We start from the raw sequence: 115,343 nt of genomic DNA on the forward strand, positions 1-115,343 counted from the left end.
AAAACGGAGACCTGGTAGCTCAGTTGGTAGAGCACAACACTTTTAATGTTGGGGTCCTGGGTTCGAGCCCCAGCCAGGTCACAAACTTCATGTTATTAAGAAGTATAAAAATTATAACACTCCAAAACGGAGACCTGGTAGCTCAGTTGGTAGAGCACAACACTTTTAATGTTGGGGTCCTGGGTTCGAGCCCCAGCCAGGTCACAAAAAAAGCTATTTCTATTTTGAAATAGCTTTTTTTATTTTAAAAATATTCTCTTCTATTTTCAAATTTTAATGACTATTTATAATTATTGATACTTCTTTTATAAAATCAATACTTTTCGAAATGAATTATAATTAACGAAGTTTTATTATAACTCATTTTAGACAAGGATAATATTAATAATATAGTATGATACTTAAAATTTTATAAAAATAAAAGAGCAATATTAAAAATAATATTGCTCTTAGAATATAGTAAATATTTTCTATAAATCTCTTTTTAAATTGTCCATCTTAATAAACTAGCTCCCCAAGAGAAACCTGCACCAAATGCAGTAAGCATTAACAAATCTCCTTTTTTTAATTTAGAAGAATTTTCCCATATACACAAAGGTATAGTTGCAGCAATTGTATTACCGTAATGTTCAATATTAATTAGAGTTTTATTCTCCTCTATATTAATTTCTTTACCGACAGCATCTATAATTCTTTTATTAGCTTGATGTGGAACTAGCCAATTAATATCAGATACTGATAAATTATTTTTATCTAATACATCTAGACAAGTATGACTCATTGCATTAATTGCATTTTTAAATACAACTTTACCATCTTGTTTTATATATGTTTTTTCTTTTTCTAAAGAATCTTGACTTGGAGGATAAAGAGATCCTCCTCCTTCTATATTTAAAAATTCTTTTCCTGTTCCATTACTTAATAATAAAGCATCAATAACTCCTATTTCTTTTGTTGGTTCTAACCATACAACTCCTGCACCATCACCAAAAAGAATATTTGTGGAACGATCATTTATATTAACATAAGCACTAATTTTGTCAGCACCTACAACTAATACATTTTTATAACGGTTAGTTTCTACTAAAGAAGCTCCCATATCAAGAGCATATAAAAAACCTGAACATGCTGCGTTGATATCAAATGCCCAAACATTTTCTATACCTAACTTTCCACAAATTATATTAGCAGTAGAAGGCATTAACATATCAGGTGTAGAAGTTGCTACTATAATAGCATCAACATCATTAATATCTTTATTGTATGTTTCAATTAAATTTTTGATTGCATTTACCGCCATATCAGAAGTTGCTAACCCTTCCTCAAGAATCCTCCTCTCTTTTATTCCAGTTCTTTTTACAATCCATTCATCAGAAGTATCAGTAATCAATTCTAAATCATGATTAGTTCTCTTATTTTCTGGCACATATCCACCAATTGCAGAAATATGTGCATATATCTTCTTAGTTAAATTTATCTCCATAAAATTTGTTAAGGTCAATATTATAATACATGTTTATAAAAAAGACGCATGATTTATAAATTGAATCGCAAAGTTCAGTCCATTTTTTTTATTTGGCTAGTAAAAACAACGTAATAATTTGTCAAAAAGACGCATAAAATTTGTTAAAATATTTTACTACTTTGTAATGAATGCAGTAGGAGATATTCCTGCATAATTTTTAAAAAATTTACTAAAAACTGAAGAGTCTACAAAATTTAAATCTGTAACTACATCAGAAACACTATAATCTGGGTTTTTAAGTAAAACCTTAGCTTCCAGTATTATAGCTTCAGATATAATTTGTTTTGGTGATTTATTAAAAACCTCAACAATTATTTTTGTTAAATGTTTTCTACTAATATACATTTCATCAGCATAAAAACTTACACTCCTTTCTCTCTTAAAATGAGTCGAAACTAAATATAAAAATCTTTTAGCTAATTCCTCCTTTCTTACCTCTTTTGTTGAACTTTGCTCTGCAACAGATTTATTATAAAAATTCCCCATCTCATACATTAAAATAGAAAAATGATGTAAAACTAAATCTCTAGAAAAAATATTATCATTTTTTACCAGATACATACTAATTTTATTTAGGTTATACTTCATATCTCTTACTATTTTCCTATCAAGAGAAATTATTTTAGGATATTTTGAAGATAAGAAATCGATAAGACTATTTGATTTTACATGAAATCCTGCTTCTATAATTAAATTAGAATCAATAAATATAGCTTTAACAGCAAAATCTTTTGAATGTTCAATAATTTCAAATAGCTGTCCCGGTAGTACAATAATAATATCATTTAACCTAATTAGATTGGGCCTCAAATTAACTGTTATTTCACAAGTTCCTGCAGTTACTAAAATCAATCCTAAAGAGGTAAATTTATATGGTTTTCCTTCTACAAAATAATAACTATTACTTGGGCCTACATCAAATATAGCTAAACGTCTATCTACAACTTGCTCTCTATATGTTCGTAAGATATTGTCTATTGAATAGACTTGTATATAATCCCTCATTTCTATACGTCTAATTTACAAATACAATATTATAAGATTTTATTGACAACTGAAAAATAAAAAACGTCTTTTAGACAAAAAAACACTTATTTAAATCATAAAAAGTTCCTTTTTTACATTAACTATTTTTGATTATTCAACCTAATTATTTGTATTACTTTAAGTTTAAAAAATAATTAATAACATTTAAAAAAATATGGACTTTTTGGCAGTTTGCGAAAATTTGGATTAAATTTTGACCTATAAAAAACAAATAATTTTAATTAAAAAATACAATATAAATGAATAACCCTTTATTAGAAAAATTTGATACACCATTTGAGAGTGCACCATTTTCTAAATTTAAAAACGAAGATTATAAGCCTGCTTTTGAAAAAGCTATAAGAATTGCAAAAAATGAAATAGATGCAATTGTAGATAACCCTGAAAAGCCTACTTTTGAAAATACAGTAGAAGCAATGGAATTGTCTGGTGAGTTATTAGGTAGAATTTCTTCTATATTTTTTAATCTTAATTCAGCAGAAACAAATGACGAAATTCAGAAAATTGCACAAGAAATTTCTCCATTATTATCTGAATTTGGAAATGATGTTAGATTAAATCAGCAACTTTTTGAACGTATAAATGCTGTTTATAAACAAAAAGATTCATTAAACTTAACAGAAGAACAAGCATATTTATTAGAAAAAAAATACAAAGGATTTTCTAGAAACGGAGCTAATCTAAATGATGACGAAAAAAATAAATTAAGAGAAATTGACAAACAGCTATCATTACTTTCTTTACAATTCGGACAAAATGTATTAGCAGAAACTAACAATTTTGAATTAATTATTGAATCTGAAAATGATCTTGATGGCTTACCTAATTATGTAAAAGAACAAGCAAAAGCTGACGCTGATCAAAAAAATATTGATGGTTGGTTAATTACTTTACAAGCTCCTAGCTTTATCCCTTTTATGCAATATGCAAAAAATAGAACATTAAGAGAAAAACTTTTTAAAGCAAATGGATCAAAAGCATTCCAGGATAATGAATTTAATAATGAAGAAAATGTCAAAAAAATTGTAAAACTTCGTCATGAACGTGCTAAAATTTTAGGGTATAAAACACATGCAGATTATGTTTTAGAAGAAAGAATGGCTAAATCTCCCAAAACTGTAATTGATTTCTTAAATGATTTACTTATAAAAGCGAAACCATTTGCTAAAAAGGAAATAGAAGAACTTTCAGCTTTTGCTAAAGAAATAGATGGCATTGATGAATTACAACGTTGGGATCATGGTTATTATGCTGAATTATTAAAGCAAAAAAAATTCAGTCTTTCTGATGAGGAACTAAAACCTTACTTTCAATTAGAAAATGTAATTCAAGGTGCATTTGATGTCGCAACAAAATTATACGGAATTACATTTAAAGAAATTAATAACATTGATAAATATAATGAAGATGTAACAACTTATGAAGTTCTTGATAAACATGGAAATTTCTTAAGCTTATTATATGCCGATTTTTTTCCAAGAGCAGGTAAACGTCCTGGTGCATGGATGACAAGTTTCCGTGAGGCTTCTAATATAAATGGAAATAGTAAACGTCCACATATTTCTATTGTTTGTAATTTTACCAAACCAACAAAAGATACTCCTTCATTACTTACATTTCAGGAAGTAACTACACTTTTCCATGAATTTGGACACGCTTTACATGGAATATTACCAAATACAGTTTATGAAAGTTTAGCTGGAACAAATGTATATTGGGATTTTGTAGAATTACCTTCACAGTTTTACGAAAACTTTTGCTATGAGCCAGAAGCTTTAAAACTTTTTGCTAAACACTACAAAACAAGCGAAATTATTCCACAAGAATTAATAGAAAAAGTAAAAGCTTCTTCTACTTTTATGGAAGGATATCAAACTGTACGACAGTTAAGTTTTGGATTATTGGATATGGCTTATCATGCACATGATTTAAAAGAAATTGACAGTTTACAATCATTTGAAAAAGAAACTTTCAAACAAACAGAGTTATATCCAGAGATTGAAAATAATATAATGAGTACATCATTCTCTCATATTTTTCAAGGTGGATATTCATCTGGCTACTATTCATATAAATGGGCTGAAGTATTAGATGCTGATGCTTTTGCACTTTTTAAAGAAACTGGAATTTTTAATCCAGATACTGCTCAGAAATTTTATAAATTATTATCTTCTGGAGGAACAGTTGAACCAATGAAACTTTATGAAGAGTTTAGAGGACAAAAGCCAAATGTTGATTCATTGTTAAAAAGAGCTGGTCTTAGTGTTTCGCAAAATTAATTTATGAATTAAGCTCAATAAGGAAAACATAAAATTATGAAAAGATCGTGTTTATCACAGAATTAATTAACTAGTAATTGCAAGCTTGTAAAGTTGATATTATTAGGTACTTTGGAATAAAATATCATGAAAAAGTAACAATTTATGATTGCAATTCATTCAAAAAATAAAAATCCTGATATAATTATATCAGGATTTTTATTTTTATATATTAATAATATCTAGCTCCCCAAGGATTTTCTAAATCAAAACCAAGACTAAATAACATTCCATTTTTTCGTCCATCTACTTGATAGTCTGAAAGACCAATATCATAAGAAATTCCAGCTTTTACCGTTCCTACTTTAAATTTTAGAATTGGGGAAATAAATAATGGATTACTATTTTTCGAATCCATTCCTTGTTTATAACCTAACCCAAAGTCTACACCTTGATTTCTATCTCCAAAAGCAATATGCGACATCAAATTAATGTCTAAATTACGTTGAGATATAGAGTTAAGATTATAAACCAAAGAAGGTTCTAAAGATATTCCTTCAGTTACTTGCCAAGTATAACCAAAATTAAAGTAATACCAGGTAGGTAAAGGTTCCACGCTATTCACATAATAAATATTTTCTGTTAAAGGAATATTAAGCACAGATGCTCCTCCGGAAAAACCTGCATATTTGAATGATAAACCTACATTCGCAAAAAATACAGAATATCTATCTTGTTGTAATGCGGGGTCATTTGGATCTTCAGCAATAATCTTTGAATAATCAAATCTTTGTGAAACATTAGAAGCTCCTACTCCAAAAGAAAATACACTTGGATTATCTTCATCATTATAAGAATTGTCTTCTATTGGTATATGATAAGCAGCATTTACTCCAAAACCTGTCATTTTCACAGCTCCATTTCTATCATTAAAAAATTGCATTCCTAATGCCAAACGATCTATAATTACTCCATGAGCACTTAAAGTTTGAGTACTTGGGCTTTCAGGCATATCATCCCATTGATTACGATGTGTACCTGTTATAGAAATAACATTAGGATTTTGACCTGCATATGATGGGTTAATAAGCATTTTATCACTTACTAAATAATGATTATAAAATGGTAAACCTTGTTGTGCTGTTACTTTAGTAATAGAAAATAACGCGAAAAGAATAAATGTTAATTTTTTCATATTTTTTATTCAATCGTTGAATTAAATTTTACGTTTTAATAATATACTTCCAGAATATTGTACTTGAATAATCCCAGTTTTCTTTGATGATTCTAGTAAGTACCAATACGAATCGTCCGGTAATATCATTCCATTCTGAGTTCCATCCCACTCTATAACATTTACTCCTTCTTTAGATAATATTTGCTTTCCGTATCTATCAAAAATAATCAATTTATATGAATGTGTTAAATCATTGGCTTGACCGCTTTTAGTCATCGGTTTCCAAATATCATTTTTCCCATCTCCGTTTGGAGTAATTACGTTTGGTAAATCAAGATAAATGATATCTGACTCTTCTGAAATTCCACAATTGTCTAAACTAACTTTTACAACAAAATTAGAATTTGTTAAATTAGCTGGAATGATTAGCGTATTACTTCTTTGCCAATTTATAATTACATTTCCATTGTTATCATACAATGCATATTGTAATACTCCGCTTCCTTTTGCTGTAACAATTATATTTTTTTGATTAATTACAATTTTTTCTATCGTTGGCAGTGGAGAATTTTCGACAACCAATGTTTTTACAACACTACAACCTGTCGATTTGTTTTCTATAGTTACTTTATAAGTTCCGATTTCTAAATCATACTTATCAATTCCTGTAACTCTAGTTCCGTCTATTTTTTCTACAATATAATTATAATCGTTATAATTTGATTGCGATGAAAAATTTAATACATATAACTCTCCTGTACAAACATATCCTTTCTCTGGAACTGTAATTGAAGGTAATTCGTTTTGTTGATAATAAAATTTAATATCAACTTGTCCACAATAGTTTGGATCTTCAAAAGTTATTGATATATTTCCTTGACCTAGACCAATTTTTGCAAAAATTTCATCTACAGTAGATAAAGATTCTAATGTTGCATATCGTGTTTTGATATAATCTAATAATGTCTGAATTTGATTTTTTGCTCCTGTTTCATCATCAGCACAAAAAACAATTTGATGAGATTGATTATATGCATTTAAAGAAGTAGCGTCTACATCTAAATTTTGCTTTTTGGTTACTGTAATTATTTTTTCTACAAAACATGAATTATCAATTTTATTTTTGAATAATACACTAATTTTTGCTTCATTTGATGAATCAAAAGTTAAAGCTGTTGAATTGTTATGTTGTATTTCATAATCATAATTCGTTGTAGAAACTACTCCAAATAATTCATTTAAAACACTTTGATTGATTGTAATTAAATTATTACAATCTGCTTGTAATGTTTTTGTTACATCAAGTAAATTTACATTTGGTTTTGTAATAACTTGCAATTTTAATTGCATTTCATCTGACCAACATGATTCTCCATTTAGCTGAACTTTAAAAGAAATAGTGGTTGATTGATTATCAGAAAGTGAAATATCGTTAATTCCACTAAAAGCGGTTATATTATTTCCTAATTTAGATTTTAAATAAGTTTCTATTGCTGCTTTTGTGAATGTAAATCCAACACCATCGTCTGAGCAAGTAGAATTATAATTTGTTATATTATCTACTTTTACAAATGATGATTGACTAAGAGCAAATGTTAAATTAACTGTAGTATCACAAATTGTATTTGAATTATCTACTGCTAATGCTCTTACTATAACTTTTCCATTTTTATTAGCTCTAATATATTCAAATAAATTCACTTGAGCTATTTCTGTTGTTCCGTCTGCCTGATAATATTTTAATTGATAAGGAGTTGTATTTCCATTCTGAATTGTATTAATTGCTGTATCTACATTTGTTTGAGAAAAATCATCTAAACAAATACCAGAAATTGATGCATTTACAATATTTACTGAAGAAGTTCTAGTTACCTTGAAATTTACTGCATTACTTTCGCAACCAGAAGATTTAGAAACAATTTTTACTTGATATACTAACGGAGTTCCAACATTTATAGTTGTAGAATTACCATCAGATATTGAATTTCCACCCAATGTTACAATTAAATTATATTGATTTTTATCAACTCCTAATTTAGAATAAATAGTATCATAATTAATCACATAAGATGATGAACAAGTAAAATATGGGGGAATCTCAGAAATAATAGGACTACCTTGTTTTAATGGAATAGAAACTTCTTGAGAATCAATCGGACAAGCTCCTGTATAAGAAATAATGATTTTTAAATTTTCACTTCCGTCTGGTGTTAAATTAATTTGATTATCTTCTCTAAATGTAATACCGTTTACTGTTTTTATTATATAATTTGATACATCTATTCCAGAAGGAAATAACATTTTTAAAAGTCTATCCTTTTTTAATGTATAAACCAAAGAACATTCATACTCTGTTTCAAATGAAGATTTAAAATTAAATACATGTTCTGGTATAAACTGAATTGGAATGGTGTAGATGTATTGTAAATTACCAGTAGCATCTTTTACTTGAGCATAAACTGTTGTATTTGTACCAAATGTAGCTCCATTATTAATTTCATTATTAAAAGACGTATCTGAGTATAATTTTATATTAGATAAACTTGAATCATTTTTTACAGCATCATAAACTTCTTGATAACTATAAGATGATCCATTACATTTATAATTTAATGAATTTATTGTTCGTTCTTCTGCTACATTTATTTTTATATTGAATATATTGTCCTTTGGACCATAAACAGCAATAACTATTGTTTCACCTTCTTTTAGTAAATCATTTCCTTCAAATGCTTTTGCATAACCAGTTGCGCTAGAATTAAAAATAGATTCACAAAAATTTGTAACTCCAGATTTTAAACCTTTAATATTTGCACTTCCTTCTACTGATCTATCGGGTTCAATAGTTGTTCTTCCTCCTACAAATACATCTTCAGAGGATTTTTCTGCTGACAACTTCCAAATCAAAAAACGAAAATTAGTATTCGAGGAAATTAAATCAAAAGCGAAAGTCATATCGAAATTAGCCTTAAATGAAAAGTATTTATAATCGTAACTGTTACTAAAAGCACAACTTAAGGTTCTTGGTGAAAAATTTGTATTACTTGGATATGTATCTAAAGTTAAATTATTGAATGTAAATCCTCCTTCTAGTTTATTTATAGTTGGTTTTTGCCCAAAAACAAAGCTATTTAATAGTAGTAATAAAAAGTAAAAAATCTTTTTCATTGTTGGTTTTCATCTTTATTTAATAACGCAATTTAAGATAGATTATTCTATTGAAGAATAATGTTTCTATTTTTCTACAGATAAACTATCTTTGCAACCTGAAATTTGATTACAATGTCTTTAGAGAAAGAAATAAATAAAAGAAAAACCTTTGGTATTATTGCCCATCCAGATGCTGGTAAAACAACTCTTACAGAAAAATTATTATTATTTGGAGGAGCTATACAAGAAGCAGGAGCGGTAAAAAGTAATAAAATAAAAAAAGGAGCTACTTCCGATTTTATGGAGATTGAACGTCAACGTGGAATTTCTGTTGCTACATCTGTTTTAGCCTTTGAATATAAAGGGAAAAAAATTAATATTCTAGATACTCCTGGTCACAAAGATTTTGCTGAAGATACTTTCCGTACTCTTACTGCTGTTGATTCTGCTATTGTAGTAATAGATGTTGCAAAAGGGGTTGAGGAACAAACAATCAAATTAGTAGAAGTTTGTCGTATGCGTAAAATTCCTATGTTGGTTTTCATCAATAAAATGGACCGCGAAGGTAAAGATGCATTTGACTTGATGGATGAAGTAGAACAAAAACTTGATTTAAAAGTTACTCCACTTTCTTTGCCAATTGGTATTGGTGCTACTTTCAAAGGAATTTACAATATTTGGGAAAAAAATATAAATATCTTTTCTGGAGACAACAAACAAAAAATTTCTGAAACAACTAAAATTGAAGATTTAGCTAATCCTGAGTTAGACGAATTAATAGGAGAAAACTATGCTGAAAATCTTCGTAACGAAATTGATTTAATTGATGGTGTTTATCCGGAATTTGATATGCAAGAATATATGAACGGAAATTTACAACCTGTATTTTTTGGTTCTGCATTAAACAATTTTGGTGTACGCGAGTTATTAGATGCCTTTGTAGATATAGCTCCTACTCCACAAGCAAAAGAAACGGATTTAAGAGAGATAGAGCCTTACGAAAATAAATTTTCTGGTTTTGTATTCAAAATACATGCGAATATGGATCCTAAACACCGTGATCGTTTAGCATTCGTAAAAATAGTTTCTGGAAAATTTGAACGTAATAAAAACTATTTTCATGTTCGTCAAGGTAAAAATATGAAATTCCCTGCTCCAAATGCATTTTTTGCTGATAAAAAAGAGGTTGTAGATGAATCTTATGCTGGTGATATAGTCGGTCTACATGATACAGGAAATTTCAGAATTGGAGATACATTAACAGAAGGAGAAAAATTTACTTTCAAAGGAATTCCAGCTTTCTCTCCAGAACATTTTCGTTATATCAACAATGCTGATCCAATGAAAGCAAAACAATTGGAAAAAGGTATCGACCAATTAATGGACGAAGGTGTTGCTCAGTTATTTACATTGGAAATGAATAATCGTAAAGTTATTGGTACTGTTGGTGCATTACAATATGAGGTTATTCAATACCGTTTAGAACACGAATATGGAGCAAAAGCAACTTACGAACCATTTGCTGTACACAAAGCATGTTGGGTAGAAGTTGATGATGAAAATACAGAAGAATTTAAAGAATTTAAACGTGTAAAACAACGTTACCTTGCTAGAGACAAATTCAACCAATTGGTTTTCTTAGCAGATTCTGCGTTTACTATTCAAATGACACAAGACAAATTCCCTTCAATTAAATTACACTTTGTAAGTGAATTTTAATTGAAATAATTAAAACATATTTCTTATGAAAAAAATTAGTTTAGCTATTATATTATTTAGTGTATTTTCTTTTCAAGCCAAAGCTCAAGATTTAAAATCTATCTTTGGAACAATAAAAAGTGAAGTTGAAAAAAATCAACAAGAAACAAAACAAACAAAAAAGAAGACGAAAACTACAAAGAAGACGAATAAAGAAACTACTAGTTCTACAACAAATACAACATTAGCTAATACTATTTCTTTATCTAATTCTACAATTGCGTCTGGATTAAAAGAAGCATTATCTATTGGATTAAATGATGGAATAAAATCATTGAGTCAAAAAAATGGATTTTATAATAATCCTATTGCTAAAATTGTAATGCCAGAAGAATTACAACAAGTAGAAAAAACACTAAGAAATTTAGGTTTAGGGAGTTTAGCAGATAAAGGTGTACAATTAATTAACTCAGCAGCAGAAGATGCTGTTTCTGAGGCAGCTCCAATATTTGTAAATGCACTTTCTTCAATGACAATTACTGACGCTAAAAATATCTTATTAGGAGATAACAATGCAGCTACAGCTTATCTTAAAACTAAAACAAATTCGGATTTAACAAAAGCTTTTGAACCAAAAATTGAAGCTTCATTAAATAAGGTAGGTGCTGATAAAGTCTGGAATCAAATGATTACTAAATACAATACATTAACAGGCAACAATGTTGAACCTAATCTTGATACTTACGTTACTCAACAAGCTATTAATGGAGTTTTTAATATGGTTGCTGAAAAAGAGGAAGGAATACGTAGTAACACTGCATTACGAACAACTTCTCTATTACAACAAGTTTTTGGTGCCCAAGATTCTAAATAGAATTTTTCATATAACTAATAACATATTAAAAAAGTCTCGAAATTTCGAGACTTTTTTAATATTATTTTGTGCGTTCGAGCGGGTTTTACATTACAATCCCTAACGCAAAATTTAAGCAAAATTTATTAAATCTTCATAAGCTTTCTTAGCACCTATAAAAACTTCTTTTTTCTCTGTCTCAGTAGTGAATTCCTCATTTATATAAGATAAAAAAGTCTTCCAACTTTTCCCTAATTTCTCTCCATAATGTCCAAAATAGTTAAAGCTTTTATGCTCTAAATCAGGATATTTTTTTAAAGTCTTAGCAATTACATTACCTCCTAACATAGAACCTTCAATAACATATAATGCTCCAAAAGCCTCTGCTCTATTTTGTAATTCAAATGATTTTGGTAAATCCAATTCATTAATTTCTAATTCTTTTAAATCTTTTTCAATCAATTTCAATTTATCAAAATTTACTTGCGATAAAATATCTTTATCTTTTTCTGTTAAAAAATCTTTAATTGCATCTTCATAAAACTTTAAAAAAATATGATTCACTTGAAGCATTTTATAATAATTATTTTCAGAAAAAGAACCATTAAATAATTTATTTGATTCTAATTTAGCTTCAATTTTATCATGATATATTGCTGTATTTTCTTTTAAATAATCTGTAAGCATAATTTTATTTTTTTCTAAACTTTAATATAAATGTAGTTCCATTGCCTTCTTCACTTTCAAAACAAATATCTCCTCCCATTCTTTTCATCATAGTTTGAGCAATTGTTAATCCAATTCCATTTCCTTTTATGCCATCAGTATTAGACATTCTATTAAATAATTTAAACATCTTAGAGTAATCTTCTTTCTTTATCCCTATTCCATTATCAGTTACATGGTAAATTACATTATTATTTTCTATATAAGAATTAATAATAATCTTAGGTGCTGCTTCTAAAGAAGAATACTTAATTGCATTTCCTATTGTATTTAAAAAAACCTCATATACCATTGTTTTTTCTCCAAATATTTCATAAATATTTTCTACATCAACAGATGTATTAGGAGTATGATAATATATTTTTAATTCTTTTACTATTTTTTCAATAATAAATTCTGGATCTATTTCTTCTAATTGTATATCTGATTTTTTAGTTTTACTTAAAACTAAAATTTCTTCCATCATTTCTACAATTTTATCAATCTCTCCAATAATATTTTTTATCTGACTTGAGCTTGATTTATCTTCAATCAATCTTTTTTGTAATAATTGGCAATTAAGCTTCATTACTGTTAGAGGAGTTCTTAAATCATGAGAAACAGTATAAGAAAACGCGTCCAATTCTTCATTAATTTCTTTTAATTGTTCATATAAATTATGAATCTTAAAAGATTGAGTATTTATTGTATCAATTATTATTTTTAAAACTTCTTTCGCTACATAAATCTCATTTTTCTGCCACATGAATGATTTTTGAAGCACTTCTTCTTCCCAATATTTAAATGAAGTTCTTGGTGAATAATAAATTATTTTATTACCATTTTCATCAATTTTTTCTTTCTCTATTTTATGAGGTTGGCCTGCCCATTTAAGCTTTAAATTTTCTTCTTTTTTAAACCAGATCATAAAATTATTATATGTTTGATCTAAGAATCTAAACATAACTCCTGCAGCCAGAGGACTTAAATTAAGCTCCTTTCCATAATCTTTATAAAAAGAATTAGAGTAGAATAATTTATCTATTCCTTGTTTTTTTGCCCACTCTTTTATTCGTAAAACCTCCTCTATTCCAGGTGTTTCTCCTTCTAAACTACAATAATCATCATTTACAAAGGCTATACCTTCAGCTTTTGTTAATAACAAAATTTCTTTAAGATTTTTAGTAATAGAACTTCTTAAAGATTCCTCAACTAATAAATTTTCTTTTAATTTTATTGCAGTTTCATTAAAATTATTTTGAAATTTAATTCTTTCATTCGATTTAAAATTAATATAAGATATTCTTGATAAACGAGTTAACAATTCACATTGCATTCTAATATTATATGATATAGATTTTGCAGTAGAATTTTGACAGGCAACTAATCCCCATAACTTATTATTAACTACAATTGAAATAGAGAAGCTAGCATATGCTCCAGCATTTTTTAAATATTCTAAATGTATTGGTGATAAAGTACGAATCGATGTATATGATAAATCTATTTGATTATTTTCTTTAGAAATAATAGGTATATTAATAGCTTCAATATTCTCTACTATTCTACTTTTCTTTTTTAAATATAATTCTCTTGCTTGACTTGGAATATCAAATTCAGGAAAACGTAATCCTATATAACTTTCAAGTCCATTTTTTACATTTTCTTCAATAACAATTCCACTTCCATCTTCAAGAAATTTATATATCATAACTCTTTCATATGATGTGATAAAAGAAATTGCATCAACAAGATTTTTCCAATTTTCTTCTATTGTTTTTGTATGCAATATTTTTTCAGAGAAATTATAATAATTAATTGAATCAAATTTATCATCAAAATGATGCTCTATCTCAATGTAAATATTGTTCTTATATAGATAATTTTTAAAATGGTATTTTTCAGAATTTATTACAATTACATTTCTAATAAAATCACCTTTATCTAATTTTAAAATATCTTCATAATTAATTTTAAAATCAAATACATCGTCTATATGTTTACCCAATAATAATGATGCTGACAGATTTAATAAATTATTTATATTTTCTGATACAAAGTTTACTTCATAGGTAATGCTATCAACTCCTATTAAATATCCAAAAGGTTGTATTTCATTAAGAAATTGTATTTTTTCCTCTTCACATTTTTGAATAATTTTACTATTCATATAGTTATAAATGTATTTTTTTCTTGATGATTTCAAATTAAAATCACAATACTTTTTTTAGCTTTAATATATAATTCTCCAATGTTGAATCATCAGCATCTAATAATTCAAAATGATTAAAATTATTAGATTGAATAAAATTAATCACCTGATCTTTTTTTAAACTAGGATGAATATTTATACCTTCGAATCTTATGTTTTTCATATAGACATAAAATTCATAATCAAACTCTTTTTCACCAAGATAAGTATTTGCTACTTTGCCTTTCCATTTAATGTCAAAAACACCAAATTCTGAAGTATCAAGAAAAGTTATTTCATTCTGTGCTAACGTATCATTTCCTAACATAGAAATACCAAAAGCTAATTTTTCAGTATCATCAAAATCAATTGGTAAAGGATCAACAATAAAAACCTTATTATTGATTGATTTAAAATCAAAATTATCTATCTCATTAATTTTAATTCCTTTATTATTCCAATATGTACTTGATATAATACAATGATCATAATTAATCCATAATTGTTTTTCAGCATTTTCCTCAGAAATATCGTCTATTTCTTCAAGATCATCTTTATATTCTTCTTCCTCGTCATATCGATCAGATTCCAAATGAAGATCCATCCATAAATCTAAATTTTCATCCAAATGTGCATTCCAAACAAAATCAACTATTTTATGACCATTTACAAAAGGACTATTAGATATATATATTTTATTGTTATCTCTACTCATAAAAAATTTGACTTATTTGATGAATTTACGGCGATTATTCTATTCTACAAAACTTTAATTAATATTGATTAATTACTATTATTGTTTTATTTTTAAGCAAAAGAACAAATATAAATCCACTTTTGAAAAAAACATTTATATTTTATCAAAAAAAACCACTCTATCGTTATCTGAATATAGATTTACACTAAAAAAATTCAATACAATTAAGATTATCTTTATCTTGCGATTAATTGAGTTTTAAATAAAGAAATATATTATAATGAAAGAAGTTGTTATCGTATCTGCTGTTCGCACAGCAATAGGATCATTTTTAGGTAGTTTATCTACTATTCCTGCAACTGATTTAGGAGCAACAGCAATAAAAGGAGCTATAAATAAAATAAACTTAGATCCTTCATTAATTGATGAAGTCTATATGGGGAATGTATTACAAGCTGGAGAAGGACAGGCTCCTGCAAAACAAGCTATGTTGAAAGCTGGACTTCCAAATACAATACCTGCAACAACTATAAATAAAGTATGTGCATCTGGTATGAAAGCAGTTATGTTTGCTACACAAGCCATACTTCTTGGAGATGCAGAGATTGTTATTGCAGGAGGTATGGAAAATATGTCTATGGTTCCATTTTATTCTCCAAATGCAAGAACTGGAAATAAATTCGGCAATACTACATTATTAGATGGAATTGTAAATGATGGTTTACAAGATTACTATAGCAAAGAAATGATGGGTGCATTTGGAGATTCATGTGCAAAAGAATTTTCAATATCTAGAGAAGAACAAGATGATTTTGCTATAAATTCGTATAAAAAATCAGCTAAAGCTTGGACTTCAGGAAAATTTGAAAATGAAATTGTACCTGTAGAAATTCCTCAAAGAAAAGGTAATCCAATCATTTTTAAAGAAGACGAAGAATATAAAAATGTAAATTTTGATAAAGTTCCTAGTTTAAGAGCAGTTTTCTCTAAAGAAGGTACTGTAACTGCTGCAAACGCTTCAACAATAAATGATGGTGCTTCAGCAATTATTTTAATGTCATTAGACAAAGCAAATGAGCTTGGCTTAAAACCATTAGCTAAAATTATTTCTTATGCTGATGCATCACAAGAACCTTCTAAGTTTACTACAAGCCCTGCTAAAGCAGTAGAAAAATTATTAAATAAAACAAATTTCACTACTAATAACGTTGATTTTTGGGAATTTAACGAAGCCTTTTCTGTTGTTGGAATTGCAAATACAAAATTATTAAATATCGATTCAAACAAAGTAAATGTAAATGGAGGTGCTGTATCTCTTGGTCATCCACTAGGTAACTCTGGATCTAGAATATTAGTTACATTATTAAATGTTTTAGAGCAAAACAATGGTAAAATTGGTTGTGCTGCTATTTGTAATGGTGGTGGTGGAGCATCAGCAATACTTATTGAAAAAATCTAATTCACAACAATTTAGAGTCAATAAAGCTTAGATTAATTATTAAAATTATTAAAAACATCTCACAATATTACAATAGGCTTAAAAACCTTTTTTATATTTGTAAGATTGAACAAACACTTTTGTATGGAATATTTAGAATTTGAACAACCTATCAAAGATTTGGAAGAACAGTTAAAAAGCTGTCAAATCGTCGGAGAAGGAAGCGGAGTTAATATCAAACAAGCTTGTGTTGAAATTGAAATTGCAATTGAAAATAAAAAGAAGGAAATCTATGGAAAATTAACTCCATGGCAACGTGTACAATTATCTCGTCATCCTTCTCGTCCTTATACTCTAGATTATGCGTATGCAATTACGGATAACACATTTATAGAAATCCACGGAGATAGAACTTATGCTGATGATAAAGCAATGGTTGGTGGAATGGGAAAAATCAATGGTCAAACTTTTATGATTATTGGTCAGCAAAAAGGTAAAAACACTAAGGAAAGACAATATCGTCGCTTTGGAATGTCTAATCCTGATGGATATAGAAAAGCTTATAGATTAATGAAATTAGCCGAAAAGTTTAATATTCCAATTTTAACGCTAGTAGATACTCCTGGTGCATATCCTGGTTTAGAAGCTGAAGAACGCGGACAAGGTGAAGCTATCGCTAAAAACATTTATGAAATGTTGAAATTAACTGTTCCAATTATTACAGTTGTAATTGGTGAAGGTGCATCTGGTGGAGCTTTAGGAATTGGTGTTGGTAACAAAGTATTTATGTTAGAAAATACATGGTATTCTGTAATATCTCCTGAAAACTGTTCTACAATTTTATGGAGAAGTTGGGATTACAAAGAACAAGCTGCTTCACAAATGAAACTAACTGGTCCTGATATGTTAGAATTAGGTTTAATAGAGGATATTATTCTTGAACCACTTGGTGGAGCACATTACAAACCTGAAGTAGCTTATATAAACTTAAAAAATAAAGTTTGGGATACATATAATGAATTGAAAAAATTATCTCCAAAAGAATTACAAAAACAAAGACAAGATCGTTTTATTAACTTTGGAGAGTATTCTGGATAAAATAATACAATAGGGTATATAATTTAATATACGAAAAATTAACGAGATATACAATTAGTTATATCTCGTTTTTTTATTTAATTTTGTTCCTCTTATGGAACAAGCAAATTATAATCCCGAAATACCAGCTAACAAGCGAAATGTCATCGGTTTAGAGAAAGGTAAACTTCCTCCACAAGCTGTTGATTTAGAGCAAGCTGTACTTGGTGCTATGATGATTGATAAAAAAGGATTGGATGAAGTTATAGATATATTAACTCCACAAGTTTTTTATCGACCAGAGCATCAAGCGATTTATGCTGTCATTCAAAAACTTTTTAACGATTCAGAACCAATTGATTTATTAACTGTTGCAAATGAATTAAAAAGTGAAGGCAAATTAGATCGTGTAGGAGGTGATTATTACTTGATTCAATTAACACAAAAAGTTTCTTCTTCTGCCCATGTAGAATACTATGCTCGTGTTATACAAGAGAAATATATTTTAAGAAGACTCATTGAAATTTCAAATCAAGTAATTGAAAAATCATATGATGATACTGCTGATGTATTCGATTTATTAGATTACTCAGAAAGTAAATTATTTGAGATTACAGAAGGTGGAATAAAAAGAAGTTACTCTGAAGCTAGAGACTTAGTTACAGAAGCTATCGATAAAATTAAAGCTCAGTCTACAAAAGAAGGAATGTCAGGTCTTTCATCTGGATTTACTGAAATTGATAAAATTACATCTGGTTGGCAAGAATCAGATTTAATTATATTAGCTGCTCGTCCAGGTATGGGAAAAACAGCTTTCATTTTATCTATGGCAAAAAATATGACTGTTGATAAAAATATTCCTGTTGCTGTTTTCTCATTAGAGATGTCATCTGTCCAACTTATTACTCGTATGATTTCAGGTGAAACAGGAATTTCGGGTGAAAAATTACGTAAAGCAAAATTAGCAGATCACGAATGGAAACAATTGTATACAAAAGTAAAGGGATTAGAAAATGCTCCTTTATATATTGATGATACTCCTGCCCTTTCTATTTTTGACTTAAGAGCTAAAGCTCGTCGATTAGTTTCTCAACATGGAGTAAAAATGATCTTAATTGATTACTTACAATTGATGACAGCTGGAGGAAAAGCAAATGGAAATCGTGAGCAAGAAATTTCCATGATTTCACGTTCATTAAAAGCTATTGCAAAAGAATTAAGTATTCCTGTTATTGCTTTATCTCAGCTTTCTCGTTCTGTTGAAACACGTGGGGGGAGTAAACGTCCATTGCTATCTGATTTACGTGAGTCTGGAGCCATAGAACAAGATGCTGATATTGTTTCATTTATTTATAGACCTGAATATTATAAACTCGAATATTGGGATGACGAAAGTGAACCTTGTGCTGGACAAGCTGAATTTATTATAGCTAAACACCGTAATGGAGCTTTAGAAAACGTTCGTTTACGTTTTATTAATGAACAAGCTAAATTTACAGATTTAGAAACATCTTTTGGTGGAGATTTCGAGATTCAAAGCTCTATGAACGATGGTAGTCAATCTCAAGAAATGGGAAGCTCTATGAATTTAGAAGCTATAAATCCTACTGATGCTTTTGGTGATTTCGGAAGTGAATTTACAAGTTCTATGAACAATGATGATGATAACCTTCCATTTTAATTTTTAATAAACACTCTAATTATAGCTATATTTTTATATTGGTTGAAAATTTGATTGTTTAAATAATTAATTTAAAAATAAGAATCATGCATTTCAAACCTTTAAAATATTTTTTTTCTATTATTAGTAGTTTTATTTTATTTTCATGCAGTAGTTACTCTACTAAAAGTGTCGAATTTTCGAAAGCATCTGAAAAAAATGAACTTCATATTAAAAAAGTAAATAATTTTAGATCAATTGGTTCTATTAAAAATAAAGATGGTCGAATATTAAAAGATAGTATTTTTTATCGTAGTGGTGATCTACATCAATTAAAAGAATCTAAAAAAATTACTGAATTAAAAATTAATAATATCATTGATTTAAGAACAAATAATGAAGTTTCTAAAAAACATGACGTATTAATTCCTAATATAACTATACATTATTACCCAGCATTTGATGATAAAGAAGATCAAATGAATCAAGCCAAAAAATTAGTTCTAAAGGGTAAAGTAAATGTAAATGATGCAAACGATAGAATGATAAAATTCTATAAAGAATATCCTACAGAAAACACTCAGGTAATTAAAGCTATCATTACAGAATTATTAGATTCTGATTCTCCTATTTTATTTCACTGTACAGCGGGTAAAGATAGAACTGGCATAATAGGTGCTATTATCATGAAAATTTTAAAATTTGATGATCAAACTATTTTCCAAGAATATTTATTATCAAATAATCTAAGAAAAAAAATAATCTTAAAGAGATTAAATAAAGCTAAAAATTTACATTTTTTATTTCCTAAAATGGATCTTGGTGTATTAGAAAAGTTAAGTTGGGTTGAAAGCTCTTATTTAAAAGCTTCATTTGATGAAATTAATTCAAAATATGGCTCTATAGATAATTATATAAACACTATTTTAGAAATCTCTGAAGATAAAAGAAAAGATTATATCGAAAAATACACTTATTAATCTATTTTTATATAGTAATCCTTAATAAAAATTAGTAATTTGTGAATGACTGAATAATTACTATTTTTTTCATGGGAGAACACTTACCAACACTTATTACCGATTTAGGGCTCATTCTTTGCGTAGGAGCTGTAACAACACTTATTTTTAAACGTATAAATCAACCTCTTGTTTTAGGTTATATTATAGCTGGATTCTTAGTTAGTCCACATTTTTCCTTTATACCATCTATTGCAGATGAGCATAATGTTGAAATATGGGCTAAAATTGGAGTTATATTTCTTTTATTTAGTTTAGGATTAGAATTTAGTTTCAAAAAATTACTCAACGTTGGTGGATCTGCATCCATCACTGCTATAGTAGAAATATTTTGTATTGTAACTGTTGGTTATTTTGCTGGTAGATTTATGAATTGGTCTACTATGGATAGTGTTTTTCTTGGAGGAATTTTAGCCAGTTCATCAACAACTATTATAATTAGGGCTTTTGACGAATTAGGTCTAAAAAGAAAAAAATTCGCTAAAGTTGTTTTCGGAATTTTAATTGTAGAAGATATTGTGGTCATTTTACTGATGGTAATGCTTTCTACGATGGCTGTTAGTCAACATTTTAACGGTGGAGAAATGGTAGTTTCTTTCATAAAACTTGGGTTCTTTTTAGCAGTATGGTTTATTGGAGGTATTTTTATTATTCCAACTTTTTTACGCTCTATAAAAAATTATCTAGATGATGAAACTTTACTTGTAATATCTGTTGGTTTATGTTTAGGAATGGTATATATTGCTGATAGTGCAGGTTTTTCTATAGAATTAGGAGCTTTTGTTATGGGATCTATTTTAGCAGAAACTGTTTACGCTGAAAAAATTGAACATAATTTTGAATCTGTAAAAAATCTATTTGCAACAATTTTCTTCATTTCTATTGGAATGATGATTGATCCTGTTTCTATGTATGAACATAAATGGACAATTTTAATTGTTACATTAATAACAATCTTAGGTAAATTATTATTTACAGCAATTGGAGCAATAATTTCTGGTCAACCACTCAAACAATCTGTACAGGTTGGTATGAGCATGGCTCAAATTGGTGAATTTGCTTTCATTGTAGCTGGTTTAGGATTATCACTTGGTGTAACAAGTGATTTCTTATTTCCTGTAGCAATTGGAGTTTCTGCAATAACTACTTTTACTACTCCTTATTTAATAAAATCTTCTGAAGTAGTTTACAACATATTAATCAAAATTTTACCCCAAAAAGTAATTAAGGGTATAGAATCATATTCATCTGATACACAAAGAATACATGATGATAATAAATGGAAAAAAATAATAATTCAAACTATATCAACTATCTCTATAAATAGCGTTATCATTATTGCTATTACATTAATTGTAGAAAATTATTTTTTACCATTCTTAATGACATGGTTTACTGGCTTCGGAGGAAGTATTATTTCTCTTGTAATAACTTTTATTCTTTGTATTCCATTTATATGGGCTATTATTGGAAGTAAACCTAAAAAAGAAATTATTAATGAATTTTGGGATGAATCAATATACAACAGAGCTCCTTTAATTGCTATTATAAGTATTCGACTTACTTTGGTTGTATTTTGTGTTATTTTTATCTACAATCAATTCTTTTCAAGTAAAATTGCATCATTAATTCTTGCTCTTGTATTATTGATTACAATGTACTATTTATCAAAATATTTTAATCAATTCTATAATTATATTCAAACTAAATTCATCTTTAATTTAAACGAAAGAGAAATTATTCAGAAAAAAAATGAAGAGAAAAAAAAGAAAGAAAAGTTTCAATATACTTGGGATAACACACATATATCTGATATGATTGTTCCTCAAAATGCAAATTTTATCGGTGTTCCTTTAGGTGATTTAGATTGGCGAACAAAATTTCACATTAATATTGCCTACATTAAAAGAGGTGATAGAATATTACAAACTCCTAATTCTGAATCTGCTTTATATCCATTCGATAAAATTGGTATTATTGGAAATGATGAACAATTACAAAAATTTGAAAGATATTTACAAATTATTGGTGAAACACCTCCTGAAGATAATGAAATTAAAAACACAGACAATTTTACATTACAAAAAGTGGTTGTCCCTAAAGATTCCTCTATTTTAGAAAATAAAACGGTTGGAGATATAAAAGATGATTCTAAAGCAATTGTTGTTTCTATAGAACGTGATGGTAAATTTATTCAAAATCCTGATCGAAATGCAGAAATTAAATTAGGTGATTATCTAACAATTGTTGCTGATAAAAAAAGTTTAAAATCATTAATACAAAAGTATGAATTAAAATAAACGAAGTATTTTTGTAGTAATGCTTCGCAAAATTATTCATATAGATATGGATGCATTTTATGCATCTGTAGAACAACGAGATTTTCCTGAATTAAAAGGTAAATGTATTGCTGTAGGGGGAAGTGAAGAAAGAGGTGTTATTGCTACTGCAAGTTATGAAGCCAGAAAATATGGTGTTGGCTCTGCAATGTCATCCATTGTTGCTAAAAGAAAATGTCCTCAATTGATTTTTGTTAAACCTAGATTCGAAGTTTATAAAGAGGTATCAAATCAAATACGTCAAATATTTTTAGAATATACTGATTTAGTAGAACCATTATCATTAGATGAAGCATATTTAGATGTTACTAATAATCATAAAAACATACATATTGCTACAGAAATTGCAATAGAAATAAAAAACAAAATCAAACAAACAACAGATTTAACAGCTTCTGCTGGTGTTTCTTATAATAAGTTTTTAGCTAAGATAGCTTCTGATTATAATAAACCCAATGGAATATTTGTAATTACACCTAAAATAGCTTCAGAATTTATAGAGCAATTACCTATAAAAAAATTTCATGGGATTGGTAAAGTAACTGCCGAGCGTATGCAAATGATGGGAATACACAATGGCTCTGATTTAAAAAAATTAGAAATTGATAAATTACAACGTGAATTTGGTAAATCGGGTCTTTACTATTATAATATTGTTCGTGGAATTGATAACAGAGAGGTAAATCCTACTAGAATAAGAAAATCTTCCGGTTCCGAAACAACTTTTAATAAAGATTTATCAACTTTAGAAGAACTACAGATTGGATTATTTCCACTTATAGAAGATGTATGGAAATGGTCCTCTAAAACAAATATATTTGGTAGAACTATTACAATCAAAATAAAATATAATGACTTTTCTTTAACGACTAAAAGTAAATCCGCTTCATTTATAATAAAAAACAAAAACTTATTTGAACAGTTATGTTATGAATTATTAGCAGAAAGTTATAGTGAATATAAACCTGTTCGTTTACTTGGTGTTGCTATATCTAATCTAGAAAATAATAATAAATTTGGAACTCAATTAGAAATTCCTTTTAAGGAAGATTTTTTCTAATCCCAACGATTCCAACGAATATAAGAAGGTTTAGAAAAATTGAAATCCATCATGTCGAAATCTCTATTATCAATAGAATTTGTTTTAAATATATTATTTCCTTGTCCTGGAATATTAGGATAAAACGAGAATGAAAAACGTATATTATTAAATACAAAATAATCATTTGTAAACATAACTCCAAGTGTAAATCGAGAATATACTGGATTATTATTTAATATAAATTTACTGTTATTACCTATCGCTGAAAACATAGCATTAAAAAACGGAGAAACACGAAATCCTAAAAACTGATAAGGAGTATAAGTCTGTACTTGATATTCTAACATTAATTTTTGCTGTCCTATTAAACCTCTATCTGATCTAAAACCTGCCATTCCTAGATAATCATCTTGGTGTAGAGATAATTCATCAGCAGGTGAATCCAATCTATTATGCCCCAACAAATAATTAAGCTTACCAAAATTACGAATTTTCCATTTTCCTATCGTCATCAGCTTTGCCATGTACTGTAATTCTATAGAAAGTGTTTGCTGTTCAAAAGCACTTTTATTAAAGAAACCTCCATATTCAATATTTATTCCATAGAATCCAGATCTTAAAAAACCTCCCATAGAAGCTTTTGTTCCTAAATAATATCTATTCTCATTACGAATTCTTTGATAACTAGATATTACTCCAAAAGATTTACCTACAGCAATATCTTCATCAATATTATAATTATAAATAAATCTAGTTTTTACATATCTACGTGATGATATCCCTATCCCTAACATATAATTTGTTTGATTAGAAAAGAAATCTATAGGATCATTCTGCTCAATAGGTTTTTCGTCATAATTTCTTCTATAAAATCGTGTCGAAACTATAAAATTAGTGATATTACTTGTCGATTTATTTTTGTCTATTCTAAATGCTCTTGCTAGCCAATAATCTTGAAAATCATATTTAAAATTATTCATCTCAAGTTTTTCTTTTTTAAAGTCTAATGAATCTTGAAAATATATCTGTCCAACAGATATACCTCCTGCATAATGTGCTAAGGGTGAATAAAAAGGTCGAACAAAATTAATAGACTTATTATAATAATCGTCTTCGTTTTTAAAATAATGTATATTTCCTTGAATTCGACTTTTCCCTATATTAGGTACAGTATAGTTAAATTGATAAAGAGATTTACCTGAACTATAATTATGTCTATATCTATTATCAAGAACATGTCCCAATCCTAAAATATTTCTTTCTCTAATTCTTATTCCTGCCCTAGAGCTAGATACTGTTCCTGTTACAAACATACTCCAAGAATCTATAGAATTAACATATAAATCTACAGAATCTTTTCCTACTAATTGTGCATCAATCTCTACTTTACGAATAGATCTATTTGTACGTATTAAACGTTCAGATTCATATACTTTTACCGAATCATATTTTTGTCCTTCTTTAAATAAGACATTTTGTTTTAGTACAAATTTTTTAGACTTTAGATGTAATGTATTACCTGCTCTTTCTACCCATTTGGTTGGCCGTTTTGTAGTATCTGTGAGTGAATATCCAAAAGGATCTTGAGTTTTATAATATATATTTCTAATAATTTTTCCTTCATATAACTTTTCATTTCTATTGTCAACTTGTAAAGGGAAATTATTTTTTCGTTTATTCTTAAATAAAAGTTTATTATAAAAATTTTTAAACTTTGTTGGTTTTTTATTTTCAACTTTTACTGTATCGATAGTTATACGATCATTCTCTACTTGTGCAAATAGAGAATTCGATATAAATAAAAATATACCTAAAAATAATGATATTAATAAACGTTTCTTAATCACGTTCGAATTTATAAAAGTCTTGTTGCTTTTACAAATCTTATTTTCCAATAGTTTTCATCAAGAGATGAAATCATGACTCCTTTTGAAGTTGAGGAATGTATAAAATTTATAGTTCCATTATTATTTATACTCTCTACTATACCTACATGTGAAATAGAATTACCTGAAGTATTAAAAAAAATTAAATCTCCAATTCTTACATTTTCTATATCAATACTTCTTCCAGAATTCGCTTGATCTCTAGATACACGAGGCATTTCGATATTTACATCCATGAAACTAAGATATACCAATCCAGAACAATCTAATCCAGTATTTGTTGTTCCTCCAAATTTATAAGGTGTACCCATATACGATTTAGCTGTTCTTAAAAGTCTATTGGCATCTTTAGATACAGATACATTAGAATTTTTTGAATGATAATTTACTGATGAGCTATTCTTAGAATTATTTGAATAAGTTTTATGATAATTAGTCTTTTTATAAGAAGTTACTTTTTTACTACTTCCACAAGAAAATAAAAATGTACTGCTTATGACTATTAATAATAATATGTAAACAATTTTTTTCATTTTTCAAGATTAATTTTAGATATATAAACCTAACGAATTTTAAAATTAAATATTACCTTTCATTACGTCAATTAACAATTGTTTGGCTCTTAATAAACGTACTTTAACATTCGCTAAAGATAAATTAAGTTCATCTGCTATCTCTTTATACGTTTTATCCTCTATAAAACGTAGTTCGATAATTTTTTGATAAGGTTCTTTTAGTTTATCAATTGCTTCTGTAAGCTTATCATTATCTTGCTTTAAAATTAAATATTCCTCAGGCGAAGGTTGATCTTCTAAAATATTAAGAAGATGAGTTTCATCATACATAGAAACATTTAATTTTGGAGATTTTCTAATATGATCTATCATTGTATTATGTGCAATAGAAATAACCCAAGTTGTAAAATCAAAATCTTGATTATATAATTTTAATTTAGCAAATACTTTAGTAAAAGTTTCTATTGTTATATCCTCAGCCTCTTCTTCATTTTTTATTTTTCCCCATACATAACCATAAACTTTATTCCATAATAGTTCAATAACTGCATTTTGGGCATTTCTTTTTCCTTTTTTTGCTTCTAATATTATGTTATCTAAAGTCATTAATTTCTCTCTGTTATGATAAATATATGAATTTATTATTAATAATTTATAGTCACATAATAGACTAAGCGACTATTTTAGGATAAAAAATAATTAATCAGATAATAATCAATAAATATTATGAGAATATTTTATAAAAGAAAATAGGGTAAGTTACATACGACCTTACCCTATTTATCAACTAGAATATTTAAAATTATTTATTGGTATCTTTTTTTGTATCAGGATTTACCAAAGGTTGTTGATCCCAACCTCCTCCTAAGGCTTTATAAACTGCAACTGTAGTTTTTAATTGATTTACTTTTGTTTCAACTAACTCAAATTTAGCTTCTAAAGCATCTCTCTGAGTTAAAAGAACTTCCATATAATCTGCTCTTGCATACTTGAATAAATCATTTGAAATACCAATTGATTTAACTAAAGCATCAACTTCTTGAGATTTTAAATCATAACTACCTTGTAAGTTTTTGATTTTAGCTAATTGATTTGCGACCTCTATATATGCATTTAAAATAGATTGTTCGTAATGATAAACAGCCTGTATTTGTTTTGCATTCGCATTATAATAAGCTGCTTTAATTGCATTTCTATTTAATACAGGAGCAACTAAATCACCTACTAAATTATAAAGTAGAGATTTAGGGTTAACTAAATAACCTGGATCAAAAGCTTGATATCCTATTCCAGCAGAAATACCTACAGATGGATAAAACCTTGCTTTAGCAGATTTTATATCTAATTTAGTAGCAGCTAATTCATACTCTGCTGATTTTATGTCTGGTCTATTTTCTAATAAATCAGAAGGTAATCCAGCATAAACTGCTTGCGGAACTAAATTATCAAAACTATCTTTAGATCGTTCTACATGTTGTGGATATCTACCTACTAAAAAGTTAATTCTATTTTCTGCTTCTACAATTTCTTGTTGAATATCATATTGCATACTTTTAGTTTTAAGAACCTGAGCTTCAAATCTTTTCACAGCAAGTTCATTACTTCTAGCAGATTGTTTTAAAAGTTTTACAACATTTAATGCATCACTTTGAATTTTTATATTGTCTTGAACAATTTGTAATTCATTATCTAATGCAAGAAGTTCATAATAAGCATCTGCTATTTCTCCGATTATATTTGTAACCATGAAATTTCTTCCTTCAATTGTTCCAAGATAACGTTGAACTTGAGCTCTTTTAGCATTATGTAACTTACCCCAAATATCAGTTTCCCAATTTGCATACGCTCCAACTCCCATATCAAAAAGAGGATCTGGCATTTCTTTCCCTGGCTTTATATCTGTAGTAGCTTCCATTGCTCCGATATTTGTATATCGGCTAACTTTATCCATTCCTACTCCAGCTTTTACACCTAAAGAAGGTAAATATTCACCTTTTTTTGCACGAATTTCATTTTTAGAAATTTCTACTTCTTGTAAAGTGATATTTAATTCCTGATTATTTTGTAATGCTGTTTGTATTAAAGATTGTAAGTTAGGATCGGTAAAAAAATGATCCCAAGTTAGCTTAGCTGTATTAATACTATCATTTGCTGTGTCAGTTCCATAAGATTCTGGCACATTTTTATTCTCCTCTTTTTGAGGTATATCTATTGATTTACATGCTCCTAGAGCAATTAGTATGCAGGCTGCGCCTGCATACAAATGTAATTTGTTTTTAATCATAATGAATAATGTCTTCGCTTAGTGGTGATTCTTCCTCTTCATGTTGGTCGCTACCATCTTGTAACATTTTTCTACCATCTGCCCATTTAGCAAATATGTAGTACAATCCAGGAATGATTATAATACCGAATACTGTACCGAAAATCATACCTCCCATTGCAGAAGCACCAATTGTATGGTTACCAATTGCACCTGCTCCATGTGCTAAAACTAATGGTATCATACCTGCTACGAATGCAAATGATGTCATTAAGATAGGACGGAAACGAACTTGAGCTCCTTCAATAGCTGCTTCAAAAATAGACAAGCCTTCTTGTCTTCTTTGTACAGCAAACTCTACAATCAGTACGGCATTTTTACCTAATAAACCAACAAGCATAATAAGTCCTACCTGAGCATAAATATCATTTTCTAATCCCATTGCTTTCAATAGGAAGAATGAACCAAATATACCTACTGGTAAAGATGTAATTACAGCTAATGGCATAATGAAACTCTCATATTGTGCAGCTAATACTAAATAAACGAATACTAATACTACAATGAAAATATAAATTGCTTCATTTCCTCTTCTCGACTCATCATACGATAAACCTTCCCAAGCTACTTTATAACCATGAGGTAAAGTTGCTGCTGCTGTTTCGTTTATTGCTTTAATTGCATCAGCTGTTGTATACCCATCAGCTGGTAAACCTCTAATTGCAGCAGAATTGTACATGTTATAACGTGTAATCTCATTAGGACCTTGTTTCTTCTTCATTGTCATGAATGATGAATAAGGTACCATTTCATCACGGTCATTTTTCACATAAAGCTTCATAACATCAGTTGGTAATTTTCTAAATTCTGGTGATGCTTGAACATACACTTTAAAAAATTGTCCAAAACGGATGAAACCTTGATCATATGTACTACCTATTAAGATATTTAAGTTATCCATCGCTTTACCGATTGACACCCCTTTCTGCATTGCTGCTGCGTTATCAAAAACTAATTCATATTGTGGATAGTTAGCTGCAAAGAATGTAAATACACCAGTTAGTTCTTTACGTTTCTTTAATTCAGCCATGAAATTTTTATTAACCTTATCAAAATCCTGATAATCAGTTTCTTTATTCATATCTAATAAACGCATAGAGAAACCTCCTGATGAACCAAAACCAGGAACTGCTGGTGGCTCAAAGAATTCTATTGTAGCTCCTAAACCTTTAGATTTTTCTTCTAATTCTTCCATCACCTGTTTTACATCATGAGTTCTTTCATCCCAAGGCTTTAAGTTAATCAAACACGTACCAGCATTTGATCCCCTACCTTCTGTCATAATCTCGTAACCAGCTAATGAAGAAACTGTTTCTACTCCTTCTATTTTTTCTGCTATTCCCTGTAAAGCTCTAGATACTTTATTTGTTTGTTCTAATGTTGAACCTGGAGGTGTTTGGATAATTGCATAAATTGTTCCTTGATCCTCTGTAGGAATGAAACCTCCTGGTAATACTTTACTCACATAAAATATACCAGCACAGAAAATAAGAAGTACAGTCCAAGTTACAAATCTTCTGTTAACAATTTTACGTAATAAAGATGCATAAACACCTGTTAATTTATCAAAACCTCTATTGAAGCTATCCATAAATCTTGTGAACAAAGTAACTTTCTTTGGTTTACCATGATTGTTCTTCAACAACATTGCACACAATACTGGTGTTAATGTAAGTGCAATAAGTGCAGAAATAACAATAGAACTAGCCATTGTAATAGAAAACTGTCTAAAGAATGTACCAACTGGTCCTGACATGAATGATATTGGTAAAAATACAGATACCATTACTGCTGTAATTGCTATAATCGCACCAGAAATTTCTCCCATTACTTCTTGTACAGCTTTAAATGGAGATAAATTCTTCTCCTCCATCTTGGCGTGTACAGCTTCCACAACAACAATCGCGTCATCGACAACAATACCAATTGCAAGTACGAGGGCAAATAGTGTTACAAGATTTATTGTTAGACCACATGCTTTCATAATGAAGAAAGCTCCAATTAATGAAACTGGTACAGCTATAATAGGAATTAATGTAGAACGCCAATCCCCTAAGAAAATAAATACAACTATTGCAACTAATATAAATGCATCTCTTAATGTATGAACTACTTGTTCTACAGAAGCATCTAAGAATTTAGAAACGTCATAACTAATTTTATAATCAACTCCTGGAGGGAAATCTTTTTTAAGTTCCTCCATTTTTTCTTTAATTCCTTTAATTACATCACTCGCATTACTTCCATAATTTTGTTTCATTACAATTGATGCTGATGGGTGACCATCTAAGTTTGAATAAATATCGAAGAATTCACTTCCTAATTCAACTTTTGCAATATCTTTTAGTTTTAGGTTTTCACCTTGAGCGTTTGCTCTTATGATAATATTACCATATTCTTCAGGAGTTGTATATTGACCTTTGTAAGTAAGTACATATTCTAATGATTGAGCAGCAATACCAGAACTTTGTCCTAAACGACCAGGTCGTCCAATGATACTTTGTTCTCCTACCGCTTTAGTTACTTCTTCAACCGAAATATCATAAGCTCTCATTCTTTCAGGATTTAACCAAATACGCATTGCATATCTTCTCATTCCTAAAATTTGAGATCTTGCAATACCAGGAATACGGTTAACCTCTGGTATAACATTTACAGTAGCATAATTGTAAAGAAATTTTTCATCCATACTTTTATTTGTACTGTAAAGGTTAACGTACATTAACATACTTGGCTGTACAGGTTGCACAATAACCCCTTCTTTTTGTACAAGTTCAGGTAGTAATGACATTACCTGATCCACTCTGGTTTTAACCAAAACGGTTGCCATATTGGAGTCGGTACCTGGATCAAAGATTACACTCAAAGTTGCTTCCCCAGCACTGGTAGCATCTGTTGTCATATATCTCATTCCTTGTACACCATTAATGGCATTTTCTATGGTAATCAAAGATGATTTTACTAATACCTCAGAACTCGCTCCAGGATATGCAATAGACACAGATACTGTTGTTGGAGCAATTTGAGGAAACTGTTCGGTTGGTAACTGCTCAATAGCAAGTAAACCAACGAAGACTATAATGACCGATATTACAATCGCAAAAACCGGTCGATGTATTATTTTTTTAAACATATTAATCGGTTTTATTCAGAATATAATTCTAAATCAGACATTACTTTTTTAGGATCTAAGAATTTAGAAGATATTTTTTGATTCTCTTGAACCATTCTCAACCCTTCTAATAAAATTCTATCTCCTTGTGCTAATCCTTTAGAAATTATATATATGTGTGGTAATTCAGCAGCAACTGTAACTTCTCTTGATTTTACTACGTTATCTTTAGTAATAACATAAACATATTTTTTATCTAATTCTTCGAATGTAGCTTTTTGAGGAATCATAATTGCGTGTGGGTATGGAGTTGTAATAACAATATTTCCTGTTTCTCCATAACGTAAAAGTTTTTCTGGATTCAAGAAAGTTGCTCTGTATGCAATATTACCAGTTTCATTATTGAAATCTGATTCAATTGTTTCAACAATACCATCTCTTTTGTACATTTCTCCATTCGCTAGCTGAAGTTTTACATGTAAGAAACCATCATCACTTTTATGATTCATTTGGTTTAAATACTCTGCTTCTGGAACATTGAAGTAAACCCACATTTTACTGTTATCTGATAATTCTGTTAATAAGTCTCCATCATCTACTAAACTTCCTTTTCTTACATGAAATCTACCTACAATTCCATCAAAAGGAGCTCTAACATCAGTGAATTGAAGATGTGTACTTGATTCTGAAACCTCAGCTCTTGCTTTTTCTAATTTAGCTTTAGCCATTGCCATTTCTTGAGGAGCAACGATATCCTTTTCAGATAAACTTTTTGTATTATTATATTCTATTTCTGCATATCTAGCTTCTGCTTTTGTTTTATTTACATCTGCTTGATATAAATTAGGCATTATTTTAAATAATAATTGTCCTTTTTTTACAAATTGACCTTCATCTACATAAATGTTCTGAATGTAACCACGTTCCTGAGCTCTCAATTCAATATGATTGATTGAACGAATTTGAGCTACATAGTTTTTATCAATCAAAGTATCCTGTACTAAAGGACTTGTAACTTTAAACTCCACTGGAGCTTCTTTTTTTTCTTTACCAGAGTTGCAACTTACAAAAAATAATGAAGCACAAACACTTACGACCATAAGGCTTTTCTTAACCATAGTGATAATTATTTAACAATAGTTTTTAATGATAATTTTTTTTGAAAATAATTTTTTGGTGATCGTAACTTTACGAACACTGTAAACTTTTTACTGAAATAAAAGTTGTTTAAATCATATTCTGAAAACTCTATACTCTATGTATAGACCATCAGTTGATTTGTTGATAGAAAGATTGTGTGTAAGAAAAACTGCACTTTGTTGACTATAAAAGTCATTCAAAAATGCAAACAATACTTTCCATACATTTGTTTTGAAGAAAATATCCACATCTCTTCTTGGAAGGATGTTAGAATCTTCTATTTCAGTTTCATTCTCTAAAAATTCAGTATTAGAGTGATGACGATCAATATAAGAATTCTTATATTGAGTATGGGTATTAGTTTTACAGTTTGTAAAAGTATTTTGTAATTGAAACGTCGAAGTACTAGAATCGAAAAAACCTTGAAATTTAGAAAAACTTCTTTGCGTAAGATTATCGTTCACATTCTTAAAATGTGAAATCTCGAGATGCCAATTTACTATGGCAAGCATCACGAGTGATAAAATAAACAAATATTTTCTAAAATTCTTTTTCATTCAGTCAACAAAATAACTAAAAAGAAGAAAAATAAACAAAACATATTAGCTTAAAATAAAGTTAAATAATTTAAATATTTTAAAAAAAGACTATTTATTAAAATCATTTCAAAAATAAAATATGACACTTCAAGCTTATTTTTTGCAGGCTCAATATAAAATGAAACAATTATTCATAAATCAATTTCTATATTTACATTAATAATTCTGACCTATTAAATTATAATGAATACATACAATACAATATTATCATCAGAAAATAAATTTACAAGCTTTGCTAAAAAAAGATTGATAATATGGACTGTTGCTATTATTACTTTTTATGTTTTTGTTTATTTGATGGATCCTCTTGATCCTATTTGGTCAGATTATTTAAAGATGCCCTTTAAAAATGTTTTTAATGAATTTCTTTGGGGATTATTTTTTTCAATTATAATCTCTGAAGTCAGTATTTATATTGATCATTTTTTAAATAAATATCTTCCTTGGGATAACAGAACTATAAAACATTTATTAATACAATGTACACTTCAAATTATAGGAAGTATATTAATTGTACTAATAATTAATTCATTTTTCGAAGATATCTGTCATGACTTACCAAAATTAGATGTTCGAAAAGAATATTCTTTACTTGGACAATGGATTGCTACAAATATTGTAATTGCTTTATTGATTAGTACTTTTAATACAATTGATTTTCTTTTAAAAAGTTGGAAAGAAACAGTAATACAAGTTAGTGAACATAAACTAAAAGCTTCTGAACATAAACGAGCAGCTATGTCTGCTGAATTACAAGCATTAAAATTACAAATTGATCCTCATTTTATTTTTAATAATCTAAGTGTTTTATCAGAATTAATTTTAGAAGATCAACAACTGGGTTATGAATATTCTGAAAGTTTTGCAAAAGTATATCGTTATCTGCTTGTTAACTCAAAAAAAGATGTCATAACATTAAAGGAAGAATTAAAATTCTTGCATTCTTACATCTACCTTACAACTAAAAGAATTGGTGAAGGTGTTAATTTTGAAATTACTATTCATGAAAAATTTAAAGAATATCTTATTCCTCCTTTAGCTCTACAATTTTTAGTTGAAAATGCTTTAAAACATAATCAAACTTCAAAATTAAATCCTTTAAAAATAAATATATATACGACTGAAGATAAATATCTTGTAGTAAGTAATATTTTAATTCCTCTTATAAATAAGAATGAATCACCTGGCATTGGAATTCAAAACATTATAAATAGATTTGAATTTCTTGGTGAAAGATTGCCAATAATAAACAAAACAACTACAGAATTTATTGCAAAAATTCCTCTCTATGAAAATAAATAATATTCTTATTGTAGAAGATGAGAAACCAAATGCAGATCGATTGAAAAGAATATTACTTCATTTGAGACCAAATATTGAGATTTTAAGTGTAGAAGATTCTATTTCATCAACCGTAGAATGGTTAAATAAAAATATTTCACCTGATTTAATAATGATGGATATTCGTCTTTCTGATGGTTTAAGTTTCGAAATCTTCAACAAATACGAAATAAAAAGCCCTGTAATATTTACAACTGCTTATGATGAATATGCTGTAAAAGCATTTAAATACAATAGTATTGATTATTTACTAAAACCAATTGAAGAAGAAGAATTAGAATTTGCATTAAAAAAATATGAAAGTTTTATTGAAACCATTCCTATTTTAGGAGCTACTTTCGAGGGGCTATTGAATTACATCCAACCTAAAGATTATAGGAAACGATTTCTTTTAGCAAAAAAAGACGGATATACAACCCTTTTAACAGAAGATATATTGTATTTTCAAACAGAATTAGGGATTAATAAAGCTTTTTTAACAAATGATAAAGCGGAAATTATTTCTCAAACGTTAGAAGAATTAGAAAAACAATTAGATCCAAAATTATTTTTTAGAGCTAATAGACAATTTATTATAAATATTAATTCTGTTAAAAATGTTTTTAATCATTTTAATGGAAAATTAAAACTTGAATTAAAAAAACATCCAGAAGTAGAAATATTAATAAGTAGAGAAAAAGCATCTTCTTTTAAATCTTGGATGGATTATTAAAAAATAATTAATCATGAAAAATTATCTTTTTTTAGCTTGCGCTATTATTTGTGAATCTATTGCTACTTCTTTTTTGAAAGCTTCAAATGGTTTTACTAAACCAATACAAACTATCATTTTTGTTATTGCTATGTCATCTTCATTTTACTTTTTAACTTTAGCAATTAAAGTAATTCCTATTGGCATAGCTTATGCAATATGGTCTGCAGTAGGAATTGTAATTATTTCTTGTGTCGGATATTTTGTTTATAAAGAAAAACTCGACTTACCTGCTATTTTAGGTATTCTATTAATTGTTATAGGTGTAATAATAATCAATGTTTTTTCTAAATCTGCGGGTCATTAAAAACAAATCATTGGTTTATGAATGAATGTTTATAATAAAAAATATTCTCTTTTATGTTATAATTTTAGTAATTTTCATTCCTCTCATTTTACGTTTTAACTTCAAAAATTTCCGTTTCACTCCATTTCTTAATTAAAAAGCTCACTTCTCTAATTTACTTTGTACATAATTAAATAAAAATATTATGAACTACAAAGTAGGATATTTGATAGTATCTTTTTCTATAACTACATCATTATTTTCTTGTACATCCAAAAATGAACAAGAAAATATATCTCAAGTATCAGCATTACCTACTGACTTTATTCAACTAAAATTAGAAAATGTAGATATTCCTACAGCTTATCCTGGAAGTATAGAAGGTCAAGATAATGTAGAAATTAAAGCACAAGTAAATGGTTATCTAGAAAAAGTATATATAAAAGAAGGTCAATATGTTACTCAAGGCCAAACTTTATTCAGAATAACACCTACTATTTATGAAGAACAGGTAAAGAATAGTGATGCATCTCTTAAAGTAGCATTAGCAAACTTAGCAAACACAAAATTAGAGGTTGAAAAACTAAAACCTTTGGTAGAGGGAAATGTTGTTTCTGATGTTCAATTAAAAACTGCTGAAGCAAATTATCAAGGAGCATTAGCACAAGTTGCTCAAGCAAAAGCAGCCTTAGGAACATCAAAAATTAATGCTGATTTTACGTATATAAAAGCTCCTATAAGTGGTTACATAGGACGTATTCCTAACAGAATTGGAAATTTAGTTGGAGCTAGTGATACAAATGCACTCACTACTTTATCAAATATCAATACTGTTAATGTATATTTTTCTATGAATGAAGCTCAATTTATCTCTTATAATCGATTTATCAACTCTTCGAACAATATTACTAATACTATTGAATTATTATTAGCTGATGGTTCTACTTATGATAACAAGGGTAAATTAGAAAGTGCCAGTGGTAATTTTGATAAAAATACAGGGAGTATTCAATTAAAGGCTGTATTCTCTAATCCAAATAATTTATTACGATCAGGAGCAACAGCAAAAGTTATTCTTCATCAACAAGTAGATAATGTGATTCAAGTACCTAAAACTGCTGTAAAAGATATACAGGATAAATTATTCATTTATAAACTAGATAAAAATAACAAAGTAAAAATGTTACCAATTGATATATCTGGAGGTAACACTGAATTCTATTTTGTAAATAAGGGAGTTAAAGCTGGTGATAAAATAGCTATAAATAGATTAGATGAACTTACAGATAACGCTCTAGTTGCTCCTAATAATAAATAATATTTAGAAAAAATAAGATGTTAAAAAAAATAATAGATCGTCCTGTACTTGCTACAGTTATTTCTTTAATTATTGTAATTTTAGGAGTTATAGGGCTAGATAGATTACCAGTAACACGTTTTCCTGATATCTCTCCTCCAACTATTACTGTTAATGGATCATATCCTGGAGGAAATAGTGAAACAGTAATACGCTCTGTAGTAACTCCATTAGAAGAACAAATTAATGGAGTTGAAGATATGCAATACATAAAATCGAATGCAAGTAATGATGGAACATTCTCTATTTCGATTATATTCAAGCAAGGTGTTAATGCTGATCAAGCTGCAGTAAACGTACAAAATAGAGTACAACAAGCTACACCTATTTTACCTCAAGAAGTTATAAGAATGGGACTTACAACTTCCAAACAACAAAATAGTATGGTAATGCTTTTTAATCTATATACTGATGATAACAGTAGATATGATGAAAAGTTTTTACAAAACTATGCTAACATTAATCTTATTCCACAGGTAAAACGAGTAAAAGGAGTTGGTCAAGCTCAAGTTTTTGGTACAAAAGATTATTCCATGCGAATTTGGCTAAATCCTCAAAGAATGTCTTCTTATGGTTTAGTTCCTTCTGATGTTTCAAATGCAATAGCAGATCAAAGTTTAGAATCTGCCCCAGGTAAATTAGGTGAAGAATCTAAAGCTGCGTTAGAATATGTTATCCGTTATAAAGGGAAAAAAAATGTTCCAGAGCAATATGAAAATATTGTTATCAAAAACGATGGTACAAATATCGTTCGATTAAAAGATGTTGCAAGAGTAGAGTTTGGAGCAATTTCATATAGTGGAGACAATTTATCAAATGGTAAAAATGCTGTTACTGTAGCAATTATGCAAACAACGGGATCTAATGCTAATGATATAGAAATTGGAATTGATAAATCTATTGAACAACTCTCAAAATCTTTTCCTCCTGGTGTGAAATATTCAAAAGTTGTTAGTACTAAAGAAAAATTAGACGAAGCTACAAGTCAAGTAAAGTCGACATTAATAGAAGCATTTATTCTTGTTTTCATCGTTGTTTTCATCTTTTTACAAGATTTCAGATCAACTATTATCCCTGCAATTGCAGTTCCTGTTGCAATTATAGGTACATTTTTCTTTTTACTTGTATTCGGATTTACAATAAATGTATTAACTCTTTTCGCCTTAGTACTTGCTATTGGTATTGTCGTAGATGATGCTATTGTTGTTGTAGAATCTGTACATAGTAATATGGAAGGTACGAATCTTACAGGTAAAGAAGCAACTCATAAATCAATGAGAGAAATTACTGGTGCCGTTATTTCCATAACATTAGTAATGTCTGCAGTATTTATTCCAATTGGTTTTATGGAAGGCTCTGCGGGACTTTTTTATAAACAATTCGCTTACACATTAGCTATTGCCATTATCATATCGGCTGTTAATGCATTAACATTAACTCCTGCTCTATGTGCTGTTTTATTAAAAAACAATCATACAGGAGATTCTCACGAACAAAAAAAAGGATTTGGAAAAAAATTTGCCAATGCGTTTAACATTGGTTTCAATAATATGACGAATCGCTATTTAGGTGGTTTAAAATTTTTAATTAACCACAAACTGATTTCTAGTGGTTTAATTCTCGGCATTATAGGTTTTTCAGTTTGGTTAATGAATACAACTCCAAAAAGTTTTGTACCAATGGAAGACGATAGTTTATTTATGTATTCTTTAAGTATGCCTCCAGGAACAGGATTAGATAAAACGACAGAAGTTTCGAATAAAATTAATAAAATCATTAAAGAAATTGATGCTGTACATGAAAATACCTCTATTACAGGGTTTAATCTTTTAAATAATAGTGCTGGTCCTGCTTATGCAATGGGATTCGTAAAATTAAAGCCTAAAAAAGAACGAGGTGAAATTCATGATATCGATCAAATTGTTAGTTTAGTCAACGAAAAACTATCTACAATAAAAGAAGGAAGTATTATGACATTTAGAATGCCTCCTGTAGAAGGATATGGAATGACTAATGATGCAGAAATAATTCTTCAAGATAGAATGGGAAGAGACCCTCAAGTTTTAAAAGCAAAGGCAGATCAACTTATTGGGCAAATTATGCAGAATCCTGAAGTTGCTTTTGCTTATACAATGTTTAGAGCAGATTATCCACAATTAGAACTTGAAGTTGATGAAGATAAAGCAAAACAGTTAGGTGTAAGTGTTTCTAATTTATTAGGAACTATTCAAACTTATTTTTCTGGTGATCAATCTCAAAATTTCTCCCGATTTGGAAAATTTTATCGAGTGAATATTAAAGCTGATGGAGTTTTTAGAATGGATCAAGATGCTTTTAATGATATTTTCGTAAAAAATAACAATGGAGATATGGTTCCTGTTACAACACTTATTAATCTTAAAAAAGTGTATGGACCTGAATCTGTTGGAAGATATAATCTCTACAATTCTCTAACAATAAATGTTACTCCAAAAAGTGGAGTAAGTAATGGAGAATTAATCACGAAATTAGAAAAAACTCTTGATACTTTACCTTCTGACTACAGTTACGAATGGACTGGACTTAGTTTAGAAGAAAAATCATCAGGAAATCAAACCGTAGCTATTTTTGGATTATGTTTATTATTCGTTTATCTACTATTATCAGCTCAATACGAAAGTTATGTTTTACCATTAGCTGTAATGCTATCTATACCTACAGGAGTAATTGGTGCATTTTTAGGAATAAAAGCAATTGGATTTGATAATAATATTTATGTACAAGTAGGACTTATTATGCTGGTTGGGTTACTCGCCAAAAATGCTATCTTAATTGTTGAATTTGCTGTTCAAAAAAGAAAAAGTGGTTTATCAATTTTAGATTCTGCAATTGAAGGTGCCAAAGCTAGGTTAAGACCTATTATCATGACCTCATTAGCATTTATCGTTGGTATGATTCCTCTTATGTTATCTGCTGGAGGAATGGCTTCAGGAAATAAATCAATAAGTGTTAGTGCTGCTATGGGAATGTTAAGTGGTGTACTATTAGGAATATTCATAATTCCTATACTTTATATTCTATTTCAATATTTAGATGAAAAAATTTCTTCTAAAAAATCCACTATTCAAAACGAATTACAAAATGAAAATATTTAATATAAAAAATATGCTTCTTTTTAGCGCAGTGTCATCAGCAATGATTTCCTGCGCAACAAGGAGTGAATATAAAAAGCCTGAACTTAATATTCCTGAAAATTATAAGGAACAGATACAAGTTACTGGAGATACTATTGTTTTACCTTGGAAAACATTTTTTAAAGATCCTACATTAATATCATTAATAGAAAAATCTCTAGAAAAAAATAATGAAATTAATACTGCATTAAAAAATATTGAACAATTAGATTTGGTTTATAAACAAGCTAAAAATAATATTATGCCTACAGTTGATTTTAGTGCGGGAGCAAATAGAAATTGGGTTTCAAAAAATAGTCTTAATGGTTCTTTATCAGAACAATTTACAGGTACAAAATATATTGATGATTATAGTGCTGTATTAAAATTATCATGGGAAGCAGATATTTGGGGTAAAACTAAATTACAAAAACAAGCAGCCAAAGCTGATTATTTTTCACAAAAAGAAAATTTAAATGCACTAAAAAGTAGAATTATTGTTCAAGTAGCTCAAGCTTATTATAATTTAATAAGTTTAGATGAACAGCTTAAAATAGCTGAACAAAATATTGAATTGAGTACTACAAATTTAAAGATGATGAACCTACAATATAAAGCTGGTCAAATTAATTCTTTGGCAATACAACAATCAGAAACTCAAAAGAAAACAGCTGAATTATTAATTCCTTTAGCAAATCAAAACATATCTATACAAGAAAATGCTTTGAGTATTTTATGTGGTGAATACCCTCAAAAAATTGAACGTAGTAATTCTTTAAAACAGATGTTCACTGATAATAAACTTTCTGAAGGTGTTCCGGCTCAACTTTTAAGTAGAAGACCGGATTTAAAAGCTGTAGAATACACTTTAATAAGTCTAAATTCTAAAACAAATTTAGCTAAAGTTGCAATGTATCCTAGTTTAAGTCTTACTCCACAAATAGGAGCTAATTCTTATAAAATTAATCAATGGTTTGATTTACCTGGATCTCTTACAAAAACTATTGCAGCAAATTTAGCTGCTCCTATCTTACAGAAAAGACAATTTAAAACAGCATATGAAACTGCGGTCATTGAACAAGAAAAAACAGTTATAAATTACAAACAAACAATGTTGAATGCTGTAAATGAAGTTTCTGATGCATTAGCAAAGCAAAAAGGAACTTCGGAAAGAATAGATTTACTACAACAAAAAACCAATATCCTTGATAAAGGAATAAATGATGCTGTAAAACTATATAAAAATGGTATGGCTACTTATCTTGAAGTAATTACAGCACAAAATAATAAACTTCAGAATGATTTAGAAATGGTGAATGTATCGTTAGAAAAATTAAATGCTGAGGTTGATTTATATAGAGCTTTAGGCGGAGGTATTAATTAACCTCTTATCTAAATATTTTTTGTTAATTAACAGATTTTAAACTATCAATTAGGCAGTACTATTTTTATAGTACTGCTTTATTGTTTTTATAAATGTTATAAAAAATAAAAAAAGCAGAAAGTAATAAAATTACATTTCTGCTTTGTAGACCCACAGGGATTCGAACCCCAACTAGCGGCACCAAAAACCGATGTGCTACCGTTACACCATGGGTCTTTCCCTTAATTGCTGTGCAAATATAGTAAGGTTTTTCAATTCTCCAAAACTAATTTAATAAGTTTTTAAAGATTATTTAAAGTTAATTTTATAAAAATCTGATAATGAATAAAATTTAGATGAAATATTTTTCAAAAAAAATATCTTTTTTAATTCCTTTCTACTCCTGTACTTCTAATTCCATTAAATTTAAAAGAACTTTTCTCCATTTCTTTCTCAAATTCATCTTTTGTTACTTTCTTAGATTTATTTGGTAACTCAATTTTTCCTTCATAAGGTTTTACATCAATTGCAGTAAAACTTACATTTGTATCCATATCTGAAACAAATGGTAATTTAAAACTAACTTGTAAAATTAATCCTGGTAATCCATTAAAACGAGATGGACCATCACGAAAAGGAAGCTCTGTACTATACCATGCTTCTACAGTTTGTGTTGGATTAGTATAAGTTGCTTTTCTAACTTTATAACCTAATATAGTCGATTCTTCTTTTGACAATACCCAAGGAAAATGTTGTATAGAATCTTTTACAAATAATTTAGGCTTCATATCATTTTGCTCGTACAATTCGTTTGTAACAAAATCTTTATAAATATTAGTTCCTGTAATACTAACCGAACTAATTGCAGCTCCTTTTACCTGTTCATTGTTAATTCGTTCTATTTTTACGAAATTAGAATTATCTTTATTTACAAATAGTTCATAATAATAACGTTTACTTTCAGAATTTTGTAAAATTTCAAGTGATTTAGCACTTAGTTTTTTTAACTTACTTTTATCAAATTCTTGTTTTACTTCATATTCTACTTTTATTCCATTTTGTGCAAACAACCAAAAGGGTAAAATAAATAAGATTAATTTTTTCATACTTTAATTTATGTAATTAAGTGAATATAAAGTTATTATTTTAAAAATAATCAATTTGCTTTAATTATAATTTTGCAGTAATGATTGAAGCAGCATCCTTTTATAAACAATTCTTCTATTTATAAAACATATTTAATTGTTTATAAAAGATATAGCGAGAAGGCATAGTGCGAAGCAATTCCCAAAATAATATTTTTAAAAAGTTTGAAGAAGCTTAATATTAACTGATTTTTAATATCAAATATCATTTAGTATATAAATTTATAGTAGTAACTTAGCATTAAGTAATTTAATTTATAAAATCAAAAGGCTTTAAATAGATTATAGAATAAATAAATTTAATAAATAAAACATTATAAAATAAATTTATAATACAATCTAAAATAGAAATTGAATTTATCTTGACAATCCATTAAATCAATATAAATTTGTATCAGGAAAAAGGAAAATAAATAACCTTTTCTACAAAACAAGTAATTAAAAAATAAAATATAAAAATTAAAATTATGTCATTAGTAGGAAAAAAAGCACCTTTATTTACAGTGCCAGCAGTAGTTGATGGAGATGAAATCGTTGAAAACTTTTCATTACCAATTGGAGAGAAAAATATCGTTTTATTCTTTTACCCAAAAGATTTTACTTTTGTTTGTCCAACAGAATTACATGCATTTCAAGCTAAATTAGCTGAATTCGAAAAAAGAGATGCTATCGTTATCGGTGCTTCTTGCGATTCAGAAGAATCTCATTTAGCTTGGTTAAATACTGCAAAAGACAATGGAGGAATCCAAGGTGTTACTTACCCAATTATTTCTGACTTAGCAAAAACTGTTGCTATGGATTATGGAGTTTTAGCTGGTGAGTATGTTTACAATGAAGAAAATGATTCTTTAAAATTCGAAGGTGCTCCAGTTGCTTACCGTGGAACTTTCATCATCGACAAAAATGGAGTTGTTCGTCACGAAACAATCAACGATTTACCATTAGGTCGTAATATTGATGAGTATGTTCGTTTATTAGATGCTATTTTACACGTAGAAAAATACGGTGAAGTTTGTCCAGCAAACTGGGAAGAAGGAAAAGACGCTATGTCTGCTACAAAAGACGGTGTTGCTTCTTACTTAGCATCTCACTAAAAAATAAATTGATTTTTCTAATTGATTAATCAAAAAATAAGAGGCTGTCTAAAACATTGACAGGGAGTTTTTATAATGAATTCATTTTCAATAAAAAATCACTAAGCTCATAACTTAGACAGCCTTTTTTATATCCAATTTAGAACTAAAAAATTAAACAAAATGTTTGCAGAATTAGAACAAGATAACTTAGCTCAAGTAGTAGCTGATAACGATATAGTAATTGTACAATATGGTGCTGGATGGTGTGGAAACTGTCGTTTAGTAAAACCAAAATTCAAAAAATTAGCAGCAGAATATGATGGAAAAGCTGAATTTTTATATGTTGATGCTGAAAAATTAGCTGAATCAAGAAAATTAGCTGATGTGCCTAACTTACCTACATTCGCTGTATTTAAAGGAGGACAAAATGTTGGACAAGTAACTGCATCTAAAATTGAAGCTGTAAAAGAATTAATCAATGAAACTACCAATCTTTAAAAACTTAGCAAAGACAGTTTCTGTTGAAGCAATGGAAACTACGTTAGAAGTATTAGAAGCTTATGCTGATTCTCCTGCGGTAAAAGAACCAGAACAAGAAGTAATCGGTGAAATGATCTCTAATATTTGTGGAGCAATCGAAATGAAAAATATGATGGATAATGAAGGTATGGACGAGCGTACAGCTGCCAATACTTTCATGCAAAGAGTTATGGGATCTATCGATAAATAGAAACCAACATGAAATCCATTAATAATATAAAAACTCAATAGTCATACTTACTATTGGGTTTTATTTTTTATATTAAATTAAAATTCAATCTAAATTTCCTAATTTTAATTTTGTTTCATTCTTCTATATAAGAGCAAATCCGTAACTTTGAACAAGAAAAATTAGAAACAATGAACAACGATATTCTAAACTTAGAACCAAAAGCAATATGGAAAAACTTTTCTGCATTGAATTCTGTTCCAAGACCATCTAAAAAAGAAGAAAAAGTACGTGAATTTATCATCAAATTCGGTGAAGACTTAGGATTAAAAGTAGAAACTGATGAGGTTGGTAATGTTTTAATTAAAAAATCTGCATATCCAGGAATGGAAGACCGTAAAAAAGTTGTGATGCAATCTCACTTGGACATGGTTTGTCAAAAAAATAATGATGTTAATTTCAATTTTGATACACAAGGAATTGAAATGTACATAGAAGACAACAGATTTGTTACTGCAAACGGTACTACCCTTGGTGCAGATAACGGAATTGGTGTAGCTACCATTATGGCTGTTTTAGAATCTAAAAATATTCCTCATCCAGCAATCGAAGCATTTTTTACAATTGATGAAGAAACTGGAATGACTGGTGCATTAGGTTTAAAAGCAGGCTTCTTATCTGGTAAAATATTACTTAATCTTGATACAGAAGAAGATGACGAATTAGATATCGGTTGTGCTGGTGGAGTTGATGTTACTGCAACAAAAACATATAAAGAAGAATCTCCTAAAGATGCTACAGCATTCATTTTAACATTAAAAGGTTTAAACGGAGGCCATTCAGGAATGCAAATTCACGAAGGTTTAGGAAACTCAAATAAATTAATCGCTCGTTTATTAAATGCAGGTATCGAATTTGGAATACAAATTTCTCATCTAGAAGGTGGTAGTTTACGTAATGCTATTCCTCGCGAATCTTGGGCAAATATTGTGATTCCAAATACAAATATAGATGCATTCAAAGAAGCATACGAAGCTCTAAGAGCAGAAATAATCGAAGAATACGCAACTAAAGAACCGAAAATGGTTATTACTTTAGAAGAAACTGCTCTAGAAAATGCTATATCTACAACAGACTCTAAAACTTTTATTCAAACAATTTTGGCTGCATTCAATGGAGTTTATCGAATGAGTCCAGATGTAGAAGGTTTAGTAGAAACATCTAACAATGTTGCTCGTGTAGAAGTCATCAATGGTAAATCTAGAGTTCTTTGTCTTACTCGTTCTTCAATAGAATCTGGTAAAGAAGCATTAGCACAAACATTAAAAGCAGCATTCGAGTTAGGTGGTTTTGATGTTAAATTCTCTGGTTCTTACCCAGGATGGAAAGCTAATCCACATTCTGAAATTTTAGAAGTCTTAAAAGAAATTTATATTAAACAAAACAATGGCGAAGAACCTAAAGTTGTTGCTTGTCACGCAGGATTAGAATGTGGTATCATTGGTACTAATTATCCTGGTTTAGACATGATTTCTTTTGGTCCTAATATCTCAGGAGCACATTCACCAGACGAAAGAGTAGAAATTGTATCTGTTCAAAAATTCTGGAAATATTTATTAGAAATTTTGAAAGAAATTCCTACAGATGGTCCAATAGATTACAGTTGTGCAAACTCTAAAAACATCTAATCAAAATAAGAATTAATTAAAATCGGAAGTTTACGCTTCCGATTTTTTTTGTATTAATAAATGTAATTTATTATTTTGATTTTTATAAAATAATAGAAATATATGATTCACAAACAAAGAATAAAATTAAATAATCATCTTTGAGTTTAAAACCTCATCTTTCAATTGTTTATAATTACCTAACTCAACAATTTTAACCTTATCCGAAACATCAATTCCACAAGCTGTTGTTGTTATTACAGGAATCCCCATAGAAATAGCTTTTAAAACTTGTCTTGGTTGGTGCTCTATATATGTTGGATAGATAACTAAACCTATTTCATTAAAATTTCCATCAAATTTTTCTATTTTTACATCCTCCAAAAAATTTAAGTTTTCCATTTTCGATCCTGAAACAACCAAAACTAAATTCAATTCTTGTGCGAGTTGTTTAATTTCATAAGCGCCTTTCTTACCCAATGCAGAAGCTGGAAAAAGTATTTTATTTCCTTTTGAATTAATATCATTTTGTATCGGAAGTTGCCAATCTAATTTCTGAACTTTATCACTAAAAAGTGATGCAATTTCAGTATGAGGTGTTATAATTTTTCTTGCTTTTTTCAAAGCTTCTTTTTCAATTAATTCTAATTCATTTGATGCTCGAAAATCATTTAAAGTAGAACTTTCTAGATGTCGAGAATGAGCAAAATTAAGTCTACTATGTAATTCATAAACAGGTAACCTTGTCATTAAAACATCAAATGTTCTCCCTCCTAAAACACCTGTTTTATAAATAAATGGAAGTAAATTTTGTGAAATAACCAAGTGTGTTGTTTCTAAAGGTATTTTTCGTGCTACTGCTTTTGCTATTTTCTCATCTAATTTTAGATTCAATTGAAAAATATTATTGGATTTAGAACTAAATCTTAATTTAATAGCACGATATATTCCTTGTAAAGTTGTTACTTTTATATTCTGTGATTTTATAGCTTTCCATGAATAACGGTCAGATTTTATCAAACTATTTTTTTGAAGAGGTAAAATAAAAGTATCACTTTCGGTTGCAGTTGAATTAACATAATCATCAAACTCATCCCATTTTTCATCAAGAATAAATGTTGTAGTTGCTATTTCTTGTTTTATAGAACTTCTATCAGGATGTTTAAAACATGCAAAATTACCACAAGAATAACAATCATTAATTTTATTTGATTGTTGTAAATTAAAATTGTCCGTTGTTGATTTAATATTCTTTTGTGTACTTCTAAAACTAACGATTAACTTATCAGAAGTTAATTTGGTTTCTATTCTAAAATCAAAATTGGACTTAAAACGTAAGTCAATGTAATTCCATTTTACAGTTGCATCTCTATCTTTCTCTGCAAGAGAACCTTTAATTATTTTTGTATGTTTATGTCTTTCAACTATATCAAAATTCGCATTTAAAGCAGCGTCATACAATGCATTTGAAAGTTGGCAGAGACCTCCAGCTACTGTTGGAACAACACATCCTTCTCTAATCTCTCTCCCAACAACATATCCTTGTCCTATATTTGGATTTCCAATATGTCGCCAAAAACTAAATACACTATTTGCTTTAATCTCAAGCCCATTCAATTTTTTTGAAGCTATACGTAAATTTTCGATTTTTCCTGCAGTCAATATCCAGTTTTCTTTATTATCATAAGGATTCCAAAGGTCACTTTCAGAAAAAGCAATAACTGACTCATTCACTAATTTTTTACTATCTGTAAATTTATTAATTGGAGAAATTATATTTTTTGAAAAACGTTGAATTGTAAGGACAAATATTTTTAATTTAAACAACGTGTCATTTATAAAACTATGTTTTTCTGTTAACTCATTTTTATCCATCAAATAATTACTTGTACTATAAATATAAAAGTTTTTTATTATTAATATATCTAATAAAATTATGTTTATTTCATTTCAAAAATTGGAACACTTGCTTTAGAATTAGAAATTAAAATGGCATAATCCAAATAATCTAATGTTGAAGTTTTAATAACTCTATTACTATTTGAGTCACTATCTGTCATAATAACTTCAATTAAATCTGGAACTTTCGTTAAATATGGAGAGTTTTTTTTATTTAATCGAAATAGTGTTTCATCAGATATTTTAGCATCTTTAAGATTCTGAATTCCTCTAAAATATTCCTTTTCATAATCTCCAATTCCAAATCCTCCTTCTGTTGTGTATCCAATATATTGTTCTCCATTATATTTCTCATCCCAAAGAACTTCACTTTTTGTTAAAAAACCAATAATTGAAATTACTTTTTCTTTAGAATATATCTTATTTTCAATCAATCTTGTAAAAAATGATAGATAACCATTTTTTCCTTCCCTAGATTTCTCCAAATGAAAAAATCCCATTCTTAAAAATTGAGGATTTTCCTTAAAATTATATTCAGAGCTAAAAATTAGATAATTTTCATACATAGTTTTTTCCCTTTCTGATTTATCTGAAAAAGAAATTTTTAAATTTTTCAATATTTGATTAAATTCAAATTTATTCGTAATATTTTTTTCATATTTCTCTGAGTTATTTTCATAATCAGTTATAAATTTCTTTAAAAGTATTGAGGAAAAACTAGTATTTTCTGTTGAATAAGAAGTTGTATCAGTTTTCACCATTTGATTAATTTCACTTAAAATAGGAAACTGATTATTTTGATTTTTAACTATTTCTAAAATATGTTTTGATACGTATTTATTACTAACAAGTAAATCAATCCCGAGAACTTTAACCTTATTTCTCTCTGGTAAATTATCATTAATTTTTTTTAGATCTTTCCACTTATTATATACTTCAATCGTTCTTTCTTGTGGAACACGAATTCCATATTGTATTATTAAATCTTTAAGAAGAATTGTATCTCCTCTTACCAAAAAATCGTTGAAATAGTGAGCAATGCTAAAATCTGTTTCAGGAAGATAATATTTTATTGATGTTTTTTTTAAGACTGATTTTATAATTTCAATTTCTACATCTTCTGTTTTTTCACTACCGTGATAAGCACCAAAACCTATAATATTAAAATTTGATTCAGGAAAAATGAATTTTTTATCAGAAATATCAAAACTATTTTTCTTTAAATAACTTAGTTTATTTTGAGAAAAAGCTGAAATAGAAATTAAAATAACTAAAAAATTAAAAATTGTTTTCATTAATAAAATAATATAAATGCGAATGTAGAACAATAAAGGATATTAAAAACATTAAAAAATTTAAATAAAGATAATAATTCTTTACAATGAGAACTTTCTTGATTTATACGAATTTGCGTTAGGGATTGAAGTGAAAATCCTTTTCTAATTGAAAAAATTACAACATTTACTCAAGAATCAATTAGAAAAGATAACAGCGTAAAGCCAGACCGAAGGGAACGTCCAAAAACAAAAGGACGAAAAATAATTTTTCGTCCTTTTTATGCTATATAATTATTTAAGCTTTCTTAAAATTGAATTGGATATTTCAATATTAGATTTACTCCCACTCGATAGTTGCTGGTGGTTTAGAACTAATATCGTAAGCAACACGGTTGATTCCTTTTACCTCGTTTATGATTCTGTTTGAAACTAATTCTAAAAATTCATAAGGTAATTTTGACCATGTAGCCGTCATAAAATCTATTGTATTAGCAGAACGAACAACTGCCGTATATTCGTAAGTACGCTCATCTCCCATTACACCTACAGATTTTACAGGTAATAAAACAACGAATGCTTGCGAAACTTCATCGTATAAATTATGTGCATATAATTCATCGATAAAAATTTGATCTGCCTCTTGTAATATTCTTACTTTTTCTTCGTCTACTTCCCCTAATACACGGATTCCTAATCCTGGTCCTGGGAATGGATGACGATAAACTAATTCGCGAGGAATACCTAACTCTACTCCTACTTTACGAACTTCGTCTTTGAATAATTCACGTAAAGGTTCTAGAAGCTGTAATTTCATTTCTTCTGGTAATCCTCCTACGTTATGGTGAGATTTGATTGTTGCTGATGGTCCTTTTACAGATTGAGATTCGATAACATCTGGATAAATTGTTCCTTGTGCTAAGAATGAAGCATCATCGAATTTCTTAGATTCTTCGTCGAAAACTGCAACGAAATCTTTTCCGATTGCTTTACGTTTCGCTTCTGGCTCATCTACTCCTTTTAGACTCGTTAAGAAACGTTCTGAAGCATCAACCATTTTGATGTTCATTTTGAAGTGTTTTCCGTAATTTTCCATTACTTTTTTCCCTTCATCTTTTCTTAGTAAACCTGTATCAACAAAAATACATGTTAATTGGTCTCCAATTGCACGGTGAATAAGAACAGCTGCAACAGAAGAATCTACTCCTCCAGAAAGTCCTAAAATAACTTTTTTGTCGCCAACTACATTTTTTATTCTTTGTATTTCTGTTTCTATGAAATCTGATAACACCCAATTTTTCTCTGCTTGACAAATATCAAAAACAAAGTTTTGTAACATTTGTGTTCCAAATTCTGAATGTGTTACTTCTGGATGAAATTGTACTGCAAATATTTTACGTTCTTCATTTGCTAAAGAAGCGATATCGATATTTGATTTTCCTGAAACTACAAACCCTTCTGGTGCGCTAATAACTTCATCAAAATGACTCATCCAAACTGTAGATTTTTCTGGTACATTTTGGAATAAGCTATTATTATTTAATACTGTTAATTCAGATTTACCATATTCTCCTTTAACACCTTTTTTTACTTCTCCTCCTAATAAATGAGAAATTAATTGCATTCCGTAGCAAATTCCTAAAACTGGAACTCCTAATTCAAACAATTCTTTCTCTACCAAAGCAGCTTCTTCTCCAAAAACAGATGAAGGACCTCCTGATAAAATAATACCTTTTGGATTGTGTTTTTTAATTTCTTCTAGTGAAGTGTTGTATGGAATAATCTCTGTGTAAACTCCAAATTCTCGAATTCGACGAGCAATTAATTGATTGTATTGCGAGCCAAAGTCTAAAATAATAATTCCTTGCGTCATTGCGTTTGTCTTTGTGCAAAATTAAGTGGAATTCGGTTTTAATCCAATTTTATTCTATTCAAAATTATATTTTTTTCAACAGAGTTGTAAACATAAATTATTTTGTAAGTTATTATATATGATGATAAAAAATGATTTTATAAAATTTAGACTTTTTTAATTAAAAATTATTCAAATAACAATGCATAAATATTTCATATCTTTAAAGATTAAATACAAACATTGATAAATGTCGACAAGCAGTTCTTATGAAATTTATTCGTTCACACTTTTGAATGAAATTCATAAAAAATATATTCTTGAATTATGGAACAATGAATATCCAATTCAATTAGCTTTTAATAATTCTGAAGAATTAGAAAAATACCTACAAGGCCTTATAGATGCACAGCATTTATTTATTGTAGATGAAAATAACCAAATAAAAGGTTGGGCTGTTGTTTTCGAAAAAGATTATGAAAAATGGTTTGCCATTATTATATCTAATGATTTGCATCGTAAAGGAATTGGAAGTAAATTATTAGATCGTTTAAAAATGTATTCTGACGAGCTAAATGGTTGGGTAATCGATCATGAAAATGATGTAAAAGCTAATGGAGAAAATTATTTATCTCCTTTATCTTTTTACAATAAAAATGAGTTTATTGAAATTCCTGAAACAAGGTTAGAATCAGAAATTATTTCTGCAGTTAAAATAAAATGGGAAATAAAAAAACGAGAAGATTAATCTTCTCGTTTTTTTATTATTTTAATATTTTTTGTAAGTCAGCGCTTCCTTGTAAATTTCTCATTTGTCTTTGTATATTAGCAGCTCTTCTACTAATAAAAGGTGATGGAGGATTTACGTTATACTTTCGCGGTAATGGTAATGCAGCAGCAATTCGTGCAGCTTCATTTTTAGTTAAATCTTTTGCTGGTTTATTAAAATAATATTCCGAAGCAGCTTCAATTCCAAAAACACCTATTCCCATTTCTGATGTATTTAAATACATCTCAAGGATTCTTTGTTTACTCCAAATTTTTTCTATCATAAAAGTGAAATAAACTTCTAATCCTTTTCTTAACCAAGAACGACCTTGCCAAAGAAATACATTTTTTGCTACTTGCTGAGAGATTGTTGAACCACCGTGTAATTTTTTCCCTGACTTATTTTTCTCAATAGCTTTTTGAATTCCATCAATATCAAAACCATTATGAACAGGAAATTTCTGATCTTCAGAACTTACAACAGCAATTTTTATATTATCTCCCATTTCATCATAAGATATATAGTCTCTTTTTAATTTGCCTTGCTCAAACATTTGTTGAACTTGAGTAATTGTAAATGGAGGATTAATCCATTTTAAAACAACTATATATAAAATATGAATTACAAAAAAGTAAAAAATTACTTTACGAACAAATTTAAACATGTTTTATTTTAATCTAAAATAGGAAGCAAATTTATATGATATTTTGATTTGTAAAATAAAAATATATAAAATCCTTAATTAAATTACATTAATCTCATATGTAATATCAACACCACCATTGGCTAACATATCATGTACACTACAGTATTTTTTTACAGCTAATTCTGCAGCTTTATTTGCTTTTTCAAGATTTATATCCCCTTTTAAAGAAAATTTAATATGAATATTAGTAAAAATATTAGGAATTTCATCTCTTCTCTTTCCTTCTACTTCAACTTTTATATCCTCAATGACTTGTCTCTGTTTTTTTAATATTTCATTCAAATCAAAAACACTACAACTTCCTAAAGCAATTAAAACTAATTCCATTGGTCGAACACCTTTACCTTCTCCACCAATAGATTCAGGTCCGTCTATATTTACCTTAACAGAAGAACTCGCTGCACTAGCCTCATAATGAGATGCATTATTAACTCTATTTAATTCTACTTTCATTTATTCAATAATTATTAAATTTGAAAATTACATTTTACAAAACAAAGTTACTACTTTCTGATGAAGTAAAATTCATAAAACAACGAAGCTAAATAAGAATCGTTCTAAACTAAGTAAAACTAGCAATCTACTGATATTATTCATTGTCCGGAGAGTATTCTCTTGATTAAATTTGTGCATATCTAAAAAATTTAAACGTATTGCTTTATGGCAAATGAATCATTACTAAAATCATCGATTGGTAAAAAGTTCACTATGGCGCTTTCAGCGTTATTCTTATTAGTGTTCTTATTACAACATTTCGTGATTAATGCATTATCAGTTATTAATCCTGATGGGTTTAATAAAGTGTCAGCTTTTATGAGCGACAATCCTTTCATCCAATATTTAATGCAACCTATATTGCTAATTGGAGTTATTTATCACTTCTTTATGGGATTCATTTTAGAAGCTCAAAACAAAAAAGCGCGTGGAGCTGTAGCTTATGAAAAATACAACGGTGCCGCAAATGCTTCTTGGATGTCAAGAAACATGCTTATTTCTGGAAGTGTAATTTTAATTTTCTTATTATTACACCTTTATGACTTTTGGGTTCCTACAATTACTGAACATTATATTACTCAAAACCCTGAGTTTGGACAAGGTAATTTCTTTATGGATCACGTTCATCATGTATTTACTTTAGATGGAGCTGTTAGCTTTGTTCGTTTAGTGATTTACATTGGTGCATTTGTATTCTTATCATTACACTTACAACATGGTTTTGCTTCTGCATTCCAATCTATTGGTGCAAGACATAGTAAATACACTCCAGCAATTGTTGCTTTCGGAAAATGGTATTCTATTTTAATTCCAGCAGGATTCATCATCATTGCTGTTTACCATTTTTTTGTTAAATAATTAAAAAATAATATCAAAAAATGAGTATATTAGATTCTAAATCTCCACAAGGAGATATCGCAAAACAATGGAGCGAGCATAAAGCTCACTTAAACTTAGTAGCTCCAAATAACCGTGATAAAATTGATGTTATTATTGTTGGTACAGGTTTAGCTGGTGGATCTGCTGCTGCTACATTGGCAGAGTTAGGTTACAAAGTTAAAGCTTTCTGTTACCAAGATTCTCCTCGTCGTGCTCACTCTATTGCTGCACAAGGAGGTATTAATGCTGCTAAAAACTATAAAGGAGATAACGATTCTATCTATCGTTTATTCTACGATACTATAAAAGGTGGTGATTACCGCGCTCGTGAGTCTAACGTTTATCGTTTGGCTGAAGTTTCTGGTAACATTATCGATCAATGTGTAATGCAAGGAGTTCCTTTTGCACGTGATTATGGTGGGTTATTAGATAACCGCTCTTTTGGTGGTGTACAGGTTTCTCGTACATTCTATGCAAAAGGACAAACAGGACAACAGTTATTATTAGGTGCATATTCTGCAATGAACTACCAAATTCATTTAGGACATATACAAATGTATAACCGTCACGAAATGTTAGATTTGGTTATTGTAGATGGAAAAGCACGTGGTATCATCGCTCGTAACTTAGTTACAGGAGAAATAGAAAGACATTCTGCACACGCTGTAGTTGTTGCTACAGGTGGTTATGGAAACGTATATTTCTTATCTTCTAATGCAATGGGTTCTAACGTAACTGCTGCTTGGAAAATTCACAAAAAAGGTGCTTATTTTGCTAACCCATGTTATGTACAAATTCACCCAACTTGTATTCCAATCCACGGTACAAATCAATCTAAATTAACATTGATGTCTGAATCTTTACGTAACTCTGGGCGTATCTGGGTTCCTAAAAAGAAAGAAGATGCTGAAGCTATCCGTGCTGGTAAGAAAAAAGCTGTTGACATCAAAGAAGAAGACAGAGATTACTACTTAGAAAGACGTTACCCTGCTTTTGGTAACTTAGTACCTCGTGACGTTGCATCTCGTGCAGCAAAAGAACGTTCTGATGCTGGTTACGGTATTGAAGCAAACGAAACAGGTGAAGGTGTTTACTTAGACTTTACAGAAGAAATCAAGAAAAAAGGTCGTGAAGTAGCTTTTGCTAATGGAGATCAAAATCCTTCTGCAGAAAAAATACAAAGTCTTGGTAAAAAATGGATTGAAGAGAAATATGGAAACTTATTCCAAATGTATTGGAAAATTACAGATGAGAATCCATACGAAAACCCAATGCGTATTTACCCAGCTATTCACTATACAATGGGTGGTGTTTGGGTTGATTACAACTTAATGTCTACAATTCCTGGATGTTTCGTAGCTGGTGAAGCTAACTTCTCTGACCACGGAGCAAACAGATTAGGTGCTTCTGCCCTAATGCAAGGTTTAGCTGATGGATATTTTGTATTACCATATACAATTGCTGATTATTTATCTGCTGATATTCGTACAGGACAAATTCCTACAAATACGCCAGAATTTGACGAAGCTGAAAAAGCTGTTAAAGATCAAATTCAACATTTCTTAAGTAATAAAGGAACTAAAACAGTAGATAGTTTCCACAAACGTTTAGGATTAATCATGTGGAACAAAGTTGGTATGGCTCGTAACGAAAAAGGATTAAAAGAAGCTATTGCTGAAATCGCTGCTTTACGTGAAGAATTCTACCGTGATGTAAAAGTTACTGGTGAAGCTGACGGAATGAATACTGAATTAGAGAAAGCTGGACGTGTTGCAGATTTCTTAGAATTAGGACAGTTAATGGCTATCGATGCTCTTAACCGTAATGAATCTTGTGGTGGTCACTTCCGTGAAGAATACCAAACAGAAGAAGGTGAAGCATTACGTGATGATGCGAACTATACTTATGTTGCTGCTTGGGAATATAAAGGAGACGACATTAATACTGAGGTATTACACAAAGAGGAATTGAATTACAAATATATTGAGTTAAAAACTCGTAGTTATAAATAATAAAATCATTTTGCTTAATAAAAAATCATTAAGCAAAATGTCAAAATATCATATAGAATTATGGCATCATCAAAAACAATCAGCATCACGCTGAAAATTTGGCGTCAAAAAAACGCTAATGCTCAAGGAAAAATGGAAACATATTCCTTAAAAGATGTTTCTACTGATTCTTCTTTCTTAGAAATGCTTGATTTATTAAACGAGCAATTAGTTGAGGAAGGAAAAGAGCCAGTTGCTTTCGACCACGATTGTCGTGAAGGTATCTGCGGAATGTGTTCTTTATTTATCAATGGAGAAGCACACGGACCAGATAGAGGAGTTACAACTTGTCAATTACACATGCGTATGTTCAAAGATGGTGAAACAATTTATATTGAACCATGGAGATCTGCTGCATTCCCAGTGATTAAAGATTTAATTGTTGACCGTTCTTCTTTCGACCGTATCCAACAAGCTGGTGGTTACATTTCTGTAAACACTTCTGGACGTTCTGTAGATGCTAACAACATTCCTGTAAACAAAAAAGCTGCAGACGAAGCATTCGATGCTGCAACTTGTATTGGTTGTGGTGCTTGTGTTGCAACTTGTAAAAACGGATCTGCTATGTTATTCGTAGGAGCAAAAGTTTCTCAGTTTGCATTATTACCACAAGGACAAGTAGAAGCTTCTCGTCGTGCACAAAAAATGGTTGCACAAATGGACTTAGAAGGTTTCGGTAACTGTACAAATACAGGTGCTTGTGAAGTTGAATGTCCTAAAGGAATTTCATTAGATAATATCGCACGTATGAACCGTGAGTATTTATCAGCGAAAATTGTTTCTCAAGAATAATTATCCTTACAGAATATTTTTCATATATAAAACGGCAACTTCATGATGAAGTTGCCGTTTTTTATTTATTAACTTAGAATAAAACGCAACATTACTGTTGCTTACATCGCGAATCCTTCTCTCAAACTATCCAACAAAAATATTATTGCTAATATTTTGTTAATCAATATAAAAAATGTTAATTTAATATTTTATAGCTCTTTTATAATAGCTATAATTCTTTAAAAAAAACTTATGAAAATACAATTATATCTAATACTAATATTTAATATCTATGTAAATGTAAATGCTCAAGAAATAAAATTTCCAATTGGTACAACTTTTCAAAAACAAAATTTTGAAAAAAAAGAATTAGAAGAATCAAACACCAATGCCTTTTATAAATATACTTATATAAATGATAAAGAAACTTTAAAAAAAAATGAAGCATTGACTTTGTTATCAATTGGAAAAGATTACACTAAATTTTATGATTATAATAGGTTTTTATATGAAAGGGCTTTAGATTCTATTAATAAATCCAAAACTAATTATACTATTAATGATGTAAATTATTTATTTAAATTTAGAAGAAAAGTAAAATTTAAACCAATTATTTTCGGTCAATTTATTGATGGAGAATTTCAATTTGTTTTTCAAAATAATATTCATACTAATAAGTTTCAATATAATTATGGCAAATATAAATTAGATTGGAAGCTTAACTCTAACACAAAAAAAATTGGTAATTATTATTGTAAAGAAGCTACATTAAATTATGCAGGAAGAAAATGGATAGCTTACTATACTGAAGATATTCCATTAAGTTTTGGTCCATATATTTTTGGTGGTTTACCAGGATTAATATTAGAAATATATGATAATAATAAGGAACATCATTTTTCTTTAGAAGCAATTAATTTTGATAAAATGTCTATATATATTGATAATCTTTATTCTAAGAAGAAAATTGATAGAAAAGAATTTGAAAAAGGACTTCAAAATTTCTATGATAATCCTGAAGAATTTCTTGGTAAATCATATTCTTCTCCAGGAGTTGAAGAATTAATTAAACCTATACCTTATAATCCTATTGAGCTAGAATAAAAATTTGTAATAAATAATCTTTAATTATTTTTTTACAACTAAAATAAAATATCCTTTTAATTATTATTGTTTTTTTTTATTATTATATTAGTGTTATTGATATACAAAATCAATGTGTTAACACCTAATATTTTTATTAACTCTAAATTTAAAAACAAAATGAAAAAAAAATTATTTGCAAGTGCTTTTGCACTTATAGGAACATTTGCTTTCGCGAATCAAATAAATTACAATGATTATGATGCTATAGATGAATTAAAATCAAATAATTCTCAAACCGCTGAATTTTCAAATAAGAAATGTGATAACTTCGAAGATCATTGTGGAGGTATATTTACTTTTTGTCAAAATAGTGATGAACCATGGAAGACAGACAAAATAGAAGAATACGCAGAAATTTTTTGTGAAGATTAAAACTAATTAAAATTATAACTCTTTCAGTAGAGTTATAATTTTTTATAAGATTATGAAAAAAATTATTTATATATATATATTATTTCTTTTTACAAATTCAATTAAAGCTCAATCAAATTACCAATTGGTTTATGATTATATTTCACATAGTGATAGTATTAAAAAAGATAAATTGATTAATGAAAATGTTTTTGTTATAGGAAATAATACTGATTATTACTATTTATCTGAGAATGCATTTACAAAAGATACTATTCAATTTTTTGAAGAAAAAAAGGGAACACATTATAAGGATATTTATACTAAGCTTTTAAATTCTCCAAAAACAAATTTACGTGTAGGTATAAAAGTTAGTAATAATAATTTAACTGTTCTAGCAAATAGGCTAATGGATGGATATAATTTTACTAAAAAAATTGAAGAACCACAATGGGAGATAACTAATAAAGTAGATACTATTTCATCTTATAAAGTTAAATTAGCTACAACATATTATCTAGGTAGAAAATGGGAAGCTTGGTATTCTGAAGATATACCTATTTCTTTAGCTCCATATATATTTGTTGGATTACCTGGAACAATTATAAAATTAAATGATTCTCAGGATTATTTTAAATGGGAATTAAAATCGATTAAAAAAGTTGATAATTTTGAAATAGTAAAATTAATCTTTAACAAAAAATTAAACCAAAGTAAAAATTTATCTCCTATTAATTTTAAATTGGCTTTTGATGATTTTAATAATAATCCTATGAAGTTTTTAGAAGCTTCAGGTGTTTCAGTAGATGAAGAAAGATATAAAAAGTTAGAAAATACATACCATAATAAAAAGACTAGGTATTTAGATATTAACATTCCAAAATTATTATAATATTTTTATTTTCTAAGAATACAGTTAATTTAAATAAACTTTCTTACACATAAGACTGCTTTTTCTATGATAGCGAATATTCTATTCTAAAGACCAAATTGATGAAGAAATGGATTTCCAAGAAAATTATGTTTGTGGAGGAGGTTAATTTTTAATAAACTAAGGTAGTTTTTTTTAAGCTATTTTGGTTAAATCTTAAATTTTATGAAAAGAATTACATTATTAATAAATTTTTTGCTGAATTCATTTTTATTCGCACAAACTGATAATTTTTTAGTAGAATATAAATATAATTTTACGAATGATTCATTAAACAAATCTGATGTAAAAACGGATGAATTTGTCATGAGAATTCATCCTGATGGTTATGTCTTTTTACCTAAATCTATTTTCAGAATGGATACAATTCCAGGAGATATTACTCAATATATGAAAAATGGTGTCATTCAAATAAGTGAAATGTATAAACAAGAAGGTTATATTCATCATTGGTTAAGATTATTTTATAATAAATCTAAAAATAATTATCTTATACAAGCCAATGTATCTTTTACACGTATAGATTTTGAAGACAATATTCCTTCAATTAATTGGAAATTAGTAAATGAAGAAAAAAACATAAACGGTTATAAAGCAAAAAAAGCCTTAACAAATTTATTTGGTAGAAATTGGGAAGCTTGGTACACCGAAGAAATTCCTATTTCATATGGACCATATAAATTTCATGGATTACCTGGCTTAATTCTAGAAATAAAAGATAGTGAAAATTATTTTGATTTTCAATTTATTAGCTTAACAAAAAGTAACTCTTCTATACCAAAACCAAAAAATTATCAAAGAGTTAAAATGACAAGAGTAGAGTTTGAAGAGTATATTAAAAAATATAAACAAAATCCTTTTATTGTTTTAGGAGGAAGAAATACTCTAGTTAAAGATGATGAAGAATTCTTAAAAAGAAAGAAACTTAAATTAGAAGCTAATAATAATTCAATAGAGAGAGGTTTACAACTTAATTTGAAATAATTAGAATAATATTTAAAAACAAAATTAACACTACTATTTATTGTAATTTCTCATTTTATTTTTACTTAATTCACAATTTTTTGAATTGTAAGAAATGAAAAAGAATAGTTAATTTTAAACCTTTAACAGTTATTGTTTTTTTTATATATTAGCTCTATGATTTAATAAAATTAATATGTTAACACATAAATATTATTAATTCTAAAATGTAAACAAAATGAAAAAACTATTATTTTTTTTATTACTATCTGTTTTTGGGTATTCTCAAAAAATTTCAGGAGATATTAAGTATAAATCAGAAAAAAGTGAAATTGAAAAACTAGATATTTCATCTAAGAATATATATTATAAATATATATTTTCTTTTGATAAAGAAAATAAAGATAAAAAACGTAGTACCATCACTGTACTACAAGTTGGAAAAAATATATCTAAATTCACAGATGTAAATCTTTTAAAATATGATTCTCTATTTGATATAAAAAATCAGAATGAATTTATTTATACAAATGATTTAAATGAACTTATTCCTATTAGTAGAGCAATAAAATTTAAAAAATTAATCATTAAGAATAATGATAAATATACATTTCAAGGGAATGTATATAATAATAATTATGAATTTATAGAAGTATTACCCATTTTTAAATGGCAATTGCAAAGTGGTAAGAAAGTTATATTAGGCTACAATTGTAAAGAAGCTATATTAAATTATGCAGGAAGAAAATGGATAGCTTACTATACAGACGATATTCCATTAAATGATGGTCCATTTTTATTTAATGGATTACCTGGTTTAATATTAGAAATATTTGATGACAAAAAAGAACATTATTTTGTAGCTGAAGCAATTGATAACATTCCCAACTCTATATACATACATAAAGAGAGAAAAATAATAAAAACAAGTAGAAAAGAATTCTATAAAGCAGAAATGAATTTTCATAAAAATCCAGAATTATATGTAGAAAAAGTTTATAGTAGTCCTGGAGTTGAAGATACTTCGTTTATTCATAAAGAATTACCTTATAACCCCATAGAATTAGAATAATATTTGAAAACAAAATTAACACTACTATTTATTCTAATTTCTCATTTCATTTTTGCACAATTAACAATCTCTGGAATTGTAAAAAATGAAAAAGGAGAACCAATTTCAGGTGCAAACATTACATTGTCACCAGGTAATTCAGATGAAACATTAACTTATTTTATAACCAAGTCTGATGGAAAATATTTATTAAAAATAGATAATTCATTGCACGAAACTTACGAAATAAGAGTTCGTGCAATGAATTATGCTTTTGTTTCAGAATTAATTAATGAATCTTCATCAAATTTTGATTTTACTTTACACGAAAAAGCGATTGAACTAAAGGAAGTAAAATTGAAAGAATCTCCTATTCGTAAAAAAGGAGATACAATAGCCTATGATGTTAGCAACTTTAAAGATATACAAGATCGTTCTATAGCAGATGTTATAAAAAAAATGCCTGGAATAGAAATTGAAAGTTCTGGTCGAATTTTATATCAAGGTGAACCAATCAATAAATATTACATAGAGGGTATGGATTTATTAGGTGGTAAATATGCTTTGGCTAACGAAAATCTTTCTGCTGATGCTGTATCTAAAGTTCAAATATTAGAAAATCATCAACCAATAAAAATATTAGATAGTTTAGTTTACAGTCCAAAAGCAGCACTTAATATCAAACTAAAAAATAAAATTACGTATTCTGGTAAAGCAGAAATTGGCTTAGGAGTTTCGCCATTTATTTATCAAGCTAATGTTACTCCAATGTTGTTTACAAAACAACAACAAATGTTAGGTTCTTATCAAAGTAATAATAGAGGAAAAGATGTAAGTCAACAATTAAGTACATTAAGTTTAGAAGATTTATTAAATGATAATGAAAAATTTTCTAGCTCAAGTTGGTTGAATATAGCAAGTATAGAAACTCCAAATTTTGCAAGTGAACGTTGGTTAGATAATAATGTTAATCTAGGAACATGGAATCATTTATTTAAGTTAAAAAAAGAATTAGATTTAAGGTTAAACATTTCTTATTTAAATGATTATCAAAAGCGTTTTGGAGAAACAACAACGCAATATTTTCTACCGACAGGAAATATATTTCTTAATGAAAGAAAAAGGAATTATCTACAATCAGAAAATCTAGACATAAAAACAACTCTTTTACGAAATAGTTCAAAAAATTATTTGGAAAATATTCTTGAATTTAAAGGAGATTGGAATAGTTCAAGAGGAGATTTATTCAGAAATGATCAATTTATTCAACAAAGTTTATCTAAACCAAACAGAGAAATATCTAATCAGTTCAAAATTATAAAATCTATTGGCAAACAATTAATAACGTTTCGTTCTATATTAGCTTTCAAAGATTACACTGAAAATTTGAGTATTTCTCCAGGAGTATTCGAAAGCCTTATCAACCAAGGAAACATATACAAAAATGCATTTCAAAATATTAGATTTAAAAGATTTGTATCAAATAATTATGCAGAATTCACAAAAGGACTAAAATCTTTTACTTTAGAATCTAAAATAGGTGTAAAATATATAAATCATACATTAGAAAGTGATTTAATGGCAGATAATCAACCCAAAGAAAGTCCATTTATAAATGATACGCGTTGGGCGACTTTAAACCCTTATGTTGAAAATAAATTTTCGTACAGAAAAAATAATTTCTCAACATCATTTGGTTTACCATTTCAATGGTATTATTTAGAAAATACTTCATTGAATACTAAAAATAGTTATCAGCGATTTTATGTTGAACCTAAAGTTAATTTATCTGTTGATTTTTCTAATTTTTGGAAATTCTCTACAAATCATTCATTTTCTAATGATTTAGGTAATTTAACTCGACTGCACGATGGTTATATTCTTTATAAATATAATTCTATACAACAAAATAATGGACAATTTAATGAAGTTAAAAAGTGGAATTCGTCAATTCGATTTGAATATAAAAACCCTATAAAAGCTCGTTTTGCCAATTTTGGTTACAATTATATGTGGAATGAAAATAACCTTCTGTATAGCTATAAATATAATTCTGATGCAAGTACAGTTTTAGAAGTTCTAAACAAAAAAAATCATCAACAAACACATTCTTTTAATACAAAAATTAGTCAATATTTTTCTAAAATAAAAACGACAATTTCGCTATCATCAGCATATAATTTCTCATTTTTTGATCAACAGATAAACAATGAATTAGTCAAAGTGAATAATACATCAATCGTTTCAAATTTTAAAGCTTCTTTACGAGTATTAAGTTGGTCAACTTTAGAATATGATTATAATATTATGAATTATAAAAATAAATTATCTGGTAGCTCATCTCGAAGTCTTACTAATCAAATTCATCAAGTTGTAGTTCATTTTTTTCCAGCAAAACAACATTATATTAAATTAAATTTTGATTTTTATGTTAATGATGACAGAAAATTGAATCCCAATACTACTTTTGGTGATTTAATGTATCGTTACTCTCTTGTAAAAAGAAAAATAGATTTCGAATTATCAGCTTATAATTTGTTTAACGAGAAATATTTTTCACAAAACTCTTTTTCTTCAAATTACGAAAGTCGTTTTGTTTACCAATTAAGACCTACACAATTGATGGTAACTACTCGTTTTAATTTCTAATACAAATCTGCAAAAACGATTGTAGTGAAAATCCTTTTTGGATTGGTCATTACATTTCGACTTCGCCTTATGATATATCCAATCTAAAAAGATTGAAATGGAAAGCGTGTTCCGAAGGATTTGCCCAAATTATTTAAAAAATATATTAAAATAAAAAATAGGACAACCCAAATTATGATTGTCCTATTTTTATATATACTTATCGTGGATTATTTCATGTTTTTGAAACTTCTATTGATAAAGTTTGTTAACTCTTTACCTTTTAAAAGTCCTTGAGATAATTTAGCTAAATCTAAGGCTTGACCGATAATTTCGTCTTTCTCATCTTTTGTAGCTTTACCTAAAATTTCTGTTGCTAAATCTGAGTTTGCATTGATAACTAAGTTATACATTTCTGGGAAATTACCCATTCCGAACATCCCTCCTCCTCCAGAAGCTTGCATATCTTTCATACGACGCATAAATTCTGATTGAGTAATGATGAATGGTGCATCAGAAGCAGATAAATCCTCTAACTGAACTGTATAAGATTTACTATTGATAGCTTCTGTAATATCTGTTTTTAATTTCTCTTTATCTTCGTCTGATAATTTAGAAATTTTTACATCATCTTTTTCTATCAAATTGTTGATGTGATCTGCATCTACACGAACAAATGTTACATTTTCTTTTGTTCCTTCTAATTTCTGAATTAAATGAGAAGCAATCGGAGAATCTAACAAGATAACTTCGTATCCTTTTTCTTTTGCTATTTGTATGTACTGATCTTGGGCATCTACATCCGATGCATAAAGAACAACCATTTTTCCATCTTTGTTTGTTTGGTTGTCTTTTATTTTATCTGTTAACTCTGTCCAAGTAAAATAATTTCCATCTACAGTTGGGTATAATGCAAATTTGTCCGATTTTTCGAAGAATTTTTCTTCAGAAATCATTCCGTATTCAATTACAACTTTTATGTCGTTCCATTTTTGCTCGAAATCTTCACGATTCTGAGTAATTAATGATGACATTTTATCTGCTACTTTTTTAGTAATGTGTGCAGATATTTTTTTCACAGCACCATCTGCTTGTAAGTAAGAACGAGAAACGTTTAGTGGAATATCCGGAGAATCTATAACACCACGTAATAACATTAAGAAATCTGGTACAATTCCTTTTACCTCATCCGTTACAAACACTTGGTTTTGGTACAATTGTATTTTATCTTTATCAATATTGATGTTGTTTCCTAATTTAGGAAAGAATAAAATCCCTGTTAGGTTGAACGGATAATCTACATTTAAATGAATGTGAAACAATGGCTCGTCGAATTGCATTGGGTACAATTCTCTGTAGAATTTTGAGTAATCTTCATCTGTTAAATCCGATGGAGATTTTGTCCAAGCTGGTGTTGGATTGTTAATGATATCATCTACTTCTATTTCCTCTGGTTTTGCATCTTCTGCAGCTCCTTCTGGTAATGGAAGTGTTTCTTTGCGTGTTCCGAATTTAATAGGAACTGGCATAAACTTGTTGTATTTTGTCAATAACTCGCGGATTTTATAATCATCTAAAAACTCTTTAGAATCCTCAGAAATATGTAAAATTATTTCTGTTCCACGATCTGTTTTATCTGCAACATCCAATGTAAACTCTGGAGAACCATCACAAGTCCAATGTGCTGCTGGCGCATCTTTGTAAGATTTTGTAATAATCTCTACTTTGTCTGCCACCATAAAAGCAGAATAGAAACCTAAACCAAAATGACCAATAATTCCATCAGCATCTTTGTGCTGGTTTATAAACTCCTCAGCTCCAGAAAAAGCAACTTGGTTAATGTATTTTTCAACCTCCTCAGCTGTCATCCCTAAACCTTGGTCGATAATATGCAAAGTAGAATTTTCTTTATTTATTTTTACTTCAATCTTTGGATCTCCATATTCTACTTGTGCCTCTCCTATATTTGTTAAGTGTTTTAATTTTAATGTTGCATCTGTTGCGTTTGAAACTAATTCACGTAAAAAGATTTCGTGATCAGAGTATAAGAATTTTTTAATTAACGGAAAGATATTTTCCACCGATACATTAATACTTCCTTTGTTCATTATATTTAGTTTTTTTATAAAATTTATAGATGTACTCACTTAATCAAACAAAATACCACTCAGTAATAATATGACAATTTGTCTTAAAATAATTTGGGCAATCAGTATCAAATAGCTGTAAATTCAATCAACCTATAATTTTTTTTAGCTATACACAAAAAATACCTTAATAAACATTTGATTTACAAAAATTAATTACATTAGTAGTAAATTTTACGAAACATAGATACAATTATAATTTTACGAAATCACATTGTATTTTGTTTCATTAAAAAATAATGTTATCTACAATTATCCAAAAACGTACAAATGAATAAATACAACTTTGGAGAATATAATTCTAAAGAAAAATTATTAACATTACTTAATAATTTTAATGACTTTAAATTGGATGAAACGGATTCCTCAAAAGCTTTAAATCTATCATCTGATGCGTGGCATTTAACTGATTTTGTATTCGAAGAATATAAACCAGAATTAGGTTTTCAAACCTTAGGTGATTTTAGAAATGATTTGTTTGCTCAATGTGATAACTTGAAAATTATGCATGATTTAGCCAATGCTTCAAAACATTATAATTTATCAAGACCAAAAGCACAAATAAAATTAACTCGCAAGCATAGTGGAGATTTTTCTTCAGGTTTTTCAAAAGATTTTGATATTAGCCATCTAGAAATAATTCTTGAAAATGATGAAAAACTAGATTTTCTTCTCATTATAAAGAATGTTATTGAGTTTTGGAAAAAGTTCTTTAATAAAAATTTAAATATAATTTTGTAACCGTAGATAACATCGATTTGATTAAATGCGGGATTAAATGCGGGATTAAATACTAAATTAAATTTCTAGTCATTTGCCCCTCCTAAAATTGTAAACTCAGAACAAACGATTCACACAAATTTTCTTAAGATTGATTCAAATGAATTACTTAAAATTTTAAAAAAGAAATTAAAAAGCACTGTATAACATTGGTTATAGAATTACACAAATCTAATTTTTATGAGAAAACGATCTATACTTTTTCTATTATTATCTACATTAATATCTTGTAAACAGCAACAAATGAAAACATCATCAAATTTCGAACATATGTTTGAAAACTTTATCTCTAAGGAAAAATTCAAAAAAGATAACACAATATTTTATCCAGGTATATCTGATGAAAAATTAAAACCTATAGTGACAGATTTAATTAACCAATCTGCTAAAGATTTTCAAAACATTGCAAAGAAAGGAAACGCTACAGAACAAGAATATCAAAATGCAATCGAAACTGGATTAAAAAGATTTTCAAAAATATTTCTTGAACTTGACACTGAAGATAAAGAGCGTATTTGCTCTTATTATGAAGAATTGATGGATATTGTGCAACTTGAAAGCTCTGCCGGGCATTTAAATAATTTTATATACGGATTTGATCCTTCAAAGTAAAAATATTCATAACAAAGATTTCGAAAATAGTAACCAAGCGAGAAATTTCAATTTCTCCCTTTTTTAATGCAACAATATTTAAAGTTCATAAGGTATTCATGATTAATTGAATTCTAAGTAATAAACATATTCCAAATTCTAGCAACTAAAAAACAGACAACTATACCATATACAATTGGTAATAATGTTGCTATTATAGTCCATTTCTTACTTCCTGTTTCTTTATAAATTGTATAAATAGTTGTACTACAAGGATTGTGTAATAAACTAAATAACATAAGATTAATTCCTGTTAATGTTGTCCAACCAGCAGTATGTAATAATGTCGCTATTTCATTATCAGAACCTTCGAACATGACTCCTGCTCCTGCTCCAAATGTTGTAGAGCCAATCGTCATTACAGTAAGCATAAGAATAGTTGGTATTACAATTTCGTTTGCAGGAATAGCAACGATATAGGCCAAAAGAATAACTCCATTAAGCCCAATAAATACTCCAAGTGGATTTAGTCCATTTATCATCCACAATGCTATACTTTGCTCACCAATTGTTAAATTACAAATTAACCAAATTACAGCTCCTGCTGGTGCAGCAAATATAATTGCTCGCCACAAAACAATTAATGTACGATCTAACAAAGATGTATAAATTGTCTGAAAAAATCTAGGTGGTCTATATGGCGGAAGTTCTAACGTAAAAAAAGAAGATTCTCCTTTTAATAATGTTTTGGAAAGTAACCAAGATGTAAAAAATGTAAAGGCTATTCCTAAAATCGCAATAAAAATTACAGCTAACATAGAAACTGTTCCTGACCATTTTGCAGGAACTAAAACACCTAAAAATATTGTTGCAATAAGTATTTGTGTTGGCCATCTTCCGTTGCATAACGAAAAGTTATTGGTTATTATAGCAATTAATTTTTCTCTTGGACTATTTATAATTCTTGTTGCTACAACTCCTGCTGCATTACAACCAAACCCCATACTCATGGTTAATGCTTGCTTACCATGAGCGCCTGTTTTCTTAAAAATTCTATCCAAATTAAATGCAACTCTTGGCAAATAACCAAAATCTTCCAATAAAGTAAACAATGGAAAAAATATAGCCATTGGTGGTAACATTACAGCAACTACCCAAGCTGTTGCCATATAAACACCATCTATTAAAAAACCACTTAACCACGATGGAAAATGCAAATAATTGGCTCCTATTTTCAGTAATGGATATATTTTATCTAACAATAAATCAGATAATAATGCAGATGGATAATTAGCTCCAATAATTGTTACCCAAAGTACTAAACCTAGTAACATAAACATAATAGGAAATCCCCATATTTTATGTGTTACGATACGATCTATTGTTCTATCGAACTGAAAACTCTTTTTTGATGAATCTGTAAAAACTGAATTTTTTACTAGTCGAATAGCTTTAGCATAAATAGCTTCTACAATATCATCTCTATAATTGTCACCTAATTTTTTTCTATATTCTTCTACAGTTTCATATAAATGAGATAATTTTTCATCGGTAATCATCGGTAATAAAATTCGTTGATTAATCGCAGAAATAATACTACTATCGTTTTCTATTAAACGCATTGCTATCCAATTTGCATTGGGCAATGATGGATTTATAGAAAGTAATTGTGATGATAAAACAGTAACAGCATCTTTACTTTCTTTAGACAATTGAAAAGAATCTTGTTTTGCAGGAATATAACTTCCATCAGCTACTTGTTTTATTGCTGCTAATAATTCTGGAATTCCATGTTTTGTACGGGCACTAGTTGCAACAACAGGAATTCCCAATTCTCTTGATAAATTTCTTATATCGATTTCTATTTTATGTCTTTTTGCTTCATCCATTAAATTAAGACATAAAACTGCTTTGTTACTTATTTCTAATAATTGTAGAACAAGACTTAAGTTTCTTTGCATTCTACTTGCATCAACTACAATTACTGTAACATCGGGTTCTCCAAAAAGAACAAAATCTCGTGCAACTTCTTCATCTTCTGAGGTTGATAATAAAGAATAAGTTCCAGGTAAATCGACAATTTTATATTTATCATTGCCATAAACAAAACTTCCTTCTGCTCTTGTTACTGTTTTTCCTGGCCAGTTTCCTGTATGCTGTTTTAATCCAGTAAGAGCGTTAAAAACTGTACTTTTACCTGTATTTGGATTTCCAGCTAAAGCGATTGTATAATCATATTTGCCTGATAATTCGCCCAACTTCTTAAGATCAGAAGAAGGATTTAATTCACATGTATCACAGGCTGTATTTATTTTCATTATATTATTGTTTAAGTTCAATCAATACATTTATAGCATCTTCTTTTCTCAAAGAAATTAATGTATCGTGAATAATATAAGCAATAGGATCTCCTAAAGGACTAATGTTCTGAATACTAATTTCTGAACCGCGCACAAAGCCTAAATCCAACAAACGTTGTTTTACTTCTTGGTTACAACTCTTACTTAATCCTGTAATAATTGCTATTTGACTTTTTTCCAATTCTCCTAATTGCATATATTAAATATTTACATTACTAAATATAAATTTAGTAATGTAAAATTAGTAAATTAGATTAATCTAACAATTATAAAATATATTTTTTTTTCCTGTATAAATAAAAAAGTAAGATTTAAAGTTTCTAAGTTATCCGATAATTAAATTGTCTAAAGATTATTTTAAAATTTTGTAAATTAAAAAGTGATTTTATCTAACATTAAAAAACTCAAATAAATTTTCTTATAAATCAAGTCTTTTAAAGTAAATTTGCAAAACAAATAAAACAAAAGATCCATCGCAATTATGAAACAATTTACTTCGGTGAATGATGTAGAAAACATCGACGAATTATTAAAGACAGCTTTAGAGATTAAAGCAAATCCATTTGCACAACAAGAAATTGGAAAAAACAAAACAATTGGTTTAATCTTTTTTAATCCTAGTTTACGTACACGCTTAAGCTCATTGAAAGCTGCTTATAATTTGGGAGCAAATACTTGGGTTTTAAATGCTGGTGCAGATTCTTGGACATTAGAAATGGGAGATGGAACTGTGATGGATGGTGATACACAAGAACATATCAATGAAGCTATTCGAGTAATGAGTGCTTATTGTGATGTTTTAGGAGTTCGTACATTTCCTAAATTAGTTAATCGTGACGAAGATTATCAAGAAATAATGTTCAACAAAGTTAAATCGTTATCATCTGTTCCTGTTGTTTCATTAGAAAGTGCTACTCTACATCCCTTACAATCTTTTGCAGATTTAATTACAATTGCTGAGAAAACAGGATATACTCCAGGTACAAAACCTGAGAAAAAAGTAAAAGTTGTAATGACTTGGGCTCCTCATCCTCGTCGTTTACCGCAAGCTGTTCCTAATTCTTTTGCTGAATGGTTCACAAAAGTAGATTGGGTAGATTTTACTATTGTTCAACCAAAAGGGTTTGAACTTGATCCTAAATTTACTGAAGGAGCTACAATTGCTTATGACCAAGACGAAGCACTAAAAGATGCTGACTTTGTTTATGCAAAAAACTGGTCATCTTATGAAAATTATGGTGAAACTAATCCAGGAGATAAGGATTGGGAAGTAACTATGGATAAAATGAATTTAACGAATAATGGTAAATTTATGCATTGTCTTCCTGTTCGTAGAAATGTAGTTGTATCTGACGCTGTTTTAGATTCAGATGTATCTATCGTTATTGATGAGGCTACAAACCGTATATTTTCTGCACAAACTGTATTTCATGAAATTTTAAAAAATAAATAAGATTCTTTCTTTATCAAGATAAATTAAAAATAGCTTCTGAAATTCAGAAGCTATTTTTAATTTAAATTTTATCTAATTTTTTATTTTGTATAAGGAAAATTTCTTGATACTTTTCTCATCATACTTTCAACTAATTGATCTGTAGAAATTGTAATAGTATCATCCATTGTTTTCATAAATCTCCATAATAATTCTCCATTATCACCACTATTTATTGTCATAGTAAGAGTTCCTGAACCTGTTTTACTACCTAGACCTCCAAATAACACTGTTGTAACAATAGCACCTGCCTCGCTCCTACTTTGTATTTGATCAAATTTACCACTAATAACAGCATCAACATTCAATATTTTGGCAATTTCATCTTTCGTCATCCCATCAAGTTGATCTTCAATACCAGCTTTTTTTAATAGAATATTTGTTTGATCTACATCTTGAAAACTTACTGAATATTTGTCCACTTTTCTAAGTAAAAAAGTATACATACTAGATTGTATATTTTTTGCCATTTTCAATTCTTGATCATGATTAGCTTCTGCATCATACTTTTTAGGAGTCTTTTTGTACGTAATAGTCGTTGTGAATGGTAATATTGCAACTGTTTTCTGTGTTCCTATTTGTTTAGATAAATTTGGAGATGAATAAATTTGTTTTTGAGCAATTGTAAAAATTGAACAAAATAAAAAAAGAAAAAATAAAGTTTTTTTCATAATAAATAGTTGATTTTTTAAAATAATAATTTTACTGATGCAAAATTACATTTCTTACTCAATAAACCATATAAATTTTTCTTAATTCAAATAATTATATCAATTCAATTTTCATAACAGCATTTGACAATCCATTTTGGCCATAAATTGTATTTTCTGGACCATCTATATATTTAATACTTTTAATACTCTCTATTTTTAGATTTCTTGCTTGTTCATCAGAAATCAATTGATCTCCAATTAATAAAATTGGTAAATTAAGATATGTATTTTCATTTTTTGAATAAAGAGAAATAGTTCTTGTATAAGAATAGTTAAGTGCTAAATCTAATAATGTTTCAGCTTTTATAACTTTATAATCTTTTACATTAATATCTGTATTATATAATGACAAAGAGCTCTTCTCTAATCCTTTTTTATTTTGTGCATTAATCGTTGAAAAACTTAATACAAGCAATGTGAAAATTATTTTTTTCATAGTATTTTTTTTTGTCTAATGTGTATCTTTAAGATTTACCTTCACTTCTTCCCCATTCTGTTTTATTGTAACAACTTTTTCTATTTCAGCAACAGAATTTGTAGCTCCACTGGCAGAACTATAAACAGGATTTGAGCCAAGAACTGCTCCGCTTGGATGCATTAAATAAGATGTTCCTGATTGATAACTGTAAGAATATTTATGTGTAAAACCAAAAGTCGTCATTAGAATATACTCACCTGGTTTTAAATTTGTAAACTCAAAATGTCCTTTATCATCATATACCTTAGCTATTTTTATTGTAGATGATACATTTTTATCAATTGGAACTTCAGAAACTTTTTTCTCCTTTCTTATTTTTTTATTTACTTCTTTCCATTCCTTGATATAAGGAGAATTTACAATCAGCGTAATTTCAGTTCCTTTGGGTGCATATTGAGCTTTATTAATATTGACTATAGAAATTCCTCCTTTGGCATGATCGCGAGCAAATGCAGTTCCTATTATAAAACTATTTCCATTATTTACCTTATCTAATGCATCCTTTTGATCAAATTTATTTTTAATTGGTTGATAATCTAATTCTTCATTTGCACATATTTCCCAAACACCATCTCCTACAAACATCTCTCGTTGCCATAGACGATGATCTTGTTTGTCTACAATATAATAATAAACAGAATTAGAAGATTTTTCTAATAAACTAATTAACCAAGATGGATGTTTACCAGTTTTTGGTGATTGATATTCGTAACTTTTTACCTCTTGTATTACATAATCCCCAAGCTGTTCTTCTTTAGGATTTCCACTATAATAAAAAGTTGGAATTGTAACTTTATATCCTGTTTTTAAAGGTAAAGAACTTAATAAAGGTTCTATAATATGATAGTCAAAAAAATTCTCTTTAAGATTTAAAGTTTCTGATCTACTATTTTTACTATCTTTTAAATCTACTAATTTTACACTAATTGGATTTCCAAACTTTACATCTATCTTCTTCGAAGTACTTTCTGATAGAAAAGTAGTTGGTGCTAAAGTTTTAAAATTAGCAGTAGAAATAGTTTTTCTGTACCATTTATCTTTATCATCAATATAATTAGTTGTAACTATTAAGTTATTTCCTTCTATTAATTGATCTTTAGTGTATGTACCTTTTACATCCCACTTACTATCTTTTACATAGTAAATTGTGTAAAGAGATTTTTCTTTTTTTAAGTAAGTATTATTTATATCTGAATTTCCTGGTCCTATTTGCTTCTGTGCCCATAAATAGCTTGATGAGCAAAACAAGGTTGTTATAAGTAAAAAATTTCTCATAAATATGTGGTTTATTAAAAATTACAATATTGTAATATTACTTTTTTGTTTGTTTTTTTAAAATTAATTTAAAACTATTAAATATGCAACAAATAAGATATTAGTAAATAGAGATTATATGATTTTAAAAATACATTATAAATATAAACGAATTATAAAACAAAATATTTTTGCAATAGCGATAGTAGAGGATATCCTTTTTGCAAAGCGTTCTAGCTAAGTAAAAAGATAGAAACGGAAAGCGCGGTCCGAAGGGATTGCCCAAAAAGAAAAAAGTAATCATAAACAGTTGCTATGATTACTTTTTATATTATTTATTGTAATGATTCAATTACTGAATTAAACCAATATCAGTACGGTAATATTCGTAATCGAAATGTACTTTTTTGATGTTTTCGTAAGCTACTTCACGTGCTGATTCTAAAGAATCTCCTAATCCGACAACGTTGATAACACGACCACCAGAAGTTACGATTTCATCGTTTTCTAGTTTTGCACCGGCAATAAAATTAGGACAAGTTATGTTTTCTAGTCCTCTTATTTCAAAACCTTTATCATAATTCCCTGGATAACCACCTGAAACCATAACGACACAACATGCATGTTGCTTTTTGAATTCTAAATCGAAGTTTTCTCCTTTTATTGACTTGTTTACGACATCATACAAATCATTTTCTAATAAAGGTAATGTTGTTTGGGTTTCTGGATCACCCATTCTTAGGTTATACTCCAATAAATAAACTCCTTTTGTAGTAATCATTAACCCAAAGAAAATAACACCAGCAAACTCTAATCCCTCTTTAATAAGACCACATTTTGTAGGCTCCATAATTTCCTCTTCGAACATTGTAAAATGTTCTTGAGTAAACAATGGATTTGGTGCAATAACACCCATTCCACCAGTATTAAGACCTGTTTCTCCTTCTCCGATTTTTTTATGATCTTTTGCAGCAACAAATGGAACAATTTTTTTACCGTTAAAAAATGAAAGAATTGAAGCTTCAAAACCTTCTAAATATTCCTCTATAACAACTTCGTTTCCTGCATCTCCAAAAGTTTTATCTTCCATGATTTCTAATACAGCTTGTTTTGCTTCTTCGAAATCTTGACAAATAATAACTCCTTTACCTGCAGCTAATCCTGATGCTTTTACAACAATAGGAAATTCTTGCTCTTTAAGGTATTCAATAGCTAACATTGGCCCTTGAAAATTCTTATATTTAGCCGTTTTCACTCCATATTTATTCATAAAGTCTTTTGCAAAAGCTTTAGAAGCTTCTAATTGTGCAGCAGCTTTATGAGGACCGAAAACATTTAAATTTTCTTTCTGAAATATATCTACAATCCCTTCTGATAATTCAGCTTCTGGTCCTACAAAAGTTAAATCAATTTGATTTTCTTTTGCAAAATCTTTCATTCCATCGATAGAAGAAATAGCTACGTTGGTTCCTATTTGTGCTGTGCCAGCATTGCCTGGAATAAAAAACAATTCTAAATTTTCATTTTTTTGTTTAAAATCCTCTGCAAATTTCCAACCAATAGCATGTTCTCTACCACCACTACCGATGATTAATATACGGCTATGCGATTTGAGGTTTGCGGATAATGATTGATTATTGATATTATTATTGTGTTCCATTTGTAATTTTTTTTAAATAATTCTGAAATTTTTGATTCATTCTACAATAATGATCAATTAACTCTATACACTCATTTAATTCAGCTTCTGAAATATATGCTAGTTCAAAAGCTATTATTAATTGTGCTTCAACTTCATAAGCTGAACCTTTTGAAATTGATAAAAAATTTATCATTTGTGGATTCGAATTTCGTCCTGAACCTTCTGCTATATTAGAAAGAATAGAAACAACAGCCCTTGTAATTTGAGAAGTTAATCCATATTTTTCCTTTTCTGGAAATTTATCTGAGATTTTATAAATCTTTTTTAATATTTCCAAACCTTTTTTCCAAACATCTAGATTTCTATAATTTCTCATAATCTATTTATGTAAAATTATTCACAAAACGCTAATCGCCAACCACAAAACGTCTTTAATGCATAAAATGTCTCATTCCTGTAAAAACCATAGGAATATCGTGCTCGTTACAAGCTTCAATAGATTCCTGATCCTTGATAGAACCTCCTGGTTGAATGATAGCTTTTATTCCGTTTTCTGCTGTATAGTCTGCCACATCACGGAAAGGGAAGAATGCATCTGAAGCTAAAACTAAATCTTCATCTACTTTCTCTTTTGCACGAGCGATAGCTTGTTGTGCTGCCCAGATACGGTTCGTTTGTCCACCACCAATTCCGTAAGCTTGACCATTTGTCGCCACAACAATAGCATTAGATTTTACCCATTTAACAATTTTTTGAGCAAAAACTAAATCAGTCATTTGTTTTTCTGTTGGCTGAGCGTTTGTAACAACCGTTAAATCATTAGAAAACTGGTTATCTGTTGATTGAACGATTAAACCACCATCAACTTTTACATAAGTTACTTTATCAGAAACTGGGTTTTTAACTTTGATGATACGTAGATTTTTCTTTTGCTTGAAAATCTCTAAAGCTTCTTCTGTAAAAGATGGAGCGATAACAATTTCTAAGAAAATTTTATTCAATTCTACAGCAGTTTTTCCATCAACTTCTCTATTGAATGCTATAATTCCACCAAAAATTGACATTGGATCACATTCGTAAGCTTTTTCATAAGCTTCTAAAACATTATCTCCTGTAGCAACACCACATGGCGTAGAATGTTTTACAGCACAACAAGTTGTTTCTTCGAATTCAGAAACTACTTTATAAGCTAAATCCATATCGCGAATATTATTAAAAGAAAGTTCTTTTCCTTGTAAATATTCAAAATCTTTCATTGCTCCATTTTTCGTTTTATCTACATAATAAGCAGCTTTTTGATGAGGATTTTCTCCGTAACGTAAATCCATTACTTTTTCATAAGAAGATTCCAAAAATTGAGGAAAATCTTCACCTAAAAGATAAGTAGAAATCGCTGCATCGTAAGCAGAAGTTAAGTTAAATACTTTTCCAGCACATAATTTACGTGTTTCGATAGAAGTTGATCCATTCTCACGAATTTCATTGATTACAGTTCCGTAATCATTCACATCTGTTACAACAGTAACATCATTAAAATTCTTTGCTGAAGAACGTAACATAGATGGTCCTCCTATGTCAATAAATTCTATCATTTCTGCTTCTGATAGACCTGTATTCATCTTTTCGAAAAATGGATATAAATTTACAATTACAATATCGATAGGATTAATCCCATGTTCTGAAATTGTTTTCATATGATTCTCATCTGAACGACGAGCCATAATTCCTCCGTGAATTGCTGGGTGCAAAGATTTTACACGGCCATCCAAAATCTCTGGAAATCCAGTTACATCTTTTACTTCTGTAACCTCAATTCCGTTTTCTTGAAGATGTTTGAAAGTTCCACCAGTAGATAAAATTTTATAATCTTGTTCTACCAAGAATTTTGCAAATTCTAACAAATTTGATTTGTCTGAAACACTAATTAGCGCTTGTTTTTGCATTTTGTATTTAGTTTTTAAAGTTTATTGTTTTGTTTATTTTTCGAGGATATAAAATGAAAAACCTCAACGTACTAGTACATTGAGGCATTTTAGTTTTATGTATTACTAATTTGCTTTATTGCTTCTATAAAGATTTCTCCTTCTACTGCTGCAACTTTTCTTTGCAAATCTTCTACTTTGTCATTTTCTTCGATATTGAAGGATTTTTGTGCTATAACTTCTCCTTCGTCTACTCCTGCTGTTACATAATGTACAGTAGCACCAGATATAGTTTCTCCTGCGTCTAAAACAGCTTTATGTACTTTGGCTCCGTACATTCCTTTACCACCAAATTTTGGTAATAAAGAAGGATGAATATTAATCATTTTATTTCCCCATTTCTTCGTAAATTCTGGAGATAAAATTGTTAAAAAACCAGCTAAGACAATTAAATCTATTTCTTCGTCTTCAAGATTGTGTTCAGCATCTTCAGAAAAAGTTTTTCTGTCTAAGACATATGTTCGGATATCTTTATCCAAAGATCGTTCTATTGCATAGCAATCTCTGTCTGCCATTACCATAGAAATTTCTACATTTGGTAATGTACCATCTTCGATAGCATCAATAATATTTTGAAGATTTGTTCCTCCTCCGGATACAAATACAGCTATTTTCATTTATATTATTTTGTGTTTGTTGTTCTGTTTTTTGATTATACTATTCAGTAGTTGAATTGATTTAATCAATAAAAAGCAATGCTTTCTTTATGTCTTCGTAACCAACTTCTCCATTATAATAATCGTAAATTGGTTTTAAGACTCTATTTTCTTCAAATTCAATTTCGCTATAAGCGAAACGTATTTTATCAATAATCTTGTCAGATGGTTTAAATTTAGAATAATCCAAGTCTGGTTCAGTTTCCTTGATTTTTCCAATATGATCAACAATTGCTGATGTTGTTAAACCTCTTTTCTCTGCAATTTGTTCCAAAGATAATCCTTCTTTTACATATTCTAAAGTAATTTCATAAGTTGATTTTTTTGGACCTTTATCTTTTACCTTACTTTTTTCTTTATTTTTAGCTATTTGTTTCTTATCTAATGTTCCACCAGAATGACGAATAAATGGAGCCCAAGAATCTTGTAATTCTTTTTCATCTAAAAAATCATCTATTTCATTGGATAATACTTGGAAACGTCTATCTGCTTTCATCGCTAAAGAATCAATTTCTAAAGCTGTTTGATTTAAACCATGTAACATCAATGAATTTAAATCTCTCAAACGAGAAAGTGCAACATAACCTTGTCCTTTTTCGAATGCTTTAGATAAATCTATAAAAGCAGAATCTAAAGTCATTCCTTGCGATTTATGAATTGTTATAGCCCAAGCTAATCGTAAAGGAACTTGTGTAAACGAAGCTAATGCTTTTCCCCCTTCATCTTCTATTGCCCAAGTTTCTGGTTTAGCAATATAAAATTCTCCGTCTAATGTTTTAATAATTGGCTCATCTTTGTCTGTATATCCAGAAACAGTACCTAAAGTTCCGTTTACAAAACCGACATCAAAATTATTACGCACAAACATTACTTTAGCACCTATCTTTAATTCTAAAACTTCATCAGCTAAAACTGATTTTTTTAAAACTTCTATCAAAGCAGGATTTCCAGCAACTTTTGCTTCGAATATTTTAGATGACGAATCAATATTAATCAATTGACCTTTATTGATTCTATCAACATCCATATTGTGTGTATACAAACGTGTTTGTGTATCTATTTCGTCTGCAAAATACTCTATTCTTGACTCTAACAAATCAACTGTTTTTTGAGAAATAGCTCCAGAACGAATTTCATTTAAAATATCATTCAATGCATTGTTTGTTTGACGATATTGTTCTGTAAGATAACAAATATGAACTTTTGATTGTACCCAAGCATCAGACATAAAGCAAAATTTATCTTTTGATTCTTCCCATTCTTCTCCGATTGGTGGAAGCTGAAAAAAATCTCCAGAAAAAATGACTTGTACTCCTCCAAAAGGCTCATCGTTTTGCTTGAAAAATTTTAAAACATAATCAACTGCATCAAGTTGATTTCTATGTAGCATAGAAATTTCATCAATAATCAATACTTTGACTTTATCCATCTTATCACGAAAATATTTTTTATCTCGTAATGATGCTAAATAACGATCAGAAACATAATCTTTAATCCCTATTCCAGCCCAAGAATGAATTGTTTGTCCATTCATGTGAGTAGCTGCAATCCCTGTAGATGCTGTTATAGCAACTGGAACGCCATGCTGTTTGAGGTATTGAATATACTGATTTAACACATAGGTTTTTCCGGCACCAGCAGAACCTGTTAAAAATACATTTCTTCCAGATTTTAATATTGCCATGGCTTTCGATTGTTGCATAATCTTCTATGTGAATTTTTGAATTGTAAAATAAAGGACAAAGATAAGAAGATTGTATGAAGTGAGGAAATTTGTAAAAAAGATTCAAATATTTTATAAAATATAAAAAAATTAATTAACTTTGTATTTCAAAGTACTTTTGTTATGCAAGAAAAAGATCCTATAAATAGTCTGAATGAAATAAAATCGATGATGCAAAGAAGTTCTAAATTCACAAGTATTAGTGGATGGAGTGGAATATGGGTTGGTTTTGTAGGTATAATTTCTGCTACAATAGCTTATTTTGGAATTTTGGAAAATTCATCTTTTTATAGCGGTTATCAAGAATTTACTGATTTAAGTACAATAAAGATTAAATTAATATTTCTAAGTATTATAACATTAGTTATTGCTTTAACTGGCGGATTTTTATTTATGATAAAGAAATCTAATCAAGATGATATAAAATTTATTAATCCTGTAACTAAACGTATTTTAAAAAAGTTTGCTTTTATATTAGTTATTGGAGGAATTATAAGTTTAATTTTTATCAAAAATTTAAATCTTGCTTATTTTGCTCCTTCTACTCTATTATTTTATGGATTAGCTTTATACACTGTAGAACGTGATACTATTATAGAAATTAAATACTTAGCGATATGTGAAATAATTCTGGGATTATTAGCTTTCTATTTTATATATAATGGTTTATTATTTTGGTTTATAGGTTTTGGAATTCTCCATCTAATTTTTGGAGCTTATATTATTAAAAAATATGATAACAAAGCTTAAATTTGACCATGGATTTTAATTTAAAAAAATTAAATAAAGTATTTGATAATCGTATTCGTGTGGGAATAATGAGTGCTTTGATAATGAATGAACAAATATCTTTCAAAGATTTAAAGGACTTCCTTGATCTTACAGATGGAAATTTAGCTTCTCATTTAAAAAATTTAGAAGATAATAATTATATCGTTGTACATAAAGGATTTATAGGACGAAAAACAAATACAACATACTCAATTACAAAACTAGGAAAAGAATCTTTTCAGGAACATTTAGCATATCTTGAAGAGCTTATTAAAAATATGAAATAATTTTTTTTACTTTTTTACTTTGAAATACAAAGTACTTTTTAATTATATATTTATAAAAAAATGGAAAACAACAATTCAAATCAAGAAACTAAAATTCCTATTAATCAAAATAAAACAATGATTAAAGGATTTATTATCGGAATTCTAACTTTATGTTTACTAATTCCAATACCTTTTATTTTAAGTTTAATACAAGAAAGACAAAAATATAAGGAAGATGTAACATCTGAGATATCTAATAAATGGAGTGGAAAACAAACTATTTATGGTCCTTTTCTTGAAATAACCTATTCAGAAAACAGTAAAAATGCAGAAGGAAAAGATATAACAATTCAAAAAAAAATATATATCTCAGCTGATAAATTAGACATTAAAGGTGACATTAATACGCAATTTAAAAAAAGGAGTATATACGAGACAAGTGTATACAAATCAAAAATTGATTTAGAAATTAAATTCAAAAATTTTAATGATATACTAGAAAATATTAAAATAAAACCCGAGAATATTATTTCTACAAAACTTATTTTCGGAATTACAAATTCAAAAGGTTATGAAAATAATGTTATCGCTAAATCTGCCAATAAAAATTATGAATTAATCTCTGATAATCAAACACTAATAATTAACAATGAAATAAAAAATCAAAAAGAAAGGATCCAATTCTTATCTCAAAATATAGACTATTCAACATTCGATTTTAATAAAGTCACTATTAATCTATCAATTAAAGGTTCTGAAATACTAAATTTCATTCCTTCTGCCATTAATACAAATGTAGATTTAACAACCAATTGGAAAGATTTAAAATATGATGGCAACTTTCTACCAAACGATAACCCAACAAATAAAAATGGAAAAACAAATATAAAATGGTCTATATATCAACAAAATCCTTTAAATGGACAACTATGGCGTACTGCTAATAATTTTAGTGATTACACTTTTGGAGTTGAGTTTTTACAAATGAATGATCATTATGATAAAACATATAGATCTACAAAATATGCAATCTTATTTATTAGTTTAACTTTTGCTGCCTTCTTTTTTATAGAAGTAAAAAATAATTTTAATATTCATATCATTCAATATGCTTTAGTTGGCTTTGCTATTTGCATTAATTTTATACTGCTTTTATCTTTATCAGAATATATAGGTTTTGATTTTTCATATTTGATTTCCTCAATAGCAACAATAATTTTAATCTCATTATTTATTTACTCATTTCTTAATTCGTTAAGATTAACTTTAAAAATAACATTGATGCTAATTATTCTTTATTCTTTTATTTATAGCATTTTACAATTAAAAGAACATGCATTATTAGTTGGAAGTATTGGACTATTCTTTATTCTAGCAATCATCATGTATTACTCTAAAAATATAGAATGGAACAAGATAAAATAAAATTAATTCACTTGTATTTAGGAGTTTTTGTCATCGGTATTGTACTGATGGCATTTTCTCTTGAAAAACAAATTGAAAATGATAAAATATTTCAATCAATTTCTATTTATTTAATTAGTCTATCACTATTATCTTTTTGTTTTAGCCTATATTATAAATTTGAATATTTTAATGATTTAATCTTAAAACAAGGAATCAAAAATGTAAAAGAATTATTTATACTTACCAATATTTTTTGGTTTCTAATTGTTTTTACTGTATTTGTAGATCAATTCTTTAATTCTAGTTTTAATTCATTCAATGAGATAGACTTCGTCTTTATTTTTTTACTATTTGGTTGTGTAATAGTTAACTTTACTATTGGAATATTTAGTTTCCATGTTGATTTTAATGTACCTTTCCTTTACATTAAAAAAAATCTAACCTTTTCAGATTTTTTTGCAATCATTATAATAGCTATAATGAAAGCTTTATTTGGAATAATTATATATTTTCTTATCATAGCAAGCTTTCCTACAACTGCTATTTGTTTTACTTTTTTAAATTTTATATTGATAAATGTTCTTTCTGCAATTCTTAAAAAATAAAATCGGATAAATTAATTTATCCGATTTTATTTTAATTTTCTAATAACCTTTATAGAACACAATTTGTGAAATTTCCAAATACAACTCCACTTTTTTCAGTAATAATAACTTGTATTGAGAATTCTTCAGGAATTGATGTTCCTACACGTATAAGCCCCATGGTTGCAGATGGAGAGCTAAAATCATAAACTACTTCATTAGTATTGACTTTCCTCACTAATATTTCAACATTCTCTTGTCCTTCACCTAATTGGAAATCAGCTGGAGGAAGATAATATCTAAAAGATTTACTATTAGGTAAGCATGTAATTGTAACTTCTCTATTATCAATAGAACCATTGTTCGATCCATTTCCTCCACCTATATTACCATTATCTGTCCCAGGAAAACCTTCTTGAGAAAAAGCAATACTAGAAATAAATAAACCACAAAATAATACTAGTTTTTTCATATTAATTATTTTTTATAAATTGTTAATTATCAATTAAATATAATAAATTATAATTTAGCAAAAACAATATATACTAAAAAAAGCTCAACATAAGTTGAGCTTTTTATAAAAATACTGAATGAAAGTTAATTCTTAAAAATATCTGAAACTACAGATTTATAAGTATCCCCAATAGGAATTTCTTTATTCTCTAAGAAAATTGATTTATTTTGAACTGATTTAATTCTTTTTGTAGGAATAATAAAGGAACGATGTACTCTAATAAAAAGATTATCAGGTAGTTTTTCTAAAAGAGATTTCATAGACATTCTTGCAGTTATCTTTTTATTATCAGATAAATGGATTTTTACATAATCATCTAATCCTTCAATATATTCTATCTCTTCGTAATAAATTTTATTTAATTTATAATCTGCTCGAATTGATAAAAAATCATTTTCGTTTTTAACTTTATTATTTCCTAAACTATTTTTAGCTTTACAAATCGCTTCTTCAAATCGCTCATATTCAATTGGCTTCAATAAATAATCTAATGCAGAGACATTAAAACCATCTACAGCATACTCTTCGAATGCGGTTGTAAATATCACTGGAATTTTATTTTCTAATTTCTTATAAAATTCCATTCCATTTGTTCTTGAAACTTGTATATCCAAAAACATTAAATCAATAGGAAATTGATTGATATATTTTTGAGCATCTTTTAAATTTGAAAAAGTTTTTATTAATTCTACCTCATTATTTCTTTTACAGTATGTTTCTAAAACTATCAAGGCTAGAGGTTCATCATCTACAGCAATTGCTTTAATCATTTAAAAATAATTTTAATCTAACAAAATAATTGGAACTTGTTTCCTTTACTTCTAGTTGATAGCGATTTGCATAAATTACATCTAAACGCTTCTTGGTATTTTTTAATCCTATTCCACTTTGTTCCTCAATAAGATTTACATCTTCTAGAATTGTATTTTCTACCAACATTGTTAATGTTGTATTATCAATAGAAATATTTATTTTAATTGGATTATATTCATCATCAATTATACCATATTTAAAAGCATTCTCTATAAAATTAATTAATAATAATGGTGAAATTTTTATATCTGAAACATCTCCATTAATTTGAAAAACGATTGAATTATTATTAATCAAACGAAGTTGTTGTAATTTTATATAATTTTTTATGTATTCTAAATCCTCTCTTAATGGAACAAAATCTTTTGATGAGTGTGATACTACATATCTCATCATTTTAGATAATTTCATTACAGCATCTGATGCAAAATCTGATTTTTGAAGTGTTAATGCATAAATATTATTTAGTGTATTAAATAAGAAATGAGGATTTATTTGAGCTCTCAAATAAGCAATTTCTGACAATTGTTTCTGTTCTTGCATTTCTACATAACGTTTATTTTGTCTTATGAAAAGAGAAATTATTGCCAAAGAAAAAAACATTAATATTTTCGGACTCCACATTACAAAATTTGGAGGAGGAGGACCATCATGTCTAAATTTATCAAACCTTGGAGGCTCTTTTCTAGGCATTTTTTGTAAATGAAAACTCCATTCAGGAATTTTATAAACAATAAAAAAACAAGCGATTAAAATTAAAGTATAAACTATATACTTTCTTTTGAAATACAATTTTGGAATTAATAAGAAATAATTCAGAAAAAAGAACATCAATAATAATATGTTCTCAAATAACATCCTTCTGAAATGCCTTGTTTCAAATAAAACATTATTGGCTGTATCATTATTTGAAACAGATAAAAAAGGAATTAATATAAATACGACTGAAATTATAGAGAAAATTATAATTTCTCTTTTTGTAATTTTTTTATTCATCTTTTATTGAGATTGATGAGATTGAAAAAAATGGTCGATTTGGAATCAGCATGGTTTGAATTAAATCAGTATTATCTATATTTTCTGCTACTAAATAACAATTATTTACTTCACCAAAGTAATAATATTGTTGCGTGTAAAATGTAATTCCAATCTTATGTTCATTAAAATTTTTATTGGATGAATTAATAATATCTATTTCAAAATTAATGAATTTAAGATGATTCTTATTTAAATTATCTTTAATTTGATAAAGATTTCCTTTCAATTGCTCTATATAATGAATAGAACTCATTCCAACTAAATAATGCAATTGTTCTGCTTTAGGATTTAGTCGTTTAAGATCCATAAAAGAATCAACTTTATTATTTGCATCCTGAAAAAGTTGTTCTTGCAAATAATATTCTCTATATGTTGCTTCTAAAACATACTTCTCCCATACAGATGTTGTCTTAGCATCTATAATTAATCGAAAAGCAAATTGTACTTTATGAATCTTTATTGACATATTCTATTTTTGTTGTTGTACTGTTGTTGGAGGCACCATTGGTTTTCCTCCTGGAGGTGGTCCCATTTTTCCATCTGGTGGTGGCATTCCTGGTCCTCCAGGACCTCCCATTGGTTCTTTAAATTCTTCTATATTTTTAGTTGAAATTACAATATTTACATCAATCATAAAACCTTTTTCTAGGCTACCAGAAACTTTTGCTATTTGATTACCATCAACATCGTCAGAAAAAACATTATCATCTGCATTATAGGTATATCCTTCCATTCCTTTTGTATAACCATAAGATTTCGCAGCATTAACCAAAACTACAGCAGAATCATTACCTTCTGGAAATGCAATTTGTGTAACTTTTAATGATTTACCTGTTTTATCATAAATATGTACATGTATATGTGTTGCGCGACTTATGTACCACCCAGGGAAAATTGAACTAAATTGAACCTCACCTTTTTCATTCGTTAATTGTCTTCCTCTCAAAAAATTATATGACTTATAATCTGTAGGCTGCATGACCATTCCTCCATATTGAGAATAATTTCCATCTTTATCACAATGCCAAATATCTACAATAGCATCTTTTAAAGGCATACAATTATCATCTACATCGGTTAGTGTAATCTTTATAACAGCGCTCACTCCTGTCCTATCTCCTTTTATATTAGAACGAGAATAACTTGATGGTTGCTTTGTTGGAAATGGACCTTCTGTTTCAGAATCCCAAACTTCACAATCTGATTTTTGGTCTGCTTTTGAGTTATTACAACTCATTAGAACCTTAGGAACAATTAAACTTGCTCCTAAAAACCCTAAACTATTTTTTATAAAATCTTTTCTGTTCATTTTATATTAATACTTTTATTGTTGAGGAAATTGTATATCCTTCACTCAAACTACCAGAAACAGTTGCTATTTGTTGACCTGTTGTATCATCAGAAAAGACATTATCTTGCGCATTATAAGTATAACCTGACATTCCTTTTGTATATCCATAAGAAGTTGCAGAATTTACAACTACAACAGCACTAGCACTACTTTCTGGAAATGCTATTTGTGTTACTTTTACAGATGTACCACTTTTATCATATACATGTACATGTATATGTGTTGCTCGACTCATATACCAACCAGGAAAAATAGAAGTGAATTTCACTTTACCATTAGAGTCTGTTACTTGTCTTCCTCTTAAAAAATTATAAGATTGATAATTCGTTTGTTGCATTTGTGTTCCTCCATATTGAGAATAATTTCCATCTTTATCACAATGCCAGATATCAACGATAATACCTTCTACTGGAGCACAACTATTATTAACATCCTGAATTATAATCTCAATAGTAGCATCTACACCTGTTCTATCCCCAACAATATCTGTACGTACGTAACTAGATGGTATTTTTGTAGGAAATGGACCTTCTGTTTCTGTTGGCCATACAGTACAAGATTCATTTGTTCCTACTTCTGTAGTTGTTGAATCTGATGTTACTGATGAATTATCATCACTTTTACAAGACATAGTTACTTTTGGTAAAATAAGTGCTGTTCCTAAGAAACCTAGACTATTTTTTAAAAATTCTTTTCTTTCCATTTTTATACTTTTTTATATTTTTAATTAATAATCAATTACCATTAATAATGAATCTTCACTTAAGGATTCAAAATCTACATGTTCATCAGAACCTATAGAAAGTAAATCTCTAGATTCTATAAGTCGATCATGTACTTCAAATATTCCTGTCAATGAAATAACTAACCAGCTTCTTTCTACTTTTTTTAATGGTAATTCGGATTCTTTTCTATCTTCAAATTTTCCAAGAAAAACATTGAATAAACTATGTCTAACTATTTTATTTAAATGATTATTTCTTTCTAATTCAATTGGAGCTATACTATTACTAATTTTTTCTTTTGGTTTGATTAAAAACAAAGAATACAAGTATGAGTATTCATCTTTTAATTCTCCTAAGATTTCTATGATAGATCCTTTTTCTAAATAGTATACAAAAACTTGATTTGTCTTTATAGTCCAATTAAATCCATTCATATTAAGACGAATACCATTTAACAAAGGCAATAAAATAAGATAACCACTATCTTTTATTACTTTTTGATAAATACCATGTTCATTTAAGGCTATATCATCAATAAAAGCAAAATCAGAAACATTAGTTTTTTCATCTAATGCATTTATACGTAAGAAATTATTTTCAAATAAATTTCTATTTTCAGCTTTACATAATCTTATCATATCCTCATTTCTATAAATCAAAAATATTGTTAAGAAATTGAATGATTAAATTTTAGAGGTAAACAGAATATATATGTAGGTAAATAGAATAAGTTAAAATGAAAATAATACTTTAAAATAAGTATTATTTTAATCTAAAGTTTTTGAAATAAGTTTATTTTCAAAAAATCTCCATAAAATGAATAAAAAAAGAAGAACTAGAAGATAGATTGTAAAATACAATTCTATATATATATTAAAAAAAAGTGATATAATAATTCCTAAGATAAAAACTATTGGATAGAATAACGTTAATCTTAGAAACAAATTAACAATTAAATTCATCCATTGATTAAGTGTTTTTTCTGATTTTATTTTCGGAGCTCCTAAAGACATTATTGAAGGTATAAACATAATAATACTCATAATTAGTCCTAAGATTGATATTATCCATAAAAAAATATTCATATCATTTTTTTCTAAATATAAAGATTTATTAAATAGAATAATGCATAAAAAAATCGGATAAGTAAACTTATCCGATTTTATATTTTATTGAAATGATTCTATTTCAGAATAATTTTATTATCTCCTTCTTGAATTTCTCCAACTATAGCACTTCCTTTTACAATATCTACTACTTTTTGAGCATCTTCTTGATTAACAATAACAATCATTCCAACTCCCATATTAAATGTACCGAACATTTCTTCTTCTGCTATATTTCCTCGCTTTGCTAATTCTTGCATTACAGTAGGAACATTAATTTTTGATTTCTCTATTACAGCAGATAAACCATTATTAATAATACGAGGTACATTTTCATATAAACCTCCTCCAGTAATATGAGCAATTCCTGACATTTCTATTCCTACATCTTTAATTGCAAAAATATCATTCTGGTATAATTTTGTAGGAACTAACAATGTTTCATATAAAGGTTTTCCTTCAAATTCCTCATTAAAATCTGGAAATATTTTACGAATTAATGAGAAACCATTAGAATGAAAGCCACTCGCTGGTAAAGCTACAATTGCTTGTCCTGCTTTTATTTTAGAGCCATCAATTATTTCATCACGTTCTACAACTCCAACACAAAAACCTGCAACATCATAATCACCAACTTTATACATTCCTGGCATTTCTGCTGTTTCTCCTCCGATAAGAGCTGTTCCTGTTTCTTTACATGCTTTTGCAATTCCAGAAACAATTTCTGCCGCAACATCAGAATCTAATTTTCCACAAGCTAAATAATCTAAGAAAAATAAAGGTTTTGCACCATGACAAAGAATATCATTTGCACACATCGCAAAACAATCTATTCCAACTGTATCATAAATTTTCGAATCTAAAGCGACACGTAATTTTGTACCAACACCATCAGTTCCAGAAACCAATACAGGGTTTTTATAACCTCCTAATTGGTAAAAAGCTCCAAAACTTCCGATTCCATTTAACACGTTCTCATTATGTGTTGCTGCAACAGCTTCTTTAATTTTTGATACCGTTTGATAACCTTCTTCTTTATCTACTCCGGCTTGTTTATATGTATTACTCATTTTAATTATGATTTAGTTTTTCGAAATTCATAAATAGAATTTCGTTTAACAATTTAACAACAAGAAGTTGATTCTTCTTGTGTTTGATTACTATAATTAACAGGATATTTTTCTGTAAAACATCCAAAACAATGTTCATCACTACCTAATAAATCAATTAAATTATTTACAGTTAAGAAATCTAATGAATCTACATTAAGATATTTTTCAACTTCTTTAATTGATTTATTTCCAGAAATTAAATCTGCTTTTGATGGCATATCAATTCCTAAGTAGCATGGAGCTATAATTGGAGGTGAAGCTGATCGGAAATGTATCTCTTTTGCTCCTGCTTCTTTCAAAATTTTTATTAATAATTTTGAAGTTGTACCTCGAACAATTGAATCATCTAAAACAACCAGACGCTTTCCTTTGATTTTATTTTTGATTGGATTCAATTTAAGATTTACTACTCTTTCTCTCATTTCCTGTGATGGAACAATGAAAGAGCGAGACATATATCTATTTTTTATCAAAATTGGTTCATAAGGAATACCTGAAGCTTCTGAATAACCGATTGCTGATGGAATACCAGAATCGGGAACACCAATAACAATATCAGCATCAACAGGAGACTGTTCGTATAATTTTCTTCCTGATTCAACCCTTAAATCATAAATTTCATTTCCTTCAATATTAGAATCTGGACGAGCAAAATAAATATATTCGAACGCACAAATATTTTTTCTTGAAGGTTGATTTAAAGAATATGATTTTAAACCATTTTCATCAACAACAATTAATTCTCCTGGTTCTACATCTCGAATAAATTCAGCTCCAACAGCATCTAAAGCACAAGTCTCTGAACAGAATACATAAGCATCATCCAGCTTTCCCATACATAATGGTCGAATTCCGTTTGGATCACGAAATGCAGCTAATTGATTGTTTGCCAATAATAACACAGAAAATGCACCTTTTATTTTTTCTGTTCCTTTTTGTATCGCTTCAACCATATCCAAATGAGAATATTTTTGAATAGAACGTAAAAGAACTTCAGTGTCTGATGTTGCTAAGAATGGTAACCCTTCTGCTTCTAATTCTTTTCTTAAACCTTCGACTTCAATCAAATTTCCATTGTGAGCAATAGAAAAATGAGGTTTACCATAGATATTATATGTATAAAGTGGCTGTATATTTCTTCTATGTCCGTCACCTGCCGTTGTATATCGAGTATGACCAATAGCAGCATTCCCTTGATATTCTTCAATATCAGATTCCATAGTTTTAAAAACATCTAATACTAAACCAGCTTTTTTTACTGTTTTAATATTTCCATCTTTCAAAAAAGAAACTCCACAAGCCTCTTGACCACGATGTTGAAGTGCAAATAAACCAAATTGTGTTATAGAATATGTATTTATTTTATTTGGTGAATAAACACCAAAAACACCACATTCTTCATTAACACTGTCAACAGTATCGGCTGCATATTTCTTTAACAAATTTCTTTCGTAGAAATTTGTTAGATATTCAGCCTTTAGCTGACTTTTATGTAATTTTTTATCAATCATTTCAAATGAAAAAATGATTATTTTAAAACTTCTACTAAACGATTATATACTTCGTGATAAGCTTCTGAAACATCACCTAAATCACGACGAAAACGATCTTTATCTAATTTTTTCCCTGTTTCTACATCCCATAAACGACATGTATCTGGAGAAATTTCATCAGCTAAAATTATATTACCATCAACATCTTTTCCAAATTCTATTTTGAAATCAGCTAAAATCAATCCAGCTTTTAAAAATAATTCTTTTAAAGCTTCATTAATTTTATCAGTAATTGCGTATAATTCTTTTAATTCATCATACGTTGCAGCTCCTAATAAAACTGCATGATGATCATTGATAAGTGGATCACCTAATTCATCTTTTTTGTAACAAATATCGAAGATTGTAACAGGAGATTTACCTCCTTCCTCTAATCCTAAACGTTGCGCCATACTTCCTGCTACATAATTACGAACAACCATTTCAATTGGAATAATTGAAACTTTTTTCACTAATTGTTCACGATCATTTAACTGCTCGATGAAATGTGTTGGAATACCTTTTTCGATTAAATAATCAAAAATTAAAGTAGAAATTTTGTTATTCATTTCTCCTTTGTCCTCAACCGTTCCACGCTTTTGTGCATTAAAAGCAGTTGCATCATCTTTGTAATAAACAATTACTTTGTCTGCTTCTTCTGTAGCGTACACTTGTTTTGCTTTTCCTTCGTAAATGAAGTCTTTTTTTGTTAAGCTCATCGTTGTCTGTTGTTAACTTTTTGTTTTTTTGTTTTGTTTGAAATGAAAAAGTCCACTTCTTGTTTGCCTGTTTGCGATAAATAACTTGTTCAAGGTTATTTGTCGAGTTCTAATTTTGATTGGTTCAGGATCAAAATTATTATTGTTTGTTGTTTGTTTAATTCTTAAAATACTCTACAGCATTTTTAAAGATATTCATATATCCATTATCTGGAATATTTTTGAATAATCCTTCTTCATATCTTTCTGGATGTCCCATTCTACCATAAATTTTCCCACAAGGAGAAACAATTCCTTCTACAGCAAAAGTAGATCCATTAGGATTATATGGCATTTGTCCAGCCAATTTCCCTTCTAAATCAATAAATTGTGTTGCAATTTGACCTTTATCTATTAATTTTTCTAATTCTTGGTCATTTGCTACGAAACGTCCTTCACCATGAGAAAAAGGAATCCAATACTCTTGACCTTCCATTCCGTTTAACCAAGGTGAGTGAGATTTATTTACACGAACTTTAGCTAATTGTGTAATATGACGACCAATTTCATTAAATGTTAATGTTGGTGTATTTTCTTCTAAATCCTGAATTCTACCATAAGGCAATAAACCTGATTTTATTAATGCTTGAAAACCATTACACACTCCTAAAATTAATCCATTTCTTTCTAATAATTGATGGATTGCAGTTTTAATTTTTTCATTACGTAAAACTGTCGCTATAAATTTACCCGATCCGTCAGGTTCATCAGCAGCAGAAAAACCTCCAGGAATAAATAAAATATTTGCTTTATTTATTTCAGTTACAAAAGCATTTACAGATTCTTCAACATCTTGTTCTGATAAATTTCTAAATGGTAAAGTTGTAACAATTGCTCCTTCTTTTATAAAAGCTTTTGCAGAATCATATTCTGAATTTGTTCCAGGAAAAATTGGAATAAACACTTTAGGATTTGCAACTTTATTTTCAGAGAAAGGAAAACAAATTTCTTCAGCTTTCAAGTCTTTATCTTCGATAACTTTGTCGGAAGATGATTTATAAGGGAAAATTGAATGAAAAGTTTCTTTCCAAAGATGTTTTAATTCTTTCAAATTAATTTCTTCTCCGTTCAATTCAAATAATTCTTTATCTGTAGTATTTCCTAATGAATGATAATTTGTAGAAATATCTGTTGGAACATTTAATTCATCTGCATGTTCAATGATAATAGATCCAGGATAATATTTCGCCAAATCTAATTGAGTATTTATTGCAAAACCTATTTCATTACCAAAAGCCATATTAGCTAAAGTCTCTGCAATTCCTCCAAATTTAACTATCATCATTGATTTTACATTATTTCTATCAAGAGAAGTTATAAAATCAAAAATTGATTTCGTATTATTTTCATCAATCAAATAATCTTCATGCTGAGTTGGAATAAAAACAGATAATTTAGAATTTTTATTAACCAATGTACCTTGAACAACTTTATTTGTTTGAGAAGGTGCAATAGCAAATGAAATTAATGTTGGTGGAACATCTATATCTTGGTATGAACCTGACATAGAATCTTTTCCTCCAATAGCAGGAATTCCAAACTGACGTTGCGCTTCAATTGTACCTAAAATCGCAGCAAAAGGTTTTCCCCAACGAATTTCTTCGTTTCTTAATTTTTCAAAATATTCTTGAAAAGTCAAACGAATATCAGCATAATTACCTCCAGCAGCAACAATTTTCGTCATAGAATCTATCACCGCAAAATAAGCTCCGTGATAGTTAGACCAACGAGAAATTATAGGATTATATCCAAATGATGCGATTGATACAGCATTTGTGAAACCATCTGTAGGAAATTTCTGTACAGAAACATCTTCTGGAGTATCCATTGTTTTTCCTCCAAAAGCATTTAAAATAGTAGAACGTCCAACATTATTATCAAACATCTCTACCATACCTTTTTGAGATGCATGATTTAATTCTTGCATCATTGCAATAAATTCATTTCTATCGAATGATTTATTTTCAAAAGGATTTGTATAATTTTCGTCCGTAACCTCAATTTTTGCTTGTTTACGAACTCCATTTGTATCTAAAAATTTACGATCTAATTCAACAATTTTAGTTCCTTTCCAAACTAAAGTCATTGTGTCGTCAGCAGTAACCTCAGCAACACAAGTTGCTTCTAAATTTTCTTCTTTAGCTAAAGCTATAAATGTATCAACATCTTTTGCCTCTACTGCAACAGCCATACGTTCTTGAGATTCTGAAATAGCTAATTCAGTACCATTTAAGCCTGCATATTTCAAAGGAACTTTATCTAAATCAACATTAATTCCTCTTGCAATTTCTCCAATAGCAACTGAAACACCTCCAGCACCAAAATCATTACATTTCTTGATTAATGTTAATACATTTGGATTACGGAATAAACGTTGTATTTTTCTTTCTACAATTGCATTTCCTTTTTGTACCTCAGCAGATAAATCATCTAATTTTAAACCATCATGTGTTTTAGATGATCCCGAAGCTCCTCCTACTCCATCACGACCTGTTGCTCCTCCTAATAAGATAATTCTATCTCCAGCAACTGGTTCTTCACGACGTACATATTCTTTTTTTACAGCTCCAGCTACAAAACCAACTTCCATTCGTTTTGCTTTATAACCTTCGTCATAAATTTCTTTCACAAAAGTTGTTGCTAAACCAATTTGATTTCCATAAGAACTGAAACCGTTTGCTGCTTCTTTTGTTATTTTTCTTTGTGGTAATTTACCTGGTAAAGTATCTTCAATTTTTTCTAACGGATTAGCTGCTCCTGTAATTCTCATTGCTTGAAAAACATAAGAACGACCACTTAAAGGGTCACGAATTGCTCCTCCAACACATGTTGATGCTCCTCCATAAGGTTCTACTTCTGTTGGGTGATTATGTGTTTCATTCTTAAATTGTAATAACCATTCTTCTTCTATTCCATCTACATCAATAGGAACAGCAATAGAACATGCATTAATTTCTTCTGATACATCAATGTTTTTAACAACACCTGTACGAGAAAGATATTTCCCCATAATTGTTGCTAAATCCATCAAACGAATTGGTTTAGTAATTCCTAATTCTTGACGAATTTGTTGATAATAATCGAATGTTTTTTGAAGAGTTGCATTAAATTTAGAATTAAACTTAATGTCTGTTATTTCTGTTTCAAAAGTTGTATGACGACAATGGTCCGACCAATAAGTGTCTAAAACTTTTAATTCTGTTTCTGTAGGATTGCGTTGAATTGATTTAAAATAATCTTGTATAAAAATTAAATCATCCATTTCTAATGATAAACCAAAGTTTGTATGAATATCATTTAACTGCTTTTCGTCAGCTATAATAAATCCATCTATAGTAGGAACTTCTGTTACTGCAGGATTTGCAGGGATTTCCATTTTTGATAAATCTTTTTCACGAGATTCTATTGGATTAATTAAATAACTTTTTACTTTCTGTAAATCATCTTTCGATAAATCATCATTGAAAACATATAATAGTCCAGATTTTATTGTTACATTTTCAACATTCATCAAAACTAAACATTGTTCAGCAGAATCATCTCTTTGACTATACTGACCTGGTAAAAACTCAGTAGCAAAAAAGTTTTTTGAATAAGGGATGCTTTCATTTATAGCATCCTCAACGTACTTAAAAGATATATCTGTAACAGGATCTACAAACACCTTATTTTGAACCATTTCTAGTTGATTTTCGTCTATATTAAATAGATCATAAATAACAAAAACCTTGCACTCAATTGTAGGTACAAGGTTTCTAAGTTCTATTGTAGTCTTTTGACTTATAATGTCAAATTCTGATTTCTTCTGAATGAAAAGTCTTTGGTTCATTGTTTTGTTTGCTGTTGTATTTGTTTAATATGTTTAAACCATTTGTATTTACTTCGACAAACAAATATATCTCTATTTTTACAATTAATGCAAAAAAGAAAAAATTCATTTGTAGTGGCAAGTATTTACGGTCTGCCGTAGAGACGCTCAACCTTATTATGAGCTATACAAATGTTGTAAACTTTAAAAACTAAAATCACCTCTTTAAAAGTGAACTGCAAAATTAAACATTTTATTAAAAATAATCAAATAGTATTTGAAAAAAATTAATAATTATTTAATTTAGAATTTTTATAAATTTTGTAAGTTATTAAATAATTAGTTTAATTTAACAATCGTCAAATCATATTCGTTATCAACTTCATCGTATTTATATGATAACTGCATATTAAAATCTTGTGAGAATCTTTTCGAAAAAACTTCAATGTTTACTGAATCTGGGAATGTAGATTTGTTAACTGTCATAAATAACTTAGTCCAACTAGTATTATCTTCAAATATTGTTTTAAATCTCTGTTCCCAATAATTTAAAAACTTCTCTTCTTTTTCATTAACTAACATCTCTTCCATTATTTTCAATATTTAAAAATAGTGTGCAAATTTACAATTATATTTCATTTAAATTAACCTTTTTAATTTATTAACTTTTCTGCATAGTGAATATTATTGCATTCTAGCTAAACTTAAGATTCGCTTAAGTTTTTATTTTCGTTAGGTATAACTTCTATTTAACATTGATATTTGAAGCATAATTTAATACAAAATGTTTACAAATAAATTAAAGAATCGTTATAGTAGTCTACTATTCTTTTCTACATTATTCATTATTATCTCTTTTATTCTTCGTATAATTTTCGCTTTATGGATTAATAAAGATTTCAATTGGTCTATAACTGAAATATTACATACATTTTTTTGGGGATTCATTTATGATATAAGTGTTGTAAGTTGTTTTTGCTTATTTCTATCATTTTATTTTTTAGTATTACCCAATCGATTCATTAATAGTATTTTTGATAAAATATTTGTTTATTTTATATATACGTTATTTTTAGTAATTATCTATTTCACATTTTTTGCTGAAATTACATTTTGGGATGAATTCAAAAGTAGATTTAATTTTATTGCTGTAGATTACCTTATTTACACTTATGAAGTTGTAAAAAACATTCAAGAATCATATCCATTACCTTTATTAATTGGAGGAATAGTTTTAATAACAGGTATCACTCTTTATATTTCTAAAAAAAGAAAAGTATTTTACAGTACATTCAATTACAAAGCAACATTCACTCAGAAAATAATCATTTTTGGAATAAATCTAATTATAGCAACCACAACATTATTTTTTATTAATAACGATAGTAGCTCGACATCTGAAAATAGATACAACAATGAGATTTCTAAAGCTGGAATTTTTTCTTTTTTCTCAGCATTTAGAAATAACCACTTAAAATATGATGAACATTATAAATCTATTCCTATTGAAGATGCTTTCTCTGAAATGAAAATAGAATTAAAAGATTCAAAAACTGTTTTCGATCAAGAATTTAAAAATCCTTTAAGAAGAACTGTTTTAGCAAATAATCCTACAGAAATTGAACAAAAACCAAATGTAATTTTTGTTATGATGGAAAGTATGAGTTCTTCTTTTCTTCAAGAGAAATACAATAATAAATCTATCACACCTAATCTTAATCAATTAGCTGATAATAGTATTTATTTTTCTAACATGTTTGCGAATGGAACACGAACTGTACGTGGTATGGAAGCTGTAACACTTTCTATCCCTCCAACACCAGGAAATAGTATTGTTAAACGTGTAGATAATCAAAATTTATATACAGTTTCTTCTGTTTTTAAGGCAAAAGGATATCATAATATGTTTTTTTATGGAGGAGATGGATATTTTGACAATATGAATGCTTTTTTTGGAGGAAATGGATTTGATATTTATGATAGAGGACGTGGAAGTATTTTGAGTGATGATATAAATACAAAACGATATAATATAGATGATAATGAAGTAACTTTTGAAAATGCATGGGGAATTGCTGATGACGATATCTATAGAAAAGTTCTGAAAGTTGCTGATGAAAAATATCAATCAAAACAACCATTTTTTGCTTTTGTAATGTCAACATCAAATCATAAACCTTATACATACGAAAATGGAAAAATAGATATTCCATCAGGAACAGGTCGTCCAGGAGCTGTAAAATATTCTGATTATGCCATAGGAGAGTTTTTGAAACAAGCAAAAAAGAAACCTTGGTTTAATAATACTGTTTTTGTTTTTATTGCTGATCATTGTGCTAGTAGCGCAGGTAAAGATGCTATTGATATTAAAAATCATCATATTCCTGCATTTATCTACAATTTACACTCTCATAATAATGAAAAAGTTGAAAAAGAAGTTTCTCAGATTGATATTTTTCCAACTTTATTTTCATTATTAAATTGGAAATATACTTCGCAATTTTATGGAAAAGATATTTTTGATCCATTGTATCAATCTCGATCTTTTGTTGGTACATACATCAAATTAGGAATGAAAAGAGGTGATGATGTTAGTATTCTTTCCGATCAAAAAATAATTAATCAATACAAATGGAACAAAACAAATTTGATTGATGCTAAAGTTGATCCAAAATTCGAGCGTTCTATTATATCAAATTATCAAACTGCTGATTATTTATTTAATAACAAATTATTAAGTGAAAAATAAAATCATTTTTATCGTAAATCCAATTGCTGGAAAGGGTAAAGGAAAAATCATACAATCAGAAATTCAACGTTTTTTTCAATCAAAAAACGTTGAATTTAAAATTTTATTAACTGAAAAAACTGGTCATGCTACTGATTTAGTAAAAAGTCTACTCCATGAAAAGCCTTACTCAATAGTTGCTTGTGGCGGAGATGGAACAATTAATGAAGTCGCACAAGCATTGGTTGGTACAGAAATCTTATTAGGTATTATTCCAATCGGATCTGGAAATGGTTTAGCATCAAACTTAAATATTCCTAAATGTATAGAAAAAGCATTTGAAATAATTTGTGAAGCAAAAGCAATGAAGATAGACGCTGGAAAACTTAACAATCATTTCTTTTTTAGTAATATTGGATTTGGAATTGATGCAGATGTTATCAATAATTATTCGAAAACTAATCTTAGAAATTTCTTAGGTTATGTATCAGCTTCAACAAAATCTATTTTTAGTTACCAATCAAAAACATTTAAAATTGAATTAGGTAATAATCAAATTCTGGAAGATGATTACTATTTTTTATTTTGCTCTAATTCTAACGAAGCTGGTTATGGAATAACTTTTTGCCCAAATGCGAAATTAAATGATGGAAAATTAGACTTTGTAGCCGTAAAAAAACTTAATTTTATACAACAAATTCAGTTTTCAATTTCTGTATTGAGAAAAAAACTCGAAAAAATGAAAGTTGCAAAAGTTATTCAAATAAGTGAAATGAAGTTATATTCTGCTAATGAGAAAACAATTGCTCAGATTGATGGTGAAGCTATTATTCTAACCGACAAAAGTATTGATATTAGTATAATACCTAATGCTTTGAATGTTTTAATACCAAAATAAAAATGACGAAGGCAAAGATTTTAGTCGTTGAAGATGAAATGGGAATTGCTAATTTCATGATTCAAGGTTTACAAGAAGAAGAAATGATTGTAACGCATACTATAAGTGGCGAAGAAGCTTTGCTAAAAATAAACAATGAAGTTTTTGATGTTATCCTATTGGATTGGATGATTCTTGACTTATCTGGAATTGATGTTTGTAAAGCAATAAGAAATTCTGACAATCCTAATACAAAAACACCTATCCTATTTATAACTGCAAAAGATACAGTTCAAGATACTATTGAAGGATTAAATGCTGGTGCAAATGATTATATAAAAAAACCTTTTAACTTCAATGAATTAATTGCTCGCATTAATGTCTATTTAAGAGAAATTGAAACAGTCGATGATTTAAACTTTGGGAATATAACAATCAATGTAACGACACATCAAGTATTTTTAGACAAAAAAATTATAGATTTTACACTTAAAGAATTTCAACTTTTATATTATCTATTTAAAAATAAAAACCGAATTTGCACACGAAAAGAAATTATCGAAAACGTTTGGGATATTCATTTCGAATATGATACGAGTGTAATTGATGTTTTTATAAATGCTATTCGAAAAAAATTAAATTTAACAAAAGATGATCCTCGTTTACACACGATAAGAGGTGTTGGCTATATATCAAAAGATGTTTAAAAATTTATCCATAAAAAATAGAATTGCTATATTTTATAGTATTTCATTTTCTGTTATTCTACTTATTATTTTAGGATTAATATATCTTATTGTGAATAATGGAATTAATAAAACCATGTATGAATCCTTGGAAGATGAAATTGATGGTCATATAAATTATGTTTTACAAGAACCAACCTTCACTAGTTATGTAGCACCAAGAGAATGGGAAGAAATAGAACATACAGATATTTCATTAAATCCTGTATTTATTTCTATTTATGATACAAATTTTAATTTAGTTGAAAACTCCCCGAATTTAGTACAAAGTAAACTTTTGTGGAAAGATCATCAAAAAGATAAAAAACCATATTACGCTTATTATAAATCTATTGAAATGTTAATTTCTCAAGCTAAATTAATTCATCATGGAGAAGTTGTAGGTTATGTTGTTGTTGGTATTTCTACCAAACACAATCAACTTGCTTTATCATATTTACAAAAAGCATTGTTCATCATTTTTCCTATTTCTATTATAATCATATTTTTTATTACACAATTTATAGCTTCAAGATCGATAGAACCAGTATTTAATATCATACAAACAGCACAATCAATTTCTGAAAATAATCTGTCTGAAAGAATTATTTTACATAAGAACAAAGACGAATTACATCAGCTTTCTGTCACAATAAATTCTCTTTTGGATCGATTAGAATTTCAATTAATAAGAGCAAAACAATTTTCTGCAGATGCTTCACATGAACTACGAACTCCTTTAGCAATTATAAAAGGTACTTTAGAAATATTAATTCGAAAAGAAAGAACTCAAGAAGAATATAACGAAAAAATTAATTATACATTAAAACAAGTTGAGCGTCTTTATCGATTAGTGGAACAGTTTTTATTATTTTCACGCGTAGAAAATCACAGTTTAGATTTAGATAAAACAAGTATAAATGTAAAAAATGAAATACTAACTGCGATAAATCGTTTTGATATTTTATTAAACGAAAAACAAATACAAATTAAAATAAATCAATTAACAAACGAATCAATCAATAGTTATAAAGAAGTTATTGAGATTATAATTGATAATATTCTATCTAATGCAATAAAATATTCTAAACTAAATGGAATTATTACGGTTTCTTCTAATTTTGAAAATAGTTATTGTTATATCATTTTTGAAGACAACGGAATTGGTATTAGTGAAAATGATTTAGAATTAATTAAAAATCGTTTTTTTAGAACACAAGATCAAACGACATTAAATATCTCTGGATCTGGTTTAGGATTAAATATAGCAACAAAATTTGCTGAAATAATTGGAGGTGAAATAATAATAGAAAGTAAAAAAGGACAAGGAACAAAAGTAATTCTTAAAATTAAAAAGAACCTAGAAGATTAACTTCTAGATTCTATATTTTTAATTTTTTAATGAAGCCATATCAATTACAAAACGATATTTTACATCACCTTTTTCTAATCTCTCAAAAGCTGTATTAACATCTTGAATATTTATAATTTCACTATCTGCAACAATATTGTGTTTATAACAAAAATCTAACATCTCTTGTGTTTCCTTAATTCCTCCAATATTAGATCCTGCAAAACTTTTTCTTCCTGAAACTACATTAAAAGCTCCTATTTCTAATGCTTCAGGAGGCAAACCAACTAAAACAACAGTTCCATCATGACGAAGTAAATTAAGATAAGTATTTACATCGTGTTTAGCAGAAACTGTATCTATAATAAAATGTAATTGACGTGTATAGTTAGACATTACTTCATTATCATTCGATAAAACTGCATGATCAGCACCCAAACGAATTGCATCTTCAATTTTTGAAGGAGAAGTTGTAAATACAGTAACTTCAGCTCCCATCGCTTTTGCTATTTTTATTGCTAAATGCCCTAATCCTCCTATTCCTAAAACTCCAACTTTTTTACCTGGACCTGCTTGCCAATGCATTAATGGAGAATACACTGTAATCCCTGCACAAAGTAAAGGAGCGGCACTTGCTAAATTATCAAACTCTGGCATTCTTAATACATATTTCTCATCACAAACATATGTATTAGAAAAACCTCCAAACGTATGTCCTCCAGAAACCTTATCTACACTATTGAATGAAAATGTAACACCTTCTTCACAAAATTGTTCTACTCCTTCTTCGCAAGACTCACAATGTCTACAACTATCTACAATACAACCAACACCTACTAAATCTCCTATACTAAATTTTGAAACATGCTCACCAATTGCTGTCACTCTTCCTAGAATTTCGTGCCCTGGTACAATTGGAAATAGTGTTGCTCCAAAATCATTTTTTATTTGATGTAAATCCGAATGACATATACCACAATATAATATTTCCATTTCTACATCATGCGCTTGTACCTTTCTTCTATTTATTACCATTTCTGCTAATTCATCATTTGATGAATTAGTACCAAAAGCTTTTACTTTTATTGTTTCCATATTTTTATTTTATTATAAAATTGAATTGATTAATCTAAATTTGATAACCATTTTATTCTTTCTGGATCTCTATGATCAAAGAACAAACTTTCTTTTTGATCTAAATTTGCTATCAAATTCATATCGTCTAAAGAAAGATCAAAATCAAAAACATTAAAATTCTCTTCTAAACGTTCTTTTTTTACCGATTTAGGAATAACAACAACACCTCTTTGTACTAACCAACGTAAAATAACTTGAGCAACTGACTTATTATATTTTTCACCTATTTCAGAAAGAATTTCGTTATGAAAAATATCATTTTTACCTTCAGCAAAAGATGCCCAAGATTCTATTTGTACACCATTCTCTTTTAAAAATTTTTGATCATTATTTCTTTGAAAAAAAGGATGAGTTTCAATTTGATTAATAGCAGGAATTATTTCATTATGAACAATTAAATCCATCAACCTATCTGGATGAAAATTAGAAACACCAATAGCCCTTATTTTTCCTTCTTTGTATAATTCCTCCATAGCTTTCCAAGAACCATAAATATCTCCATAAGGTTGGTGAATAAGATATAAATCTAAATAATCTACCTGTAATTTTTTTAATGATAATTCAAAAGCCTTTTTTGCACTATCATAACCTGCATCTTTTATCCAAAGCTTTGTTGTTATGAATAAATCTTCACGATTTATTCCACTTTCTTTTATAGCTTCACCAACTGCTTCTTCATTTTTGTAAATTGCAGCTGTATCTATTGATCGATAACCAATTTTAAGCGCATCTAATACTGTATTTTTACATTCTTGATAATCTGTTATTTGATAAACACCTAAACCAAGAATAGGCATTACGACACCATTATTTAATTTTACTGTTTTCATAATTGTTTGTTTTTTATTATTATTTTGATGGAATTATCTCGTTTAAGCAATTTAGAGCATTCAAAACTCTGGGATAACCTACATAAGGAATCAGTTGTGTCATCATATCAATTAATAATTCTCTATCGTTCCCAATATTAATATTCCCTTGTATATGACCTTTTATTTGATTTTCTGTACCGCCTAAAGCAATAAGAAAAGAAAGAGTTAACAGTTCTCTTACGTTAATTTCTATACCATTTCTAGTTACATAATCTCCAAAGCAATTAGCTGATAAATATTCTTGAATATGTAATAAATCTTTAGGTGATTTTTTATACATCTCATCAATTGTATTTCCAAAAATGTGTTTCTGAACAGCTAAACCTTTTTCTAATCTGTTAGAGAAATTTGTAGTTGACTGACTATCTATATTTAGTTCTATATTTCTCTCTCTAAATATTGCATTTGTAGCATGAATAAAATCTATCACTTTAGAAATACCTACATAAGGAACTGACTGATAAACAACTTCTTTTATTTGAATTGTTGATATTTCTATATTTAATGCTGCGTTTACAAACATTTTAAATTCTGTTAACGACTGACTTCCTATAGTAGAAGCTATAATAATCAATGTTCTAAGTTTTACATCTATTTTACTATTCTCTATTATTTCATCGAAAGCAAAATTATCAAAAACCTCTATCAAATCTGGATCAGAATCTTTTAATGTAGACACGTAATTTGGCCATAATTCTTCATGATTCATTATCGCTTTTATGGATATATTATTTTCTACATCATAAATAGGTGATTTGAATTGGTTATACTCATCATCATTAACAATTTCTAACCATTTTGTTTCGTCCTTATCAAAATCTGTTATCATTGCTATATGTCGCATTTCACTTTGATGTGATGCTCCATGCCAATGTTTTACATCTTTAGGGATTTTTATAACATCTCCTTGTTTAATGACCTTAATTTTATCTCCTTGTTCTTGATAATATCCAATACCTTCAATCACAAATAGAATTTGCCCAGATGTATGTTTATGCCAATTTGTTCTTGCTTTTGGTTCAAAAGTTACAGTACCAATATTTGTATTATAACCTTCTTCTGGTTTTACATTTATGTTTAGCCAAACATTACCTGTAAACCATTCTTTTGGTGCTTTTATTCCTTTTTCTAAATATGATGACATTTATATTCTTTATAATATGGTATCTTTAAATATCCAAAAAAATCAATAAAATATTGTATTTTAATCACTTGTCTTTAAGTATTTTATTTACCTACTCTATTTTGTAATTCCTTTGGATAGCGATCTCCATGAATTTTAATTTTATTCGAAGCTTCTTCTATTCTTTGTAAATCATCTTTTGATAATTCTACATTTACAGAATCTATATTCTCTTCAAGACGATGAATTTTTGTTGTACCTGGAATTGGAACTATCCAAGGTTTTTGTGCTGATAACCACGCTAAAGCGATTTGAGATGGCGTTGCATTTTTTTCTGTCGCAATTTCTTTCAATAAATCAACCATTGATTGGTTTATTTTTCTATTTTCTTCAGAAAATCGAGGAACAATATTTCTAAAATCTGAACTATCAAATTTTGTATTTTCATTGATAGCTCCTGTCAGAAAACCTTTTCCAAGTGGACTAAATGGTACGAAACCTATCTGTAATTCTTCCAAAAGTGGTAATATTTCATTTTCTGGTTCTCTCCACCAAAGAGAATATTCACTTTGTAAAACACTTACAGGTTGTATTGTATTTGCACGTTTAATACTATCTATACCAGCTTCACTCATTCCAAAAAATTTAACTTTACCTTCATCAATTAAATCTTTAACTGTTCCAGCAACATCTTCAATAGGTACATTAGGATCTATTCTGTGCTGATAAAGTAAATCTATATAATCAGTACCAAGATATTTAAGAGAATTCTCAACAACTTTTCGTATTCTTTCTGGTCTACTATCCATACCTTTTGTTGCATCTCCATCCAAAAAACCAAATTTTGTAGCTAAAACAACATCTTGTCTAAATGATTTGACAGCTTTACCTAATAAAATTTCATTTCCACCTTGACTATAAGCTTCAGCAGTATCAAAAAAAGTAATTCCTAATTCGTATGCTTTTTGGATTAGTTTTATTGCATCATTTTCATCTGTTGCTGGACCATATCCAAAAGTTAATCCCATACAGCCTAATCCAAGTTTAGAAACCTCTAAACCTTGATTTCCTAATTTTCTTTTATCCATTTTTTTTGATTTTAGATTAATAAATAAAGCCTTACTCATTAAGACATTACAAAATTGCATCGAAACAAAATGAGAATAGTTATACATATTACTGCATTATTTACCTTTATTACTGATTCATATAAATTAATGATGTTTAACCATTTATATGACTTAATTTTGTTTAACAAATAAGTGAAAAATGAGTGAAATAGTTTATTTTAATTCAGTAAGTGACTATAACGATTCTTGTGGAGTAGAGACTTTACATCCATTAATAAGTATTTTAGACCTGTCTAAATGTCCTCCTCGTGATTGGAAAGCAGGAACAAAAGTGAAAATGAATTTTGGAATTTATGCTGTTTTTCTAAAAGATGTAAAATGTGGTGATATAAGATATGGATTAGATTATTATGATTACCAAGAAGGAACATTAGTATTTGTTGGACCAGGACAGGTTTGGGATATTGAATATGAAATATCCAATTATCAACCACAAGGTCATGTTATGGTATTTCATCCAGATTTAATTCATGGAACTTCTCTCGGAAAAACAATAAAAGACTTTAATTTCTTTTCATATCAAATGAATGAAGCATTACACTTGTCTCTAAAAGAAAGACAAATTATATTGGACTGTTTTTCTAAAATTGAATTTGAACTACAACAAACAATAGACAAGCATAGTAAAAAATTAATTAGTGCTAATATTGAATTATTTTTAAACTATTGTGATAGATTTTATGATAGACAATTCATTACAAGAGAAAAACCAAATAAAGGTGTTTTAGAAAAATTTGAAGATTTAATTACCAGTTATTTATCTTCTGGTATCGCATCAGTAAATGGATTACTATCTGTAACTTACTGTGCAAATGAATTAAATTTATCATCAAACTATTTTGGAGATTTAATTAAAAAAGAAACAGGTGTATCTGCTCAAGAATATATCCAAAATAGAATAATTGATGTAGCAAAAGAACGAATCTTAGACTTTGATAAATCGATAAGCCAAATAGCTTATGATTTAGGATTTAAATATCCTCAACATTTCACACGATTATTTAAACAAAAAGTAGGCAAATCTCCTGTAGAATATAGAAACATTAATTAAGTATCAACTTTAATAAATTAGTCATTTTTATTAATACTATAATACTAAAACATTTAGATTTAATTAACTTATTAACGCACTAAATAAGCAATATATTTCTTAAATTGTAGTGTATTTAAAACACACAAAAAAATGGAAATAACTGCTGCTCTTGTAAAAGAGAAAGGAGGGAAATTTGAATTAGAAAAAATTTCCTTAGATGAACCTAGAGAAGATGAAGTATTAGTAAGAATTGTGGCATCTGGAACTTGTCATACAGATATGGCTGCAAGAGACCAACAAACTGGACCTACTCCTTTTCCTATCGTGCTTGGACATGAAGGTTCTGGAATTGTTGAAAAAGTTGGAACTGGAGTAACAGAATTAAAACCTGGAGACCACGTTGTATTAACATTTGGTTTTTGTGGAGAATGTTATACATGTCAACAAGGAAAACCTACTTATTGTGAAAATTTCCCTGGTTTAAATTTTGGAGGATCAAGGTTAGATGGATCTCATAGTCATCACGATCATAATCATGATGTTTTTGATAATTTCTTTTCACAGTCTTCATTTGCTACCTATGCAATAGCAAATAAAAGAAATGCAATAAAAGTTTCAGAAAAAGCACCTTTAGAATTATTAGGCCCTTTAGGATGTGGAATACAAACTGGAGCTGGAGCTGTTATTAATTCACTAAAAGTTTCTCCAGGAAAAACTATAGTAATTTCTGGTGCTGGTGCTGTTGGATTATCAGCTTTACTAGCAGCAAAAGCATGTTCTGCTGGTAAAATCGTAATGGTTGATATTAACGAGGATCGTTTAGAGTTCTCTAAAGAATTGGGAGCTACACATGTAATCAATAGTCGTAATGTGGATGTAATTGAAGCATTAAAAGAAATATCTCCTAAAGGATTTGATTTTGGTTTTGATACTACAGGACGAAACGATGTTATTAATAATACACTAGCTAATTTAAAATCATTAGGACAAATGGGAATAGTTGGTGTTGCAACAAAACCATTAGAAGTTGAAATGAATTCTTATGTTTTGAAAGGAATTAAACTATTAGGAATTGTTGAAGGTGATAGTGTTCCTACAGAATTTATTCCACAAATGGTAGAAATGTATCTAAATGGTCAATTCCCATTCGATAAATTAATTAAAAAATATAAATTTGAAGATATTAATCAAGCGATTGAAGATTCAGAATCTGGTAAAACTATAAAACCAGTTATCTTAATTGGAGAATACAAAAATTAATTTCAAATAATAAAAAAACGAGAAGTAAACTTCTCGTTTTTTTATTAAAAACTATATCCTAAACCAAAAGAAAAAGATTGTGGTAACATTTTATATTCATTTTTATCTTTATTGAGTGAATTAAATCCATATTTGTAAGTTGCATTCAATTGTAATCCAGAACTTAATTCATAACCTATATTAGCTGCTAAACCATTTGATATTCTCTTCATTTCAGACTTATTTCCATCATATTTTTTAAATACATCAATATCATCATTTTTATATTTTCCGGAAAAACCTAAACCAAAATATGGTCCGGCTCCAATAAAAAATCTTCCATCTGAATTATTTTTCCATTGTCCCATTAAATAAATAGGTACTTCTGTTCCAAAATATTGAAATTTATCATCTACTCCATTCCTTTCTATAGTGGATGAATTATATACAAACATAATATCTTCTTGAATAGCTAAATTTTCCGTTAACTTAAATCTTATTATAGTTCCAATTGCACCTCCAAAATCTATTTTACTCTTTAAATTTGGATTATTTTTTATTATAAAATTTGTACCATTTCCTTCAGCTTTTACACCAAGTGAAATTCTTTCTTTTATAGAATTTAAGAAAGTTTGAGCATTTATCTTCTGAACACTTAATAACAAAGTAAAAGATAATAATAAAATTAAATTTCTTTTAAAAATGTTTTCCCTTTTAACAATCATGATATTTTTATTTTTAATAATTATAATGCAAAATTATATTCATGCAGATATTTAGGAAAGGTTAAATTTATTTATAATTGGTCATTATTATCATTTTTTAAATAAATTCATAAAAATAACATCATAAAATTGGACATTAAACGTTATTTAACAAAGTTAAACTCATTAAGAATGTCTAAAATTGTAAAATATGACCTTTTAAAATCTTTAGAAGGAAGAGAAAATTTAGATAAAATAGATGATGAAATATACATCTGTGAATTATCTAAATCTAAACATATAGCATATAATCATCCGATTAAAACTGATTTAACTATTTGTTGTATATGCTTGCAAGGTGAAATGAATGGTAAAATAGATTTGATTGATTATCACTTTCAATCATCTAGTATTGCGATTTCAATTCCAGGACAAATTTTAGAACCTGCAAGCTTTAGTGATGATTTTTATGGAATTTTAATTTATATGACAAAAGATTTTACTGAACGTTTAGATTCTTTTATTGATCATTCTTTATATCTGAATATAAAAAAATAGACCACATATTAAATTAAATGAAGATGAATTAAACTCTATATTGAACTATTGTAATACATTAAGAAGAATTATAAATGTAAAAGATTCTCCTCATCAAATCAAAATTATTACACATCTAACATTAGCATATTTTTATGGAATAGGGAATTTTATTCATAAATTAAATAAAAATCACACTCTCAGAAAAGGAGAAAAAATATCGAGTACATTTATAAAAATTGTTCGTGATAATTATAGAACAGAAAGAAAAGTTGACTATTATGCAAAAGAAATGAATATAACAGCAAGCTATTTATCTCACATAGTTAAAAAATCAACAGGAAAAACTGCAAGTCAATGGATTGACGATTATGTTATTTTAGAAGCAAAAGCTTTATTAAAATCAACAAATATGACTATCCAGGAAATATCTGATGAATTAAATTTTCCTTCACAATCTTTTTTTGGTAAATTTTTCAAAAGAATTGAGGGAATTGCTCCTAAATTTTACAGATGAGAATTATTCTATTCTTAAATTTTTCAAGTTATATCTGTAGTTTTCTAATAATAAACTTTCTGTAACATACCCAACATACTTTCCTTGCTTAGTCAACAACATATAGTCAATCTTTTTATTTTCCATCATTTTTATAACGTTTGCAGAATTAGCAAAAACTGAAATTGATGGAGCTACAGAAATACAATCTTCAAATGTTTTATCCCCAAAAGTTTCATGAAATAAAAATTGTCTAATTTGATCTAAAACTACTACACCATTAATTGTCTGATCTTCATTAAGAACTGGAATAAAATGCTGAGTTGTTGTAGAAAAAATATCTTTTATATCCTCTATAGAGTTATCTGTTGTAAGTGTTTTAATATTTTTAATATAAATAGAAAATAAATCTATCTTATTGAATAAATTTTGATCTTTATCAGATGTAAAAACTATTCCTTGATCTGCAATTGAATATAAATCCATAGAATATTTATCATATCGTTTTGATATAGCAAAACTTATAGACGAAACAATCATTAACGGAATGATTAGTCCATATCCTCCAGTTATTTCAGCAATTAAGAAAATTGCTGTTAATGGCGCATGAAACAAGCCACTCAATAAAGCAGCCATGCCTACAACAGTGAAATTTGCAACTGGAAGATTAAATCCGATTAAATTAAATAATTTAGAAATAAAATAACCTAAATAAGAACCTACAAATAATGAAGGAGCGAAATTTCCTCCATTTCCCCCACTTCCTAATGTAAGACCTGTTGCAATAGATTTTATAAGAATAACGACTAATACAAATCCTAAAACAATCCATTGATTATGACTAAAGCTCTCTAACAAAGAATTACTTAAAATAAACCTAGCTTTATCATTTACTAAATAATTAATCCCTTCGTATCCCTCTCCAAATAATGTTGGAAAAAAGAAAATTAATAAAGCCAAGAAAGAAGAGCCAACAACTGCTCGCCAATATACATTCTCCGAATAATGACTAATCATATGTTCTACTTTTCTAAACAATCTAGCATGATATATAGAAATAAAACCTGCTAAAATACCTAAAACAACATAAAAAACAACATTTCTATAATCAAACTCTAATTCATAACGAAAAGACAATAACATTTCTCTTTTTAATGATATATTTGCTATTAAAGCTCCTGTTGCAGAAGACAATAACAATGGTATAAAAGCAGTTACACTCATATCTGCCAAAACTATTTCTATAGCAAATAAAACACCAGCTATTGGTGCATTGAAAGCTGTTGCTATTCCTGAAGCAACTCCACATGCTAATAATAATGTTCTTTCTTTGTATCGGAATCGATAATATTGACCATAATTAGAACCAAAAGCTGCTCCTGTAATTGTAATAGGAGATTCTAATCCTGCAGACCCTCCCATACCAACTGTTAATGAACTTGTTATAATTTGGGCATACATTTGCTTTTTAGGCATTATTCCAGATTTTTTTGCTACAGCAATCATAATTTGTGATGTTCCTTTCTCTATTGAACCATCTAAAAATTTTTGAATAACAAATACTGTAGCAACAATTCCTAATATAGGTAAAAGACTATTTACATAAGGTAACTCTAATATTTCATTGATATATAATGTAAATTGAAATACATAATGGGCAAATGATTTTAAAACAATCACTGCTAAACCTGAAGATATTGCAACCAATACACAAGACAGATATAAAAACTGTCTTTCACTAAGCACGAGCTTTAAAAGATTCAACAAATCTTGAAAATAATTTACTGCATGAACAATAAATTTGACAAACTTATTTTTGGTTTTAGAAACTGATTGCATTTAACAAAAATAGATAAGATTTTTTAGACAAAAATTATAAATCATTTTTTTATTTTTTTTTAAAATATACAATTATTGTTCCTTTAGTGTTTCACCATAAACTTGCAAAGCTCTTTCTCTTGCAAAACGATGTTCTACAATAGGTTTAACATATTTGCTTGTTCCATATTCTGGAACCCATTTTTTTATATATTCAAAGTCTTTATCAAATTTTGTTGTTTGAATTTCCGGATTAAAAACTCTAAAATATGGAGCTGCATCACAGCCTGATCCTGCTGCCCATTGCCAATTTCCATTGTTTGCAGATAAATCGTAATCATTAAGTTGTTGAGCAAAATAAGTCTCTCCCCATCGCCAATCAATCAATAAATGTTTACAAAGAAAACTTGCTACAATCATACGAACTCTATTATGCATATATCCTGTTTCATTTAATTGTCGCATTCCTGCATCAACTATTGGATAACCTGTTTTTCCTTCGCACCATTTCTGAAATTCTTTTTCATTATTTCTCCATTTAATTTCATCATATTTTATTTTGAAAGATTGATGAACAACTTTTGGAAAATGATACAATATTTGCATAAAAAATTCTCTCCATATTAATTCTGATAACCAAATTTCATTATGTTTTAAAGCAAATTCTACACATTTTCTTATACTTATTGTTCCGAAACGTAATGCAATACCAAGTTGAGTTGTTTTTTGTATCGCAGGAAAATCTCTATACTTATCATATTCATCTATAATAGATTTATCAAGTATTGGTGAATTAAATTCTATATCAGATTTCTCAAAACCTAAATCTTCTAAGGAATGAATATCAGAGAATTGTTGTTGATAAAAATTATCAAAGTTTAAATCATATGCCGAATAATGTTCTTTTTTCAAAGCTTCTTTCCATTTTTTAGAATATGGCGTATAAACAGTATATGGATTTCCATCTTTCTTTAAAATCTCATTTCTATCAAAAATAACCTGGTCTTTGTAACCTTTTAAAACTATATTATGTTCTCTAAGAAAATAATATATTTCTTTATCTCTATCAATTGCATTTGGCTCGTAATCTCTATTACAAAATACAGCTTGTACATCGTATTCATCTATCAGTTTTTTATAAATAGATAATGGATTACCACAAAAAGTTGTTAATGTAGTTCCATAAGATTTTAATTCAGAATTAATTTTATTTAAAGCCTGATGAATATAATCTACTCTCCTATCTTTTTTATTTTCTAATTTGGATAAAATTGTTTCATCAAAAATAAATAATGGTAAAACTTTATCATTAGAATGAAGTGCGTGATGTAATCCTACATTATCAGACAATCTTAAATCTCTTCTAAACCAAAAAATAGAAACTTTTTTTTTCATTAAAATATTAATTTTAGGACTAATTTTATCCTTATTTTTATTTAACAATTAAGACACAAAAATAGAGCATTCAGAAATTATTTGGGACAATCTATCCACAAAAAGAAATTATTTTATACAATAAAAAAGATAACAATTTGTTCTTTTTATTTTTATTAAGTTTACCACTCAAATATTACATATGAATATAAAAGATAATCCTAAATTAATTAGAGCTTGGATTTCTTATGATTGGGCAAATTCTGTTCATGCTTTAGTCATTGCATCTGCTATTTTTCCTGTATATTATACAGCTATGACATATGATGCAAATAATGCACCAATAAAATTTTTAGGTTTATTACCAGAATCTGCATTTAATTTTTCATTAGCAATTGCTTTTTTCTTTGTTATTGTTTTATCTCCCGTTTTATCATCTATAGCAGACTTAATAGGAAATAAAATTAAATTCCTAAGATTTTTCTGTTATTTAGGAGCATTTTCGTGTATTGGTATGTTTTTCTTTACTTCTGGTAAATTAGTTTGGCTAGCATTATTACTAAATATTACTGGAAGCATAGGCTTTTGGGGAAGTTTAGTTTTTTATAATTCCTATCTCCCTGAAATTGTAAGTGAAAATAAAATGGATAAAGTATCTGCACAAGGTTATATGTTTGGTTATATTGGATCAGTACTACTTTTAACCGTTTGTCTTGCTATGATACAACTTGCTCCTGAGGAAAAGCAAGCTTTTTTTACAAGAATAAGCTTTCTATTGACTGGAATTTGGTGGTTTGGTTTTGGGCAAATTGCATTAAATAAATTACCAAATAAAAAGTTTGATAGAAAAATACCTAAAAACATTATTAAAAGTAGTTTTGAAAATCTTAGAAAAACATTCAAAGATTTAAATCAACATAAAAATATTCGAATATTTTTATCTGGTTTCTTCTTTTATAGCCTTGCAATGCAAACTATTTTTTTGATGGCTGCTATGTTTGGTAGTTCTGAAATTGGAATGGAATCTTCTGAATTAATCATGACGATTTTACTTATACAAATTGAAGCTGTTTTAGGTGCATGGTTATTTTCATTCTTATCAGGAAAAATTGGAAATAAAAGCACTTTACTTATTGGAATTTTTATTTGGATAATTACTTGCTTAATTGGTTTTTTAATTAATAAAAATGATCCTAATGTAAAAATGCAATTTTATATAATGGCTGCAATGGTAGGATTGGTTATGGGAGGTTTACAAGCATTATCTCGATCAACTTATGCAAAATTATTACCCGAAACTGAAGATACAACTACATATTTTAGTTTTTATGATGTATTTGAAAAATTTGCTCTTTTTATGGGATTAATGATTTACGGTTTATTGATAGAATATTCTGGAGGAATGAAAGCTTCTGCTTTAGCTATGGGAGTTTCTTTTGCTATTAGTTTTGTTATTCTTTTATTCTATAAAATGGAGAAAAAATAAAAACACTAATTACTTTGTGCTTTTATAAAATCATTAATAAGCACATTCAATCGTTTATTACGTACTGCTTTCTCAAATCTCATGGGTTTAGCAGCACGTTTATCACATTCCATAATACCACAATTTTCGCATGTAACTGCAACTTCTTGTACTGGAATAGAAGGATCATTCATAAATTTAATTTTCCTTTGGGCTGATTTATACAAAATACCAATTGTTACACTACGAAGATAATCTGGATTAAAAGGATCTTTTGTTGCTGATGATATTACATAATATTTTTGATTATTACTAAACGGATAAGTAGAAATTTGAGATCCTATTTCATGTGTAGAATTTTCATTATTTTGTAAATCTTTCAAAACATTCAAAGAAACCCATCTTCTACAGTAATGTTCATCTGTTCCATTTGCTTGTGGAGATTGTTGTCTATTTAAATGTAATTCTTTTGTTAATTTATATGAATCTGAATCTTTTCGAGTGGATAAACGTAAAAAGAATAAATCACGTATATTAAAATGTTTTGGTAACAGATTAGTCATTCTTTGATACACTGTTTCTGGAGATTCTGTATACTTCCCAAAAATTTCTTGAAATTTAGATAAATCATGGCTTTCTAAAGCAAAAACCTCTTCCATATCTTTCAATAGCATTTCTTCTGGTAATAAAAGAGCTCCTGCAAAATAGGAAGCATAAAAATTATTCAATAATTGATCAAAATTTTCGAAACTTGCCCATGAAAAAGTATATAATCTATCCGTTAACTTTAAATAATTATAACCAAGTTCTTTTGCTAAAATAAAACGCTTTTGATCTACTTCCGATAATATATTAATATATAATATTTTCTTTTCCTTAATGAATATTGATCTTAACTTTTCTAAATCAGGCGAACCTAAAGTTTTAAAATCTCTGTAATAAATTGTATAATCATATTCTTCTTTTAAAATTTCTTCCATTGTTTCATTAGAAACAAATTTATCTGACTCTAAAAGATACTCTTTCAAAAAATTCCTTGCTGAAATTTCAATTTCTGGAAA

General features: G+C 28.1%; 96 protein-coding genes, 3 tRNA genes and 1 riboswitch (1 of these 100 running past the window's edge). Of the genes, 47 read left to right on the forward strand and 52 right to left on the reverse strand.

Annotated elements, in window-relative coordinates; genetic code table 11:
- Positions 1-8: 8 nt before the first annotated feature.
- Together RT575_RS08895 and RT575_RS08900 are read left to right on the forward strand one after the other, a co-directional pair.
- Positions 9-81, forward strand: a tRNA-Lys gene (locus RT575_RS08895).
- A gap of 50 nt (positions 82-131) precedes the next feature.
- A tRNA-Lys gene (locus tag RT575_RS08900) sits at positions 132-204 on the forward strand.
- A 280-nt stretch (positions 205-484) separates the two neighbouring features.
- Here RT575_RS08900 and RT575_RS08905 read toward each other — a convergent pair.
- Positions 485-1,483: a beta-ketoacyl-ACP synthase III gene (locus tag RT575_RS08905; protein ID WP_313386290.1), complete on the reverse strand. Its 999-nt coding sequence runs from the start codon at positions 1,481-1,483 to the stop codon at positions 485-487.
- A gap of 156 nt (positions 1,484-1,639) precedes the next feature.
- Positions 1,640-2,530, reverse strand: coding sequence for a helix-turn-helix domain-containing protein (locus tag RT575_RS08910; RefSeq protein ID WP_313386291.1), 891 nt, complete (start codon positions 2,528-2,530; stop codon positions 1,640-1,642).
- A gap of 281 nt (positions 2,531-2,811) precedes the next feature.
- On the opposite strand from RT575_RS08910, the gene RT575_RS08915 reads away from it, so the two are divergent.
- The gene (locus tag RT575_RS08915; protein ID WP_313580273.1) at positions 2,812-4,851 is read left to right on the forward strand and encodes a M3 family metallopeptidase; all 2,040 of its coding nucleotides are present in this window, start codon (positions 2,812-2,814) and stop codon (positions 4,849-4,851) included.
- 211 nt (positions 4,852-5,062) lie between these two features.
- On the opposite strand, the gene RT575_RS08920 is transcribed toward RT575_RS08915, so the two are convergent.
- Positions 5,063-6,025 carry a PorP/SprF family type IX secretion system membrane protein gene (locus RT575_RS08920; RefSeq protein ID WP_313580275.1) on the reverse strand — a complete coding sequence of 321 codons (963 nt, stop codon included), beginning with the start codon at positions 6,023-6,025 and terminating at the stop codon, positions 5,063-5,065.
- A gap of 21 nt (positions 6,026-6,046) precedes the next feature.
- On the reverse strand, positions 6,047-9,175 hold the full coding sequence (locus tag RT575_RS08925; RefSeq protein WP_313580277.1) for a T9SS type B sorting domain-containing protein: 3,129 nt from the start codon (positions 9,173-9,175) through the stop codon (positions 6,047-6,049).
- A 114-nt stretch (positions 9,176-9,289) separates the two neighbouring features.
- Between RT575_RS08925 and RT575_RS08930 the strand changes: the two genes are divergently transcribed.
- Positions 9,290-10,876, forward strand: a complete 1,587-nt coding sequence (locus tag RT575_RS08930) for a peptide chain release factor 3 (RefSeq protein ID WP_313580279.1) — start codon at positions 9,290-9,292, stop codon at positions 10,874-10,876.
- Between the two features lie 25 nt (positions 10,877-10,901).
- Positions 10,902-11,729, forward strand: a complete 828-nt coding sequence (locus RT575_RS08935; protein WP_313580281.1) for a DUF4197 domain-containing protein — start codon at positions 10,902-10,904, stop codon at positions 11,727-11,729.
- A 111-nt stretch (positions 11,730-11,840) separates the two neighbouring features.
- Here the strand turns inward: RT575_RS08935 and RT575_RS08940 are convergent, their stop codons facing one another.
- From RT575_RS08940 to RT575_RS08950, 3 genes are read right to left on the reverse strand one after another with little or no spacing between them, the layout of a single operon-like run.
- On the reverse strand, positions 11,841-12,395 hold the full coding sequence (locus tag RT575_RS08940) for a biliverdin-producing heme oxygenase (protein ID WP_313580283.1): 555 nt from the start codon (positions 12,393-12,395) through the stop codon (positions 11,841-11,843).
- Between the two features lie 4 nt (positions 12,396-12,399).
- Entirely contained in the window at positions 12,400-14,583 is a 2,184-nt protein-coding gene (locus tag RT575_RS08945; protein ID WP_313580285.1) for an ATP-binding protein, read from the reverse strand.
- Between the two features lie 43 nt (positions 14,584-14,626).
- Positions 14,627-15,319 (reverse strand): hypothetical protein, encoded by a 693-nt coding sequence (locus tag RT575_RS08950; protein ID WP_313580286.1) that lies wholly within the window; start codon positions 15,317-15,319, stop codon positions 14,627-14,629.
- Between the two features lie 262 nt (positions 15,320-15,581).
- Here RT575_RS08950 and RT575_RS08955 point away from each other — a divergent pair, with 262 nt between their 5' ends.
- From RT575_RS08955 to dinB, 6 genes are all read left to right on the forward strand, one after another.
- The gene (locus RT575_RS08955; RefSeq protein ID WP_313580287.1) at positions 15,582-16,760 is read left to right on the forward strand and encodes a thiolase family protein; all 1,179 of its coding nucleotides are present in this window, start codon (positions 15,582-15,584) and stop codon (positions 16,758-16,760) included.
- 123 nt (positions 16,761-16,883) lie between these two features.
- Positions 16,884-17,837: an acetyl-CoA carboxylase carboxyltransferase subunit alpha gene (locus RT575_RS08960; protein ID WP_313580289.1), complete on the forward strand. Its 954-nt coding sequence runs from the start codon at positions 16,884-16,886 to the stop codon at positions 17,835-17,837.
- Positions 17,838-17,931: 94 nt separating this feature from the next.
- Positions 17,932-19,497: a replicative DNA helicase gene (dnaB, locus tag RT575_RS08965; protein WP_313386302.1), complete on the forward strand. Its 1,566-nt coding sequence runs from the start codon at positions 17,932-17,934 to the stop codon at positions 19,495-19,497.
- Between the two features lie 86 nt (positions 19,498-19,583).
- Positions 19,584-20,456, forward strand: a complete 873-nt coding sequence (locus RT575_RS08970) for a tyrosine-protein phosphatase (protein ID WP_313580291.1) — start codon at positions 19,584-19,586, stop codon at positions 20,454-20,456.
- 71 nt (positions 20,457-20,527) lie between these two features.
- A complete protein-coding gene (locus tag RT575_RS08975; RefSeq protein WP_313580293.1) occupies positions 20,528-22,795 on the forward strand; it encodes a cation:proton antiporter in 2,268 nt (755 codons plus the stop codon).
- 19 nt (positions 22,796-22,814) lie between these two features.
- Positions 22,815-23,894, forward strand: coding sequence for a DNA polymerase IV (gene dinB / locus RT575_RS08980; protein ID WP_313386305.1), 1,080 nt, complete (start codon positions 22,815-22,817; stop codon positions 23,892-23,894).
- Here the strand turns inward: dinB and RT575_RS08985 are convergent.
- The 7 genes from RT575_RS08985 to RT575_RS09015 form a co-directional block, all read right to left on the reverse strand.
- The gene (locus RT575_RS08985) at positions 23,891-25,723 is read right to left on the reverse strand and encodes a hypothetical protein (RefSeq protein WP_313580295.1); all 1,833 of its coding nucleotides are present in this window, start codon (positions 25,721-25,723) and stop codon (positions 23,891-23,893) included. The two genes, dinB and RT575_RS08985, sit on opposite strands and share 4 nt — an antisense overlap.
- A gap of 8 nt (positions 25,724-25,731) precedes the next feature.
- Positions 25,732-26,295, reverse strand: a complete 564-nt coding sequence (locus tag RT575_RS08990) for a C40 family peptidase (protein ID WP_313386307.1) — start codon at positions 26,293-26,295, stop codon at positions 25,732-25,734.
- Between the two features lie 45 nt (positions 26,296-26,340).
- The gene (locus RT575_RS08995; RefSeq protein WP_313580297.1) at positions 26,341-26,883 is read right to left on the reverse strand and encodes an RNA polymerase sigma factor; all 543 of its coding nucleotides are present in this window, start codon (positions 26,881-26,883) and stop codon (positions 26,341-26,343) included.
- 196 nt (positions 26,884-27,079) lie between these two features.
- Positions 27,080-28,561, reverse strand: coding sequence for a TolC family protein (locus RT575_RS09000; RefSeq protein WP_313386309.1), 1,482 nt, complete (start codon positions 28,559-28,561; stop codon positions 27,080-27,082).
- Positions 28,554-31,733 carry an efflux RND transporter permease subunit gene (locus tag RT575_RS09005; protein ID WP_313386310.1) on the reverse strand — a complete coding sequence of 1,060 codons (3,180 nt, stop codon included), beginning with the start codon at positions 31,731-31,733 and terminating at the stop codon, positions 28,554-28,556. The genes RT575_RS09000 and RT575_RS09005 overlap by 8 nt, the downstream gene beginning before the upstream one ends.
- A gap of 11 nt (positions 31,734-31,744) precedes the next feature.
- Positions 31,745-32,830 carry an efflux RND transporter periplasmic adaptor subunit gene (locus RT575_RS09010; RefSeq protein WP_313386311.1) on the reverse strand — a complete coding sequence of 362 codons (1,086 nt, stop codon included), beginning with the start codon at positions 32,828-32,830 and terminating at the stop codon, positions 31,745-31,747.
- Between the two features lie 114 nt (positions 32,831-32,944).
- Complete coding sequence (locus RT575_RS09015) at positions 32,945-33,316, reverse strand: hypothetical protein (protein WP_313386312.1); 372 nt, start codon at positions 33,314-33,316, stop codon at positions 32,945-32,947.
- A gap of 318 nt (positions 33,317-33,634) precedes the next feature.
- On the opposite strand from RT575_RS09015, the gene RT575_RS09020 reads away from it, so the two are divergent.
- From RT575_RS09020 to RT575_RS09045, 6 genes are all read left to right on the forward strand, one after another.
- Complete coding sequence (locus RT575_RS09020) at positions 33,635-34,753, forward strand: histidine kinase (protein ID WP_313386313.1); 1,119 nt, start codon at positions 33,635-33,637, stop codon at positions 34,751-34,753.
- Positions 34,740-35,504, forward strand: a complete 765-nt coding sequence (locus RT575_RS09025) for a LytTR family DNA-binding domain-containing protein (protein WP_313386314.1) — start codon at positions 34,740-34,742, stop codon at positions 35,502-35,504. The genes RT575_RS09020 and RT575_RS09025 overlap by 14 nt, the downstream gene beginning before the upstream one ends.
- 13 nt (positions 35,505-35,517) lie before the next feature.
- Positions 35,518-35,850: a multidrug efflux SMR transporter gene (locus tag RT575_RS09030; protein ID WP_313386315.1), complete on the forward strand. Its 333-nt coding sequence runs from the start codon at positions 35,518-35,520 to the stop codon at positions 35,848-35,850.
- Positions 35,851-36,034: 184 nt separating this feature from the next.
- Positions 36,035-37,147, forward strand: coding sequence for an efflux RND transporter periplasmic adaptor subunit (locus tag RT575_RS09035; protein ID WP_313580300.1), 1,113 nt, complete (start codon positions 36,035-36,037; stop codon positions 37,145-37,147).
- A gap of 17 nt (positions 37,148-37,164) precedes the next feature.
- A complete protein-coding gene (locus tag RT575_RS09040; RefSeq protein WP_313580302.1) occupies positions 37,165-40,320 on the forward strand; it encodes an efflux RND transporter permease subunit in 3,156 nt (1,051 codons plus the stop codon).
- Entirely contained in the window at positions 40,307-41,722 is a 1,416-nt protein-coding gene (locus RT575_RS09045) for a TolC family protein (RefSeq protein ID WP_313580304.1), read from the forward strand. Before RT575_RS09040 ends, RT575_RS09045 begins: the two co-directional genes overlap by 14 nt.
- 145 nt (positions 41,723-41,867) lie before the next feature.
- Here the strand turns inward: RT575_RS09045 and RT575_RS09050 are convergent.
- Both RT575_RS09050 and RT575_RS09055 read right to left on the reverse strand, forming a co-directional pair.
- A tRNA-Gln gene (locus RT575_RS09050) sits at positions 41,868-41,938 on the reverse strand.
- Between the two features lie 149 nt (positions 41,939-42,087).
- Positions 42,088-42,807 carry a GLPGLI family protein gene (locus RT575_RS09055; RefSeq protein WP_313580306.1) on the reverse strand — a complete coding sequence of 240 codons (720 nt, stop codon included), beginning with the start codon at positions 42,805-42,807 and terminating at the stop codon, positions 42,088-42,090.
- A 506-nt stretch (positions 42,808-43,313) separates the two neighbouring features.
- Here RT575_RS09055 and RT575_RS09060 point away from each other — a divergent pair.
- The 4 genes from RT575_RS09060 (at position 43,314) to RT575_RS09075 (ending at position 46,319) form a co-directional block, all read left to right on the forward strand.
- Positions 43,314-43,940 (forward strand): peroxiredoxin, encoded by a 627-nt coding sequence (locus RT575_RS09060; RefSeq protein ID WP_313386320.1) that lies wholly within the window; start codon positions 43,314-43,316, stop codon positions 43,938-43,940.
- Positions 43,941-44,102: 162 nt separating this feature from the next.
- The gene (locus RT575_RS09065) at positions 44,103-44,420 is read left to right on the forward strand and encodes a thioredoxin family protein (protein ID WP_313377061.1); all 318 of its coding nucleotides are present in this window, start codon (positions 44,103-44,105) and stop codon (positions 44,418-44,420) included.
- The gene (locus RT575_RS09070; protein WP_313377065.1) at positions 44,401-44,652 is read left to right on the forward strand and encodes a DUF6952 family protein; all 252 of its coding nucleotides are present in this window, start codon (positions 44,401-44,403) and stop codon (positions 44,650-44,652) included. The genes RT575_RS09065 and RT575_RS09070 overlap by 20 nt, the downstream gene beginning before the upstream one ends.
- A 170-nt stretch (positions 44,653-44,822) precedes the next feature.
- Positions 44,823-46,319, forward strand: coding sequence for an aminoacyl-histidine dipeptidase (locus RT575_RS09075; RefSeq protein WP_313580309.1), 1,497 nt, complete (start codon positions 44,823-44,825; stop codon positions 46,317-46,319).
- 126 nt (positions 46,320-46,445) lie between these two features.
- On the opposite strand, the gene RT575_RS09080 is transcribed toward RT575_RS09075, so the two are convergent.
- The 3 genes from RT575_RS09080 to guaA form a co-directional block, all read right to left on the reverse strand.
- On the reverse strand, positions 46,446-48,173 hold the full coding sequence (locus tag RT575_RS09080) for a VanW family protein (RefSeq protein WP_313580310.1): 1,728 nt from the start codon (positions 48,171-48,173) through the stop codon (positions 46,446-46,448).
- 65 nt (positions 48,174-48,238) lie between these two features.
- The gene (locus RT575_RS09085; RefSeq protein WP_313580312.1) at positions 48,239-49,492 is read right to left on the reverse strand and encodes a hypothetical protein; all 1,254 of its coding nucleotides are present in this window, start codon (positions 49,490-49,492) and stop codon (positions 48,239-48,241) included.
- Between the two features lie 319 nt (positions 49,493-49,811).
- Positions 49,812-51,344: a glutamine-hydrolyzing GMP synthase gene (gene guaA / locus RT575_RS09090; RefSeq protein WP_313386323.1), complete on the reverse strand. Its 1,533-nt coding sequence runs from the start codon at positions 51,342-51,344 to the stop codon at positions 49,812-49,814.
- Between the two features lie 229 nt (positions 51,345-51,573).
- On the opposite strand from guaA, the gene RT575_RS09095 reads away from it, so the two are divergent.
- The gene (locus RT575_RS09095) at positions 51,574-52,071 is read left to right on the forward strand and encodes a GNAT family N-acetyltransferase (RefSeq protein ID WP_313386324.1); all 498 of its coding nucleotides are present in this window, start codon (positions 51,574-51,576) and stop codon (positions 52,069-52,071) included.
- A gap of 16 nt (positions 52,072-52,087) precedes the next feature.
- Here the strand turns inward: RT575_RS09095 and mtgA are convergent, their stop codons facing one another.
- Together mtgA and RT575_RS09105 are read right to left on the reverse strand one after the other, a co-directional pair.
- Positions 52,088-52,756 carry a monofunctional biosynthetic peptidoglycan transglycosylase gene (gene mtgA / locus RT575_RS09100; RefSeq protein WP_313580315.1) on the reverse strand — a complete coding sequence of 223 codons (669 nt, stop codon included), beginning with the start codon at positions 52,754-52,756 and terminating at the stop codon, positions 52,088-52,090.
- A 78-nt stretch (positions 52,757-52,834) separates the two neighbouring features.
- The gene (locus RT575_RS09105; RefSeq protein ID WP_313386326.1) at positions 52,835-53,251 is read right to left on the reverse strand and encodes an OsmC family protein; all 417 of its coding nucleotides are present in this window, start codon (positions 53,249-53,251) and stop codon (positions 52,835-52,837) included.
- A gap of 207 nt (positions 53,252-53,458) precedes the next feature.
- Here RT575_RS09105 and RT575_RS09110 point away from each other — a divergent pair, with 207 nt between their 5' ends.
- From RT575_RS09110 to RT575_RS09150, 9 genes are all read left to right on the forward strand, one after another.
- Positions 53,459-54,151, forward strand: a complete 693-nt coding sequence (locus RT575_RS09110) for a succinate dehydrogenase cytochrome b subunit (RefSeq protein ID WP_313376849.1) — start codon at positions 53,459-53,461, stop codon at positions 54,149-54,151.
- Between the two features lie 20 nt (positions 54,152-54,171).
- Positions 54,172-56,184 (forward strand): fumarate reductase/succinate dehydrogenase flavoprotein subunit, encoded by a 2,013-nt coding sequence (locus RT575_RS09115; RefSeq protein WP_313580317.1) that lies wholly within the window; start codon positions 54,172-54,174, stop codon positions 56,182-56,184.
- A 60-nt stretch (positions 56,185-56,244) separates the two neighbouring features.
- Positions 56,245-57,015: a succinate dehydrogenase/fumarate reductase iron-sulfur subunit gene (locus RT575_RS09120; RefSeq protein ID WP_313580319.1), complete on the forward strand. Its 771-nt coding sequence runs from the start codon at positions 56,245-56,247 to the stop codon at positions 57,013-57,015.
- A gap of 234 nt (positions 57,016-57,249) precedes the next feature.
- Entirely contained in the window at positions 57,250-58,101 is an 852-nt protein-coding gene (locus RT575_RS09125) for a GLPGLI family protein (RefSeq protein ID WP_313580321.1), read from the forward strand.
- 159 nt (positions 58,102-58,260) lie between these two features.
- Entirely contained in the window at positions 58,261-58,515 is a 255-nt protein-coding gene (locus RT575_RS09130) for a hypothetical protein (RefSeq protein ID WP_313580323.1), read from the forward strand.
- A gap of 52 nt (positions 58,516-58,567) precedes the next feature.
- Positions 58,568-59,386, forward strand: a complete 819-nt coding sequence (locus RT575_RS09135) for a GLPGLI family protein (RefSeq protein WP_313386330.1) — start codon at positions 58,568-58,570, stop codon at positions 59,384-59,386.
- Positions 59,387-59,590: 204 nt separating this feature from the next.
- A complete protein-coding gene (locus RT575_RS09140) occupies positions 59,591-60,409 on the forward strand; it encodes a GLPGLI family protein (protein ID WP_313580325.1) in 819 nt (272 codons plus the stop codon).
- Between the two features lie 217 nt (positions 60,410-60,626).
- A complete protein-coding gene (locus tag RT575_RS09145) occupies positions 60,627-61,460 on the forward strand; it encodes a GLPGLI family protein (protein WP_313580327.1) in 834 nt (277 codons plus the stop codon).
- A 3-nt stretch (positions 61,461-61,463) separates the two neighbouring features.
- Positions 61,464-64,088: a carboxypeptidase regulatory-like domain-containing protein gene (locus RT575_RS09150; RefSeq protein ID WP_313580329.1), complete on the forward strand. Its 2,625-nt coding sequence runs from the start codon at positions 61,464-61,466 to the stop codon at positions 64,086-64,088.
- Between the two features lie 209 nt (positions 64,089-64,297).
- On the opposite strand, the gene htpG is transcribed toward RT575_RS09150, so the two are convergent.
- Positions 64,298-66,175 carry a molecular chaperone HtpG gene (gene htpG / locus RT575_RS09155; protein WP_313580331.1) on the reverse strand — a complete coding sequence of 626 codons (1,878 nt, stop codon included), beginning with the start codon at positions 66,173-66,175 and terminating at the stop codon, positions 64,298-64,300.
- Between the two features lie 309 nt (positions 66,176-66,484).
- Between htpG and RT575_RS09160 the strand changes: the two genes are divergently transcribed.
- Positions 66,485-66,955 (forward strand): hypothetical protein, encoded by a 471-nt coding sequence (locus RT575_RS09160; protein WP_313580333.1) that lies wholly within the window; start codon positions 66,485-66,487, stop codon positions 66,953-66,955.
- A 219-nt stretch (positions 66,956-67,174) separates the two neighbouring features.
- Positions 67,175-67,606 (forward strand): DUF4844 domain-containing protein, encoded by a 432-nt coding sequence (locus tag RT575_RS09165; RefSeq protein WP_313580335.1) that lies wholly within the window; start codon positions 67,175-67,177, stop codon positions 67,604-67,606.
- A 113-nt stretch (positions 67,607-67,719) separates the two neighbouring features.
- Here the strand turns inward: RT575_RS09165 and feoB are convergent, their stop codons facing one another.
- Together feoB and RT575_RS09175 are read right to left on the reverse strand one after the other, a co-directional pair.
- Positions 67,720-69,897, reverse strand: a complete 2,178-nt coding sequence (gene feoB / locus RT575_RS09170) for a ferrous iron transport protein B (protein WP_409515953.1) — start codon at positions 69,895-69,897, stop codon at positions 67,720-67,722.
- 10 nt (positions 69,898-69,907) lie between these two features.
- Positions 69,908-70,141, reverse strand: coding sequence for a FeoA family protein (locus tag RT575_RS09175; RefSeq protein WP_313580338.1), 234 nt, complete (start codon positions 70,139-70,141; stop codon positions 69,908-69,910).
- Positions 70,142-70,426: 285 nt separating this feature from the next.
- Here RT575_RS09175 and RT575_RS09180 point away from each other — a divergent pair, with 285 nt between their 5' ends.
- Positions 70,427-71,398 (forward strand): N-acetylornithine carbamoyltransferase, encoded by a 972-nt coding sequence (locus tag RT575_RS09180; protein WP_313386339.1) that lies wholly within the window; start codon positions 70,427-70,429, stop codon positions 71,396-71,398.
- An 80-nt stretch (positions 71,399-71,478) separates the two neighbouring features.
- Here RT575_RS09180 and RT575_RS09185 read toward each other — a convergent pair whose 3' ends face one another.
- From RT575_RS09185 to RT575_RS09220, 8 genes are all read right to left on the reverse strand, one after another.
- On the reverse strand, positions 71,479-72,108 hold the full coding sequence (locus RT575_RS09185) for a hypothetical protein (protein ID WP_313580340.1): 630 nt from the start codon (positions 72,106-72,108) through the stop codon (positions 71,479-71,481).
- A gap of 94 nt (positions 72,109-72,202) precedes the next feature.
- A complete protein-coding gene (locus RT575_RS09190) occupies positions 72,203-72,586 on the reverse strand; it encodes a hypothetical protein (RefSeq protein WP_313580342.1) in 384 nt (127 codons plus the stop codon).
- A 15-nt stretch (positions 72,587-72,601) separates the two neighbouring features.
- A complete protein-coding gene (locus tag RT575_RS09195; protein ID WP_313580343.1) occupies positions 72,602-73,903 on the reverse strand; it encodes a hypothetical protein in 1,302 nt (433 codons plus the stop codon).
- 331 nt (positions 73,904-74,234) lie between these two features.
- Entirely contained in the window at positions 74,235-75,542 is a 1,308-nt protein-coding gene (purD, locus tag RT575_RS09200; protein WP_313580345.1) for a phosphoribosylamine--glycine ligase, read from the reverse strand.
- Positions 75,529-75,900 (reverse strand): four helix bundle protein, encoded by a 372-nt coding sequence (locus tag RT575_RS09205; protein ID WP_313374005.1) that lies wholly within the window; start codon positions 75,898-75,900, stop codon positions 75,529-75,531. Before RT575_RS09205 ends, purD begins: the two co-directional genes overlap by 14 nt.
- 55 nt (positions 75,901-75,955) lie before the next feature.
- Positions 75,956-77,467: a bifunctional phosphoribosylaminoimidazolecarboxamide formyltransferase/IMP cyclohydrolase gene (gene purH, locus RT575_RS09210; RefSeq protein WP_313580347.1), complete on the reverse strand. Its 1,512-nt coding sequence runs from the start codon at positions 77,465-77,467 to the stop codon at positions 75,956-75,958.
- Between the two features lie 95 nt (positions 77,468-77,562).
- Complete coding sequence (gene purN / locus RT575_RS09215) at positions 77,563-78,123, reverse strand: phosphoribosylglycinamide formyltransferase (RefSeq protein ID WP_313580348.1); 561 nt, start codon at positions 78,121-78,123, stop codon at positions 77,563-77,565.
- A gap of 61 nt (positions 78,124-78,184) precedes the next feature.
- A complete protein-coding gene (locus tag RT575_RS09220) occupies positions 78,185-79,864 on the reverse strand; it encodes a helix-turn-helix domain-containing protein (RefSeq protein ID WP_313580350.1) in 1,680 nt (559 codons plus the stop codon).
- 144 nt (positions 79,865-80,008) lie between these two features.
- Between RT575_RS09220 and RT575_RS09225 the strand changes: the two genes are divergently transcribed.
- The 4 genes from RT575_RS09225 to RT575_RS09240 are packed head-to-tail and all read left to right on the forward strand — an operon-like array spanning position 80,009 to position 82,937.
- Positions 80,009-80,635: a hypothetical protein gene (locus RT575_RS09225; RefSeq protein ID WP_313580352.1), complete on the forward strand. Its 627-nt coding sequence runs from the start codon at positions 80,009-80,011 to the stop codon at positions 80,633-80,635.
- Between the two features lie 8 nt (positions 80,636-80,643).
- Positions 80,644-80,943 carry a transcriptional regulator gene (locus RT575_RS09230; RefSeq protein ID WP_313386349.1) on the forward strand — a complete coding sequence of 100 codons (300 nt, stop codon included), beginning with the start codon at positions 80,644-80,646 and terminating at the stop codon, positions 80,941-80,943.
- A 60-nt stretch (positions 80,944-81,003) separates the two neighbouring features.
- Positions 81,004-82,350 (forward strand): cell envelope integrity protein CreD, encoded by a 1,347-nt coding sequence (creD, locus tag RT575_RS09235; protein ID WP_313580354.1) that lies wholly within the window; start codon positions 81,004-81,006, stop codon positions 82,348-82,350.
- A complete protein-coding gene (locus RT575_RS09240; RefSeq protein ID WP_313580356.1) occupies positions 82,332-82,937 on the forward strand; it encodes a hypothetical protein in 606 nt (201 codons plus the stop codon). The genes creD and RT575_RS09240 overlap by 19 nt, the downstream gene beginning before the upstream one ends.
- A gap of 49 nt (positions 82,938-82,986) precedes the next feature.
- Here the strand turns inward: RT575_RS09240 and RT575_RS09245 are convergent, their stop codons facing one another.
- The 12 genes from RT575_RS09245 to RT575_RS09300 all read right to left on the reverse strand — a co-directional run bounded on the left by RT575_RS09245 (position 82,987) and on the right by RT575_RS09300 (position 96,264).
- The gene (locus RT575_RS09245) at positions 82,987-83,388 is read right to left on the reverse strand and encodes a hypothetical protein (RefSeq protein ID WP_313580358.1); all 402 of its coding nucleotides are present in this window, start codon (positions 83,386-83,388) and stop codon (positions 82,987-82,989) included.
- A 125-nt stretch (positions 83,389-83,513) separates the two neighbouring features.
- Complete coding sequence (locus RT575_RS09250; RefSeq protein ID WP_313580360.1) at positions 83,514-84,200, reverse strand: LytTR family DNA-binding domain-containing protein; 687 nt, start codon at positions 84,198-84,200, stop codon at positions 83,514-83,516.
- Positions 84,193-85,239 (reverse strand): sensor histidine kinase, encoded by a 1,047-nt coding sequence (locus tag RT575_RS09255; RefSeq protein ID WP_313580362.1) that lies wholly within the window; start codon positions 85,237-85,239, stop codon positions 84,193-84,195. Before RT575_RS09255 ends, RT575_RS09250 begins: the two co-directional genes overlap by 8 nt.
- A complete protein-coding gene (locus RT575_RS09260; RefSeq protein WP_313580364.1) occupies positions 85,232-85,747 on the reverse strand; it encodes a hypothetical protein in 516 nt (171 codons plus the stop codon). Before RT575_RS09260 ends, RT575_RS09255 begins: the two co-directional genes overlap by 8 nt.
- A 3-nt stretch (positions 85,748-85,750) precedes the next feature.
- The gene (locus tag RT575_RS09265) at positions 85,751-86,590 is read right to left on the reverse strand and encodes an intradiol ring-cleavage dioxygenase (RefSeq protein ID WP_313580366.1); all 840 of its coding nucleotides are present in this window, start codon (positions 86,588-86,590) and stop codon (positions 85,751-85,753) included.
- Between the two features lies 1 nt (position 86,591).
- Positions 86,592-87,335 carry an intradiol ring-cleavage dioxygenase gene (locus tag RT575_RS09270; RefSeq protein ID WP_313580367.1) on the reverse strand — a complete coding sequence of 248 codons (744 nt, stop codon included), beginning with the start codon at positions 87,333-87,335 and terminating at the stop codon, positions 86,592-86,594.
- 24 nt (positions 87,336-87,359) lie between these two features.
- Positions 87,360-87,995 carry a hypothetical protein gene (locus RT575_RS09275; protein ID WP_313386358.1) on the reverse strand — a complete coding sequence of 212 codons (636 nt, stop codon included), beginning with the start codon at positions 87,993-87,995 and terminating at the stop codon, positions 87,360-87,362.
- A 545-nt stretch (positions 87,996-88,540) separates the two neighbouring features.
- Positions 88,541-89,533, reverse strand: a complete 993-nt coding sequence (gene purM, locus RT575_RS09280) for a phosphoribosylformylglycinamidine cyclo-ligase (RefSeq protein ID WP_313580370.1) — start codon at positions 89,531-89,533, stop codon at positions 88,541-88,543.
- A 53-nt stretch (positions 89,534-89,586) separates the two neighbouring features.
- A complete protein-coding gene (purF, locus tag RT575_RS09285; RefSeq protein ID WP_313386360.1) occupies positions 89,587-91,086 on the reverse strand; it encodes an amidophosphoribosyltransferase in 1,500 nt (499 codons plus the stop codon).
- Between the two features lie 17 nt (positions 91,087-91,103).
- Positions 91,104-91,826 (reverse strand): phosphoribosylaminoimidazolesuccinocarboxamide synthase, encoded by a 723-nt coding sequence (gene purC, locus RT575_RS09290; RefSeq protein ID WP_313373984.1) that lies wholly within the window; start codon positions 91,824-91,826, stop codon positions 91,104-91,106.
- A 157-nt stretch (positions 91,827-91,983) separates the two neighbouring features.
- Complete coding sequence (locus RT575_RS09295; protein ID WP_313580372.1) at positions 91,984-95,694, reverse strand: phosphoribosylformylglycinamidine synthase; 3,711 nt, start codon at positions 95,692-95,694, stop codon at positions 91,984-91,986.
- A gap of 92 nt (positions 95,695-95,786) precedes the next feature.
- A riboswitch (purine riboswitch) is annotated at positions 95,787-95,885 on the reverse strand.
- 127 nt (positions 95,886-96,012) lie between these two features.
- A complete protein-coding gene (locus tag RT575_RS09300; protein WP_313386362.1) occupies positions 96,013-96,264 on the reverse strand; it encodes a hypothetical protein in 252 nt (83 codons plus the stop codon).
- Positions 96,265-96,457: 193 nt separating this feature from the next.
- Between RT575_RS09300 and RT575_RS09305 the strand changes: the two genes are divergently transcribed.
- From RT575_RS09305 to RT575_RS09320, 4 genes are read left to right on the forward strand one after another with little or no spacing between them, the layout of a single operon-like run.
- Positions 96,458-98,422, forward strand: coding sequence for an LTA synthase family protein (locus RT575_RS09305; RefSeq protein ID WP_313580373.1), 1,965 nt, complete (start codon positions 96,458-96,460; stop codon positions 98,420-98,422).
- On the forward strand, positions 98,412-99,299 hold the full coding sequence (locus RT575_RS09310; RefSeq protein ID WP_313580375.1) for a diacylglycerol kinase family lipid kinase: 888 nt from the start codon (positions 98,412-98,414) through the stop codon (positions 99,297-99,299). The genes RT575_RS09305 and RT575_RS09310 overlap by 11 nt, the downstream gene beginning before the upstream one ends.
- Before the next feature lie 2 nt (positions 99,300-99,301).
- On the forward strand, positions 99,302-99,985 hold the full coding sequence (locus tag RT575_RS09315; RefSeq protein ID WP_313386365.1) for a response regulator transcription factor: 684 nt from the start codon (positions 99,302-99,304) through the stop codon (positions 99,983-99,985).
- On the forward strand, positions 99,978-101,375 hold the full coding sequence (locus tag RT575_RS09320; RefSeq protein ID WP_313580377.1) for a HAMP domain-containing sensor histidine kinase: 1,398 nt from the start codon (positions 99,978-99,980) through the stop codon (positions 101,373-101,375). Before RT575_RS09315 ends, RT575_RS09320 begins: the two co-directional genes overlap by 8 nt.
- An 18-nt stretch (positions 101,376-101,393) precedes the next feature.
- Here the strand turns inward: RT575_RS09320 and RT575_RS09325 are convergent, their stop codons facing one another.
- From RT575_RS09325 to RT575_RS09340, 4 genes are all read right to left on the reverse strand, one after another.
- On the reverse strand, positions 101,394-102,449 hold the full coding sequence (locus tag RT575_RS09325) for an NAD(P)-dependent alcohol dehydrogenase (RefSeq protein ID WP_313580379.1): 1,056 nt from the start codon (positions 102,447-102,449) through the stop codon (positions 101,394-101,396).
- A 29-nt stretch (positions 102,450-102,478) separates the two neighbouring features.
- Positions 102,479-103,321, reverse strand: coding sequence for an aldo/keto reductase (locus RT575_RS09330; RefSeq protein ID WP_313580381.1), 843 nt, complete (start codon positions 103,319-103,321; stop codon positions 102,479-102,481).
- A 19-nt stretch (positions 103,322-103,340) separates the two neighbouring features.
- Positions 103,341-104,507, reverse strand: coding sequence for a carboxymuconolactone decarboxylase family protein (locus RT575_RS09335; RefSeq protein WP_313580383.1), 1,167 nt, complete (start codon positions 104,505-104,507; stop codon positions 103,341-103,343).
- An 83-nt stretch (positions 104,508-104,590) separates the two neighbouring features.
- Positions 104,591-105,574, reverse strand: a complete 984-nt coding sequence (locus RT575_RS09340; protein WP_313580385.1) for an aldo/keto reductase — start codon at positions 105,572-105,574, stop codon at positions 104,591-104,593.
- 181 nt (positions 105,575-105,755) lie between these two features.
- Here RT575_RS09340 and RT575_RS09345 point away from each other — a divergent pair, with 181 nt between their 5' ends.
- Both RT575_RS09345 and RT575_RS09350 read left to right on the forward strand, forming a co-directional pair.
- Entirely contained in the window at positions 105,756-106,667 is a 912-nt protein-coding gene (locus tag RT575_RS09345; protein ID WP_313580387.1) for a helix-turn-helix domain-containing protein, read from the forward strand.
- Positions 106,668-106,799: 132 nt separating this feature from the next.
- Complete coding sequence (locus tag RT575_RS09350; protein WP_313580389.1) at positions 106,800-107,909, forward strand: NAD(P)-dependent alcohol dehydrogenase; 1,110 nt, start codon at positions 106,800-106,802, stop codon at positions 107,907-107,909.
- Positions 107,910-107,953: 44 nt separating this feature from the next.
- On the opposite strand, the gene RT575_RS09355 is transcribed toward RT575_RS09350, so the two are convergent.
- On the reverse strand, positions 107,954-108,613 hold the full coding sequence (locus RT575_RS09355; protein ID WP_313580391.1) for a porin family protein: 660 nt from the start codon (positions 108,611-108,613) through the stop codon (positions 107,954-107,956).
- A 171-nt stretch (positions 108,614-108,784) separates the two neighbouring features.
- Between RT575_RS09355 and RT575_RS09360 the strand changes: the two genes are divergently transcribed.
- Both RT575_RS09360 and RT575_RS09365 read left to right on the forward strand, forming a co-directional pair.
- Positions 108,785-109,150 carry a hypothetical protein gene (locus RT575_RS09360; RefSeq protein WP_313580393.1) on the forward strand — a complete coding sequence of 122 codons (366 nt, stop codon included), beginning with the start codon at positions 108,785-108,787 and terminating at the stop codon, positions 109,148-109,150.
- Positions 109,151-109,190: 40 nt separating this feature from the next.
- The gene (locus RT575_RS09365; RefSeq protein WP_313580395.1) at positions 109,191-109,646 is read left to right on the forward strand and encodes a helix-turn-helix domain-containing protein; all 456 of its coding nucleotides are present in this window, start codon (positions 109,191-109,193) and stop codon (positions 109,644-109,646) included.
- A 3-nt stretch (positions 109,647-109,649) separates the two neighbouring features.
- Here the strand turns inward: RT575_RS09365 and RT575_RS09370 are convergent, their stop codons facing one another.
- Entirely contained in the window at positions 109,650-111,464 is a 1,815-nt protein-coding gene (locus RT575_RS09370) for a chloride channel protein (protein WP_313580397.1), read from the reverse strand.
- Positions 111,465-111,536: 72 nt separating this feature from the next.
- Positions 111,537-112,838 carry a deoxyribodipyrimidine photo-lyase gene (locus RT575_RS09375; protein WP_313580398.1) on the reverse strand — a complete coding sequence of 434 codons (1,302 nt, stop codon included), beginning with the start codon at positions 112,836-112,838 and terminating at the stop codon, positions 111,537-111,539.
- Between the two features lie 181 nt (positions 112,839-113,019).
- On the opposite strand from RT575_RS09375, the gene RT575_RS09380 reads away from it, so the two are divergent.
- Positions 113,020-114,303 carry an MFS transporter gene (locus RT575_RS09380; protein WP_313580400.1) on the forward strand — a complete coding sequence of 428 codons (1,284 nt, stop codon included), beginning with the start codon at positions 113,020-113,022 and terminating at the stop codon, positions 114,301-114,303.
- Positions 114,304-114,308: 5 nt separating this feature from the next.
- On the opposite strand, the gene RT575_RS09385 is transcribed toward RT575_RS09380, so the two are convergent.
- On the reverse strand, positions 114,309-115,343 hold the 3' portion of the coding sequence (locus RT575_RS09385; RefSeq protein WP_313580401.1) for an XRE family transcriptional regulator. It continues 453 nt past the right edge of the window; 1,035 of the gene's 1,488 nt are visible here — the last part of the coding sequence; its start codon lies off the right edge, out of view; it ends in the stop codon at positions 114,309-114,311.

It is taken from the genome of Chishuiella sp., assembly GCF_032109125.1.
Classification (GTDB): Bacteria; Bacteroidota; Bacteroidia; order Flavobacteriales; family Weeksellaceae; genus Empedobacter.

Bases quoted from the DNA above. Each gene is read 5' to 3' on its own strand.
- RT575_RS09245 (WP_313580358.1), bottom strand. From the start codon at position 83,388: ATGAAAAAACTAGTATTATTTTGTGGTTTATTTATTTCTAGTATTGCT.
- RT575_RS09105 (WP_313386326.1), bottom strand. From the start codon at position 53,251: ATGAAAGTAGAATTAAATAGAGTTAATAATGCATCTCATTATGAGGCT.
- RT575_RS09175 (WP_313580338.1), bottom strand. From the start codon at position 70,141: ATGCAATTAGGAGAATTGGAAAAAAGTCAAATAGCAATTATTACAGGA.
- RT575_RS09325 (WP_313580379.1), bottom strand. From the start codon at position 102,449: ATGGAAACAATAAAAGTAAAAGCTTTTGGTACTAATTCATCAAATGAT.
- RT575_RS09240 (WP_313580356.1), top strand. From the start codon at position 82,332: ATGGAACAAGATAAAATAAAATTAATTCACTTGTATTTAGGAGTTTTT.
- dinB (WP_313386305.1), top strand. From the start codon at position 22,815: ATGCTTCGCAAAATTATTCATATAGATATGGATGCATTTTATGCATCT.
- RT575_RS09140 (WP_313580325.1), top strand. From the start codon at position 59,591: ATGAAAAGAATTACATTATTAATAAATTTTTTGCTGAATTCATTTTTA.
- RT575_RS09335 (WP_313580383.1), bottom strand. From the start codon at position 104,507: ATGTCATCATATTTAGAAAAAGGAATAAAAGCACCAAAAGAATGGTTT.
- RT575_RS09165 (WP_313580335.1), top strand. From the start codon at position 67,175: ATGAGAAAACGATCTATACTTTTTCTATTATTATCTACATTAATATCT.
- RT575_RS08970 (WP_313580291.1), top strand. From the start codon at position 19,584: ATGCATTTCAAACCTTTAAAATATTTTTTTTCTATTATTAGTAGTTTT.
- RT575_RS09145 (WP_313580327.1), top strand. From the start codon at position 60,627: ATGAAAAAACTATTATTTTTTTTATTACTATCTGTTTTTGGGTATTCT.
- RT575_RS09230 (WP_313386349.1), top strand. From the start codon at position 80,644: ATGGATTTTAATTTAAAAAAATTAAATAAAGTATTTGATAATCGTATT.
- RT575_RS09065 (WP_313377061.1), top strand. From the start codon at position 44,103: ATGTTTGCAGAATTAGAACAAGATAACTTAGCTCAAGTAGTAGCTGAT.
- RT575_RS09375 (WP_313580398.1), bottom strand. From the start codon at position 112,838: ATGAAAAAAAAAGTTTCTATTTTTTGGTTTAGAAGAGATTTAAGATTG.
- RT575_RS09180 (WP_313386339.1), top strand. From the start codon at position 70,427: ATGAAACAATTTACTTCGGTGAATGATGTAGAAAACATCGACGAATTA.
- RT575_RS09265 (WP_313580366.1), bottom strand. From the start codon at position 86,590: ATGAACAGAAAAGATTTTATAAAAAATAGTTTAGGGTTTTTAGGAGCA.
- RT575_RS08955 (WP_313580287.1), top strand. From the start codon at position 15,582: ATGAAAGAAGTTGTTATCGTATCTGCTGTTCGCACAGCAATAGGATCA.
- RT575_RS09360 (WP_313580393.1), top strand. From the start codon at position 108,785: ATGTCTAAAATTGTAAAATATGACCTTTTAAAATCTTTAGAAGGAAGA.
- RT575_RS09000 (WP_313386309.1), bottom strand. From the start codon at position 28,561: ATGATTAAAAACAAATTACATTTGTATGCAGGCGCAGCCTGCATACTA.
- RT575_RS09225 (WP_313580352.1), top strand. From the start codon at position 80,009: ATGCAAGAAAAAGATCCTATAAATAGTCTGAATGAAATAAAATCGATG.
- purN (WP_313580348.1), bottom strand. From the start codon at position 78,123: ATGAAAATAGCTGTATTTGTATCCGGAGGAGGAACAAATCTTCAAAAT.
- creD (WP_313580354.1), top strand. From the start codon at position 81,004: ATGGAAAACAACAATTCAAATCAAGAAACTAAAATTCCTATTAATCAA.
- RT575_RS08915 (WP_313580273.1), top strand. From the start codon at position 2,812: ATGAATAACCCTTTATTAGAAAAATTTGATACACCATTTGAGAGTGCA.
- mtgA (WP_313580315.1), bottom strand. From the start codon at position 52,756: ATGTTTAAATTTGTTCGTAAAGTAATTTTTTACTTTTTTGTAATTCAT.
- RT575_RS09300 (WP_313386362.1), bottom strand. From the start codon at position 96,264: ATGGAAGAGATGTTAGTTAATGAAAAAGAAGAGAAGTTTTTAAATTAT.
- RT575_RS08925 (WP_313580277.1), bottom strand. From the start codon at position 9,175: ATGAAAAAGATTTTTTACTTTTTATTACTACTATTAAATAGCTTTGTT.
- RT575_RS09085 (WP_313580312.1), bottom strand. From the start codon at position 49,492: ATGAAAACAATTTTTAATTTTTTAGTTATTTTAATTTCTATTTCAGCT.
- htpG (WP_313580331.1), bottom strand. From the start codon at position 66,175: ATGAACAAAGGAAGTATTAATGTATCGGTGGAAAATATCTTTCCGTTA.
- RT575_RS09040 (WP_313580302.1), top strand. From the start codon at position 37,165: ATGTTAAAAAAAATAATAGATCGTCCTGTACTTGCTACAGTTATTTCT.
- RT575_RS09020 (WP_313386313.1), top strand. From the start codon at position 33,635: ATGAATACATACAATACAATATTATCATCAGAAAATAAATTTACAAGC.
- purM (WP_313580370.1), bottom strand. From the start codon at position 89,533: ATGAGTAATACATATAAACAAGCCGGAGTAGATAAAGAAGAAGGTTAT.
- RT575_RS09160 (WP_313580333.1), top strand. From the start codon at position 66,485: ATGAATAAATACAACTTTGGAGAATATAATTCTAAAGAAAAATTATTA.
- guaA (WP_313386323.1), bottom strand. From the start codon at position 51,344: ATGACGCAAGGAATTATTATTTTAGACTTTGGCTCGCAATACAATCAA.
- RT575_RS09315 (WP_313386365.1), top strand. From the start codon at position 99,302: ATGACGAAGGCAAAGATTTTAGTCGTTGAAGATGAAATGGGAATTGCT.
- RT575_RS09095 (WP_313386324.1), top strand. From the start codon at position 51,574: ATGTCGACAAGCAGTTCTTATGAAATTTATTCGTTCACACTTTTGAAT.
- RT575_RS09135 (WP_313386330.1), top strand. From the start codon at position 58,568: ATGAAAAAAATTATTTATATATATATATTATTTCTTTTTACAAATTCA.
- RT575_RS08945 (WP_313580285.1), bottom strand. From the start codon at position 14,583: ATGAATAGTAAAATTATTCAAAAATGTGAAGAGGAAAAAATACAATTT.
- RT575_RS08990 (WP_313386307.1), bottom strand. From the start codon at position 26,295: ATGAAAAAAATTGTTTACATATTATTATTAATAGTCATAAGCAGTACA.
- RT575_RS08975 (WP_313580293.1), top strand. From the start codon at position 20,528: ATGGGAGAACACTTACCAACACTTATTACCGATTTAGGGCTCATTCTT.
- RT575_RS08910 (WP_313386291.1), bottom strand. From the start codon at position 2,530: ATGAGGGATTATATACAAGTCTATTCAATAGACAATATCTTACGAACA.
- RT575_RS09030 (WP_313386315.1), top strand. From the start codon at position 35,518: ATGAAAAATTATCTTTTTTTAGCTTGCGCTATTATTTGTGAATCTATT.
- RT575_RS09120 (WP_313580319.1), top strand. From the start codon at position 56,245: ATGGCATCATCAAAAACAATCAGCATCACGCTGAAAATTTGGCGTCAA.
- RT575_RS08995 (WP_313580297.1), bottom strand. From the start codon at position 26,883: ATGACTTTAGATAACATAATATTAGAAGCAAAAAAAGGAAAAAGAAAT.
- RT575_RS09305 (WP_313580373.1), top strand. From the start codon at position 96,458: ATGTTTACAAATAAATTAAAGAATCGTTATAGTAGTCTACTATTCTTT.
- RT575_RS09260 (WP_313580364.1), bottom strand. From the start codon at position 85,747: ATGTCAATAAAGATTCATAAAGTACAATTTGCTTTTCGATTAATTATA.
- purC (WP_313373984.1), bottom strand. From the start codon at position 91,826: ATGAGCTTAACAAAAAAAGACTTCATTTACGAAGGAAAAGCAAAACAA.
- RT575_RS09220 (WP_313580350.1), bottom strand. From the start codon at position 79,864: ATGCAACAATCGAAAGCCATGGCAATATTAAAATCTGGAAGAAATGTA.
- RT575_RS08905 (WP_313386290.1), bottom strand. From the start codon at position 1,483: ATGGAGATAAATTTAACTAAGAAGATATATGCACATATTTCTGCAATT.
- RT575_RS09350 (WP_313580389.1), top strand. From the start codon at position 106,800: ATGGAAATAACTGCTGCTCTTGTAAAAGAGAAAGGAGGGAAATTTGAA.
- RT575_RS09070 (WP_313377065.1), top strand. From the start codon at position 44,401: ATGAAACTACCAATCTTTAAAAACTTAGCAAAGACAGTTTCTGTTGAA.
- RT575_RS09010 (WP_313386311.1), bottom strand. From the start codon at position 32,830: ATGGTTAAGAAAAGCCTTATGGTCGTAAGTGTTTGTGCTTCATTATTT.
- RT575_RS09345 (WP_313580387.1), top strand. From the start codon at position 105,756: ATGAGTGAAATAGTTTATTTTAATTCAGTAAGTGACTATAACGATTCT.
- RT575_RS09130 (WP_313580323.1), top strand. From the start codon at position 58,261: ATGAAAAAAAAATTATTTGCAAGTGCTTTTGCACTTATAGGAACATTT.
- purH (WP_313580347.1), bottom strand. From the start codon at position 77,467: ATGCAAAAACAAGCGCTAATTAGTGTTTCAGACAAATCAAATTTGTTA.
- RT575_RS08940 (WP_313580283.1), bottom strand. From the start codon at position 12,395: ATGCTTACAGATTATTTAAAAGAAAATACAGCAATATATCATGATAAA.
- RT575_RS08930 (WP_313580279.1), top strand. From the start codon at position 9,290: ATGTCTTTAGAGAAAGAAATAAATAAAAGAAAAACCTTTGGTATTATT.
- RT575_RS09110 (WP_313376849.1), top strand. From the start codon at position 53,459: ATGGCAAATGAATCATTACTAAAATCATCGATTGGTAAAAAGTTCACT.
- RT575_RS09080 (WP_313580310.1), bottom strand. From the start codon at position 48,173: ATGGATAAAAATGAGTTAACAGAAAAACATAGTTTTATAAATGACACG.
- RT575_RS09055 (WP_313580306.1), bottom strand. From the start codon at position 42,807: ATGAAAAAATTAATCTTATTTATTTTACCCTTTTGGTTGTTTGCACAA.
- RT575_RS09045 (WP_313580304.1), top strand. From the start codon at position 40,307: ATGAAAATATTTAATATAAAAAATATGCTTCTTTTTAGCGCAGTGTCA.
- RT575_RS09005 (WP_313386310.1), bottom strand. From the start codon at position 31,733: ATGTTTAAAAAAATAATACATCGACCGGTTTTTGCGATTGTAATATCG.
- purD (WP_313580345.1), bottom strand. From the start codon at position 75,542: ATGGAACACAATAATAATATCAATAATCAATCATTATCCGCAAACCTC.
- RT575_RS09025 (WP_313386314.1), top strand. From the start codon at position 34,740: ATGAAAATAAATAATATTCTTATTGTAGAAGATGAGAAACCAAATGCA.
- RT575_RS09060 (WP_313386320.1), top strand. From the start codon at position 43,314: ATGTCATTAGTAGGAAAAAAAGCACCTTTATTTACAGTGCCAGCAGTA.
- RT575_RS09320 (WP_313580377.1), top strand. From the start codon at position 99,978: ATGTTTAAAAATTTATCCATAAAAAATAGAATTGCTATATTTTATAGT.
- RT575_RS09205 (WP_313374005.1), bottom strand. From the start codon at position 75,900: ATGAGAAATTATAGAAATCTAGATGTTTGGAAAAAAGGTTTGGAAATA.
- RT575_RS08920 (WP_313580275.1), bottom strand. From the start codon at position 6,025: ATGAAAAAATTAACATTTATTCTTTTCGCGTTATTTTCTATTACTAAA.
- RT575_RS09195 (WP_313580343.1), bottom strand. From the start codon at position 73,903: ATGAGAAATTTTTTACTTATAACAACCTTGTTTTGCTCATCAAGCTAT.
- RT575_RS08960 (WP_313580289.1), top strand. From the start codon at position 16,884: ATGGAATATTTAGAATTTGAACAACCTATCAAAGATTTGGAAGAACAG.
- RT575_RS09270 (WP_313580367.1), bottom strand. From the start codon at position 87,335: ATGGAAAGAAAAGAATTTTTAAAAAATAGTCTAGGTTTCTTAGGAACA.
- RT575_RS09125 (WP_313580321.1), top strand. From the start codon at position 57,250: ATGAAAATACAATTATATCTAATACTAATATTTAATATCTATGTAAAT.
- purF (WP_313386360.1), bottom strand. From the start codon at position 91,086: ATGATTGATAAAAAATTACATAAAAGTCAGCTAAAGGCTGAATATCTA.
- RT575_RS09275 (WP_313386358.1), bottom strand. From the start codon at position 87,995: ATGATAAGATTATGTAAAGCTGAAAATAGAAATTTATTTGAAAATAAT.
- RT575_RS09295 (WP_313580372.1), bottom strand. From the start codon at position 95,694: ATGAACCAAAGACTTTTCATTCAGAAGAAATCAGAATTTGACATTATA.
- RT575_RS09255 (WP_313580362.1), bottom strand. From the start codon at position 85,239: ATGAATAAAAAAATTACAAAAAGAGAAATTATAATTTTCTCTATAATT.
- RT575_RS09250 (WP_313580360.1), bottom strand. From the start codon at position 84,200: ATGATTAAAGCAATTGCTGTAGATGATGAACCTCTAGCCTTGATAGTT.
- RT575_RS09370 (WP_313580397.1), bottom strand. From the start codon at position 111,464: ATGCAATCAGTTTCTAAAACCAAAAATAAGTTTGTCAAATTTATTGTT.
- RT575_RS09330 (WP_313580381.1), bottom strand. From the start codon at position 103,321: ATGAAAACAGTAAAATTAAATAATGGTGTCGTAATGCCTATTCTTGGT.
- RT575_RS09035 (WP_313580300.1), top strand. From the start codon at position 36,035: ATGAACTACAAAGTAGGATATTTGATAGTATCTTTTTCTATAACTACA.
- RT575_RS09340 (WP_313580385.1), bottom strand. From the start codon at position 105,574: ATGGATAAAAGAAAATTAGGAAATCAAGGTTTAGAGGTTTCTAAACTT.
- RT575_RS09185 (WP_313580340.1), bottom strand. From the start codon at position 72,108: ATGAAAAAAACTTTATTTTTTCTTTTTTTATTTTGTTCAATTTTTACA.
- RT575_RS09190 (WP_313580342.1), bottom strand. From the start codon at position 72,586: ATGAAAAAAATAATTTTCACATTGCTTGTATTAAGTTTTTCAACGATT.
- dnaB (WP_313386302.1), top strand. From the start codon at position 17,932: ATGGAACAAGCAAATTATAATCCCGAAATACCAGCTAACAAGCGAAAT.
- RT575_RS09115 (WP_313580317.1), top strand. From the start codon at position 54,172: ATGAGTATATTAGATTCTAAATCTCCACAAGGAGATATCGCAAAACAA.
- RT575_RS09075 (WP_313580309.1), top strand. From the start codon at position 44,823: ATGAACAACGATATTCTAAACTTAGAACCAAAAGCAATATGGAAAAAC.
- RT575_RS08950 (WP_313580286.1), bottom strand. From the start codon at position 15,319: ATGAGTAGAGATAACAATAAAATATATATATCTAATAGTCCTTTTGTA.
- RT575_RS09355 (WP_313580391.1), bottom strand. From the start codon at position 108,613: ATGATTGTTAAAAGGGAAAACATTTTTAAAAGAAATTTAATTTTATTA.
- RT575_RS09380 (WP_313580400.1), top strand. From the start codon at position 113,020: ATGAATATAAAAGATAATCCTAAATTAATTAGAGCTTGGATTTCTTAT.
- RT575_RS08935 (WP_313580281.1), top strand. From the start codon at position 10,902: ATGAAAAAAATTAGTTTAGCTATTATATTATTTAGTGTATTTTCTTTT.